General features: G+C 61.1%; 102 protein-coding genes, 2 tRNA genes and 2 pseudogenes (2 of these 106 only partly in view). 63 read left to right on the forward strand and 43 right to left on the reverse strand.

Features of this window, described 5'->3' with window-relative positions; all coding sequences use genetic code 11:
- From NA8A_RS00595 to NA8A_RS00645, 11 genes are all read right to left on the reverse strand, one after another.
- Nucleotides 1–234, reverse strand: partial view of a metal-dependent hydrolase family protein gene (locus tag NA8A_RS00595; RefSeq protein WP_009449268.1) — the start only. It extends 1002 nt beyond the left edge of the window; 234 of the gene's 1236 nt are visible here — the first part of the coding sequence; its start codon is at nt 232–234; the stop codon falls past the left edge of the window.
- Nucleotides 235–741: a GAF domain-containing protein gene (locus NA8A_RS00600; protein WP_009449269.1), complete on the reverse strand. Its 507-nt coding sequence runs from the start codon at nt 739–741 to the stop codon at nt 235–237. It lies immediately after the preceding gene.
- Complete coding sequence (locus NA8A_RS00605; RefSeq protein WP_009449270.1) at nt 738–1637, reverse strand: branched-chain amino acid ABC transporter permease; 900 nt, start codon at nt 1635–1637, stop codon at nt 738–740. Before NA8A_RS00605 ends, NA8A_RS00600 begins: the two co-directional genes overlap by 4 nt.
- Complete coding sequence (locus NA8A_RS00610) at nt 1637–2500, reverse strand: branched-chain amino acid ABC transporter permease (RefSeq protein ID WP_040671466.1); 864 nt, start codon at nt 2498–2500, stop codon at nt 1637–1639. Before NA8A_RS00610 ends, NA8A_RS00605 begins: the two co-directional genes overlap by 1 nt.
- Before the next feature lie 16 nt (nt 2501–2516).
- Nucleotides 2517–3725: an ABC transporter substrate-binding protein gene (locus tag NA8A_RS00615; protein ID WP_009449272.1), complete on the reverse strand. Its 1209-nt coding sequence runs from the start codon at nt 3723–3725 to the stop codon at nt 2517–2519.
- Nucleotides 3726–3755: 30 nt separating this feature from the next.
- Nucleotides 3756–4463 carry an ABC transporter ATP-binding protein gene (locus NA8A_RS00620; RefSeq protein WP_009449273.1) on the reverse strand — a complete coding sequence of 236 codons (708 nt, stop codon included), beginning with the start codon at nt 4461–4463 and terminating at the stop codon, nt 3756–3758.
- Entirely contained in the window at nt 4460–5224 is a 765-nt protein-coding gene (locus NA8A_RS00625) for an ABC transporter ATP-binding protein (protein WP_009449274.1), read from the reverse strand. Before NA8A_RS00625 ends, NA8A_RS00620 begins: the two co-directional genes overlap by 4 nt.
- Nucleotides 5221–5874 (reverse strand): TetR/AcrR family transcriptional regulator, encoded by a 654-nt coding sequence (locus NA8A_RS00630; protein WP_074896616.1) that lies wholly within the window; start codon nt 5872–5874, stop codon nt 5221–5223. The genes NA8A_RS00625 and NA8A_RS00630 overlap by 4 nt, the downstream gene beginning before the upstream one ends.
- Nucleotides 5875–6068: 194 nt before the next feature.
- Nucleotides 6069–6872, reverse strand: a complete 804-nt coding sequence (locus NA8A_RS24975) for a glycosyltransferase family 25 protein (RefSeq protein WP_009449276.1) — start codon at nt 6870–6872, stop codon at nt 6069–6071.
- Nucleotides 6869–8206 (reverse strand): Mur ligase family protein, encoded by a 1338-nt coding sequence (locus tag NA8A_RS00640; RefSeq protein WP_074896619.1) that lies wholly within the window; start codon nt 8204–8206, stop codon nt 6869–6871. The genes NA8A_RS24975 and NA8A_RS00640 overlap by 4 nt, the downstream gene beginning before the upstream one ends.
- Before the next feature lie 58 nt (nt 8207–8264).
- Complete coding sequence (locus NA8A_RS00645; protein ID WP_040671470.1) at nt 8265–8975, reverse strand: glycosyltransferase family 32 protein; 711 nt, start codon at nt 8973–8975, stop codon at nt 8265–8267.
- A 184-nt stretch (nt 8976–9159) separates the two neighbouring features.
- Here NA8A_RS00645 and NA8A_RS00650 point away from each other — a divergent pair, with 184 nt between their 5' ends.
- Nucleotides 9160–9675: a DUF2867 domain-containing protein gene (locus NA8A_RS00650; RefSeq protein ID WP_009449279.1), complete on the forward strand. Its 516-nt coding sequence runs from the start codon at nt 9160–9162 to the stop codon at nt 9673–9675.
- Between the two features lie 85 nt (nt 9676–9760).
- On the opposite strand, the gene NA8A_RS00655 is transcribed toward NA8A_RS00650, so the two are convergent.
- From NA8A_RS00655 to NA8A_RS00675, 5 genes are all read right to left on the reverse strand, one after another.
- Nucleotides 9761–10591: a dipeptide ABC transporter ATP-binding protein gene (locus tag NA8A_RS00655; protein WP_009449280.1), complete on the reverse strand. Its 831-nt coding sequence runs from the start codon at nt 10589–10591 to the stop codon at nt 9761–9763.
- Nucleotides 10588–11442, reverse strand: a complete 855-nt coding sequence (locus tag NA8A_RS00660) for an ABC transporter ATP-binding protein (RefSeq protein WP_009449281.1) — start codon at nt 11440–11442, stop codon at nt 10588–10590. The genes NA8A_RS00655 and NA8A_RS00660 overlap by 4 nt, the downstream gene beginning before the upstream one ends.
- Nucleotide 11443: 1 nt before the next feature.
- Complete coding sequence (locus NA8A_RS00665) at nt 11444–12352, reverse strand: ABC transporter permease subunit (RefSeq protein WP_009449282.1); 909 nt, start codon at nt 12350–12352, stop codon at nt 11444–11446.
- Between the two features lie 11 nt (nt 12353–12363).
- Entirely contained in the window at nt 12364–13368 is a 1005-nt protein-coding gene (locus tag NA8A_RS00670) for an ABC transporter permease subunit (protein WP_009449283.1), read from the reverse strand.
- A 224-nt stretch (nt 13369–13592) separates the two neighbouring features.
- The gene (locus tag NA8A_RS00675) at nt 13593–15188 is read right to left on the reverse strand and encodes an ABC transporter substrate-binding protein (RefSeq protein ID WP_009449284.1); all 1596 of its coding nucleotides are present in this window, start codon (nt 15186–15188) and stop codon (nt 13593–13595) included.
- Nucleotides 15189–15504: 316 nt separating this feature from the next.
- Here NA8A_RS00675 and NA8A_RS00680 point away from each other — a divergent pair, with 316 nt between their 5' ends.
- On the forward strand, nt 15505–16056 hold the full coding sequence (locus NA8A_RS00680) for a DUF924 family protein (protein WP_009449285.1): 552 nt from the start codon (nt 15505–15507) through the stop codon (nt 16054–16056).
- A gap of 270 nt (nt 16057–16326) precedes the next feature.
- Nucleotides 16327–18273, forward strand: coding sequence for a long-chain-fatty-acid--CoA ligase (locus NA8A_RS00685; protein WP_009449286.1), 1947 nt, complete (start codon nt 16327–16329; stop codon nt 18271–18273).
- 65 nt (nt 18274–18338) lie between these two features.
- On the opposite strand, the gene pgi is transcribed toward NA8A_RS00685, so the two are convergent.
- Nucleotides 18339–19976, reverse strand: a complete 1638-nt coding sequence (pgi, locus tag NA8A_RS00690; RefSeq protein WP_040671474.1) for a glucose-6-phosphate isomerase — start codon at nt 19974–19976, stop codon at nt 18339–18341.
- 226 nt (nt 19977–20202) lie between these two features.
- Between pgi and pdxR the strand changes: the two genes are divergently transcribed.
- On the forward strand, nt 20203–21699 hold the full coding sequence (gene pdxR / locus NA8A_RS00695) for a MocR-like pyridoxine biosynthesis transcription factor PdxR (protein ID WP_009449288.1): 1497 nt from the start codon (nt 20203–20205) through the stop codon (nt 21697–21699).
- Nucleotides 21700–21705: 6 nt separating this feature from the next.
- Here the strand turns inward: pdxR and chrA are convergent, their stop codons facing one another.
- Nucleotides 21706–22914 (reverse strand): chromate efflux transporter, encoded by a 1209-nt coding sequence (chrA, locus tag NA8A_RS00700; protein ID WP_009449289.1) that lies wholly within the window; start codon nt 22912–22914, stop codon nt 21706–21708.
- 146 nt (nt 22915–23060) lie between these two features.
- On the opposite strand from chrA, the gene NA8A_RS00705 reads away from it, so the two are divergent.
- Nucleotides 23061–23531: an SRPBCC family protein gene (locus tag NA8A_RS00705; protein ID WP_009449290.1), complete on the forward strand. Its 471-nt coding sequence runs from the start codon at nt 23061–23063 to the stop codon at nt 23529–23531.
- Between the two features lie 60 nt (nt 23532–23591).
- Here NA8A_RS00705 and NA8A_RS00710 read toward each other — a convergent pair whose 3' ends face one another.
- From NA8A_RS00710 to NA8A_RS00720, 3 genes are all read right to left on the reverse strand, one after another.
- Nucleotides 23592–25820: a glycoside hydrolase gene (locus NA8A_RS00710; RefSeq protein ID WP_009449291.1), complete on the reverse strand. Its 2229-nt coding sequence runs from the start codon at nt 25818–25820 to the stop codon at nt 23592–23594.
- Between the two features lie 79 nt (nt 25821–25899).
- Nucleotides 25900–26709, reverse strand: a complete 810-nt coding sequence (paaG, locus tag NA8A_RS00715) for a 2-(1,2-epoxy-1,2-dihydrophenyl)acetyl-CoA isomerase PaaG (protein WP_009449292.1) — start codon at nt 26707–26709, stop codon at nt 25900–25902.
- Nucleotides 26710–26833: 124 nt separating this feature from the next.
- Entirely contained in the window at nt 26834–27997 is a 1164-nt protein-coding gene (locus NA8A_RS00720) for an Mrp/NBP35 family ATP-binding protein (protein WP_009449293.1), read from the reverse strand.
- Nucleotides 27998–28157: 160 nt separating this feature from the next.
- Here NA8A_RS00720 and NA8A_RS00725 point away from each other — a divergent pair, with 160 nt between their 5' ends.
- The 6 genes from NA8A_RS00725 (at nt 28158) to NA8A_RS00750 (ending at nt 35258) form a co-directional block, all read left to right on the forward strand.
- Entirely contained in the window at nt 28158–29057 is a 900-nt protein-coding gene (locus tag NA8A_RS00725; protein ID WP_009449294.1) for a LysR family transcriptional regulator, read from the forward strand.
- Nucleotides 29058–29152: 95 nt separating this feature from the next.
- Nucleotides 29153–29626: a formate dehydrogenase subunit gamma gene (locus tag NA8A_RS00730; protein ID WP_009449295.1), complete on the forward strand. Its 474-nt coding sequence runs from the start codon at nt 29153–29155 to the stop codon at nt 29624–29626.
- Nucleotides 29623–31179, forward strand: coding sequence for a formate dehydrogenase beta subunit (locus tag NA8A_RS00735; protein WP_009449296.1), 1557 nt, complete (start codon nt 29623–29625; stop codon nt 31177–31179). Before NA8A_RS00730 ends, NA8A_RS00735 begins: the two co-directional genes overlap by 4 nt.
- A gap of 76 nt (nt 31180–31255) precedes the next feature.
- The gene (gene fdhF / locus NA8A_RS00740; RefSeq protein WP_009449297.1) at nt 31256–34129 is read left to right on the forward strand and encodes a formate dehydrogenase subunit alpha; all 2874 of its coding nucleotides are present in this window, start codon (nt 31256–31258) and stop codon (nt 34127–34129) included.
- A gap of 66 nt (nt 34130–34195) precedes the next feature.
- Complete coding sequence (gene fdhD / locus NA8A_RS00745; RefSeq protein WP_040671566.1) at nt 34196–35023, forward strand: formate dehydrogenase accessory sulfurtransferase FdhD; 828 nt, start codon at nt 34196–34198, stop codon at nt 35021–35023.
- On the forward strand, nt 35013–35258 hold the full coding sequence (locus tag NA8A_RS00750; protein WP_009449299.1) for a formate dehydrogenase subunit delta: 246 nt from the start codon (nt 35013–35015) through the stop codon (nt 35256–35258). The genes fdhD and NA8A_RS00750 overlap by 11 nt, the downstream gene beginning before the upstream one ends.
- A gap of 23 nt (nt 35259–35281) precedes the next feature.
- Here NA8A_RS00750 and NA8A_RS00755 read toward each other — a convergent pair whose 3' ends face one another.
- The 6 genes from NA8A_RS00755 to NA8A_RS00780 all read right to left on the reverse strand — a co-directional run bounded on the left by NA8A_RS00755 (nt 35282) and on the right by NA8A_RS00780 (nt 42811).
- Entirely contained in the window at nt 35282–37660 is a 2379-nt protein-coding gene (locus tag NA8A_RS00755) for a S8 family peptidase (protein WP_157174125.1), read from the reverse strand.
- 165 nt (nt 37661–37825) lie between these two features.
- Nucleotides 37826–38878, reverse strand: coding sequence for a dihydroorotase (gene pyrC / locus NA8A_RS00760; protein WP_040671567.1), 1053 nt, complete (start codon nt 38876–38878; stop codon nt 37826–37828).
- Nucleotides 38879–39008: 130 nt separating this feature from the next.
- Nucleotides 39009–39821, reverse strand: coding sequence for a bifunctional hydroxymethylpyrimidine kinase/phosphomethylpyrimidine kinase (thiD, locus tag NA8A_RS00765; RefSeq protein WP_040671568.1), 813 nt, complete (start codon nt 39819–39821; stop codon nt 39009–39011).
- Between the two features lie 46 nt (nt 39822–39867).
- The gene (locus NA8A_RS00770; protein WP_009449303.1) at nt 39868–40620 is read right to left on the reverse strand and encodes an ABC transporter ATP-binding protein; all 753 of its coding nucleotides are present in this window, start codon (nt 40618–40620) and stop codon (nt 39868–39870) included.
- On the reverse strand, nt 40614–41678 hold the full coding sequence (locus NA8A_RS00775) for a FecCD family ABC transporter permease (protein WP_009449304.1): 1065 nt from the start codon (nt 41676–41678) through the stop codon (nt 40614–40616). Before NA8A_RS00775 ends, NA8A_RS00770 begins: the two co-directional genes overlap by 7 nt.
- 2 nt (nt 41679–41680) lie before the next feature.
- Nucleotides 41681–42811 carry an ABC transporter substrate-binding protein gene (locus tag NA8A_RS00780; RefSeq protein WP_009449305.1) on the reverse strand — a complete coding sequence of 377 codons (1131 nt, stop codon included), beginning with the start codon at nt 42809–42811 and terminating at the stop codon, nt 41681–41683.
- Between the two features lie 110 nt (nt 42812–42921).
- Between NA8A_RS00780 and NA8A_RS00785 the strand changes: the two genes are divergently transcribed.
- Nucleotides 42922–43740, forward strand: a complete 819-nt coding sequence (locus NA8A_RS00785; protein ID WP_009449306.1) for a class I SAM-dependent methyltransferase — start codon at nt 42922–42924, stop codon at nt 43738–43740.
- Nucleotides 43741–43750: 10 nt separating this feature from the next.
- Here the strand turns inward: NA8A_RS00785 and NA8A_RS00790 are convergent, their stop codons facing one another.
- Nucleotides 43751–44968 (reverse strand): CaiB/BaiF CoA transferase family protein, encoded by a 1218-nt coding sequence (locus NA8A_RS00790; protein WP_009449307.1) that lies wholly within the window; start codon nt 44966–44968, stop codon nt 43751–43753.
- 2 nt (nt 44969–44970) lie between these two features.
- On the reverse strand, nt 44971–45765 hold the full coding sequence (locus NA8A_RS00795) for an IclR family transcriptional regulator (protein ID WP_009449308.1): 795 nt from the start codon (nt 45763–45765) through the stop codon (nt 44971–44973).
- A 368-nt stretch (nt 45766–46133) separates the two neighbouring features.
- On the opposite strand from NA8A_RS00795, the gene NA8A_RS00800 reads away from it, so the two are divergent.
- From NA8A_RS00800 to NA8A_RS00820, 5 genes and pseudogenes are all read left to right on the forward strand, one after another.
- Nucleotides 46134–46210: transfer RNA gene (locus tag NA8A_RS00800), tRNA-Arg, on the forward strand.
- Between the two features lie 170 nt (nt 46211–46380).
- A pseudogene (locus tag NA8A_RS24980) lies at nt 46381–47200 on the forward strand (alpha/beta fold hydrolase); the annotation flags it as partial.
- Nucleotides 47201–47387: 187 nt separating this feature from the next.
- The gene (locus NA8A_RS00810) at nt 47388–47954 is read left to right on the forward strand and encodes a TetR/AcrR family transcriptional regulator (protein ID WP_040671477.1); all 567 of its coding nucleotides are present in this window, start codon (nt 47388–47390) and stop codon (nt 47952–47954) included.
- Between the two features lie 53 nt (nt 47955–48007).
- On the forward strand, nt 48008–48976 hold the full coding sequence (locus tag NA8A_RS00815) for a quinone oxidoreductase family protein (RefSeq protein ID WP_009449311.1): 969 nt from the start codon (nt 48008–48010) through the stop codon (nt 48974–48976).
- Between the two features lie 615 nt (nt 48977–49591).
- The gene (locus tag NA8A_RS00820; protein ID WP_202802922.1) at nt 49592–50470 is read left to right on the forward strand and encodes a hypothetical protein; all 879 of its coding nucleotides are present in this window, start codon (nt 49592–49594) and stop codon (nt 50468–50470) included.
- Between the two features lie 84 nt (nt 50471–50554).
- Here NA8A_RS00820 and NA8A_RS00825 read toward each other — a convergent pair whose 3' ends face one another.
- From NA8A_RS00825 to NA8A_RS00835, 4 genes and pseudogenes are all read right to left on the reverse strand, one after another.
- A complete protein-coding gene (locus NA8A_RS00825) occupies nt 50555–53335 on the reverse strand; it encodes a DEAD/DEAH box helicase (RefSeq protein WP_177203375.1) in 2781 nt (926 codons plus the stop codon).
- A gap of 734 nt (nt 53336–54069) precedes the next feature.
- Nucleotides 54070–55209, reverse strand: coding sequence for a Fic family protein (locus NA8A_RS00830; RefSeq protein ID WP_009449314.1), 1140 nt, complete (start codon nt 55207–55209; stop codon nt 54070–54072).
- Nucleotides 55210–55429: 220 nt separating this feature from the next.
- Nucleotides 55430–55549, reverse strand: a pseudogene (locus NA8A_RS24560) (integrase core domain-containing protein); the annotation flags it as partial.
- Nucleotides 55550–55972: 423 nt separating this feature from the next.
- A complete protein-coding gene (locus NA8A_RS00835) occupies nt 55973–56899 on the reverse strand; it encodes a ketopantoate reductase family protein (RefSeq protein ID WP_009449315.1) in 927 nt (308 codons plus the stop codon).
- Nucleotides 56900–57740: 841 nt separating this feature from the next.
- Between NA8A_RS00835 and mgtE the strand changes: the two genes are divergently transcribed.
- The gene (mgtE, locus tag NA8A_RS00840; protein WP_009449316.1) at nt 57741–59123 is read left to right on the forward strand and encodes a magnesium transporter; all 1383 of its coding nucleotides are present in this window, start codon (nt 57741–57743) and stop codon (nt 59121–59123) included.
- Nucleotides 59124–59164: 41 nt separating this feature from the next.
- Here mgtE and NA8A_RS00845 read toward each other — a convergent pair whose 3' ends face one another.
- On the reverse strand, nt 59165–59629 hold the full coding sequence (locus tag NA8A_RS00845; protein WP_009449317.1) for an Lrp/AsnC family transcriptional regulator: 465 nt from the start codon (nt 59627–59629) through the stop codon (nt 59165–59167).
- A gap of 130 nt (nt 59630–59759) precedes the next feature.
- Between NA8A_RS00845 and NA8A_RS00850 the strand changes: the two genes are divergently transcribed.
- Both NA8A_RS00850 and NA8A_RS00855 read left to right on the forward strand, forming a co-directional pair.
- Entirely contained in the window at nt 59760–62156 is a 2397-nt protein-coding gene (locus NA8A_RS00850) for a transketolase (protein WP_009449318.1), read from the forward strand.
- 84 nt (nt 62157–62240) lie between these two features.
- Nucleotides 62241–62648 carry a nuclear transport factor 2 family protein gene (locus tag NA8A_RS00855; protein WP_009449319.1) on the forward strand — a complete coding sequence of 136 codons (408 nt, stop codon included), beginning with the start codon at nt 62241–62243 and terminating at the stop codon, nt 62646–62648.
- A 213-nt stretch (nt 62649–62861) separates the two neighbouring features.
- Here the strand turns inward: NA8A_RS00855 and NA8A_RS00860 are convergent, their stop codons facing one another.
- Both NA8A_RS00860 and NA8A_RS00865 read right to left on the reverse strand, forming a co-directional pair.
- The gene (locus NA8A_RS00860) at nt 62862–63098 is read right to left on the reverse strand and encodes a hypothetical protein (RefSeq protein ID WP_009449320.1); all 237 of its coding nucleotides are present in this window, start codon (nt 63096–63098) and stop codon (nt 62862–62864) included.
- Nucleotides 63099–63192: 94 nt separating this feature from the next.
- The gene (locus NA8A_RS00865) at nt 63193–63600 is read right to left on the reverse strand and encodes a hypothetical protein (protein ID WP_143087922.1); all 408 of its coding nucleotides are present in this window, start codon (nt 63598–63600) and stop codon (nt 63193–63195) included.
- Between the two features lie 228 nt (nt 63601–63828).
- Here NA8A_RS00865 and NA8A_RS00870 point away from each other — a divergent pair, with 228 nt between their 5' ends.
- The 12 genes from NA8A_RS00870 (at nt 63829) to trmB (ending at nt 77231) form a co-directional block, all read left to right on the forward strand.
- Nucleotides 63829–66003 (forward strand): malate synthase G, encoded by a 2175-nt coding sequence (locus tag NA8A_RS00870; protein WP_009449322.1) that lies wholly within the window; start codon nt 63829–63831, stop codon nt 66001–66003.
- Nucleotides 66004–66061: 58 nt separating this feature from the next.
- Nucleotides 66062–66742, forward strand: coding sequence for a tRNA (adenosine(37)-N6)-threonylcarbamoyltransferase complex dimerization subunit type 1 TsaB (tsaB, locus tag NA8A_RS00875; protein ID WP_009449323.1), 681 nt, complete (start codon nt 66062–66064; stop codon nt 66740–66742).
- Nucleotides 66742–67227, forward strand: a complete 486-nt coding sequence (locus NA8A_RS00880) for a GNAT family N-acetyltransferase (protein ID WP_009449324.1) — start codon at nt 66742–66744, stop codon at nt 67225–67227. Before tsaB ends, NA8A_RS00880 begins: the two co-directional genes overlap by 1 nt.
- A 147-nt stretch (nt 67228–67374) precedes the next feature.
- Nucleotides 67375–68280, forward strand: a complete 906-nt coding sequence (olsA, locus tag NA8A_RS00885) for a lyso-ornithine lipid O-acyltransferase (protein ID WP_240532712.1) — start codon at nt 67375–67377, stop codon at nt 68278–68280.
- Nucleotides 68281–68382: 102 nt separating this feature from the next.
- Nucleotides 68383–69756, forward strand: a complete 1374-nt coding sequence (gene miaB, locus NA8A_RS00890) for a tRNA (N6-isopentenyl adenosine(37)-C2)-methylthiotransferase MiaB (RefSeq protein WP_177203380.1) — start codon at nt 68383–68385, stop codon at nt 69754–69756.
- A 59-nt stretch (nt 69757–69815) separates the two neighbouring features.
- Nucleotides 69816–70784, forward strand: a complete 969-nt coding sequence (locus tag NA8A_RS00895; protein WP_051017933.1) for a PhoH family protein — start codon at nt 69816–69818, stop codon at nt 70782–70784.
- A 40-nt stretch (nt 70785–70824) separates the two neighbouring features.
- Nucleotides 70825–71313, forward strand: a complete 489-nt coding sequence (ybeY, locus tag NA8A_RS00900; protein WP_009449328.1) for an rRNA maturation RNase YbeY — start codon at nt 70825–70827, stop codon at nt 71311–71313.
- Between the two features lie 27 nt (nt 71314–71340).
- A complete protein-coding gene (locus NA8A_RS00905) occupies nt 71341–72414 on the forward strand; it encodes a hemolysin family protein (protein WP_081581896.1) in 1074 nt (357 codons plus the stop codon).
- Between the two features lie 369 nt (nt 72415–72783).
- Nucleotides 72784–74367 carry an apolipoprotein N-acyltransferase gene (lnt, locus tag NA8A_RS00910; protein WP_009449330.1) on the forward strand — a complete coding sequence of 528 codons (1584 nt, stop codon included), beginning with the start codon at nt 72784–72786 and terminating at the stop codon, nt 74365–74367.
- 132 nt (nt 74368–74499) lie between these two features.
- Nucleotides 74500–74913 (forward strand): helix-turn-helix domain-containing protein, encoded by a 414-nt coding sequence (locus tag NA8A_RS00915; RefSeq protein ID WP_009449331.1) that lies wholly within the window; start codon nt 74500–74502, stop codon nt 74911–74913.
- A gap of 170 nt (nt 74914–75083) precedes the next feature.
- On the forward strand, nt 75084–76361 hold the full coding sequence (gene metK, locus NA8A_RS00920; RefSeq protein ID WP_009449332.1) for a methionine adenosyltransferase: 1278 nt from the start codon (nt 75084–75086) through the stop codon (nt 76359–76361).
- Nucleotides 76362–76523: 162 nt separating this feature from the next.
- Nucleotides 76524–77231 (forward strand): tRNA (guanine(46)-N(7))-methyltransferase TrmB, encoded by a 708-nt coding sequence (trmB, locus tag NA8A_RS00925; protein ID WP_009449333.1) that lies wholly within the window; start codon nt 76524–76526, stop codon nt 77229–77231.
- 91 nt (nt 77232–77322) lie between these two features.
- Here trmB and NA8A_RS00930 read toward each other — a convergent pair whose 3' ends face one another.
- On the reverse strand, nt 77323–77694 hold the full coding sequence (locus NA8A_RS00930; RefSeq protein WP_009449334.1) for a winged helix-turn-helix transcriptional regulator: 372 nt from the start codon (nt 77692–77694) through the stop codon (nt 77323–77325).
- A gap of 104 nt (nt 77695–77798) precedes the next feature.
- On the opposite strand from NA8A_RS00930, the gene NA8A_RS00935 reads away from it, so the two are divergent.
- Nucleotides 77799–78812: a zinc-binding alcohol dehydrogenase family protein gene (locus NA8A_RS00935; protein WP_009449336.1), complete on the forward strand. Its 1014-nt coding sequence runs from the start codon at nt 77799–77801 to the stop codon at nt 78810–78812.
- A 106-nt stretch (nt 78813–78918) separates the two neighbouring features.
- On the opposite strand, the gene NA8A_RS00940 is transcribed toward NA8A_RS00935, so the two are convergent.
- Entirely contained in the window at nt 78919–79623 is a 705-nt protein-coding gene (locus NA8A_RS00940; protein ID WP_009449337.1) for a GntR family transcriptional regulator, read from the reverse strand.
- A 120-nt stretch (nt 79624–79743) separates the two neighbouring features.
- Between NA8A_RS00940 and NA8A_RS00945 the strand changes: the two genes are divergently transcribed.
- The 10 genes from NA8A_RS00945 (at nt 79744) to NA8A_RS00990 (ending at nt 91515) form a co-directional block, all read left to right on the forward strand.
- Entirely contained in the window at nt 79744–80802 is a 1059-nt protein-coding gene (locus NA8A_RS00945) for a zinc-dependent alcohol dehydrogenase (RefSeq protein WP_009449338.1), read from the forward strand.
- Nucleotides 80799–81800 carry an NAD(P)H-quinone oxidoreductase gene (locus NA8A_RS00950; RefSeq protein WP_009449339.1) on the forward strand — a complete coding sequence of 334 codons (1002 nt, stop codon included), beginning with the start codon at nt 80799–80801 and terminating at the stop codon, nt 81798–81800. Before NA8A_RS00945 ends, NA8A_RS00950 begins: the two co-directional genes overlap by 4 nt.
- A gap of 19 nt (nt 81801–81819) precedes the next feature.
- Nucleotides 81820–83559 carry an acetolactate synthase catalytic subunit gene (locus NA8A_RS00955; protein ID WP_009449340.1) on the forward strand — a complete coding sequence of 580 codons (1740 nt, stop codon included), beginning with the start codon at nt 81820–81822 and terminating at the stop codon, nt 83557–83559.
- Nucleotides 83560–83596: 37 nt separating this feature from the next.
- Nucleotides 83597–84799: an ABC transporter substrate-binding protein gene (locus NA8A_RS00960; protein ID WP_009449341.1), complete on the forward strand. Its 1203-nt coding sequence runs from the start codon at nt 83597–83599 to the stop codon at nt 84797–84799.
- 67 nt (nt 84800–84866) lie between these two features.
- Complete coding sequence (locus tag NA8A_RS00965) at nt 84867–85751, forward strand: branched-chain amino acid ABC transporter permease (protein WP_009449342.1); 885 nt, start codon at nt 84867–84869, stop codon at nt 85749–85751.
- A 10-nt stretch (nt 85752–85761) separates the two neighbouring features.
- A complete protein-coding gene (locus NA8A_RS00970) occupies nt 85762–87570 on the forward strand; it encodes a branched-chain amino acid ABC transporter ATP-binding protein/permease (protein ID WP_009449343.1) in 1809 nt (602 codons plus the stop codon).
- Nucleotides 87557–88261 (forward strand): ABC transporter ATP-binding protein, encoded by a 705-nt coding sequence (locus NA8A_RS00975; RefSeq protein WP_009449344.1) that lies wholly within the window; start codon nt 87557–87559, stop codon nt 88259–88261. Before NA8A_RS00970 ends, NA8A_RS00975 begins: the two co-directional genes overlap by 14 nt.
- Before the next feature lie 4 nt (nt 88262–88265).
- A complete protein-coding gene (gene fabG, locus NA8A_RS00980; RefSeq protein ID WP_009449345.1) occupies nt 88266–89075 on the forward strand; it encodes a 3-oxoacyl-ACP reductase FabG in 810 nt (269 codons plus the stop codon).
- Nucleotides 89076–89095: 20 nt separating this feature from the next.
- A complete protein-coding gene (locus tag NA8A_RS00985) occupies nt 89096–89890 on the forward strand; it encodes a shikimate dehydrogenase family protein (protein ID WP_009449346.1) in 795 nt (264 codons plus the stop codon).
- Nucleotides 89890–91515: a GMC family oxidoreductase gene (locus NA8A_RS00990; protein ID WP_009449347.1), complete on the forward strand. Its 1626-nt coding sequence runs from the start codon at nt 89890–89892 to the stop codon at nt 91513–91515. The genes NA8A_RS00985 and NA8A_RS00990 overlap by 1 nt, the downstream gene beginning before the upstream one ends.
- A 117-nt stretch (nt 91516–91632) precedes the next feature.
- On the opposite strand, the gene NA8A_RS00995 is transcribed toward NA8A_RS00990, so the two are convergent.
- Both NA8A_RS00995 and NA8A_RS01000 read right to left on the reverse strand, forming a co-directional pair.
- Entirely contained in the window at nt 91633–92457 is an 825-nt protein-coding gene (locus tag NA8A_RS00995; protein ID WP_009449348.1) for a transporter substrate-binding domain-containing protein, read from the reverse strand.
- A 160-nt stretch (nt 92458–92617) separates the two neighbouring features.
- On the reverse strand, nt 92618–93547 hold the full coding sequence (locus NA8A_RS01000) for a LysR family transcriptional regulator (protein WP_009449349.1): 930 nt from the start codon (nt 93545–93547) through the stop codon (nt 92618–92620).
- Between the two features lie 148 nt (nt 93548–93695).
- On the opposite strand from NA8A_RS01000, the gene NA8A_RS01005 reads away from it, so the two are divergent.
- The 9 genes from NA8A_RS01005 to NA8A_RS01045 all read left to right on the forward strand — a co-directional run bounded on the left by NA8A_RS01005 (nt 93696) and on the right by NA8A_RS01045 (nt 102300).
- Nucleotides 93696–94883, forward strand: coding sequence for an NAD(P)/FAD-dependent oxidoreductase (locus tag NA8A_RS01005; protein WP_009449350.1), 1188 nt, complete (start codon nt 93696–93698; stop codon nt 94881–94883).
- Entirely contained in the window at nt 94880–95134 is a 255-nt protein-coding gene (locus NA8A_RS01010; protein ID WP_009449351.1) for a 2Fe-2S iron-sulfur cluster-binding protein, read from the forward strand. Before NA8A_RS01005 ends, NA8A_RS01010 begins: the two co-directional genes overlap by 4 nt.
- Nucleotides 95127–96488 (forward strand): FAD-dependent oxidoreductase, encoded by a 1362-nt coding sequence (locus NA8A_RS01015; protein ID WP_009449352.1) that lies wholly within the window; start codon nt 95127–95129, stop codon nt 96486–96488. Before NA8A_RS01010 ends, NA8A_RS01015 begins: the two co-directional genes overlap by 8 nt.
- Nucleotides 96485–97882 (forward strand): aldehyde dehydrogenase family protein, encoded by a 1398-nt coding sequence (locus NA8A_RS01020; protein WP_009449353.1) that lies wholly within the window; start codon nt 96485–96487, stop codon nt 97880–97882. The genes NA8A_RS01015 and NA8A_RS01020 overlap by 4 nt, the downstream gene beginning before the upstream one ends.
- 11 nt (nt 97883–97893) lie before the next feature.
- Nucleotides 97894–98643, forward strand: a complete 750-nt coding sequence (locus tag NA8A_RS01025) for a 4-hydroxy-tetrahydrodipicolinate reductase (protein ID WP_009449354.1) — start codon at nt 97894–97896, stop codon at nt 98641–98643.
- A gap of 13 nt (nt 98644–98656) precedes the next feature.
- Complete coding sequence (gene dapA, locus NA8A_RS01030) at nt 98657–99583, forward strand: 4-hydroxy-tetrahydrodipicolinate synthase (RefSeq protein ID WP_009449355.1); 927 nt, start codon at nt 98657–98659, stop codon at nt 99581–99583.
- 181 nt (nt 99584–99764) lie between these two features.
- The gene (locus NA8A_RS01035) at nt 99765–100430 is read left to right on the forward strand and encodes an amino acid ABC transporter permease (RefSeq protein ID WP_009449356.1); all 666 of its coding nucleotides are present in this window, start codon (nt 99765–99767) and stop codon (nt 100428–100430) included.
- Nucleotides 100431–100444: 14 nt separating this feature from the next.
- A complete protein-coding gene (locus tag NA8A_RS01040; protein WP_009449357.1) occupies nt 100445–101218 on the forward strand; it encodes an amino acid ABC transporter ATP-binding protein in 774 nt (257 codons plus the stop codon).
- A gap of 5 nt (nt 101219–101223) precedes the next feature.
- On the forward strand, nt 101224–102300 hold the full coding sequence (locus tag NA8A_RS01045) for a saccharopine dehydrogenase family protein (RefSeq protein WP_009449358.1): 1077 nt from the start codon (nt 101224–101226) through the stop codon (nt 102298–102300).
- Nucleotides 102301–102415: 115 nt separating this feature from the next.
- Here NA8A_RS01045 and NA8A_RS01050 read toward each other — a convergent pair whose 3' ends face one another.
- On the reverse strand, nt 102416–102877 hold the full coding sequence (locus NA8A_RS01050; RefSeq protein ID WP_009449359.1) for a MarR family winged helix-turn-helix transcriptional regulator: 462 nt from the start codon (nt 102875–102877) through the stop codon (nt 102416–102418).
- A gap of 103 nt (nt 102878–102980) precedes the next feature.
- On the opposite strand from NA8A_RS01050, the gene NA8A_RS01055 reads away from it, so the two are divergent.
- The 4 genes from NA8A_RS01055 to bioB all read left to right on the forward strand — a co-directional run bounded on the left by NA8A_RS01055 (nt 102981) and on the right by bioB (nt 106218).
- Nucleotides 102981–103427: a VOC family protein gene (locus NA8A_RS01055; RefSeq protein WP_009449360.1), complete on the forward strand. Its 447-nt coding sequence runs from the start codon at nt 102981–102983 to the stop codon at nt 103425–103427.
- A 489-nt stretch (nt 103428–103916) separates the two neighbouring features.
- Entirely contained in the window at nt 103917–104282 is a 366-nt protein-coding gene (locus NA8A_RS01060; protein ID WP_143087924.1) for a hypothetical protein, read from the forward strand.
- A gap of 359 nt (nt 104283–104641) precedes the next feature.
- Nucleotides 104642–105217, forward strand: coding sequence for a biotin transporter BioY (locus NA8A_RS01065; protein ID WP_009449362.1), 576 nt, complete (start codon nt 104642–104644; stop codon nt 105215–105217).
- Entirely contained in the window at nt 105214–106218 is a 1005-nt protein-coding gene (gene bioB, locus NA8A_RS01070; RefSeq protein ID WP_009449363.1) for a biotin synthase BioB, read from the forward strand. Before NA8A_RS01065 ends, bioB begins: the two co-directional genes overlap by 4 nt.
- Nucleotides 106219–106266: 48 nt before the next feature.
- On the opposite strand, the gene NA8A_RS01075 is transcribed toward bioB, so the two are convergent.
- A complete protein-coding gene (locus tag NA8A_RS01075) occupies nt 106267–107466 on the reverse strand; it encodes an amidase family protein (protein ID WP_009449364.1) in 1200 nt (399 codons plus the stop codon).
- Nucleotides 107467–107857: 391 nt separating this feature from the next.
- Between NA8A_RS01075 and NA8A_RS01080 the strand changes: the two genes are divergently transcribed.
- Nucleotides 107858–108442, forward strand: coding sequence for a YdeI/OmpD-associated family protein (locus tag NA8A_RS01080; protein ID WP_040671487.1), 585 nt, complete (start codon nt 107858–107860; stop codon nt 108440–108442).
- A 250-nt stretch (nt 108443–108692) separates the two neighbouring features.
- Here the strand turns inward: NA8A_RS01080 and NA8A_RS01085 are convergent.
- Nucleotides 108693–108782: transfer RNA gene (locus NA8A_RS01085), tRNA-Ser, on the reverse strand.
- A gap of 219 nt (nt 108783–109001) precedes the next feature.
- Here NA8A_RS01085 and NA8A_RS01090 point away from each other — a divergent pair.
- From NA8A_RS01090 to NA8A_RS01115, 6 genes are all read left to right on the forward strand, one after another.
- Nucleotides 109002–109316 (forward strand): hypothetical protein, encoded by a 315-nt coding sequence (locus tag NA8A_RS01090; RefSeq protein ID WP_009449366.1) that lies wholly within the window; start codon nt 109002–109004, stop codon nt 109314–109316.
- 21 nt (nt 109317–109337) lie between these two features.
- On the forward strand, nt 109338–110009 hold the full coding sequence (gene msrA / locus NA8A_RS01095) for a peptide-methionine (S)-S-oxide reductase MsrA (protein WP_009449367.1): 672 nt from the start codon (nt 109338–109340) through the stop codon (nt 110007–110009).
- A gap of 226 nt (nt 110010–110235) precedes the next feature.
- Nucleotides 110236–111228: a BMP family lipoprotein gene (locus tag NA8A_RS01100; protein ID WP_009449368.1), complete on the forward strand. Its 993-nt coding sequence runs from the start codon at nt 110236–110238 to the stop codon at nt 111226–111228.
- Nucleotides 111229–111350: 122 nt separating this feature from the next.
- Nucleotides 111351–112730, forward strand: coding sequence for a M20/M25/M40 family metallo-hydrolase (locus tag NA8A_RS01105; RefSeq protein ID WP_009449369.1), 1380 nt, complete (start codon nt 111351–111353; stop codon nt 112728–112730).
- Between the two features lie 22 nt (nt 112731–112752).
- Nucleotides 112753–113370 (forward strand): ribonuclease D, encoded by a 618-nt coding sequence (locus NA8A_RS01110; RefSeq protein WP_009449370.1) that lies wholly within the window; start codon nt 112753–112755, stop codon nt 113368–113370.
- A gap of 156 nt (nt 113371–113526) precedes the next feature.
- A protein-coding gene (locus NA8A_RS01115) for a transglycosylase domain-containing protein (protein ID WP_009449372.1) crosses the window boundary here: on the forward strand, nt 113527–114458 show its 5' end (the start). It continues 1393 nt past the right edge of the window; the window shows 932 of its 2325 coding nt (coding positions 1–932); the start codon lies at nt 113527–113529; its stop codon lies beyond the right edge, outside the window.

Genomic DNA, 114458 nt, shown 5'->3' on the forward strand with positions numbered 1-114458 from the left:
CAGGCGCGCATTCTCGCCGAGATTGGCGAGCGAGGCGACCACATGCACATGGCAGTCGATCAGGCCGGGCATGAGCGTGCGGCCCTTGAGGTCGATCACCTCCGCGCTGCCGGCTTTCAGCGAAGCGGACACCTCGCGGATGACACCGTCTTCGACAAGCACGGAAACAGGTTCGCCGGGCTCGGGCGTTGTTCCGTCCACGATGCGGGCATTGGCGAAAAGATAGGACGACACTTATGCACTCCTGGTGGTTGCGGCCCGCGCCTTGGCGCGTGCGTTCAAGAAAGCGGGAATGAGCAGGGGGGCGAGCGGAGCAACGAGCTCCACATCGCTTTCCTTGTAGTGATGTTCCGGTGCGAGAATGTTGAAGGTGCCGATGGCCTCGCCGCCGTAAAGCACGGGAATGTTGATGACGGAGCCGAGCCCCATGCTCTCGATCAGCTCATGATCGAAGAAGGCCCAGCGGATGCCCTCCCGGTCACGCCCGATAAACGGCTTCTTCTGCTTGAGAACCAGGTCGCCCCAGGGCGTTGGCCCCATGAGCTTGCGGCCTGAGACCGGATATTCGTCAGGGCGGTTGGAATAGACACGGGCGACTTCCTGCCCGTCCACGTAAAGCAGGGTGAAGAGCTCATGCCCCACCAGGGCATGGCTTGCCTTTTCGAGCGCCTTGTAGAGGGCCTCGGGCTGGCCGGGTTCGGCAAGGATGCGAAGAAGAGCAGGAAGCGGAGACTGGGTCATGATTTCGGAGCCGGTACGATTTGTTCGGGAAGCAGCCCCTGCGGGCGGAACCGCAGGACGAGGATGAGGGAAAGCCCCACCAGGATTTCCCGGCAGGCAGCGAATTGCGCAGGTGCGAGCCAGGGCACGAGATCGGGCAGGAAGCGGGTGAGTTCGAGGAAGAACACCACCACATAAGCGCCGAGCACGCCGCCGGCAGGCCGGCCCACGCCGCCGGCAGCCACTGCCAGGAAGATGTAGATCGTGATGAGGGGCTGGAAGTGATCCGGCGAGATGTAGGACTGGAAATGCGCGTAGAGCGCTCCGGCAAGCCCGGCAAGCGCGGCTGAAACGGCAAAGGCCTGCACCTTGAAGCCGAGAACGTTCTTGCCGGCGAAGCCTGCGAGTTCCTGATCCTCGCGGATGGCCTTCATGGCGCGTCCATAGGGCGAGCGGTCGAGACGGCGCAGCGCCAGCCAGACGACGAGCACGATGACGCTGACCAGTGCCAGATAGAAGAGGTTGAAGCCCTGATTGCCCAGTGCCGACTTCATCGGCGCCTGGATGCCGGAAATGCCGTCGGACCCATTGGTGAGCCAGCGTTCGTTGAGCGCCACGAGCCGGATCACCTCTGCCAGCCCGAGCGTGACGATGGCCAGATAGTCGTCGCGCAGGCGGGTCGTCGCCAGCGTTACCACAAGGCCGGCTATCGCGCCCACGACGATGGCCCCGCCCCAGCCGAACAGAACGGGCAGGCCCGCTCCGGTCAGGAGCGCCGAGGCATAGGCGCCGAGGGCGAAGAAACCGACAAGGCCGAGATTGACGAGGCCGATGCCGCCCCAGATCAGATTCAGGCTGAGCGCCAGAAGTGCATAGATGCCGCCGATGGTCAGCGCGAAGATCAGATAAGCCAGCATCAGTTCGCCCTTTCCCCGAAGAAGCCGCGTGGACGCACAGTGAGGACGAGCAGGATCGCCGCGAAGCCGACCGCCGAGCGATAGGTCGCCGGCACCACGAGCAGGGCGCATTCCTCGGCGATGCCGATAGCGAGCGCGCCCGCCACGGCGCCGGGTATCGATCCCAGGCCACCAAGCACGGCAGCCGCAAAAACCGTGAGCAGAACGCGAAAGCCAAGCATCGGATCGATGGAGGCATCGAGCCCGATCAGCACGCCGCCGATGCCGGCAAGCCCTGCGCCAAGAAAAATGGTCATCACCGCTATATGTGCGGGCTCGATGCCTTTCAGGCGGGCGAGGTCCGGATTGTCGGCAACCGCGCGCATCGCCTTGCCGAAGCGCGTGTAGCGCAGAAAGGCGAAGACGGCGCCCATGATGACGACGGCAAAGAAAAGGCTCTGCAATTGCTGCGGCCCGACCCTGAGACCCATGAAACGCCAGTCGGGCACCAGCGGCAGGTCATAACCGCGCAGATCGTTGCCGAAGAACAGCCGCACCACGTTTTCCAGAACCGTGTTTAGCGCAATGGAGCCGATCGCAACCGTCAGCGCACCCGCGCCCCGCAGTGGCTTCAGCGCTGTCTCCTCGGCGCTGACGCCGACACAGCCGGCGACGGCAAAGGCGATGAGCAGCGCCGGCAGGATGCCGGCGCCGAAGTGAACATTCACCCACCAGGCTGCGAACGCACCGATGGTGGCATAGGCGGCGATGGCGAAATTCGGATAGCGCAGCACCGCGAAGATCGCCGTGAAGCCGATGGCCGGCACGGCGATCAGCGCACCGTTCATCACGCCGTTTAGCAGGGCCTGGAGGAGAATGGTCATGTTCACGGGAACCGCGTCAGGCAATCTTGATCAGGGTCAGCTTGCCGTCGCGCACCTGTTCGTACCGGAAGCTGCTGTCGGAGATGTCGCCCTTGTCGGTGAAATCGCAGGGGCCGCTGGCGCCCTCATAGTTCACCGGCTTGCCTTCGGCGATCAGCTTGAGCCCGTCCACCGCATTGTCCACCTTGGTGCCGTCGGCGGCCTGGCTCACCTTGCGGATAGCGTCCTTGATGGCCGTACCGGAACTGTCGCCCGCAGCAGCCATGGCCATGATGATCAGGTTGATCTGGTCATAGACCTGCACGGTGTAGGGATCGGGGCTGTCGACGCCGATCAGTTTCACGAGACGCTGATAGGCGGTGGAGCTTTCATTGGAGGAAGGCGCAATGGTGTAGCACCCCTCGACCACTTCGGCCGGCACGCTGTCGACCAGCTTTTCGTTGACCGCATAGGCAAAGGCGATCTTCTTGCCCTGATAGCCCGCGCGATAGAGTTCCTTCAGCATGACCGTCGTGTCGGGCGTGTAGCCGCCGAAGATGATCGCATCCGGTTCGAAGCGCATCACCTCGTCCACTTCCGAGCGGTAGGAAGGCTTCTTGTCGTCATAGATCAGGGATGAGGTTTCGCCGCCGGCTGCCTCGACAGCCTTGGTGATGTTCTGGAACTGGCTTTCCGCGTAGGGCGTCTGCGGGGAAACGAAGAAGACACGCTTGGCGCCCTCGGCGGCGGCGAACTCGCCGAATTTGCGGCCCTGCAGCGTCGTGTTGGGCTGCGTACGGACGAGGTAGCCCTGGTGCGGCAGCTCGGTGATGCTGTCGGCGCCGGAAACGGTTGCGAGGAAGGTTTTCGATTCCCAGCAAAGCGGCGCAACGGCGGTGGTGACCGAGGAAGCCCAGGTGCCCACGATTGCCGAAACGGCATCGACGTCGATCAGCTTGCGTGCCGCGCGCACGCCGGCTTCGGGGTTGGTCTGGTCGTCCTCGGAGATGACCTCGATCTTGCGGCCCAGAACGCCACCGGCCGCGTTGACCTCGTCCACAACGGCTTTCACCGTGTTGGCCATGACCGGCCCATAGGGGCCGCCCGAGCCCGTCAGCGGGGTCAGCGTTCCGATCTTGATCGGCTCGCCCTGCGCCCAGACGAAGGAAGGCAGCGCCGTGCTGCCCAGAAGCAGGGAGGAAGCTCCCAGAAAATGCCTGCGATTGAGAGTATGGTTTTTCATCATGTTGCCCTCTGTGGCTCTTTCTTCTTGGTGTCAGCCGCCCAGGAACAGGCGGCGAATTTCGGGATCGGCAGCCAATTGCGGACCCGGCCCCTCCGCAGATTCCTTGCCGGAAACCAGCACATAGCCCCGGGTCGAGACGGCGAGCGCTTCCACGGCATGCTGCTCCACCATGAGGATCGGCAGTCCGCCCCGGTTGAGCGCGACAATGGCGTCGAAAAGCTCGTCCGCGGCGCGCGGCGAAAGCCCGGCTGTCGGTTCATCTAGAAGCAATAGCTTCGGCGCCGTCATCAGCCCCATGGCCATGGCAAGGATCTGGCGCTGGCCACCCGAAAGCGTTCGTGCCAGGTCCCGCCGCTTGCCGGCGAGCATCGGATAGCGCTCATAGAGCTCCTCGATGCGGCGGCTTGCGTCGCCGCTGTCGCGATAGGCGCTGATCTCGAGATTTTCGGCGATGCTGAGATTGCCGAAGACATTGCGCTCCTGCGGAACGAAGCTGATGCCGCTGCGGGTGCGGTCGACCGCGCCGAAACGCGTCACGTCCTCTCCGCCGAGCTGGATCGAACCTTCCCGTGCAGGAACCAGTCCGGCAACCACTTTCAGAAGCGTCGACTTGCCGGCACCGTTGGGGCCGATGATGGTGACGATCTCGCCGGCTTCGACATGGATGGAGGCCTTCTTGAGAATCTGTTCCGCCGCGCCGTAACCGGCCACGATATCCCTTGCGACAAGCAGGCTCATCGGCGCGTCCCCAGATAGGCTTCCTGAACTTCCGGGTCGGCTGCGACCTCGTCGAAGTTTCCTTCGACCAGCGTCTTGCCCTCGGCGAGCACCACAACCGGGTCGCATAAGCGCTTGATCAGCGCCATGTCATGCTCGATCAGGCAGACGGTTATGCCGTCGCCATTCAGCGCTACCAGATGCTCGGCGATCTCGTCGGCAAGAGAGGGATTGACGCCCGCCATCGGCTCGTCGAGCAGGATGAGACGCGGATCGGCCATCAGCGCCCGCCCGATCTCCACGAGTTTCTTCTGCCCGCCCGAAAGCGCGGTGACCGGGTTGTCGACCACGTGGGAAAGGCGCAGACGGCGCGCCGTATTGAGGGCCTTTTCCGCGAGTTCCTGTTCGCGCCGACGCGCTGCCGGGCTTGTGAAGAGTGCTGCCGCCAGACCTTCGCCCGGCTGATCGAGGCCGTAAAGCATAAGATGCTGGAACACGCTGAGCTTGGGAAAGCCGCGCGCGAGCTGGAAGGTGCGGACCAGCCCGCGGCGCACGAGAAGATGCGGCTTGAGCCCGGTCACATCGTCGCCCGCAAGCATCACCTTGCCGCCATTCGGCCGGTAGAGGCCGGAAATTGCGTTGAACAGGGTGGATTTGCCTGCTCCGTTCGGCCCGATGAGGCCCGTGATCGTGCCTTCCCTGATGCTGAAGTCCACCCCCCGCAGGATCTGCGCACCATAGAAGCCGAGCGTCAGATCCCTGACCGAAAGAAGGGCGTTCATACGGCCACCTTCTTCTGGCGGGTCTTCGCTGCCGCGCCACCGTAATTGGGAAACTGCTGACGAACCTGCTCCTTCCAGAAGCGAAGCAGGCCATCGTAATATTCAGGGTCTTTGCGCAGGATGGTCTGGGCGATCATGCCGCGGATACAGCACATGGTGGCGTTCATCACATTGCGGGTGTGTTCGGGGTCGACGCCGGTGCGCGCGGCCAGTTCGGTCCAGATCGCGTCCAGCCCCTCGTGGAACTCCCGCACGACGGGAACGAGCTGCGTCCTGAACTCGTCATTGTGACGGGCCTCCGGCAGATACTCCATGGTCACATAGAACAGCCGGTCTGACATGACTTTCCAGAGATAGTCGACGATCTCATCGCTCGACCCGCCATTCTCTGCGAATTCACGGCCGAAGCGGCGCATATCCTCATTCACCAGATGCAGCATGTTGGCGATCGATTCGGTGATGATCGTCTCGCGGGTGGGGAAGTGATGCGTCAGGGCTCCGCGCGAAACGCCGGCTGTGCGGGCGATTTCGGGCGTGGTTGCGCGGGTGATGCCGCGGTCGTGCAAAAGATCGATGGTCGCATTCATGAGGCGTGCGGAAGTCTCCGCACTACGCTCTTTCTGCGACCGGCGTTTCGGTGCGCGCGCCATGTTTGAGCCCCTCGAAAACATGTTGCTTTTGTTCTTTTTCGAAAAGATGAAATGCAACTTACAAACAATCAAGTCTGTTTTTGTGTGTTTTTATCGTAAGGCAATCGCGCGGCAATTTGCGCTTACAGTCTATTCAAGATATTGAATTTAAACAGTAATCATAAATGCTGGCGTGATTTTTCTCGACGCGGGCTTTAAGAACGGTCACGCCGTGCCGTCAGCTTGCGGCGGTAAAGAAGGGAGCGGGCAAGCTTCACGCCTTGCAGAACATTGCCCCACAGCGACCGCAACATCCTGCGGTTCTTGCGCAGTCTTTCGCGGTCCTGTTCGAGAATGGAGCCGCCGAGATTCTGACTGGCTTCCTCCACGGTGTTGGGCTCCGTCGACCACACACGAATGGAAAACTCCCAGGGGTGGGAAAGGTCTTCGTCGATGGCCCTGAAAATGCGCCGGCGGGCAAGGAGAGCTCGTGCGGCTTGCGCTCCGATCAGATAGGCGACGGCACCTGAAGCCGGATATTTATGCGCCACTGCGGTGGTGGCGCCGATCTGCAGCGAGGCGACGACGGTTTTCGGCCTGTAGTCGAAGAACTTCACCACATCCCAGTCGTCCGGACGGGCAGTCAAGTCCCGCATCGATGCGAGGAGGCGGGCTCTGTCGAGCACGCGGAAATCGTCTTCGAGAACCAGCGCATAGTCCAGGCCGCTTTCCACAAAGGCGCGCCAGATGCGTCTATGACCTGCATAAACGGCGATTTCTCCCGGTGTCAGGGACCGTTTGTGCAGAAGAACATTCATGAGGCTCGAATAATGTTTGTCGAGCGCGGGGTCGGTCTTGCGGTAACCCTCGATGAAGCGCCAAGGGACCGAAAGTGCGGTCACTTCGGTTTCCGCATGCCTGCGCCTTGCGCTTCCCTCCTCATCCACAGTGAGGATGAAGGCACCGATCCGCGCGCCCGCTAAGGGAGCATCGCTGGCTTTCTGGCTGCTGCCGGTCATGGCTTCTGCTCTTCGGCTGCATCCTGGGGCTGTCGCCTGCGTCTGGAGAACCAGGCCTTGCGCCGTTCCTTGCGGCGCATTTTGGCATGCTCCTCGAAGGGCACTTCCACCTTGCCGCATTGCAGGCAGTTCATGCTCAGGCCGCAATATTGCTCCCAGCACCGCACCTCGTGTGTCCAGGCAAGGCCGATCCGCTCCAGATGGGAATTGCGCGCACCCTTGAGCAGGATCAGTTCGTCCGCCCTTGCGGTTTCCTTGATATAGTCGGCGGCTTCCTTCGTCGTTGTGAAACCTTTGTAGGTTCCGTTCGCGCGCTCGTCCTCGGTTGCCGGTGCGCGGTGAATATTGTCTCCCACGAAGATCACCTGATCGGCCGCTTCCCGCGACAGTTCGTAAGCGATCCGGTATGGCTTTTTCGGGTTGCCCGCATAGTCGGCGATATGCCCGATGACGGACCTCTTGTAGGGGGCCTCTATCGCCCCAAGCGTGGCAATCGCGGCGGGAATGCTTTCGTTGGGAGCTTTCACCGTATCCATGATGAAGGTGGGGCCATTCATGGTTTTCAGTATTCCGCATCGGTCCCACAGCGGGGCGAGTGTCGCGAACCTTTCGAGAAGCATTTCAGGATCGAGGCCAAGCTCCATGGCCGTGGCGAAACTCGCGGTAACCGCAAGCCAGAAATCCTTGCTGGGATAGGGCGTGAGGATTTCGTATGTCCCCTGAGCGCAGCGAATGGTGACACGAAGCGGATCGGGGTAGGCGACGTGCGATTGCATGACCCGATAATCGGCATCTTCCGCCCAGCCGAAGGTGACGATGCGGGCTCTGGTGCGTTCGCGCATGCTCATGACATGCGGATCGTCCGCATTGAGCACGGCCAGGCCGTTTTCCGGCAAAACCTCGACCAGCTTGCCTTTTTCTGCGGAGACCGTCTCACGATTGCGGAAGGCGGAGTAATGTTCGAGGCCCACCTTGGTGACGACGGCAATGTCAGGCCGAAGGAGCCTGGCCATCGGTGCCATGCTTCCAATGGTCGTCACGCCGACTTCCGCAACCAGAAACCGGGTGTCCGGCGGTGTGCTGTTGATCGTCCCGGGAAGTTTCAGAAGCGTGTTGAACTGGATCTGGGAATGCACCTTTCCCGCGCCCTTAAGAAGATGGTCGAGGATCGAGGCCGTCGTGGATTTTCCCGAGCTTCCGGTGATGCCGATAACCCGTGCCTGGAGGCTCCTCCGGTTGATGTGGGCAATGCGCAACAGGGCGAAGGCGCGCAGTTTCTCAGACAGGGGCTTGAGCCCATAGCGCCGACGCCACGGCCTGGACCTGTCTTTCAATTGCTCGAAAATCCTCGGAAAGCTTGTGCCCAAACATGTCCCCCGTGGTTTTGCCCTCTCAGCGCACTTTCTTCGCGGCTCGCAGGCGCTTACGCGCCTTCGATGCGTAAAGGTTGCGCCTGATCTCGGCGATCCGGTCGAAAACGGAGGCAAATTCATAGGCGCCGGTCGTCTCGCCAAAGGTCTGATGCGCATAGATCTTGCCCGGGCCATTGTATCTCCGCCCGGTGAAATGCTCGGGAATGAGGACATGCGAAGGCCAGATCACGATATCGGGCTGATGCTTCTCGATGAGTTCGGCCACGAACAGGTTTCCTGTCTGGCGCCATGGATGATCGAGCTCCGCAGGGGGCACTTTTTCCAGAATACTCAGGATCAGTTCGAGAAAAGGGTGCTGTGGTGCAGCAGCAACAATAGGCGCGACAAGTTGTCCGCGCATGAATTCATTCTCGTAAACCGTATAGAGCGTGCCGTTATCGTCAAACAGTTCATCTATAGGGTGAATGCATATACTGTCGGCGCCGGCCATATAACCGCCGTCGGTAAACAATATTTCATACCGTAAGAGATCTGCGGCGCCGGCATACCATCCGCGTTTCATATATTCATCGATCTGGCGACGGGTCCGGAAGTCTCCGCTTTCCAGAAACGCGTTGTCGTAAAGCGTGTAATCCCAGTCCGGATGGCGTTCCACCCAGCTGCGCATCCACGCTTCCGGCGCCCGCTTTGGGCCTATCCAGATATGTCCCAGTCGTCTGGGAATTCTCATGCGGCCCTCCCCAAAAGGCCGTTTATTGATTTACGGGGACTCCTAAACGATCGGGCGTTGTTTAGCCAGCGCGGATCGTTGCCAGGTTCGATAAAGGGTCGTCGGAAAATGCCTGCGACATTTGCGGTCATTGTTGGACTGCCGGTTGCAGGGATAATTTCTGCATCCTCCAGTGGAGCCAGCCATGCCTGTCGATCGTCCGATAACGCTGCCGAATTCGCATGCGCAGGTTCTTGCCCCTCCTGCCGAACTCGATTTCTTTCACACGCGCACGGTTCGGCTTGGACGGCCCGTTACGCCGCTCGAGGCGTGGAATGCGATGATGTCGCATCGCATGCCGCTCATGAAACTCGCCTTTCGTATCCGCGACACGATATCGGCGGCCTTCGGGGTCAAGCGGCTGGGCGGGTTCAGGAACAGGCGGGTGGAAGCCGTCAGCGTCGGCGACCGTCTGGACTTTTTTCTGGTCGAGGATGTTTCGCCGCACGCGCTCACCATGACCGAGCGGGACCGCCATCTCGATGTCATGACCTGTGTCTCGACCGAAGGAGAAGAGGTGACGATCACCTCTTCTGTAAAGACGCACAATGCTTTCGGTCGGGCTTATATGGTTCCTGTTGGGTTGGCGCATCGGCTGATCGTGGCCAGAATGCTGGCACGCCTTCAGCGGGAGACGCTGGCTCGGCCTGCACCGGAATGAAAGACCCGGCGCGATAGCCGGCCGGGTCTTCATGTTTTGGGTGTTCACGCGAATGCCAGGTGTCTCCACCTGGCTGCAAACCGCTTTACGCGGCGTTCTTTTTCGCCAGCCTCTTTCTGATGCTTTCCACGTCGGCGCGGGGCGTCGCCGCGAAGAGCGTCTTCGTATAGTCGTGCTGCGGGTTGGAGAAAACGGCATCGCGCGTGCCGTATTCCACCGCCTCGCCGAAATACATCACCATCACCTCGTCGGCGATGTAGCGCACCACCGAAAGGTCGTGGCTGATGAAGACATAGGTGAGTGCAAACTCGTCCTGCAGATCCGCCAGAAGGTTCAGCACCTGCGCCTGCACCGACAGGTCGAGCGCGGAGACCGGCTCGTCCAGCACCAAAAGGGAGGGGTTGAGCATAAGCGCCCGCGCAATGGCGATACGCTGCCGCTGGCCTCCTGAGAACATGTGCGGATAGCGGTTGAAATGCTCGGGCTTCAGCCCAACCTTGGTCAGCATCGTCATGGCGCGATCGCGCCGCTCGGTGGCCGGCGTGTTCGAGTTGATGATGAGCGGCTCCATCAGGACATCGCCGATCTTCTGGCGCGGGTTCAGTGAACCATAGGGGTTCTGGAACACGATCTGCACCTTGCGGCGCATCTCCGGCGTCAGTCCGCCAGTCGTGATGTCCACCTGATGCCCGTCGATGAAAAGTTCGCCTGCGGTCGGCGCGTCGATCATGGTCAGGATGCGGGCCAGCGTGGACTTGCCGCAGCCCGATTCCCCCACGATGGCGAGCGTCTTGCCCTTCTCCACCTTGAGGCTGACGCCCTTCACAGCGTGTACGGTGCGTCCCTTGCCGAACATGCCGCCCGGCACGTGATAATCGCGAACGATATCCCTTGCTTCTAGAACGATCTCGCTCATGCGCCTGCTCCCGTATAGGGCGTGTCGTCGATGGCAAAGTCCGAGATGGTCGGCAGCCGGTCGCCCGTCGCGTTGTCGGGCAGGGCCGAAAGCAGGGCCTTGGTATAGGGGTGCTTGGGCGCCTCGAACAGAGAGAGCACGTCCGCCTCCTCCATCTTGCGGCCCTTGTATTGCACCACCACGCGGTCGGCCGTCTCGGCCACGACCCCCATATTGTGGGTGATCATGATCATCGCCATGTTTTGCTCCGCCTGAAGCCGCATCAGGAGATCGAGAATCTGCTTCTGGATCGTGACGTCGAGCGCCGTGGTGGGCTCGTCGGCGATCAGCAGCTTCGGATTGCAGGAAATCGCCATGGCGATCATGACGCGCTGACACTGGCCGCCGGACATCTGATGCGGAAAGTGGCCGAGCCGCTCCTCCGGATCGGGAATGCCGACAGCCTCGAGCAGTTCGACCGCGCGCCGTCGGGCCGCCTGTCCCCTGAGGCCCATATGTTGTCGCAGGGCCTCTTCGAGCTGGAAGCCGACCGTGAAACAAGGGTTCAGGCTGGCAATGGGCTCCTGGAAGATCATGGCGATATCCTTGCCAATGATCTTGCGCCGTGCTGCCGGCGAGAGGCTCAGTATGTCGCGTCCGCCGAAGGTCATGCGGTCGGCTTTCACGGTCGCCGTCCACGGAAGAAGGCCCATCACGGCAAGCATCGAGACGGATTTGCCCGAGCCCGATTCTCCGACGATGGCCAGTACCTCGCCCTCGCTTACTGCAAGCGAGACGCCGTCGACGGCCCTGAGTGGACCGGCGGCGGTTTCGAAGGTGACGGTCAGGTTTTCGATTTCAAGCAGAGCCATGTCACGACCTCTTCAGCTTGGGATCGAGCGCGTCGCGCAGCCCGTCGCCCATCAGGTTGATGGCAAGCACGGTGATGAGAATGGCAAGACCGGGGAAGGTCACCACCCACCAGGCGCGCAGGATGAACTCGCGGGCTTCGGCCAGCATCGTGCCCCATTCCGGCGTTGGCGGCTGTGCGCCCATGCCGAGAAAGCCGAGAGCCGCCGCATCGAGGATCGCCGTCGAGAAGGAAAGTGCTGCCTGCACGATCAATGGCGCCGTGCAGTTCGGCAGGATCGTCTTGAACATCAACCGGAAATTGCCGGCCCCCGCCACGCGTGCAGCGGTCACATAGTCGCGGCTCTTCTCGCTCATCACCGCGGCGCGTGTCAGGCGCACATAGTGCGGTTGTTGCACGAGCGCGATGGCGATCATGGCATTGGTGAGGCCCGGCCCCAGCACCGCGACCAGCACAAGGGCCAGAAGCAGGGAAGGGAAGGCCAGGATGATGTCCATCAGCCGGGTGATGACCGTGTCGATCCAGCCGCGGAAATAGCCCGCCACAGTGCCGATCACGATGCCCGTGGTCAGCGCCAGAAGCGTGACAACCACACCGATGAAGAGCGAATAGCGGGCGCCATAAAGCAGGCGGGAGAGAATATCCCGGCCCACGGCGTCCGTGCCCAGCAGGTAGGCGGCGCGCCCGCCATCCTCCCAGAAGGGTGGCACGAGGATCGCGTCGCGATACTGGGCGTTATAGGGGTGCGGTGCGATCACGGGCGCGGCCAGCGCCAGAAGCACCAGAACGACAAAGACCACGAGGCCGATGACCGCGCCCCGGTTTTCGGAAAAATAATACCAGAACTCGGCCAGGCGCGCGCGGCGCGATGGATCCTGCATTCTGGCGTTGGTGGAAGCCGTATCTGTCATGATCGTCCTCCTCAGTGCCGGATACGCGGGTTGATGAGGCCGTAGAGCAGATCGACGGCAAGGTTCACCAGCATGATGACGCCGGCGATGATGAGCAGGCCGCTCTGGATCACCGGGTAATCGCGCTTGAACACGGAATCGACCATCCACTTGCCGACGCCCGGCCAGGAGAAGATCGTTTCGGTGAGGATGGCGCCGGCAAGCATGACGCCCACCTGAAGACCGATCGTGGTGATGACGGGGATCATCGCGTTACGCAAGGCATGGATGCCGACCACTCTGAAGGGCGAGAGGCCCTTGGCGCGGGCCGTGCGCACGTAATCCTCGCTCAGCACCTCAAGCATGGCAGAGCGCGTCTGGCGCGCGATCACCGCAAGCGGGATCGTGCCGAGCACGATCGAAGGCAGGATGAGATGCGACAGTGCGGAGGTAAAGGCGCCCGACTGTCCCGAAAGCAGCGAGTCGATCAGCATGAAGCCTGTGACGGGCGGGAAATAGTAAAGAAGCGAGATACGCCCTGAGACGGGTGTCCAGCCCAGCGTTCCGGAGAACAGGATGATGAGCAGGAGGCCCCACCAGAAGATGGGCATGGAGTAGCCCACGAGCGCGGTGCCCATGATCGTCTGGTCGAAGAACGAGCCGCGTTTGATCGCGGCGAAGACACCTGCCGGAACACCGATGATGATGGCGAGAAGCATCGCACAAAGCGACAGTTCCAGCGTAGCGGGGAAGAGCGTGAGGAAATCGTCGAGCACCGGGCGGCGCGTGACGATGGAGTTTCCGAAATCTCCGCTGAGCACGCCCGTCAGGTAATCGAAATATTGAACCGGCAGGGGCCGGTCATATCCGAGCATCTGCTTGATCTGCTCATAGCGTTCGGGCGCCATCACGCGTTCTCCCGACATCAGCATCACCGGGTCGCCCGGCAGAACGCGGATGAAGGAAAATGCGATGATGGACACGCCGAGAAAAGTCGGAATGAGGACGGCCAGCCGTCCAAAGATAAATCGAAACATGGCGGGTTCGATCTCCGGCGTCTAGACCGGTTCACCGTTTCATGGAAACGCTGCCCCGTTCTATCTTTTTGTTTTTAGGCATTCATGCGGGCGTCAGGCGATTCCGTCCGACTGCAAAATGCTCTGGAGGCTATCTCGTCTACAAAAGCGCCAACGAGCGGATAATGCAAACGAGACGCGCCGGTCGCCCGGCGCGCCTCCAGATTGTCAGTCGGTAGGAGCGCTTATTCGGCCAGGTCGACGCCTTCGAAGGCGAAGTCGCCAAGCGGGCTCTGATGGAAGCCCTCGACCTCTTTGCGCATCGGCACGACCGACAGCGAATGGTCGATGGTCGCCCACGGCGCTTCACGCTTGAACACCACCTGTGCTTCCTCGTAGAGCTTCGTGCGCTCTGCCTGGTCCGTGGTGGTCTTGGCCTTCACGACGAGGTCGTTGAACTCCTCATTGCACCACTGGGCACGGTTGTTGCCACCGACGGCGTCACAGCCGAGCAGCGTGTGCAGGAAGTTGTCCGGATCGCCATTGTCGCCGGTCCAGCCCAGCATCACCGCGCCGTCGCGGTCCTTTGCCTTGGAGCGATCGAGATATTCCGCCCACTCATAGGTGACGATCTCGACATTGACGCCGATCTTGGCGAAATCCGCCTGAATGAGTTCGGCCGCCCGGCGTGCGTTCAGCATGTAGGGGCGCGCCACCGGCATTGCCCAGACCTTCATGGAGAGGTCCTTGACTCCAGCTTCTTCCAGCATCTTCTTTGCCGCTTCCGGATCGTAGGCATCGTCCTGAACGGCGTCGTTATAGGACCACATCGTCGGCGGGATCGGGTTCTTGGCGGGCGTCGCCGCGCCCTGGAACACGGCATCGACGATCGCCTGCTTGTTGATTGCCATGTTCAGTGCCTTGCGCACCTCGACCTTGTCGAAGGGGGCCTGAGTGGTGTTGTAGGCGAGATAGGCCACGTTCAGGCCTTCCTGCTCCACCACCTTGAGGTTCTGGTCCTTCTTCATGTCCTCGACATCGGCCGCATTCGGGAACGGCATCAGGTGGCATTCGCCGGCCTTCAGCTTCTGGTAGCGCACCGATGCGTCGGGCGTGATGGCGAACACGAGATCATCGATCTTCTGCTTGCCGCCCCAATAGTCGTCATGCGCGCGATAGCGGATCACCGCGTCGGTCTGGTAGGCGACGAATTCGAAGGGGCCGGTGCCCAGCGGCTGCTGGTTCAGCATGTTCATCTTGCCGTCGGCGGCGAGCTTGTCGGTATATTCCTTCGACATGATGGAAGCGAAGGGCATGGCCAGATTGGCCAGGAACGGAGCTTCCTGCTGCTTCAGCTTGAAGCGCACGGTCATGTCGTCGACCTTCTCGATCGACTCGATGAGTTCAGGGAAACCCATGCCGTTGAAATATTCCCAGGCCGCACCAGCCACATACTGGTGCCAGGGATTGTCGGACTTGAGCTGGCGTTCGAACGAGAAGATCACGTCGTCCGCGTTGAGGTCACGCGACGGGGTGAAGAAATCGGTCGTCTGGAATTTCACGCCGGACCGCAGCTTGAACGTATATTCGAGCCCGTCATCGGAAATCTCCCAGCTCTCTGCAAGACCGGGCACGGTCTCGGTCGTTCCCGGCTTGAACTCGAGCAGGCGATTGTAAACCGTGTGCGCCGCCGCGTCGAAAGTCGTTCCCGCAGTGTAGAGGCTCGGATCGAAGCCTTCCGGCGATCCTTCCGAACAATAGACGAAGGTTTTCGCGCTCGCCGCACCGCTGATCACCGTGGCGGCCAGAAGCGTGGCCGCAAGCGTCAGTGTCTTTTTCATTGAGGTCTCCCTGAATATCTTGAGCCCGCTGTCGAGGCCCTGGAAGCGGGCATATAAGCAAAGTTCCAGTTTCTAGGGAACACCTTCCGGCTTAGGGATATTGCAAATGCAACTTTTGGTCTCTTTGTCCCCCTTCGATGCAAGAAACTGCGTTTTGTTACCTTGCGGCAGGGCTCTCAAAGGCCCCATATCGTTTTCAATAGAAGTAGTTTGTGATCGGACGGGTTCATTTGATGTCACATGGAATGGGTGTAATCCAATTCATGTTCGGCGATGTTTGGAGCCCTTTCGGGTTGGGTATTTGGGAGAGCGTGAAATGAATCAGGCATGGATCGACGATGTATTGGGGTTCTGGTTCGGCGAGCTGACGCCAAAGGACTGGTTCACCGGAAGCGACGAGGCCGACGAACGCATCCGCAGCCGTTTTCTTCCCGTCTATGAGCAGCTCCGTAAGGAATTGCCGCAGTCCGCGCTGACGGAACCGCGTGCCGCGCTCGCCGCGATCATCGTGTTCGATCAGTTTCCCCGCAACATATTCCGCCGCAAGCCGGAAGCTTTCGCTACCGATCAGATGGCATTGCAGCTCTCTGCCAATGCCGTGGAAAAGGGGCTCGATGCGGATATGACGCAGCAGGAGCGGCAGTTCCTTTATATGCCCTATATGCACTCCGAAGTGCTTGCCGATCAGGAGCGGGCAGTGATGCTGTTCAGCGAGCTGGGCAATGAAGAGGCGCGCAAATACGCGGTGGAGCACAGCGAGATCGTTGCCCGTTTCGGCCGTTTCCCCCATCGAAACAGGGCGCTGGGGCGCGAGAGCACGCAGGAAGAGCTTGAGTTTCTGAAGGAGCATGCGGGCTACGGACAATAAGTTTTTCCGGTGCCTCAGTGCCCGCAATGCTTGAGGAATTCGGCCTCGATCGGGGACCGCGAAGACAAGTGTGTCGAATTCTCTTTGAGTGTTCTGGCGTGAAGCACCGCCCCCTCTTGCCCGCCTCCATTGGCTGGCAATAGACTGGGGACGAAAAGAATTCGCCGCGTAACAGACCGCTTTATTCGACCAGGATTGCTTTGAAAGCTGTGGCGACGTCTGATATTACGTTCACGTAAACGTTAAAGGTCGTTTCCTGGGGAGGAACAATTGGCAGACACCGCGAAGACGCCCGCCAAGGGCAAGCGAACGGCGCGTTCCAAGGCAGGCCAGCCGAAGCCTGAGGCCAGTAAGGCCGAGGTCAAGCCGCAGAAGGCAGCACAGAAGTCGGTGGCGGCAAAGGCTTCCACCGCGAAGCCCGCAGCCAGAAAAGCCTCGGGTACCAGCGCAGCCGCAACCTCGTCGGGCAAAAAGCCCGCCGCCAAGAAGAGGACTGCTGCAAAGGCCGCTTCTGCGAAGACGCCGAAGGCAAAGCCTGCCGCGTCAAGGAACGCTCCGGCGAAGCCATGGCTTGCGCACTATCCCGAAGGAATTCCGGCGGAACTCGGTGAGCTGCCTTACGGTTCCCTGGCAGAGCTTCTGGTCGATTCCTGCCGTAAATTTGCCGACCGGACAGCCTTCACCTGCATGGGCAAGTCGCTGAGCTATCGTGAGCTCGATCGTTTGTCCTCCTATCTTGCCGGATATTTCCAGTCTGTCGGGCTGAAGAAGGGCGCGCGGGTTGCTCTTATGATGCCCAACGTCCTGCAGTATCCGATTGCCATGATGGCGGTGTTGAGGGCCGGCTATGTCGTGGTCAATGTCAATCCGCTCTATACGCCGCGCGAACTGGAGCACCAGCTCAATGATTCAGGCGCTGAAGCCATCGTCATTCTGGAGAATTTCGCCCATACCTTACAGGCCGTAGCAGGCCGCACGCAGATCAAGCACGCCGTCGTGGCCTCCATGGGCGACCTGATGGGCCTCAAGGGTTTCCTCGTCAATTTTGTCGTGCGCCGCGTGAAGAAGATGGTTCCGGCGTGGTCTCTGCCGGGGCATGTGCCATTCAACGAGGCGCTCCGCAAGGGCGAGGCAAGCGGGTTCAAACCTGTCGAGATTGCGCTGGGGGACAATGCCTTCCTGCAATATACGGGCGGCACCACCGGCGTTTCCAAGGGAGCCACGCTTGTTCAGAGCAATGTTCTGGCCAATGTCATCCAGAACGAGCTTTGGTTCCGCAGTGCTTATCTGAACCGGCCCAGGCCGGAAAATCCGGTGCTCATTTGCGCGCTGCCGCTTTATCATATCTATGCTCTCACGGTGAACGCGCTGATGGGCATGAAGCTCGGCGGCAACAATGTGCTCATTCCGAACCCTCGCGATATTCCCGCCTTCGTGAAGGAGTTGCAGCATTATGACTTCCAGATATTCCCGGGCCTGAACACGCTCTTCAATGCGCTGCTGAACAACGAGGATTTCCGCAAGCTTCCATTCCGCAATCTCCTCGTCACCTTTGGCGGCGGCATGGCCGTGCAGCGTCAGGTGGCCGAGCGTTGGCAGGAAGTGACAGGCTGCGTCATTTCGCAAGGGTATGGACTTTCGGAAACCTCGCCCGTGGCCACCGTCAATCGTTTCGACGCCAAGGAGTTCACAGGCACGATCGGCCTGCCGGTTCCTTCCACCGACATCGCGATCCGCGACGACAAGGGCAAGGACCTTCCCTTCGGCCAGGTTGGCGAGATTTGCATTCGCGGCCCTCAGGTCATGGTGGGATATTGGAACCGTCCGGACGAGACCGCGAAAGTGATGACCGGGGATGGATATTTCCGCTCTGGTGACATGGGCACCATGGCCGAGAACGGTCAGATCACCATCGTTGACCGCAAGAAGGACATGATCGTGGTTTCGGGCTTCAAGGTGTTCCCGAACGAGGTGGAAGAGGTCATTGCAGCGCATCCTGGTGTGCTCGAAGTGGCCATTGTCGGTGTCGCCGACGAGCATTCCGGCGAGGTGCCCAAGCTCTTCGCGGTGAAGAAGGATCCCGCGCTCACGGAGGCCGATCTCGTGAAATTCTGCAAGCAGAACCTCACGGGATACAAGAGGCCGAAATATATCGAGTTCCGTGACGAATTGCCGAAATCCAATGTCGGCAAGATTCTGCGCAAGGATTTGCGTTGAAGCTGGCGCCAATAGCCCTCGTGGTGAGCTCGTCGAACCACGGGGCGCCGGGACCGGCCTGTCAGTCAGTCCCTCAGCGCCGCGATCCGCCGCACCATGCCCGCTGTGGCGCTGTCGCGTGAGGAGGGATCGGCCTTGCCCTCCACCACGGGCAGAAGCTCCGTGGCAAGTTCCTTGCCGAGCTCAACGCCCCACTGATCGAAGGCGTTGATGCCGAAAAGACGGGCTTCCACGAAAACACGGTGTTCGTAGAGCGCGATAAGTCTTCCAAGCGCATAGGGATCGAGCTGACGGTGCAGAATGGTGAGCGAGGGGCGGTTGCCGGGGAACACGCGGTGCGGCGCCAGCGCTTCCGCCCGCTCGGCGTCCATTCCCTTGGCAATGAGCTGCGCGCGTGCCTCTTCCAGTGTCCGCCCTTTCATCAGCGCCTCGGCCTGCGCCAGGCAGTTGGCGATGAGCAGGTCATGGTGGTGCTGGAGGTCAGGTTCATGTCCTTCCGCTGCAAGAATGAACTCGACGGGAATGATGTCCGTACCCTGATGCAAGAGCTGGAAGAAGGCATGCTGGCCGTTGGTGCCCGGTTCCCCCCAGACGAGCGGGCCGGTCGGCGTCGATACGGCCCCGCCGCCAAGCCGAACACCCTTGCCGTTCGATTCCATGTCGAGTTGCTGGAGATAGGCAGGCAACCGCTCCAGCCTCTGGTCATAGGGAATGACGGCGCGGGCCGGATAGTCGCAGACGACCCGGTGCCAATACCCGATCAGCCCGAGCATGACAGGCAGGTTCTGCCGCATCGGCGCGGAACGGAAATGATTGTCCATGGCCTCCGCACCGGCAAGGAAGCGGCGGAAATTATCGGGGCCGATGGCGATCATGATGGGCAGGCCGATGGCCGACCACAGGGAATAGCGCCCGCCGACCCAGTCCCAGAAGCCGAAAACACGGTTCGGATCGATGCCGAATGCCGCGACCTTGTCGAGCGCGGTCGAAACGGCAGCGAAGTGATCGCCGGTGGCGGAGGGGCCGAGTTTCGCGGCGACCCAATCCCGCGCGGTCGCGGCATTGGTCATGGTTTCGATGGTGGTGAAGGTTTTCGAGGCAACGATGAAAAGCGTTGTCTCAGGATCGAGCTCTGCAAGCGTGTCGGCGATATGCGCCCCGTCGATATTGGAGACATAGTGCAGCCGCGGCCCGTCATGAAACGGCGAAAGGGCCCGCGTTGCCATCACCGGCCCGAGGTCAGAGCCGCCGATGCCGATATTCACAACATCCGTGAATGCCTGACCTGTCGCACCCCGGAGCGTCCCACCACGCACGCTTTCGGCAAAGGCATCCATCGCTTCGAGCACGGCGCGAATATCGGGCATTACGTCCCGTCCTCCCTCCATCGCCTGTCCGCCTGAAAGCGCCCGCAGGGCCGTGTGGAGAACTGCGCGGTCCTCGGTGGTGTTGATGTGCTCGCCGGCAAGCATGGAATCGCGCGCGCCGGCAAGATCGGCGGTTTCAGCCAGCCGCAGGAGAAGGTCGACCGTTTCCTCCGTTATCGCGGTGCGCGACATGTCGAGTGTCATATCGTCCAGTGTCAGCGAAAAGCGCTCGAAACGTTGCGGATCGGAAGAAAAGACAGCGCGCATGTTTATCGGCAAGCTTGCCGCGCGGTGGTTCCTGAGCGCGTCCAGCGCGGTTTCCAATGCCGTGTTCAAGGGAGGCCTCCTGCGAAAACAGACCGGCACTTTTAGACCAGAACATGGAAAAGTTGGAATGGTCTTTCAAAAAATCTCAGCCGAGGATGAGAAGGCGCCACGCTCAAAGCCAAGCACCACAAGGCTTTTCTTCCATTCATCAATTTCTTTGTTGGAACAATCAATTGTACCACGCTTGACATGGCTTGGCCCAACGCTAGGCTCCGCGTCCGGAGAGGAAAGCCCCATGCCCGCCAGAAATGACACTGCCTTATGGACCGGCCTGTTCAAGATTTCACCGGAATCGGGACAGACGCTTCAGGCACAGATTCGCCAGGCCATCGTCTCGGCCATTCTCGACCGGCAGATCGCCCCGTCAATGCCGCTTCCGTCCTGCCGCATCCTTGCGGAAAAACTGGGCGTGGCACGTGGAACGGTGGTGCTCGCCTTTCAGCAGCTCGTCGACCAGGGGTTCCTGATCGCCCGTGAGCGCCGCGGCCATTTCGTGAATCCGGAAGTGCTTGCCGCCCCGCCGCGTCCGCAGCGCAAGCAGGGTGCGCGCAACGGCGTGAACTGGGGCGAGCGCTTTCGCATGCACGCAAGCGGCATGCCCGAGGCCCGTAAGAATGATGAGTGGATGAAGGCTTCCTATCCTTTCGTCTATGGTCAGTTCGATCCTTCGCTGTTTCCAACGGCCGAATGGCGCGAATGCAATCGCATGGCGCTCGCCGTTCTGGAAATTCGCAATTGGGCTGCCGACATGGTGGACCGCGACGATCCGCTGTTGATCGAGCAGATTCAGGCGCGGCTTCTGCCCCGGCGCGGTATCTTCGCGAACCCTGACGAGATCCTCGTGACGCTCGGATCGCAAAACGCGCTCTACATGCTGGCTACGCTTCTGATGCGCCGCGAAACCAAGGTCGCCATGGAAAATCCGGGCTATCCCGATGCGCGCTCGATCTTCCAGCTTGCCGGCGCAGAAATCGCACCTGTGCCCGTGGATCGCCACGGCATCGATGTAGCGCAGATTCCCGAGGACACGAATTTCGTCTTCGCCACGCCGAGCCATCATTGCCCGACCATGGTGCCGCTCAGCCAGCCGCGCCGCGAAGCGTTGCTGGCTGCCGCCGAGCGCAATGACTGGATCGTCATCGAGGACGATTATGACAGCCAGCTGGCGGATGAGCGTCCGCAAGCCGCTCTCAAGGGCCTCGATCGCACGGGGCGCGTCGTCTACATCGGCTCCATGTCGAAGACCCTCGCTCCGGGTCTGCGCATGGGCTATATCGTCGCTTCGGCCGATCTGATCGCCGAGCTGCGCGCTTTGCGCCGCTTCATCCTGCGTCATCCGCCGGCAAACAATCAGCGCGCCGTTGCCCTCTTCCTGTCGCTCGGTCACCACGACACGCTGGTACGCCGGATTTCGGCAGCTTTCGAAGACCGTCGCGAGAAGCTCGTCCAGGCCGTCAACGAGATTCTGCCGGACTGGAACGCGGCCGACATTCCGGGCGGAACCTCACTGTGGCTGGAAGGGCCGGCAGGCCTCGATTCCATGCTGCTGGCCAAATCGGCGGCGCGCCGGAGCGTTTTGATCGAGCCGGGCTCGCGTTTCTTCATGGAGAAGCCATTGCGCCCCTCGCGCTTCATGCGTCTGGGCATCTCCTCCATCGCAAGCCAGCATGTCGAGCCGGGTATCCGCGAACTTGCGGCTGCTGCGGCAGAGCATGGCAGGGCTGCCGCATAAGACAGGTCAGACGAGGGAAAGTGCGCCGCCGGCTGCGGCGCACAGAAGAACGATGCTCCAGGGCGGCGCACGAAACAGCGTGATGAGCACGAATCCTGTGGCGGCCAGCGCGAAATCCGCAGGCTCGAGAATGGCTGCGGTCCAGAGCGGATCGTAGAGCGCACCGGCAAGAATGCCGACGACGGCTGCATTCGTCCCGGCCATGGCTGCCCGTGCCTGCGGATGGCCACTCAGCCTGTCCCAAAAGGGGGCGACCCCCACAAGCAGAAGAAAGCCGGGTGTGAAGATGGCCAGAAGCGCCAGCCCCGCGCCGGTTGGGCCCGAGATCGCGGTGCCCAGATAGCTTGCGAAGGTGAAGAGTGGGCCGGGAACGGCCTGCGCTGCTCCATAGCCTGAGAGGAACGCGCCTTCGGTGATCAATCCGGTTCCCACCGTTCCCGCCTCAAGCAGCGGAAGCACCACATGCCCCCCGCCAAAGACGAGCGCTCCTGCCCGATAGAACGTATCGATCAAGGCCAGTGGCTGGTTGCCGGGCATGGCAAGCATCGGCAATGCCGCAAGGAGGACAATGAAGAGAACAAGGGCGAAAAGCCCGGCGCCGAGCGGCACACCGAGACGGATCGCTCGACTCTGCGATCTCGCCGGGTCGTGGCAGAGCCACCATCCCAGCGCGCCGCCGCAGGCGATGGCGGCGATTTGCGCCAGTCCGCCACCCACAGACGTTATGATGACCAGTGCCAGAAGCCCGATCGCAGCGCGTGTCCGGTCGGGACAGAGCGTTCGGGCCATCCCGCAAACGGCTTGCGCCACGACGATCACCGCAACGATCTTGAGACCGTGCAAGAAGCCTTCGCCGAGAGGGTTCTGAAGCGATTGAGAGAATGTCGCGAAGAAGAAGAGCGCCAATGCCGATGGCAGTGTGAAGGCAGCCCATGCGGCTGCGGCTCCCATCGGTCCCGCGCGCATATAGCCGAGCGCAAAGCCGGCCTGGCTGCTGGCAGGGCCGGGCAGGAACTGGCAAAGCGCTACGAGATCGGCATAGGCCGCCTCGCTCAGCCAGCCGCGCCGCAGGACGAGTTCGTCGCGAAAATAGCCGAGATGCGCAATGGGTCCGCCGAAGGAGGTGAACCCGAGTTTCAGGAAGGCAGAAAAAACCTCTCCGACAGATCCCTGCCTCGGTTCTGTGCTTTCTGCAGCCGCCTGCGGTTCGCCCATTCCATTTCCTTCATGTCTGGCATGCGCCTGTCCGATAGTTGCGACACATGTCACCTGCAAGACAGCGTGCCCTCCCTTGTGTGGATGGACAAGACGTTGCGGGTGGGTTAGCCAATCGGGAAAGGCTTTTTGAGGAGGGCTGAGCCATGGCCATGGTGATCGAAGGTGAAGAACGGATCGAGGCGCCGGTGGAAACCGTGTGGCAGGCGCTCAACGATCCTGAAGTCCTGAAGGATTGCATCCCCGGTTGCGAGGAACTTGAAAAGACGTCCGACACCGGCTTTTCGGCAGTCGTGGCTCTCAAGATCGGGCCGATCAAGGCGCGTTTCAACGGCGCGGTCGAGCTGACCAATCTCAACCCGCCCAATTCCTACACGATCAGCGGCGAGGGCAAGGGTGGCGTGGCCGGCTTTGCCAAGGGCGGGGCGGATGTCTCGCTCAAGGCCGATGGGCCGGATGCAACCATCCTCACATATTCGGCCAAGGCCGATGTGGGGGGCAAGATGGCGCAGCTGGGCAGCCGCCTCATTCAGTCCACATCAAAAAAGCTCGCCGGCCAGTTCTTCTCCGATTTCAACACCCGCGTCAGCGGCGGTGGAGAAGACGCAGTCGCCTGAGCGATATGCGATGGCCGCCAGGCAACAAGCCCGGCGACCATGGAAAGCTGCGGTCTCTCTTCAGTCGCGAGAGCTGTAGCGGGCGATGACCGCCCCGTCTCTCACGGCGATGATGGAAAAAGGGGCGATGGTGGTTCCTGCCGCGCCGCGCCTTTCCTGCGACATGTTGGCAATCAGCCGTGTGCCCTCGGAAAATGCCGTCTCCTGCAGAAGGCGATCATCGGAAAGATAGCGGAAGGACACGAGTTCGCTCGTACCCAGTCTTTCATGCAGAGGCTGGAAGAAGGCCTGCTGGCGCAGGATGACGGGCAGCCGCTTCGCCAATGTTCTTTCGCTCAGATGATAGAGCGGAGGCACATTGTAAAGGAGCTGGACGAGTTCCGATTCGCGCCGTGCATTGGTGAATTTCAGGCTGTCGAAATGCCAGTGGTTCGCGGTGATGACCGAGCCGTGAAAGACGCTTTGATAAAGCGGCAGCCGGGTCGAGGGGTCGAAATAGACGGAGCGGAAAGGCTCTTTGATCGGCACTTGTTTGAAGAAGAATTCGGGCTCCTCTTCCGGGTACCAGCGTCCAAGATAATAGGGCGACTGCCGATCCACCATCATGTCCTCATCGCCCCAGCCGATGACTGGAACCTGCATTCCATGCGCCAGCGCAATGCCGCCTGCAGTTGTGGCGTTTCCGTCCTCCGAGGCGACGGGCATGTTGAAGCTGAAATTCACCCAGCGCGACGCGTCTTCATTCGCCTGCGCGTTCTGCTTCATGGTTACGGGAGCGGAGGGGCGATAGCTGTCGAACACCATGCCCGTGGCATAGGCGTCCAGAAACCAGCTGTTGTAAGGCACGATGTTTTTGATGGCCTGTACGCGTTTCTTGAGAATGGGCAAGACGCAATCTGACAGCGTGTAGTGGCCGCTTCCGTTGAAGCCGGATTGAGCCTTGCCGTCCTTTTTGATCACCGCGCATTTTTCATAGGCCGTTTTGCCGAGCGCGGCAGTGGTCCAGTCGGGGCGTACGCCCGCTGGGATGGCTGTCTCGTAGGAATCGTAGGGCGCGATGAGATAACCGGCGCCCACCCCCGCGGCTACCGCTTGGGGATTCCAGAGCCCGCCTTCCCAGCCATCGCCCAGGCCGATCCATGCCTTGGTGAGGCCGGCTTTTCGCAACATATCAAAAGTAGTCTGTGAGAGGGTGGCTCCCCAAGAAGCGGGTTCACGAGACAGTGCTGAGCCAAAGGTCGCACGGACGTCGCGGCCAATACGCTCATATATGGCGGTCATTTCCGTCCAGTCGGGATCGTCTACCTGCCATTCCTGACGCGCCAGCCGGTGAAGGCCCTGGTTGATTGCCCGCAGAATTACACGCTTTTCGTAAGCCTGAATTCGGGGTGTGTTGACGGCTTGTACGGCCTCATTGTCGAAACCGTTCATCAGTGCTTTGGCAATTGGCGTATTGCTTTTGAGTTGATCGATGAACGCTTTCCAATCAACCAAATCCTTGCTTCCAAGCAGGCCGTTCCCCCAGAAATAGATTTGGCTTGCGCCAAGCAGTTTCAAAGTGTCGGGTGTTGCAGCGATCTTGCTTTCAAGGCTTTCATAGCGGCCACTCTCGATGAGAAGCCGGCGATAACGTTTGGCACCGGCAATCCTGTCGCCGCCCCCCAGATGCAGGAGCATCCGAAGTGGCTCCCGCGGTGCAAGCATGGTGAATTCGTGGGAGAATCCCACCGACAGCCCATTGTTATCTCGTGCAAAACTGAGGGTGTTGTTGAATGGGGTCTCGAATATCCAGGTGAGGCTATATGCGCCGAAATCCATACCGAGCAGGGGCAGACTCAAATCCTGGCTGGTGTTTACAGAGCTGAAATGCTCTGCAACGAAGTCACGCCATTGTGCGCTGCCTGCCGGAACATAATGTCCTTCCGCCAGGGGCAGCACGAAGCCCTGCCCCATGGCTGCCGCCGGCTGCCTGATGAGGTCAAGGCTCGCAGCCCTTTCCGCCTGTACGGATAGCTGTAGGTCTTGCCCTTCAAGAGCAAATGAAAAAGTGTAGCCTTCCTCGCTCCAGCGCCAGGACGCCGCCTTATCGGAAATCTGGATTTGCTCGGCGATGCGAGGCTCGAATCCGGAGGAAAGCGCAACCGGCTCCCGGCCGGTTGCTGTTACGATAATGGCGAGCGTCTCCGGGGCCACGGAAATCCGCCAATATTCATTCTCAAGCTCGATGGCGGCAAGCGCGGGTGCGGAAAGAAGCGAGAAGGAAACGATGCAATAAAACAGATGTCTCAAATAACTGAACTCCAACCTAAAAAGGGCAGGATTTCAGTTATTTGCGGCAAAGGCATGTTCGCCGGGCGATTGCACTTGGCTATTCGGTGGGCTTGCCTGTGAAAGTCGGCTTGCGCTTGTTCAGAAAGGCTGTAACGCCTTCGCGATAATCGTCGGAAAAGCCTGCCTTGCGCTGCATGTCGCGTTCCAGCTCCAGCTGCTCGTCCAGCGTGTTGCGAGAGGCAAGATGGACCGCCTCCTTGATGAGGCCATAGGCATAGGTGGGACCTTTGGCAAAGCGTTCGGCGAGTTCTTCGGCTTCGCCTGCCAATGCATCGTCTTCCACGACGCGCCAGATCAGGCCCCATTGCTCGGCCTGTTCCGCCGTAAGGGCGTCTCCGGTCAGGATCAGCGCCTTGGCGCGGGCCTCGCCCAGAAGCCGCGTGAGAAACCAGGTTCCGCCGGAATCGGGCACCAGACCGATACGCGAAAATGCCTGGATGAACTTTGCCGATTTCGCGGCAAGCACCATGTCGCAAGCGAGCGCGATATTGGCGCCGGCCCCGGCCGCAACGCCGTTCACCGCACAGATAACGGGTTTGCCGAGAGAGCGAATCTGCCGCACGAGCGGATTATAGAAAGTTTCGATCGTATAGCCGAGGTCGACCCGCTCGCCAGGCTTCGAGGGATCGCGGTCACCCAGATCCTGGCCTGCGCAAAAACCGCGGCCAGCGCCCGTCAGGAGCACGGTTCGGCAGGTCTCGTCTGCTGCCGCTTCGTTCAGCGCAGCGCGCAGCGCATGATGTTGTTCCTCATTGAAGGAGTTGAGCTTTTCCGGTCGGTTGAGCGTGATGCGGTGCCACCCCTCGCGACGTTCGTGAAGAATGGTGTCGGACTGTGATGCGCTCATGCGGCAGGCTCCTCCCTGAAGCTTTTAATGTTACAATGATATCAGAAAATGAAGAATGATTGTAACATGAAAGGGTGCTTTTCCCGTTCTGCCGCTTGCCTTCGGCAGGCGGCAGCAGGCTTCCTCAATCGAACACGATTTTCGGGGCATCCTCGGCTGCCGCAGTCATTGCGCTTCCCATTTCGGACATCACCTTCTCGGCGATGGCACGATAGACGATCGCTTGTGCGCCATCGGGATTGGCCGCGACGACCGGTGTTCCTGCGTCCGAGGTTTCCCGCACGTCCATGGTAAGCGGCACTTCCCCAAGAAAGGGAACGCCAAGCCGTTCGGCTTCCGCCTTCGCTCCGCCATGGCCGAAGATGTCATAGCGCTTGCCCGTGTCGGGAGCGACGAAGTAACTCATGTTCTCCACGATGCCGAGCAGCGGCACATCCACCCGCTTGAACATGTTGAGGCCCTTGCGGGCATCGATCAGCGCCAGGTCCTGCGGGGTCGACACGATCACCGCGCCGGCCAGCGGCACCTGTTGGGCCATGGTCAGCTGCACGTCACCCGTGCCGGGCGGCATATCCACCACGAGCACGTCGAGCTCGCCCCAGGCCACGTCGCGCAGCATCTGGCGTAGCGCGGAAACCACCATCGGTCCGCGCCAGATCATCGGTGTATCCTCGTCCACGAGGAACCCCATGGACATGACCTTCAGCCCATAGGCCTCCATCGGCTTGAGGGTTTTTCCGTCAGCGGTCTGCGGCTTCCCCTTGATGCCCAGCAGGCGCGGCATCGAGGGGCCATAGATATCGGCATCGAGAATGCCGACCTTTAATCCAAGAGCCTTGAGACCGAGGGCGAGGTTGACCGCCGTTGTCGATTTGCCGACGCCGCCCTTGCCGCTTGCCACGGCGACGATGGCCTTGATGCCCGGCACGTCGGCCTTGGCCGGTTGCTGGCCCGCCTGGCTTCCTGCAACCGGATGGGCGGCTGCGGGACGAGCCGGAGCGGGCTTCGGCCTCTGCGGCGCGGTGCCCATGCCGCCCCCCTGTTTCTCCGCCGTCAGGGCCACCATCGCGCCCTTCACGCCGGGGATCGAGCGCACGGCCGCCTCCGCTGCCTGTCGCAGGGATTCCAGTTCCTCGGCGCGGTTTGCAGGAACCGTGACGGAGAAGAACACCTTGCCGTCTGCGATGAAGATTTCCGAGACAAGGCCGAGAGAAACGATGTCTCCTTCCTGATCGGGGCCTTTCACGGTTCTCAGTCGGTCGATGACGGTATGCCTGTCGAGGGTCATGTGCGCTGCCTTTGCTTTTCCTCTCAGATAAAGCACATGGGCCCGAGGGCCAAGAGAGGCAAATCGCCATCTGTGTTGTCACAGCGGTTTCGATTGCAGGCGTTCTTCCGCGGCACGGGACGGATTGCCCCGGCGGCAAGCTGCCTGTAGCGTCGCGCCCATGATCGACAAGCTGGAATTCTTCATAGCGCTCGCCAAGGAGCGCCATTTCGGGCGGGCGGCAATCGAACTCGGCGTGACGCAGCCCACGCTTTCGGCTGCGATCAAGCAGCTTGAAGACCAGCTTGGCGTCATGCTGGTGCAGCGCGGCTCCCGCTTTCAGGGGCTGACGCCGGAGGGGCAGCGTGTGCTCGAATGGGCGCGCCGCATCGTTGGAGACGCCCGCACCATGCGGGCGGAAATGAACGCCGCCCGGCGCGGCCTCGCGGGCCATGTGCGCATCGCGGCCATTCCCACGGCGCTTGCCATGATGCCCGAGCTCACCACGCCGTTCCGGAAAAAACATCCGGAAGTCACTTTCTCCATCATCTCCCGCACCTCCTTGGAAGTGCTGTCTCTCCTGGAGAATTTCGAGATCGATATCGGCATCACTTATATCGACAACGAGCCGCTCGGTCATGTGGCGGCCGTGCCGCTCTATTCGGAGCGCTATCAGCTCATTACTGCGGCTGAAAACCGCTATTCCGACCGCGAGACGGTCACCTGGGCCGAGGTTGCGGAACTCCCGCTCTGCCTGTTGACGCCGGACATGCAGAACCGGCGCATCATCAACCAGCACCTGGAAGAGGTGGGCGCAACAGTCAGCCCGACATTGGAATCCAACTCCATGATCGTGCTTTTTTCCCACATCCGCACGGGAAAATGGGCGTCCATCATGCCTCTCAACCTGGCTGAGGTGCTGGGCTTCTCCGAGCCGATCCGCGCCATCCCCATCGTCGAGCCGGATGCCAGCCACCTGGTCGGCGTGGTGGCGGTCAAACGCGAGCCCCACACCCCGCTCGTTTCCGCTTTGCTTTATGAGGCGCGGCTCGTCGCTGAGCGCTATGCGCAAAAGCAATAGAGAACTTCTATCAAGCGACGGAACTGCTGTATTGATCCGTGCGGCGGATTTCGGTCTCATTTTGGTACGAGCAACGTTAGGGAGGGCGCTGCGCGATGCAGCACGCACGTACCGAGAATGCGTCCACCGTTCAGTCGATTGTCGAGCGGTGGCGGGAGGAGGAAGGCCCGTTACTGCCGATCCTGAACGGGATTCAGCAGGAGCTTGGTTATGTGCCGCGCGAAAGCGTTCCGGTCATTGCCGAGGCGCTCAATCTGTCGCGTGCCGAAGTCTACGGCGTCGTCTCCTTCTATCATGATTACCGCGAAAAGCCTGCCGGCAGGCATGTGCTGAAGGTGTGCCGTGCGGAAGCCTGCCAGTCGGTGGGCGGTGACGCGGTGGCCGAGCGGCTTGAGCAGCTTCTGGGCATCCGTTTCCACGAAACCAGCGCCGATGGCGCGGTCACGCTCGAGCCCGTCTATTGTCTCGGACTGTGCGCTTGCGCTCCCTCCGCCATGCTCGATGGGGAGGTGATCGGCCGTATCGATGATGAGAAGGCTGTTGATATCGCGCGGAGGGCACGGGCATGACGGTGAAGGTATACGTTCCCCGCGATTCCGGTGCACTTGCGCTCGGCGCCGAACAGGTTGCCGGCGCGTTACGCACGGAAGCGAAGACGCGCGGCCTTGATGTCGAGATCGTGCGCAACGGTTCGCGCGGTCTCTACTGGCTGGAACCCATGGTCGAGGTCGAGACGGCACAGGGCCGTATCGCCTATGGACCGGTGGCCCCCGGCGATATCCCGGCGCTTCTGGACGCGGGCATGCTTGAGGGCCGCACCCATGCCCTGGCGCTTGGCAAGCCGGAGGAACTGCCTTTCCTCGTACGCCAGACCCGCCTGACATTTGCCCGTTGCGGCATCGTCGATCCGGTTTCTATTGAGGATTACGAGCGTCACGGAGGCCTGCGTGGCCTGCGCAACGCGCTCGAAAAATCGCCTGCCGCCATCATCGAGGAGGTGATGGAGTCCGGCCTTCGCGGGCGCGGCGGCGCTGGCTTCCCGACAGGCATCAAATGGAAGACGGTGCACGATGCGCAGGGTCCGCGCAAATACATCGTCTGCAACGCGGATGAAGGCGATTCGGGCACATTCGCCGACCGCATGATCATGGAGGGCGATCCTTTCGTCCTGATCGAGGGCATGGCGATCGCCGGCATCGCGACGGGCGCGACCAAGGGCTACATCTATCTGCGTTCGGAATATCCCCATGCCGCTGCGGTGCTGAACGAGGCCATCGCGGTCGCGCGCGCGGCAGGCGTTCTGGGAAAGAGCGTTCTCAGTTCCGCCTTTGCCTTCGATATGGAGGTGCGTGTCGGTGCTGGTGCTTATGTCTGCGGCGAAGAAACGGCGCTGCTCGACAGCCTCGAGGGAAAGCGCGGCCAGGTTCGCGCCAAGCCCCCACTGCCCGCCCATCAGGGCCTGTTCGGCAAGCCGACGGTCATCAACAACGTCATTTCTCTCGCTTCCGTACCGATCATCCTCGACAAGGGCGGTGCCTATTATCGCGATTTCGGCATGGGCCGCTCGCGCGGTACGATCCCGATCCAGATCGCCGGCAATGTGAAACATGGCGGCCTCTTCGAAGCGGCATTCGGTATGACGCTCGGTGAGATCGTGGACGAGATCGGCGGCGGCACGGCAACGGGCCGCCCGGTGCGCGCGGTCCAGGTGGGTGGCCCGCTGGGCGCTTACTTCCCGCGTTCCCTGTTCGATACGCCTTTCGATTACGAGGCCTTCGCGGCCAAGGATGGCTTGATCGGCCATGCCGGCATCGTCGTCTTCGACGACACGGTCGACATGTTGAAGCAGGCGCGTTTCGCGATGGAGTTCTGCGCTGTCGAGAGTTGCGGCAAATGCACGCCCTGCCGCATCGGTTCGACGCGCGGCATGGAGGTTCTTGATCGCCTGAAAGCGGGCATCGCGCCCGAAACACAGATCGAGACCGTGACCGATCTTTGCAACACGATGAAGTTCGGATCTTTGTGCGCGCTGGGCGGTTTCACGCCCTATCCGGTCATGAGCGCGCTGACCCATTTCCCCGAGGACTTCCGTCCCGTGCCCGCGCGCGAAGCGGCGGAGTGACGGCGATGACACAAGACAATCCAGACGCCCGTCGCACCTCTCTCGAGCGAGCCACTCATACCATGGGAGCCACGCCATGTGCTTCGTGAACGAAACTGATTACGGCACACCAGCAGTCCGCTCTGACAAGACGGTGACGCTGACCATCGACGGCCAGTCGGTAACCGTGCCGGAAGGCACCTCCATCATGCGTGCAGCGCGCGAGGCGGGCATCGCCGTGCCCAAGCTCTGCGCCAACGACATGGTCAAGGCGTTCGGTTCGTGCCGTCTCTGCCTCGTCGAGGTGGAGGGCCGGGGCGGTACGCCGGCATCCTGCACCACGCCGGTGGCCGAAGGCATCTCGGTGAACACCCGGAGCGACCGGCTGAAATCCATCCGCAAGGGCGTGATGGAACTCTACATGTCCGACCATCCGGTCGATTGCCCCGCCTGCGCGGCGGGCAATTGCGAGATGGCGAACATGGCCGAGACTGTCGGCCTGAAGCAGAACCGCTATAGCGAGGACGGCGCGAACCATCTGGCGCCGGCACCGGAAGGCGAGCACGGGGTGAATTTCAAGGAGCTGGACATCTCCAACCCCTATTTCGCCTACGATCCCTCGAAGTGCATTGTCTGCTCCTTATGCGTGCGGGCCTGCGAGGAACAACAGGGCACCTTCGCGCTGACGGTGGAAGGACGTGGTTTCGAAAGCCGCATCACCGCTGGCATGGATGAGCCGTTCCTGCAGTCGGAATGTGTTTCATGCGGCGCCTGCGTACAGGCATGCCCCACCGGCGCGTTGCAGGAAAAATCGATCATCGAAATGGGCATGCCCGATCGCTCGGCGGTCACGACCTGCGCCTATTGCGGCGTCGGTTGTTCCTTCAAGGCCGAGATGAAGGGCGAGGAAGTCGTGCGCATGGTGCCCTACAAGGATGGCAAGGCCAATCGCGGCCATTCCTGCGTGAAGGGCCGCTTCGCCTATGGCTACGCCACCCACAAGGACCGCATCCTCAACCCGATGGTGCGCGAGAAGATCACCGATCCATGGCGGGAGGTCAGTTGGGAAGAGGCTTTGTCGCATGTTGCCGATGCGTTCAAGCGCATCCAGCGCGAACACGGCCAGGCTGCCATAGGCGGCATCACCTCCTCGCGCTGCACCAATGAGGAAACCTATCTCGTCCAGAAGCTGGTTCGTCAGGGCTTCGGCAACAACAATGTGGACACCTGCGCCCGCGTCTGCCATTCGCCGACGGGTTACGGATTGAAGACCACCTTCGGCACCTCCGCCGGCACGCAGGATTTCGATTCCGTCGAACATGCCGACGTTGTTCTGGTGATCGGGGCCAATCCGACGGACGGCCATCCCGTTTTCGGCTCGCGCCTGAAGAAGCGGTTGCGCGAGGGCGCCAAGCTGATCGTGATCGATCCGCGTCGCATCGACCTCGTGCGAACGCCGCATGTGGAGGCTGCCTACCACCTGCCGCTCAGGCCGGGCACCAATGTCGCCGTCCTGACCGCGCTTGCTCACGTAATCGTGGCCGAGGGCCTGTTCAACGAGGCCTTTATCCGCGAGCGTTGCGACTGGGAGGAGTTCCAGGACTGGGCGAGCTTCGTCTTGCAGCCGGAAAACAGCCCCGAAGCGATTGAGAAGGCGTCGGGCGTCCCGGCCGATCTCATTCGCGGTGCTGCCCGCCTGTACGCAACGGGTGGCAACGGGGCGATCTACTACGGGCTTGGCGTCACCGAACACAGCCAGGGCTCGACCACCGTCATGGCCATTGCGAATCTTGCCATGGCCACCGGCAATATCGGCCGCCCTGGCGTCGGCGTGAATCCGCTGCGCGGGCAGAACAATGTGCAGGGCTCCTGCGACATGGGGTCGTTCCCGCATGAAATGCCGGGCTACCGTCACATTTCGGAGGATGCGACCCGCGCCATCTATGAAAGCCTGTGGGGTGTGAAGCTCGACAACGAGCCGGGCTTGCGCATTCCCAACATGCTCGATGCCGCAATCGAGGGCACGTTCCGCGGCATCTACATTCAGGGTGAGGACATTCTCCAGTCCGATCCCAACACGCGCCACGTTGCGGCGGGTCTTGAGGCGATGGAATGCGTCGTCGTGCACGATCTCTTCTTGAACGAGACGGCTAATTACGCCCATGTCTTCCTGCCGGGTTCCACCTTCCTGGAGAAGGAGGGCACCTTCACCAATGCCGAACGCCGCATCAACCGCGTGCGCAAGGTCATGGAGCCGAAGAACGGCTATGCCGATTGGGAAGTGACGCAGATGCTGGCCCGCGCTCTCGGCCGGGACTGGAACTACGCGCATCCTTCGGAGATCATGGCCGAGATTGCCGCCACCACGCCGAGCTTCGCCGGCGTCACTTATGATCTTCTTGAAGAGAAAGGCTCGGTGCAGTGGCCCTGCAACGAGAAGGCGCCCGAGGGAACTCCGATCATGCATATGGGCGGTTTCGTGCGCGGCAAGGGCAAATTCGTGCGCACTGCCTATGTAGCCACCGACGAAAAGGTCGGTCCGCGCTTCCCGCTGCTACTCACCACGGGTCGCATCCTCTCGCAATACAATGTCGGAGCGCAGACGAGGCGCACCCACAATGTGCTGTGGCACGAGGAGGATCTGCTGGAGATTCATCCCTTCGATGCGGAGAACCGCGGCATTCGCGACCGTGACTGGGTAAAGTTGAGAAGCCGGGCCGGCGAGACGACGCTGCGTGCCACGATCACCGAGCGCGTTGCGCCGGGCGTTGTCTACACCACTTTCCACCACCCGACGACGCAGGCCAATGTGGTGACGACCGAATATTCCGATTGGGCGACCAACTGCCCCGAATACAAGGTCACGGCGGTTGAGGTTGCGCCATCCAATGGCCCGACCGACTGGCAGGAGGATTATGAGGAGCATGCCCGCCGCAGCCGCCGCATCACCCCGTTGGAGGCAGCGGAGTAACGGCATGCGCAGTTGCGGAATTGAACATTGTGGCCTGTCGGCGGTCCGGCGCATGGCAATGTCGTCATGAGCGGCGTTCCTTCCACCGCGCGCGTCACCCGCACGGCGCGTCGGGCCGGTTGCACAAGCGTTTCTGCCAGGACCGTGCCCGAGGAAACGCCGATTGCGCTTTCCTATGGCGGCACCACCCATGCGGTGATGATGGGCACACCCGCCGACCTTGAAGATTTCGCTCTGGGCTTCAGTCTGACGGAAGGCATTGTCTCGGCGGCGGCGGAGATCGAGGAGATCACCGTTCAGGAACTGGGCGCGGGCATTGACCTTCAGGTGCGATTACGTGATGCCGCCAATACCCGCTTCGAGGCCCGGCGCAGACGGCTGGCCGGTCCGGTCGGCTGCGGCCTGTGCGGCATCGAAAGCATTGATGAGGCGATGCGCGCCGTCCCCGCTGTGGCCGATGTCAATCTCACCTTGTCTTCCGGCGATATCGCCCAGGCGATGCGCCTTTTGGGCGACCGTCAGACGCTGCATCGCGAGACGGGCGCGGTGCATGCGGCGGGCTTTTATATAGCCGGCAAAGGAATTGCGCTGTCACGTGAGGATGTAGGCCGTCACAACGCGCTCGACAAGCTAGCCGGTGCGCTCCTGAAGGCTGGCATCGACCCCGCCACGGGCGCCGTGGTCGTCACGTCGCGCGTCTCCGTTGAGATGGTGCAGAAGACGGCGGCTCTGGGGTCGTCCATGATCGCCGCCATTTCCGCGCCCACGGCCCTGGCGATCCGCACGGCGGAAACCGCTGGCATGACGCTTGTCGCGCTGGTGCGCGGCGACGAGTTCGACATATTCACCCACCCTAAACGCGTCACGGTAGGAGCGGCCAGGCATGTCGCATGAGAAACAATTCATCTCCGCCGGCGAGCGGCTCGTCTATATGGCCAACCAGATTGCCGGCTTCTTCGCTTCGCAGCCCGAAAGCGAGCAGGTGGAAGGTATTGCCAATCATATCAATCAGTTCTGGGAACCGCGCATGCGCACCCAGCTGTTCGAGATCGTCGATGCCGGGGGCAAGGGCCTTTCTCCTCTGGTGTTGAAAGCGGCACGGCATATTCGCCGGCCTGAGGCCGCCTGAAACCGGCTCATCGGCTGAATGCCTTAAAAGCCCTTGTGCAGACTGATAGCCATGTCGAGCACCGGGCGTTCGCCGCTTCCTCCCAGGAAATCGGCATTCGCATTGAAGCCCAGTTCGAAATTGCGAGGCAGCCGCGCGTCATATGTGAGGCCGAAGCGCAATGGCAGGTCGGCATCCGCAAGCTCAACCTCATAAAGCTCATAGGTAACGGAACCGCTTGCTGTGCGCCCGACTGGCAGTCGAACGCGGGCGGTTCCGTCAAGCGCCGTAGGTCTGATACCCGCATAAAGGCGAGCCATATCATCCAGGAAAAGCGTATTTCTTTTGCCGGCAAATAATGAGCCGCTAAAATGCGATACCGGACCTGTGGTAACGAGCGCTTCTGGACTGTTTTGCGCAAAGCCGCTTCCCAGTTCCGCAAATCCGCTGACACTCCAGCCGCCGCCGAGATCGGCAACGAGAGCAAGACTGCTCGCCATGTCCACACTGGATTTCGGTTCCAGAAACGGTCCGCTCATGACTTGGCCAAAGAGGCTTCCGGCCGAAAAGTTCATCGAAAATGCCAGCTCTCCGGAGAGAAAGCCCTTGCTGAACAAGCGCGAGGCGGCAAAATTCGCGGCATCGCCATCGGGCGACATGGACCCGGCGAGTTGCAGGAAAGTGCCTTTGTCGAGCGGCATGAGATCGCTGAAGGAAGTGGAACCGAAGCTGGAAGCGAAGGTCTGCGAGAAAAGCAGCTTGGGCAATGCGGCTTCCTGCAGCATCAGCGATGAAGCCTTCTCCACCGGGGCAAAGGCGAAGCTGCTTTGCAGTGCCGCGCGGGTTTCGAAGGCGCTTCCCGGCCCATTTGATGGTGCCTTGCGAACATATTGATTAGTCGACTTAATATCATTGCCGGAAATCGAAAAATTGGTGCCCAGCGCATCGATCGCCATGATCGTTTTTCCGGCAAGTTTCTTTCCGATTGCATTTCCGATCAAAGGCGCTTCAAGGGAGACGCCCGCGCTCAACGGAACAGAAGCGCCTGAGATATGCGCGGCTGTGGGAATGGCGAGCCCTCCGACGGGCGACAATGCTGCCTTCATGTCTGGAACGCCATGGCCATAGAGGAAGGAATATTCACGTTTGACGCCGTCGGCGAAAACGGTCTCGCCGGCGATTGTGGATTGGAAGCCCTGCCAGTCCCGACGCGCCGTTGCGAGCAGCCGCGCGGTCCATTCCGTGGGGGCCAGATCGGGAAAGGCCTGCGCAAGCAGGGCGATGTCGCCGGCAACCTGCGGTGCGGCATAAGAGGTTCCCGTGCCGAGTGTATAGGAATTGTCGGTATTGTCCGTAGGCACCCTCAGCGTTCCGTCCGTGGTCAGGCAATAGCGCGCAGCACTCCCGCAAGGTGCGGAAAGCAGGTCGGCGGCAAGGATGGAGCCGTCGCGCCGGTCGATCTCGAAGAGGGCATTGGACACCGTTATCCAGGCTTCCGAAAGCTCTGGCGCAAACTCGGGCAGGGCGGACCAGGCTATCGCGTCGTCGAGCGTCGCGTCGTTTGAATTGGCAAAAACGATGACGCCGGTATTCTGGAAGGCGTCATACGCGGAGATCAGGCTGCGCCATTCGCTGTGCGCACCGCCGTGCCGGCCGGCCAGGAAACGGGCATAATCCGTCTCGCCCGACGCCATGAAGTCGCTGCGCTCCTCGGAGACGGGCACGTCTTCGGTAAAACCCCAGGAATTGTTCTGCACCATTGCTCCCTGGCGTGCGGCATCGCGGGTTGCCGCCGCAAGATGCGCGATGATCGTGTCATCGGCCGTGTCTTCCCAGGAAGACAAATGCAGCGCCGCACCCGGGGCGACCCCCATCATGCCTGCGCCGTCTGCCTTGCCAGCGGCAATCGCCGCCACGGCTGTGCCATGGCTGTTGCTGCCGATACCTGCGGCAGTGCCGGTGAAGAGGCTGATCTCCTTCCCTGCAAGTTCGCGATGTGAAAATCGGTAGCCGTCGTCCACGATGGCGATCAGCGTCCCGGTACCGGTCACCTTTCGGCCATCGGTAAGCGTTGCACTGTGGGCAAGATCTAGGTTCTGCAGTCGGTAGGAGGATGTGCCCGCGCAATAGGCGTTGTTTGAGCCGGCGCATAGCGTCCTTGCTCCGAATCCGGAGCGGATCGCGTTTTCTTCTGCATCGCTCGGGTCGGCCCTGTTGAACTCGGCGTTCTGGCGATAAAGCGCCGCCGCGCTTTCATCGAAGGTGGGATAGCCCGAAACGGACGGCGTTTGCGGAGGTGTGGTTGGGGTTTGCGGCGTTTGGGGGGCGGCTGCTTTGTCCTCCTCGCCTCCACCGCCGCAGGCAGCGAGAGCAAAGAGGAAGCAAAGCAGCGTCGCTTTGGCAAAAGGTCTTCTAGACGCCATGGAGGCGAAGTCCATTCCAGGCTTTTCCCTGAATAGACCGCGCAATCCCCTTATTGACCAATAGGCGGTTTCACGCCTCCCTCAAAAACCCGCGCCGAGGAAACCGAAGCAGGGCTTTTGAACGGCTGAATTCTTCTGAAGCTTCAGCGCGAGGTTAAAACAGCCCTATCCGACCGGATGATCCTCGACCGTCCAATGGATCGGGAACATTGGATCGAATACGGTAATCGGCCCGTCAGCCGTGTGCACCGATTTCGGATAAGCGACGGGTTCGTTGCGACGCACCAGCGTGATCTGCTCTTTATTGGCTGGAAGCCCGTAATAGGCCGGGCCGTTCAGCGAGGCGAAGGCTTCCAGCTTGTCGAGTGCATTCTCCTCCTCGAACACATGGGCCAGGCAGGCCATGGTGTTGATGGACGAGAAGATGCCCGCGCATCCGCAGGCGCATTCCTTGAGCGGGTCGAGATGCGGCGCGGAATCCGTTCCCAGGAAGAAGCGGCTGTCGCCGGAGACCGCGGCGGCGCGCAGTGCCAACCGGTGTTCTTCGCGCTTGGCGACGGGCAGGCAATAATAGTGTGGGCGAATCCCGCCGGCCAGAATGGCGTTGCGGTTGATGATGAGGTGATGCGTGGTGAGCGTGGCGGCAAGGTTGCCTTCCGCACTCTTCACATAATCGACGCCATCCTTCGTGGTAACGTGTTCCATCACCACCTTGAGTTCGGGAATACGCTTTCTGAGCGGCGCCAGAACACGCTCGATGAACACGGCTTCGCGGTCGAAAATGTCGATCGAGGGATCGGTCACCTCGCCATGCACGCAAAGCGGCAGACCGATTTCCGCCATGCGTTCCAGAACGGGCGCGACCTTGGCGATATCGCGAACGCCGCTCTGCGAATTCGTGGTGGCGCCTGCGGGATAGAGCTTCACGGCGGTGATATGCCCATCGCGTGCACCGGCGGCCACGTCGTCGGGGTCGGTGTTCTCGGTGAGGTAGAGCGTCATCAGCGGAGTGAAGCTATCGGTCTCGGGCAGAGCGGCCATGATGCGCTCGCGATAGGCAAGAGCATCCGAAACCTTCACCACCGGCGGCACCAGATTGGGCATGATGATGGCGCGCGCGAAGTCGGCAGAACTGTGCGGCAGCACCGCTTCCAGAACCGCGCCATCGCGCAGATGCAGGTGCCAGTCATCGGGGCGTCGGATGGTCAGTGTTTTCACGGAAGCATACTCCATAACATTGGCCGGCTTGCGGGAAACGCGCGCCATGCATCATCCATTCGCTCAAGCGGCAGCCGATTTCAAGGGGCGCGTTCTGCCGAAGGTGCGCAAGCCCAGAAACACGTCGCAGCTATGCCGGTTCTTGTGGCCAGAGGTTATGAAAATGATGGACCGGTCCATGCCCCGATCCGACCGTGAGCGCAGCGGAAGTGGCTATGGCCGCCGAGAGATAGTTTTTTGCCGCTGCCATGGCTTCGCGTGGGGCCTGGCCTTTGGCCAGCTCCGCTGCAATGGCGCTTGAAAGGGTGCAGCCCGTGCCATGAGTGTTGCGCGTGGCCGTGCGGGCACCCTCGAACCAGTAAAGCCCCTCCGGTGAGGCAAGCACATCGGGGCTCTCGTCGCTGTCGAGATGCCCGCCTTTCAGGAGGGCGCGCGACGGGCCGAGCGCCAGGAGGCCTTTGGCCTGCCGGGCCATCGATGTCCGGTTCAGGGCCGGCGCCTCACCGAGAAGTGCGGCCGCTTCCGGCAGGTTGGGGGTTATGATGCTGGCGCGCGGCAGAAGATTTTTCGTGAGCGCTTCCACGGCATCCGGTTCAAGGAGCGGGGCGCCTCCCTTGGCGATCATGACCGGATCGAGCACCACAGGCCCGCCATCATAGGCAGCAAGCACATCTGCGATTGCCGTGGCGATCTCCGCGTTGGCGATCATGCCGATCTTCACCGCATCGACCCTGATATCGGCGAAAACAGCCCTGATCTGGTCGGCCACGAAGGCTGCGGGAACGGTGTGCACGCCGAAGACGCCGGTCGTGTTCTGTGCCGTCAGGGCCGTCAGCGCGGCCATTCCATAGACCCCGCGCGCCGCAAAGGCCTTGAGGTCGGCCTGGATTCCGGCGCCGCCGGATGGGTCGGAACCGGCGATGGAAAGCACGTTGCGGATCATTGCGAAGCCTCCTGACACGATGCGCGGCCCGGCGCTTGTGCCAGCTTCAGAGCGCCCCATCAACAATGATCATCGACCGCCCCTGAGAGCAGGTCTCGATGCGCGCGTCGATCCGGTAGACATCGCGCAGCATGCCGGAAGTGATGACGTCTTGCGTCGGCCCGCTCGCCACCATCTCCCCGTCCGCGATCACCATCGTGTTGTGGCAGTAGCGCAGCGCGTGGTTGAGGTCGTGCAGCGCGATCATCACGATCATCCCGGTGCGCCGGGCGAGGGCGCAGATGAAACCCAGAACCTCGATCTGCCGATGCATGTCGAGCGCCGAAGTCGGCTCGTCCATCAGCAGTACTTCCGGTTTGCGCACCAGCGCCTGCGCGAGCGAAACGAGCTGTCGCTGGCCGCCGGAAAGTTCCCCGAGCCCGCGAAAGGCGAGTTGTTCGATCCTGAGTGCCCGCAGCACATTGTCGATCTCGAAAAGCTCTTCGTCGCTCACCCGCCATCCGCCGCCCTGCTTGGCCGACAAAAGCACGGATTCATAGACAGTCAGGACGGCGTTTGCGCCGGTGTCCTGCGGCATGTAGCAGATGGTGCGCTCACCCCGGTCGGTCTGCGAGAGCGCCACGAGGCCAGGTCCTGCAACGAGACCGGCGACGCGCTTGAACAGGGTGGATTTCCCCGCGGCGTTCGGCCCGATCACTGCCGTTACACTGCCGCTTTCCAGCGTGTCGAGACTGACGTTGGAAAGCACGGTAACGCGCCCATAGGCAGCGCCGACATCCTTCAGCGCGAGAGCTACCATGCCCGCCTCCTGTTGCTGAAGATCAGCACGAAGAAGAACGGCACGCCAACCAGCGCCGTGATTACCCCGATGGGCAGGATCGCGCCGGGAATGAGCACCTTGCTGACGACCGAGGTGGCCGAGAGGAGCAGGGCCCCGCAGATGACCGAGCCCGGCAGGAAGAAGCGCTGGTCTTCGCCGACCAGCATGCGCGCTATATGCGGCCCCACCAGACCCACGAAACCGATCGTGCCGACGAAGGAAACAGGTATCGCCGCCAGAAGGCTGACCGTCAGGATCGTCTGGAGACGCAGACCGCGCACATTGATGCCCATGCTCGCCGCCTTCTCGTCGCCAAGGCGCAGCGCCGTCAGCGCCCATGCGTTGCGCATGAAAAGCGGAAGCGTGAGGACCAGGATGATGGCAGTGATGGTGACCTTGTCCCAGGTCGCCTTGGTCAGGCTGCCCATGGTCCAGAACACCACTGCGGCCAGCGCCTGTTCTGAGGCGAGATATTCCAGCAGCGAAAGTGCCGCATTGAAGGTGAAAACCAGTGCGATGCCAAGAAGCACGATGGTTTCCACGGTCACGCCTCGCAAGTTGGAGGCGCCGTGGATGAAGAGGGCTGCGACCATCGCCATGATGAAGGCGTTGATGGGTACCATGTATTGCACGGCACCGGGAAAAATTGCGACGCCGCTCACAAGGGCCAGCGCCGCGCCGAAACTCGCGGCAGCGGAGATGCCAAGTGTAAAAGGGCTTGCAAGCGGATTGCCGAGGATTGTCTGCATCTGCGCGCCGGCAACGGAAAGGGAGGCGCCCACCGTCACGGCCATCAGTGCGATGGGCATGCGGATATCCCAGATGACGACACGAAGCTGGTCGCCGGCGGCGGCGGGATCGAACAGCGCGGAGATGACCTGTGAAAGCGAATAGGCCGCCGGCCCCAGCGCCATGTCGGTCGCAATACTGAGCGCCAGAGCAATCGTCAGGAGCGCAAGGATCGCAATCCGCCTAAAGGCAAGGGCGCGATACTGGTCGCGCCCTGCCACTTCTGTCGTTCCAGCCAGGCTGGCCATGGTCACTTGTCCTTTAGCGAGACGAAGTAGCCGGGCTTGTAGTCGAGGGGAAGGAAGCGTTCATGCAGTTCCTTGAAGGTGGCCTCCGGATCGAGATCGGCGAACAGATCCGGGTGCAGCCACTTGGCGATCTCCTGGATGGCGACGAACTGATAGGGATTGTTGTAGAACTGGTGCCAGATGGCATGCACATTGCCGTCCTTCACGGCTTTCACTCCGGTGAAGGCAGGCCGCTTGGTGAGATTTTCCAGTTTCCGGCGCGCTTCCGTGAGGTCGGCGCCATAGCCCACCCCCACCCAGTTGCCACTGGGAACATAGGCGTCCCATTTGCCGCCGGTGATGATCACCTGATCGGGGTTGGAAGCGATGATCTGCTCGGGGTTTACCGTGCCGAATGTGCCTGGAATGATGTCCTTGGCCATGTTGGTGCCGCCCGCAAGCTCCACCATCTTGCCGAAATTCTCATTGCCGAAAGACATGCAGCAGTCATCGGAATATCCGCCGGCGCGCTCAACGAAGACGAGGGGGCGCTTTGGAGCGTTCTTGTCCAGGACGTCCGTGACCCGCTTGATGGCGTCGGCGCGGAACTTGATAAAGTTCTCGGCCACGGCTTCCTTGCCCATCAGCTTTCCCATGAGACGCATGGAAGGCTCGGTGTTCTCCATCGGCTTTTCGCGAAAGTCCACATAGACCAGCGGAATGCCGACCTTGCCGAGCTTTTCGATATAGCCTGCCTCGTCGGTCGCGGTCTTGGCGTCGACATTCATCAGGATGACATCCGGCTTGAGCGCAACCGCCTGCTCGATGTCGAACGTCCCGTCCTTCATGCCGCCGAAGGTGGGCAGCTTGGCAATTTCGGGATATTTCTCCAGATAGGCTTCGTAGGATTCAGGATCTGCTTTGGAAAGGTCGTCGCGCCAGCCCACGACACGCTTGAAGGGGGCTTCCTTGTCGAGAACGGCCAGAAAATAGATCTGGCGCCCTTCGCCAAGGATCACATTCTTCACCGGAACGTTGACCTCGACTTCACGGCCTGTGACATCCTTCACGGTGACTTTGTCCGCCAGTGCCGGCCAGAGCGAGGATAAGACGAGGCCCAGTGCCAGTGCGGCGGATTTGCCCATGATGCGCATCGGTTTTTACTCCTGATGTTGGCTGTCCGGGCGTATATTGTTTTATGACTGTACGGGTCAAGTTATATGTTTTAGAGCGATTCTCAACTGGATCGCGAGGACGGAACCGGATGGAAATTTCGCGGGAACATACGCAGGGACAAGGCACGAATCTCTCGTTACGGGATGAGATCAAGGCTTATTGGTCGCAACGGGCGGCGACCTTTGACGAAGCGCCGGGTCATGAAATCTTCTCGGAGGAAGAGCGGCGCGCCTGGCATGAACTCTTCCTGCGGCATCTGGGGCCAGGCGAGGGGAGAAGCGCGCTCGACCTTGCGAGTGGAACGGGTGTGATCTCCCACCTGATGGATGATCTGGGCTTCCAGGTTACCGGTCTCGACTGGTCGGAGCCCATGCTGGAGCGGGCTCGGGCCAAGGCGCGTGAACGCGGGCGTTCGATCCGTTTCCGCATCGCGGATGCGGAAAATACCATGGAACCTGACGCCTCGTTCGACGCCATCGTCACACGTCATCTGGTCTGGACGCTGGTTGATCCGCAAGCAAGCTTTGCCGAATGGTTTCGCATATTGCGGCCTGGCGGGCGGTTGTTGGTGGTGGACGGCGACTTCGTCAATGCGGGCCTGCGCGAAAGGGTGGTAAAGAAGATAGAGGCCATGCTGCAAAAGGCCGGTTTTGTCGATGCCGGCAAGCCTCATGCGCAAGGAGCCTCTCCCGAGGTTTTTCGCAGCATCCTTTCGCGGGTCTATTTTTCCGGTGGCGCGCGTGCGGAAACCGTCGCCGGGCTCTTGCGGTCGGCCGGCTTCTCGCCTGTGGTGGTGGACACGAACCTGCGTTCGATCCACCGCAACCAGGCCCGGCATCTGGATTTCTGGAAAGCCCTCGGGCGCGGTTTCCAGCACCGCTATGCGATCCTGGCGGTCAAGCCCTGAGCGCGAAAGGTCAGATCACTCCCCTTTCCGAGAGCGTCGCGATTTCTTCAGGGCTGAGGCCAAGCCTCTCGCCGAATATCGCGAGATTGTGCTGGCCGATAGAAGGCCCGGCCGAAGCCACTCTGCCCGGTGTGCGCGAAAAAGCCGGGGTGACGTTCTGCATCCGCACGGTTCCGAGCTCATCGTCCTCTACCGAGACGATGGAGCCGGTTTCAGCCACATGTGCATCCTCGAATATGTCCTTGATGTCGAAGACGCGTGCTGCGCTCACCGAATGCCTGTCGAGCAGAGCGCACGCCATGTCAGCGTCGTGCGCGGCAAACCAGTCGGCGACGATCCCGTCGAGCAGCTCGACATTGGCAAGCCGGGCGCGGTTGTCGGTGAAGCGGCTATCCGTGATGAGTTCCGGGCGGCCGATCACTCGCATCAGCCGTTCGAAGACCGATTGCGTGCTGGCGGCGAGCGTGCACCATTTGCCGTCGCGTGTTCGGTAGATGTTGCCTGGTGCTGCGTAGGGGTTGCGGTTGCCGTGCCGCCCGCGCACCTCGCCCAGCTGATCATACTCGATTGCCAGGAAATCCATCACCCGGAACATGGATTCGAACAGGGACACGGCCACCACCTGGCCCGGAGCCTGTGGATTGGCTTGTCGTTCGAAAAGTGCCATCAGCAAGCCGAACACCCCGAACAATCCGGTAACGGAATCGGCGATCGGATACCCCACATGCACAGGCGCGCCGTCGCCTGGGCCGCACAACGACAGAAAGCCCGACATGGCGTCGGCAATGCGCGCAAACCCGGGTTTCGAGGCATAAGGTCCTTTCTGGCCGAAGGCCGAAACGCGCAGGATCGTCAGCTTTGGATTGACCTTCCAGAGTTCGTCCGGTCCAAGGCCCCATCGCTCCAGCGTGCCCGGTCTGAAATTTTCTATCAGGACGTCGGTTTCCTCGAGCAATTGCTTGAACAGCGCCTTGCCCTCGGCGAGCCGCAGGTCGAGCGTTATTGCCTTCTTGTTGCGGTTCACCACCTTGGACCAGAGAGAAACGTCTCCCTTGTGCGGGCGCAATTGCCGGAGCCCATCGCCGCTGCGCGGCTTTTCAATCTTGAGGACATCGGCACCGAAATCGCCAAGCAGACCGGCGGCCATGGGGCCTGCAATTACGGTGGAAATGTCTAGCACGCGCAGGCCCTTCAACGGGCCTGTATTTCCGGTTGCTGCATCTGCCATGCTTATGACGCCCCCTCCTGCGTTGAAATCTCACTCGCACGGCCGCTTGCCAGAAGCGCCGTCAGCGCGCGCCCGGCTTCCAGGACAGCCTTGCGGCACCGTTGCCTGTGTACCTCATCGCGGTTGCGGCTTGAGGGGAGGAGCACGCCGACCGCGCCCAGAACGTTCCCGTCCGGCCCGGTAAAGGGTGCTGCATGGCCGGTTGCATCGAGTTCGCGCTGGCCGGTGGTTTCGGCGCAACCATTGGTGCGCACGACCGCCAGTTCCTCTTCGATGAAGCTGCGTGTCGCCGCTCCGCCCGACGCAAATTTCGGTGCCCGCGTCGAGAGCACGCGTGCGACCTCCTCATCTCCTAACGCACTCAGGATCGCCAGCCCCACGCCACCGAGGCGCAGGTCGGCACGGTAACCGACCCCGAGCGAATATTTGATCGGCTTGTGCGACACGATTTCATGGATGATGACCGCTTCGGTTCCCTCGCGCAGGTTGAGCGTCACGGTTTCCTGTGTCGCTGCCTGGGCCCGTTCGAGTATGGGCATCGCCCGTGCGATGAGATCGTCCGGATTGAAAAGCTGCCGCGCCAGCGCGAGTACCCCATAGGAGATCGAATAGCGGCCATCCTTGGGGTTCTTGTCGAGCAGCCCTTCCTCCGTCAGCGATTGTGCTAGCCGCAGCACATTCACCTTGTTGAGGCCCATTATCTGCGTGAGTTGACCCAGGCTGAGCGTGCGCGCTCCGCCCTCGAAGCAGCGCAGCAGGGCCACGGCCCGCGAGACGGTTTGCAAGGAATTGGTCATCGGCTTGCGTTTCATATATCGTAATGACGTTAATTTATATGAAATGATTCCGGGCCCTTCCGCAAAAGTCAACCTTAATCACGTTCGCGCTGGGATAGAGCGTTTTGCGCTGGGCCTACCCATGGAAAGTCATCGAGACAATGATCGAGCCGGCCGCCCTGCCGGATTTGCTGCATCCTGGCGGTATTCTGAAAGGGCCGGCAGGGCGTGCGTGGCTGTCGATGTGGACATGTGATGCCGGACGCCGGCGGGCATGGCGGTAATCTTGCCCGGCCTTTATGTCTGCGCTTCGATTTCAGCGTTGATGCGCCGAAGCGCTTCGGCTATGTAGACTGCGCGCCACCGCTTCGGATGGCGCATATCGGCCAGCACCCGTAGCTCAGCTGGATAGAGCGCTGCCCTCCGAAGGCAGAGGTCACAGGTTCGAATCCTGTCGGGTGCGCCAAATCCCGCCGATTGCCCTCCACCATACGCTATAGCCGCCAAACGTACGCCTTTGCATAGAGCCACGAACTGCGTTGGTGCCGAAAAGGCGTGGAAACTGCGGCGTTTGACGGTGCGAGAGTTCGAATCGTATGGGGTTGATTTGTCGAATACCCCTCCCCCCTTTGGCATCCAGCAATTGGCCTTATTCACGGCTGGCCGTACGATATTCATAGTTACGTCGACGTCGTGCCCATACTTGCTTCGCAAGAATCCCGGGTCATCGTGCCTCTCTTTCGCGGTTATGAAACGCCCCGCTTTCAGTCTTCGGATACACCGCGCAATGCGCAGCTGTCCGTCTTCACCGCAGATATGATCGCGCTCATGGACGTGTTCGACATCGATAAGGCAATTGTTGCGGACTTTGATTGGGGCGCTCGCACGGTCAACATCATGGCGTCACTCTGGCCGGAGCGCTGTCAGGCCATGGTGTCGGTGAGTGGCTATCTGATTGGCAGCAAGAAAGGAAACGGGAAGCCGCTACCTCCAGCGCCGAACATTTGTGGTGATACCAATACTACCTTGCCGCAGAGCGGGGTCGTTTTGGCTGCGAAGAACATACCCACCCGCTCGCGAAGCTGATTTGGCAGACGGCCTCCCCGCCATGGGCCTTCGATGAGGCGACCTTCGACCGGTCGGCAATTACTCTCGACGATTCGGATCGTGTTGCGATCACCATTCACAACTATCGATGGCGGTTGGGACTTGCCGAAGGGGAGGCTCAATACGACGCTTTCGAAACTAGGCTTGCGAGAGGGCCCGTGATTACCATCCCCACAATCACGATGGAAGGCGACGCGAACGGCGCTCAGCATCCCGATCCGGCAACCTATGCCCGGAAATTTGTCAGGAAGTACGAGCACCGCACCGTTACCGGCGGAATTGGCCATAACTGCCTCGGGAGGCACCTGAAGCCCTTGCGCAGGCAATCCTCGATGCAGCCGGTTTCTAGGTCAAGCCAAGGGTAGCCGCGGCACGCGCCAGTTACCACTCCCAATTGTCGCGAGGCGTCCGGTAATCAAAAACCTGCCGGATTGAGCCAGCACCGGAAACTGCGGCGATCCGTTTCAAAGAGAAATCATTCTTCAGAGCGTGATTCTTTATTGAACGATCGTTCCAGTAATGTTAGAGCATCGTGCATGGCGAGAGTTAGAGAGTTTGATACAGACGCAGCGCTCGACAGCGCGATTGCCGTCTTTCGAGAGCACGGGTTCGAGGGAAGTTCGGCTCAAATGCTTGTCGACGCCATGGGGATTGGGCGCCAGAGTCTTTATGCTGCCTTTGGGGACAAGTGGCAGCTCTATTGCGCAGCGGTGCGCCGTTATGGAATGGGGGAATGTTCCGCCCATTTTGACGCTCTTCGAAGCGGTGTTCGCGCAATTGGAGGCATCAAGGCAATGCTCTATCGCGTTGTCAATACGGCCAGTTCCCCTTGTCTTGGTGTCGGTTCGATTTATGAGTACGGAACGTCCCGATCGGACCTGAACGAAATTAACTCGGTTCTGGCAAAGAGCCTTCAGGACGCAATTGCGGCTCGCATTCGAGACGGTCAGCGGGAAGGAGACATCGTCTCGGACCTCGATCCCGCGGATGCTTCCGAATTTCTGATCGCGACCATCGCGGGAATACGTGTTTCCGGCCGAGCCGGCGCGGATCGAGGCAGTTTGGGCAAACTGGCCGACACAGCCTTGAGGGCTCTGATATAGGTCCTATTTTTTTGACCAATTATGGAATGATCATTCAAGAAAGGAATGCAAAAATGAAAGCCGTTGTCATGAATGGAACCGGTGGACCGGAGCAGTTGGAATTTGTCGAACGTCCGGATCCCGTAGCAGCACCCGGGCAAGCCTTGATCGAGGTTGCTTTCGCAGGCGTCAACTTCATGGATATCGGCGTGCGGCATGGGATGGCCTGGACGGATATCCCAAATCCCAAGATCCTCGGTGTCGAGGGTGTCGGACGCATATTGGAAGTCGGAGAAGGGGTAGAAGATTTTCGTCCTGGCCAAAGGGTTGCATGGGTCTATGCGCCCGGTAGCTATGCCGAGAAGATTGTGATCCCGACCGCGTCATTGGTTCCAGTTCCGGACCTCATCGAAGACCGCGTAGCCGCATCGGTCATGATGCAGGGCATTACCGCCAGCCATTTCGCGACAGATTTCTATCCGATTCAGCCGGGCGATATTGCCTTCGTTCATGCCGTGGCGGGTGGAGTCGGACTGTTGCTGACACAAATCATCAAGCTGCGGGGCGGCACCGTCATCGGACGTGTGTCGTCGGGGGAAAAGACGGTCCTAGCCAAGGAACACGGCGCCGATCATGTAATCGTTGATCGCGACGGGCACTTTGTCGAAGAGACCTTGCGCCTGACCCATGGCGAGGGAGTACATGTTGTCTACGACGGCTCCGGACCGGCAACTTTCCGTGGGTCGCTCGATGTACTGCGCCGGTCGGGTACGTTTTGCTGGTATGGCCCGGTTCTTGGAGGTCCTGGACCGCTTGATATCATGAGTCTGCCAAGAAGTATCAAGATCGGTTACGCGGTGTTCTTTGATCACATACACACGTCTGATTTGCTTCGAGAAAACGCTGCGCAGCTGTTTGCCTGGCTGTCAGAAGGAAAGCTCAAGGTTCACCCGGGAGGCGAATATCGACTGGCGGACACGGCGAAAGCCCACGCCGACATGGCAAGCCGCAAGACAACAGGCAAGCTTCTCCTGATCCCATGAATACGTCGCCAGCGATGACTTTCGGCCGGCCGCGCGGTATCTGCGTGGCCATTACCGAGCGCCGTACCGAGGACGGGGGCGGTCCCGGCTGGGCGAAAGGACACCTCTGGAATTGTCCAAACGAATGTCGGCTTGTGTAAACGACCTTCCAAAACTCGCCTGTGCCTCCCGGCCCCCAGCCAGACCTTATTCACGGCGCGATCGCTTAGAGTTTGCATTTTCCCGAGCCGCATTGATTTCCTTCCCGGAAGCCCTGAATCCTTCCGCGTCAATGACCTCTCCTAGCTCTCGTAGGGCATCCGCAACACCGTTCCTCCGCTTCCTGTACGGGGCGGTCGCCGTGCCCCACTCATGGCCAAGCGCAAGCGTCCCTACGGAGCCAGCACTTCACCACAGCATTAAACGCGCCGCCCTCGATCGAGGGCGGCATGTATCGTGTGTTTTCTCTCAACGTCGAAAAACTGTTTAACGCGATGGCGCGGTTCAATTATCCTTTTTCAAACGCATATTTGATCGGAGGGGGATATGGGCTGGAGAGGAACGATGCGCTCGATTGCTGCGGCGGCACGCGCGGCAGAGCGCGATGCGCAACGCAGGCACAAGCAAAATCAAAAGATGCAGATGATTGCCGATTCAACATCGGCGGTGGAAGATTGGGAAAACTACGTCGACAATCTGGTGTCGATCCATACCGATATGGCCGACATGATCGACTGGCATAAGATCGCAGGCCAGCCGCGCCCAAGCGAGCCGTACCAGGCAAGCGATCATCGTGACCGCGCCGAAATGGCTTTGGCCAAGTTCAAGCCCAGCGTGTTTCACGCATTCCGAGGCGGTTCGGCCAAAGTCCGTTCCCGATTGGAAACGCAAGTCGAAGAAGCCGCCGCCCGCGATCAAAAGCTGTATCAGGACGCTCTTGCCGCCCATGCAAAGGCGGTTGCGGAATGGGAGGAGGATACCGCGCTTGCCAAACGGCTCGTGCTCGGGGAAGCCGTCGCCATCCGGCAAGTGATCGAGGAAATGCAATCTCTATCCGATACGGCATTGGTCGGCACCGCAATCGAATTCTCGATCGGTGAAAACTTCGTCCATGCCAGACCCAAGGTCCACGGTGACGACATCGTGCCCAGCATGCGCCGCAAACAATTGGCGAGCGGTCGCCTGTCCGAGACAAAAATGCCGGTCGGTCAGTTCAACGAGCTGTACCAGGACTATGTGGCGAGCGCCGCCCTCAAAACCGCAGGCGACCTGTTTCACATCCTGCCGCTGGGCGAAATCTACGTCACCTGCACCGCCAATATGCTGAAGCCACAAACGGGGCATCAGGAATGGGCGCCGATCCTTTCCGTTCAGTTCGTGCGCGACAGTTTCATGCGCCTCAATCTGTCCGGTATCGACCCGTCCGACTCCATGCAGAATTTTAGGCACGCGATGAAATTCTCAAAGACGAAAGGCTTCGCGGTGGTGGAACCGTTGGAACCTGTTTCTGCATAACCGCCAGGGCATCATGCGCCCAATCTGCGCTTTGCGTTCGCTACCGTCGGTTGACGTCATCAATCCTGCGCCCCCTTCATCGCGTCAATCCAGCATATCGTGCAGTGATTGAAAGACACCGGCATTTCGCCAAAGCTCCCTGTTGCCCACGACATAAAACGCTTCCTGCGCTCTCGTGGTGGCGACATTGAGCAGGTTCGGCCGGCCACCGGCCCAGCCGCGTGCCCCGCGCTGTTCAGGATTTGGAGCGCCCAAAATAAACACGACGGCTTCCGCCTCGCGCCCCTGAACGGTATGCACCGTGCCTATCCGCTCGCGCTTCCATGCGCGCGGATTCTCAACCCATCCATCGAGCAGCCCGCTTGAGAGGGCTAGGTCGCGCATGCGGTCCTGTACCACTACGAAGGGTGTGACGATGTAGATGTTGGCGCCGCATCCTGCCGCCCGCATCTGACGCAGCAGTCCGACAACCTCATTGCCTTCTTCGACGCTCCATTTGTCGCGGCCGCTGCCCCGAACATCAATCCACCGCGACGGACCTAGTGCGTCGATGACAGCCGACGGCTTGGGCGTCTTGGCCTGCACCATCAAATTTTCATAGGCAATGGCGTTGGAGATACTGAACATCGGGTCCGCGCAACGGCGATGAACGAGAAGCGGCACGCCCACTTCCCGCGTGCCGTACTTGCTCTCGAATGTCCCGAAATACCCCGTAGCACTGTCGGCAAGCGTTTGCGCGGATACGGCGGGCGCGTTGTAGATCAGAGGGTCGATACCGAACTGCTTGCACATGGCCTCGGTCAATTGATCGGGCAAGGTGACGACCGGCTCAATCTGGATGGGATCACCCACCACCACCGCCTTGCGGGTGCGCATCAAGGCTCCGACAGCAGCCTGAGGCAATGCCTGCCCGGCCTCGTCAATCAAAAGCCAACCGAAAGCTTCTGGCTCGATCCGACCAAACATGCGCGAGACGGATGCAAAGGTGGTGGAGATAACCGGCACCACCAAAAAAAGTGTCGCCCAGAGATCGGGGATCAGGGCGTCTCGTTCGGAACTTCCCAGTGAACGTGTTCCAAACCCGTCCATCAGCACGTTCAGATTGTGCCGGATCGGTTTGGCGGCTCCTGCAACGAATGCCTGATGGAGCGCCATGGCCGCTTCAAACACATCATGGCGCAAACGGGCAGCGGCCTTATCGAGCCATGGCGGGGTGATCTGTCGGTCACGGTGGGGGCGCTCGAAAAACTCTCCCGTGATGAAGATACCGCCATGTTCTTTGGCAATAGCATTGAGTCTTGCTGTTTCCTGCTCCTGAATGGTCAGAAGTTCGTTTTTGATCATCTGCAAGCGCGATAGCGCCTGCGTCGCCTTGTTATGATCGGCCTGTTTGGCAACGAGCGTGTTTTCGGCATCCTTTAGGACGCTTGCCGCCTGAGCCAGGCTTTTGACGATGCCCTGGTGTCTCACACGCCACCGGCGGTATTCTCCGCGCCGAAACAGCCATGCCAAAAATCCCGGCTTCTCCCTTTGGGAGAGATCGCGCTGCCCGGTGATGGATTGATGAATACGGCTTTTCTCGTCGCGGATGGCCGTGGCGCTTTGGAGAGCATCGACCGCTGCTCGTTGTTGCTTCGTGGCGGTCGCAATCTGGTGATCAAGATTTGCGATATCGGCGGCGCGCTGACGGATCGTCACATACAGCTCATGAGCGGCTTGCAATGCTGCCAATGCCTTTTCAGCTTTGGCGGTCGCCTGATTGAATGCGCGCCTGGCCGCCCTCCAGCGTCCCAAAGCCTCGCTGTGATCTTCGGGCGGCTTTTCCCGTTGAATGATAAGAGGTGGCCGTTGGCGGGTGCCGTTGTCCGTTTTCTCGGTGATAAGCTGGGGATTGCCGCTCGCCTGTTGCAGATATTTTTGCATGCCGGTTTCATCATCCCACCAGAATTTCTGGCGGAAGGTCGAGCGGTTTTGCGCATTGCCCAAAACAGCTGTGATCGCCCCCCACGTATCCCGTTCCAAGACCGCATCCGAGACCGTCTTGAAGTAGCGCAACCCCTTCGCATCATCCGCTACCGCGCCACTGCCCGGAAGCTCGACGCTGACATTCTCGACCGCCTTATTGTTGGACGAGGCAACGATTATCTCATAGCCGCGGATTTTCCGGTCCGGCCGATAAAGATGGATAAAGGCATTGCCGCGTTTCAGCGTTTCACCAGAATGCGTAAAAGCATCTTCGGGATCATCATAGCTGCACAACGCCTTCGCCCGCACGGTTACGGTTGAGGCGATAATGTCGCGTAGCAACGTCGTCTTGCCTGTGCCCGGCGGCCCATTCACAGCCAAAATGCCGTCGCTCGTCAAATCACGATGCGCGAGATTGACAGCGCATTGTTGCAGCAGCACCAGCGGATGACGGCCATTGGCCGGCCAGGCACCAAGCGGAAAATTTTTCGGCTGGAGAGCCTGCGCAAGCGCCGCCCGGTCGTCCATCAAATTGCGCCGCGATGCCGGTTTTTCCAAACCGAGATAGCGCTTGAGATTGGATGGTAGTGAGCCATTTTCGGCACGGTTCCCGGCCTGCGCCAGATCATCAAGAAAGAAGGAATTGAGCAGGATCGACTCCGGCGGATCGGGCAGCTTGAAATACTGATAGGATTTCACGGCCAATGCCGGAGAGCGGCAAAGCCGCCGGTCGAGTTTGATCGCATCGAGAAGCCATGCATAAGCGCCGGAGATGTCTGCCTGGCTTAACGGGCGTGGGCGACCTTCCTTATCCTCAACGACAAGGCGTTTGGTCAGATTTTCAATCAGGGTCTTTTCAACCTGCGACCACTGCCCAAGAGCATGGAGATTGCCCGCCAAAGCAACCGGAATGCCCCATCCGAAACTGGATATCGACACGGCATCCTGTTCGACGGGGCGACCTTCACGATCCACCATGATCGTTGCAAGAACCGCTTCGCCACGTGCTTGCGGACGCTCTTTCCGGCTATCCGTATAGACCTTCAACAGCGCCCCGATGGCCGCTTCCATATCCACACTGCCAAGGATGATCTGGTAATAGAGCCGTTGGTTCGGACGGCTTTTTTCGCCGCCATTCTCCCAGGGCAGCGATGCGCCGTCGATTTTTGCAATGCGATAGCGGTCGCCGCCGGCAAGATCTTCAGATCGCCGAAAGCCCGGCGGCGAGAGCACTTCCATCGCCGTCCATGCCGACAATATGGCATCGGGCTTGTTCTCGATCTTCGGCGGTGGCGGTGCGGGCTGCATCTTTAGCGGCGGCATATCCGCTTCGGGTTGCGGGTGTTGCTGAACGTTGGCGGGCCGCCTTCCAAAGGTCGATTGCGCCGGAGGCGTCGCCGATGTGTTTGGCGCCGTTGTTGGCGCTGTGGCGACAAGCTCAGGCGTTCTGCCCGGTTCGCTTTTGCGGGCGGTGCCGGCGGCGCTTACGGCCCGCGTTTTCAGATCGCGGGCGCGTTGGGTTTTGCGTTGTCCAAGCTCATGGATCAACATCTGCAAGAAGCGGGCATCATCACGCTTTTCATCAAACAGCGCTTCCAGTTCCTCAATGCCTTGTTGGATAAATGGCCGCTTGCTCATGCGCGTGCCTCGTCATTGCCAGTATTATTTTCGGTACCGATATTGAGGTGGTAGCGCGTATAACGGCGCGCCCCGGTTCTGGTCAGCGCGCCGATCTCGACCAGTTCGTGCAGATCGCGCGTGGCGGTGGCCCGTGACGCCTTCGTCATACTGAGATAGTTCTCGGCACTTAGCCCGCCCCTGAAGCCGTCGATCCCCTCGCTGAACATGCGGGCGATCGCTTTTGCCTGCCGTTCGTTGAGCAGATGGCCGATCCGTTCATACAAGCGCGCTTTGGCGATATAGAATTCGACCCGGCGCATGGTGGCGTGCTGGGCTTCAAGAACTGTTCGGCCAAAATAGGCAAGCCAGTCGGTAATCTCCGTATCCTTGTTGCTGGCTTCCAGCATATCGTAATAGCGCTTGCGGTTCCGTTCGATCGTATAAGCAAGCGAGATCAGGCTGGGCTGGCCGAGGCTCTGTGCCAAGGCCTTTTCGGAGAGCGCCCGCCCGATCCGGCCATTGCCGTCCTCGAAGGGATGGATGCTCTCGAAAAAGATATGTGCCATGCCGCTGCGGATCAGGGGCGATAACGGTGCATCTCCGTCCGGCGCCGTTTTGTTGAACCAAGTGACATACCGTTCCATCTCCGCCGGCACCTGTTTGGAGGGCGGCGCTTCAAAGTGGATTTTGGACTGGCCGATACCGCCCGAGACGACCTGCATCGGATCGCTATGGGTGCGGTAGGCACCGATGATCTCGATCCGGCGCTCCCCGGCCATGACCATATCGTGCCAAGCGAATAGCGATTCATGGGAGAGCGGATCGGCAAAGCCTTGATAAAGATCGACCATCATCTCCGAGATGCCGCGCTCCTTTGGCGGGATGCGCTGATTTTCCGAGCCAAGACCGAACTGGTTGCGGAGCGAGGATTGCAGGCTTTCGCGGCTCAGCATTTCGCCCTCGATCTCCGAGGTCTTTAAGGCTTCATCGCTGATAAGCTCGATACGCAACATATCCCGTTCATCGGGCCGTACATGCCGGTACGCGCCGATAAACTCGCCCGAACGTAACAGGAATTGCTTTTCGAGCGGTTCGATCTTTGCCGCATCATAGGTGAATTCCGGCCAATAGGCCTGCTGCCAATTCCAGATCATGAGTTATAGAGCGCCTTTCTATAACTCATGATACCAGCAATAAGCGAGCAATAGCAAGTTTTCTTATCGCTCACGTAAACAGCGGGGAAAGGACGGGACAGGGGGAATCTGGGCCGCTAGAATCACGTGATGCACCCCCAACCACAGTGACCGAGATCCCATTGGTGACCCAGCCGCTGGTTGACTTGGCATAGACTTGGGCCTGCAGTTGGATGCCCGGCTAGCAGCGTAGGCAGCAGCGATCGATGGGCAAGATAGCTTTCGGAACCGGTGGTCGATATCCCAGTGAGCTGTGCGGTCGCTCGGTGTTGTAGAAGACCCGCCATTGCTCGATCAGGATCTCTCCTAGTCGGGTAACTTGATTTGCGCCGCTAGCGCGCTGGCGGAAGGCGACTACAGGCGTCGGATCTTCCGATGCGTATCGAGGTTTAAGGATCGTTGGTCGATCCGTTCAAACTGTGCTGACAAGTCCGCAACTTCCACCAACGCGTGACCAATCGGCGCAAGCGATGAGGGGCCATGCTTTCAGTCATTCCTTGGGAGACACGATCGGCCAACCCACGGCGTGATGGAAGCGAACATGCCCAAGCCGGATTCCTTTTTTCTTTTCAACGGCTTCCGGTGGAGTCAATGTCTTGATTTTAGAGGGCTATAGCGTAGACGTAGTTTTCATCATCGCCCGGCGCGGTGCGCCAATTCGAAACGCCTCTCCGAATGTCGTGACCTTTATCGGTGGAAGCCGCTGCGCGCGGTCGTGCTGGCATCAGTGCGATGCCAGGCCCGTTCGCATTGCCGTATAACTCTGCATGTTGGCCAGACTGACACGTAGCAGAGGCGCGGCTACGTTTGCGGCCCGGGCGCGAAGGAACATGTCTCCGATGATGTGCTCATGCTCGGTCGGGCCATTGCGCGTCATGTCGCGGAACATTGAGGCCGTCCCGGGCGATCCGCGTTCGGTAAGAGACGAAATCATCGGTGCCAGCGCTTCGGACCTTGGAGCATGGCCGTTGGCTGCCGCCGTTGCCGAACACTCCTCCAACATCTCAAGGGTGATCGCTTCCCCCTCCTGGGTTGCCATTATCGCCCCGATAGGCGCCCGCATGAGCGTGGTCATCCCGGCATAGGTCGTGAGGAAGGTGAACTTCTCCCACAATTCCTGCATGATCGAACCACTCAGAACCAGGTCGAAACCTCCGCGCTTGAGAACCTTGTGCAGTCCTTCTGCTGCTTCGACCTGCCCCTCGGTTCTGGGGCCGAGCGTCAGGCGTTGCAACTTGTTCAGGTGATGGATTGCTCCCGCTTCATTTATCGTCACGCCAATATGGCATAGTCCGCCAAGAACATGTTCCCGGCCGAAGCGGGTATCGAGAAGGTCGAGTTGGCGAATACCGTTGAGGAGCGGCAGGATCAGGGTCGAAGGACCGACCGCCGGCGCTATAGCATCCATTGCCGCATCCAGATCGTAGGCCTTGCAGGCAAGCAGGACCGCGTCGAAGGGTGATGTCGCGGCGGTGAGTGTCCGAACCGGTATTCGGAGGTCGCCGATCGGGCTGATAATCGACAGGCCCTCGCGGTCAAGAAGCTCTGCGCGCGGCGGTCTGACCAGAAAATGAACGTCAACCTCAGAAGCCGCAAGCCTTCCGCCGAAGTAGCCGCCAATGCCCCCGGCACCCAGAACCAATATGCGCATCTGCTTCCTCCGCAATATGTGATTATGCAGCTTCGATGGAAACCGCATGGTGTGCTCAGCATGCATACCTTCGTCAAGTCAGGGGATTCAGAGTTATTTCCGAAAAATTATAAAACTCCCCGTTTATTGGGATTTTGAATAAATTTGTTTTATGTATTTTGCGATTTCAAGGCATAATTATAAATATAGAATAAGAAATTATAAATTTATATAACATAAGACGATAGTATATTTTTGGTGTTGATTTCTTTGTGTCGCAAGAATATTTAATATGCGCTCGTGTGTATTCGAATTGAGAAAATATCCCCTATTCAGGAGATCTGAGAGCGGCGAGCTTTTTCCTGGCGTTCGCAATTGGCGGACGCTTTGGAGAATGACGTTTGTGTCCGTTTGGGCCAACTGAATGGCAGTTTTTGTGCCGAAGGTGACCCGCGCACCTCCGCCCTTCGGCCTGTAGCGAAAGAGGTAACCGATGACCGGGTTTCTGTTTTCAAGACCTGTCGATGAATTGCCGCGGCGATTGCCGCATGTGAAGCGCTCTGCATTCCACATGGAGGCTGAGCGTCTTCCGTCGATTTGCGCCTCGAAGGTCTTGAGCCATAGACCGCGCGGGAGGGCAACCATCTCATAACCTGATTTTATCGACGGCTGCCTCGAGGCCGCCTGAACCTGAACAGGGGCATTTATGGACGATCGACCAAGAAGCACGGCCACGCGGTTTTCGCACCCCGTGGCTGCCCAGCACAGAAAAAACCAGGCAGCCCGCCGGCGAAAGGCTTCATCCCTCCTTCGATGAGCGCCCTCCGTCGACGGTGCCCGACCGACCCGACGGAGCCAGATCATGACTGCCATCAACACTGCCGCGGCTTTTCGCGACTGCCTTGCCCGCAATGATTTTGCCGCCATCGAGGCAGCACTCGCGCATCGGCACCCTGCCGACCTTGCCAAAATGACTGAAACCCTCGATTCGCGGGAGATCATCCAGCTTCTTATGCTGACGAACGATCGGCGAAGCGCCAAGATATTCGGCTATTTCGAACCGGCGATGCAGGTTGCCGTGGCTGACGTGCTTTCGCGCAAGGAATTGGCGCGGCTCGTCACCGCCATGTCGCATGATGAGCGCGCCGATCTCTTCAACCGCCTGACGGAGGAGCAGCAGCAGATGCTGCTGCCAGGCATGGCGCATGCCGAGCGTGAAGATATCCGCCGCCTCGCTTCCTATCCGGAGGGCACAGCCGGGTCGATCATGACCTCCGATTATGCGTCTCTGACGCCGGGCCTTACCGTGCGCGCGGCCATTGAACGATTGCGTGGCGAGGCCCCCGACAAGGAAACGATCTACGAGGCCTATGTGGTGGACGAGGCGCGCCGGCTGATAGGCGTGGTCTCTCTGCGTGACCTGCTACTCGCCCGCAATGAGGTGCTGGTGGCCAAAATCATGCGAAAGACTGTGATCTTTGCGCAGGTTCAGGATGGCCGCGACGAGGTTGTGCAGAAGATTTCCGACTATGACTTGCTGGCGCTTCCGATCGTTAATGGCGACAACGCCCTTGTCGGCATTGTGACGGTTGACGATGCAATGGACGCGGCCGAAGCCCGGCAGGGCAGGCGGGTTGCCCAGTTCGGTGGCAACGCGACTATTGGGGGCGATCCCGATCTCGACCTGCGCAATTCGAGCCTCTTGCAGATGTTCAAGGTGCGCGCTTTCTGGCTCGTCATGCTGACGGTGTTCGGTGTCGTTACCAGCACATTCGTGGCCGCTCAGGAGGAGATTCTGAGCCAGGTCATTGTTCTGGCGGCGTTTATTGCGCCTATCGTCGATATGGGTGGGAACACGGGCAGTCAGTCGGCAACGCTCGTCATTCGAGCCATGGCTATAGGCGATGTGAAGCTGCGCTGGCGCGATATCTGGTTCGTGATCCGCCGTGAGATTCCGGTCGTTCTGACGCTCGGTGTCGTCGTCGCCTTGCTGGAGGTTATTCTTGCCTATTTCAGCAAGGGCGTGGGCGGTGAGGTCCTGTTGGTCGTCGGTCTTTCCATGGCAGTCTGTACGGTCTTGGGGGGCGTCATCGGTGCGCTTTTACCCTTCGCCGCGCGACGCATCGGCACTGATCCCGCAACGCTGAGCTCACCGCTCATCACCTCCGTGATGGATCTGCTTGGCGTATTCACCTATTTCGGCCTGGCTTATCTTTTTCTGGGCCATCTGCTTGTCTCACAGTAGGGCATGTGCCTTTCAGGCGGACCTCCCAGACGACCGGGAGGTCACCCGATGGGCAGCACCTCGGCGCGCTTTACCTGGTCGAGCGCGAAACTCGTCTCGATGGAGGCGATGCCGTCGAGGCGCGTGAGCTTTGACTTGATGAAGGTTTCATAGGCCTGCAGGTCCCGCACGACGATACGCATCAGATAGTCGCGCTGGCCGGTCATGAGGTAGCAGTCCACCACCTCCGGCCAGCGCGCGACGGCCTTGGCAAAACGGTCGAGATCCTCCTCGCGCTGCCTCTCCAGCTTGATCGAGGCGAACGCGCTGACGGGCAGGCCGACCTTCGCCTGGTCGATGGTGGCGGTATAGCCTTTGATGATTCCCTTTTCTTCCAGGATGCGAAGCCGCCTTGCGCAGGGCGATGGCGAGAGGCCGACCCGTTCGGCCAGATCGTTGATGGTGATGCGCCCGTCGTTCTGAACGGCCGCGATGATTTTGCAGTCGATGGCGTCGAGCTCATCCATGTTGGCGATATCCATCTAAAATTCATGAAGATGTGATGATTATCGCCAAATTCGATCCTTTCGACAATCGATTTTGATGAGTTCGTCGCCGCCGCTTGGGTTAGCATCCCGTCGAAACGGAGGATGATCGATGAACGACGAACGGACAGCCGCCCTGGTGGAGCTGGAGCGCAAGGTGCGCTGGCTTTCCACATGGATGATCCACCACGCAAACCATATCCGCTCCAATGACGACGGGCTGAAGGTGGGTGGTCATCAGGCGTCCTCCGCATCGCTCTCCACCATCATGACGGCGCTCTATTTCGCCGCCCTGCGCCCTGAGGACCGCATCGCCGTTAAGCCGCATGCGAGCCCGGTTTTCCATGCGATCCAGTATCTTTTCGGAAATCAGACGCGCGACCGGCTGGAGAATTTCCGGGGCTACAAGGGCGCGCAGTCCTACCCCTCGCGCACCAAGGATGCCGACGACGTGGATTTTTCCACCGGCTCGGTCGGGCTGGGCGTGGCGCAGACGCTCTTTTCCTCGCTCACCCAGGATTATCTCACGGCCAAGGGCTGGGGCGAGGACGCCGGCAAAGGCAAGATGGTGGCGCTCCTGGGCGATGCCGAAATGGATGAAGGCAACATCTTCGAGGCCCTTCTGGAAGGCTGGAAGCACGACGTCCGCAACACCTGGTGGGTGGTCGATTACAATCGCCAGAGCCTGGACGCGGTCGTTCGCGAAGGGCTGTGGGAGCGGTTCGAGGCCATTTTCCGCAACTTCGGCTGGGAAGTGGTGATCCTGAAATATGGCTCCCTCCAGCAGCAGGCGTTCAGGGAGCCGGGTGGTGAGGAACTCAAGCGCTGGATCGACGAATGCCCCAACCAGCTCTATTCCGCTTTGACCTTCCAGGGCGGTGCGGCATGGCGCAAACGACTGATGGACGAGATCGGAGACCAGGGACCCGTCTCGCGCCTGATCGAGCGGCGCAGCGACGGGGAGCTTGCCGCCCTCATGTCGAACCTCGCAGGCCACGATCTGCCGGCACTGGTGGACGCTTTCGAGACCGCCCGCAAGCACGACCGTCCGGTGTGCTTCATCGCCTATACAGTGAAGGGCTACGGTCTTCCCCTGGCTGGCCACAAGGACAATCATGCCGGCCTGATGACACCCGGACAGCTCGAGACGCTGCGTACTTCGCTTTCCATCCGCCCGGGGCACGAGTGGGACCCCTTCGAGGGGGTGAAGGACCCGCAGGCGCTGCAGCATTTTCTCAAGCAGGTGCCTTTCAATGCAAAGGGCCCTCGGCGCAAATCGGCACCGGCGGTCGCTATACCCGACACGCTGGAGGTCGAGATTGCCGGCTCCATGTCGACGCAACAGGGTTTCGGCCTGCTCATGCACGGCATCTCGAAGCGCAAGGACGCCTTTGCAGATCGGGTTGTCACCACTTCACCGGACGTTACGGTCTCCACAAATCTGGGTGCTTGGGTCAATCGGCGCGGGCTTTTCGCGCGCGAGGAGATGGCCGATATCTTCAAGGCCGAGCGCATTCCCTCCACGTTCACATGGAATTTCGCACCCTCCGGCCAGCACATGGAGCTCGGCATTGCCGAGATGAACCTGTTCCTGATGCTGTCGGCTCTGGGGCTTTCGCATTCCTTGTTCGGCGAAAGGCTTCTTCCGGTCGGAACGCTCTATGATCCGTTCATCGAGCGCGGTCTCGATGCGTTGAATTATGCCTGCTATCAGGATGCACGTTTCATCATTGCCGGCACGCCCTCAGGCGTGACCCTGGCTCCGGAGGGCGGTGCGCATCAGTCCATCGCCACCCCCCTGATCGGCATGGCGCAGGACGGTCTGGCAAGTTTTGAGCCGGCTTTCGTCGATGAGCTCGCCACCATCATGCGCTTTGCCTTCGACTACCTTCAGCGCGACGGTGAGGAGGAGCCCGACGAGACAAGCTGGTTGCGCGATGCGGTTGGTGGATCGGTTTATCTGCGCATGTCGACCCGCTCCATAGAACAGCCGAGGCGCAGCATCGACGAGCGTCTTGCCGAAGACATCGTCAATGGCGCCTATTGGTTGCGCAAGCCTGGTCCGAACGCTGAGATGATCATTGCCTATGCGGGCGCCGTCGCGCCGGAAGCGATAGAGGCCGTCGGCCTCTTGGCGGAGGCGCGGCGGGATGTGGGGCTTCTGGCCGTCACATCTGCCGACCGCCTCAATGCGGGCTGGAATGCGGCGCAACGCGCCCGCGAGGAAGGGCTGGTTCATGCCCGTAGCCATGTGGAGAGGCTATTGGGCGATGTGCCTTCCCATTGCGGCATCGTCACGGTTCTTGATGGACATCCGGCCACGCTCGCCTGGCTTGGCTCGGTCTGCGGCCATCGCACGCGCTCACTCGGCGTCGAACATTTTGGCCAGACCGGAACCATTGCCGATCTTTATCGTCATTACGGTCTCGACGCGCAGGGCATCCTGCGTGCGGCCGCTGCACTCACACCGGGAAAGCCAGTCCGTCACCTGCGTCAGATTGCCGTGTAGGGTGGATGGAAACATCAACCCCGTTTCCACGCGGGGTTGATATCATTATGGTGCAGTCCTTTCCGTTTGAGGAGGCTCCGCCGAATGCGTCTGCTGCAGTTCCTGCTTGTTCTTGCGTTTCTCTCCCCTGCCGTGCCGGCAGCGGCCGACGATGGCGATGTCATCGCGCGGTGGTACGAGGCTTTGGCCAAGGTGGACCGGGACGGGCTGGCTGCCCTTCTGGCGGCAGACGCCATGATCGAGATGCAGGATCTCGATATCGTTCAGACGCGGGACGAATTCATGAACTCGCTTGATGAATGGGAAGCCGCTTCCGAAGGGCTGCACATCCGCCACAGGCAGGAAGGCGTTTCCGAAGGCATGAGCGTATCGCTGGTCTGCTACGAATTCCCCGGCAGCCAGTTGATGACGCGCGAAACCTTCCTCATCGAGGGCGAGCTGATCCACAAGAGTGTCCAGTCGGGTGTCGCCGACGATTGCAGCGAATTCTGACGCCCCGGTAAAGCCGCATGCCGTCAGGCATAGTTACGGCATGGAGCCCCGGAACGAAGCCGGGGCATCCATGCAAAGCGCGCAAATCGGCGAGAGTATTTTGCAGTCAGGTGGAATCACCTGACGTCCGTGTAAATGCGGAAAAACGAAGAGATAGACCGGCTCAGGGTTTCCATGAAACGGTGAACCGAACCGATCTAGGCAGCGTCCCCCTCAAAGGTTTGCAGGATCCGTCTCCGCCTCCCAGGCGAGAAAGCAGACCCGTGCGATGAGAAGAAGGCTGGGTATGCCAAGCACCGCTGAAAGGATCACAGAGCCGGTAAGGCCGAGCTTCATGAGCCCTGCAGTGGCCCAGATTGCGGTGGCGCAGGCCGTGGCGATTTCGGAGGCGATGAAGGTCGCCACTGCGACGGCCGCCCAGATGGTCCTGAAGGAATAAACACGTTTCATTATTTGATATCCGTCTGCGCGCAGACTGTCGCCCCCGTAAGGCGCGGGTGGCGGGAATGCGCATTCTTGTTTCGATGGAAAGAAGAGTTCGAAATCAGACGGAAAGCGGTGGCGCGCGCGAACGATAGGCTCGGGTTTCAAGCCGTGCGAGATGGTTGGTCCTGCCGATGCGCAGCGCGGGCGGGGTCCACTCCTCAAGACGAACATGATCGTCTGGCAGCAGGGCAACCGGTCCGTCGGTGCCGCGTGTCAGGCCCGCCTGATGCTGTCCGTTCGCCTGCGCTGTCTGCTTGGCCTGTCCATGCTCGGCCAGGGCGGCGGGCGTAATCTGAAGCGTACCCGAAAGCGCTGGCTGGCCCGGCTCGAAAAGAAGCGGTCCGCCTGCGGGCGCACCCGAAAACGCGAGAAGCAGCGCCGCAACCATGCTGAGGAGCCGTTGCAGCGCGATGCGGTGCAATGCTCTCGTTGCGGTGGTGTGGCTGGTTTCCAAGGTCGTTCTCAACGAGGCTTCTTGCAGGGGGCTTCGGGAATGAAATGCCCCAAAAGACGAGCAATGACCAGCCATTTGCGGAAAATCGATGGCAGGCGGTGCCCGATTTTCCTGCGCGTGTGCCGCTTCATTGCGACACGGACGAAACATTTTCCGCCATCTGGCGAATTGACCGAATGCGCGGGGCATGGTGAAAGCACTGCAACATTGTCAACAGGCGGGATGAGGAGCGCTGTCCACATGGCAAATCGCGTTGAACTTCACGGGTTGGATGTTGCGGAGGAGCTGCGCGATTTTGCGGTGCGGGAAGCCTTGCCCGGCACGGGCGTGGATTCGGACCGCTTCTGGAAAGCCCTTGCCGAGATCGTTGCCGATCTGGCGCCGAAGAACCGCGACCTTCTGAAGAAGCGCGATGCCTTTCAGGAAAAGATCGACGCCTGGTATCGTGAAAACGGCGCGCCGGCCGATCAGGATGCCTATCAGGCCTTCCTGCGCGAGATCGGATATCTTCTGCCCGAAGGCGGAGATTTCAAGGTCGAGACGGACAATGTCGATCCTGAGATTGCCGTTGTTGCAGGGCCGCAGCTTGTGGTTCCGGTGATGAATGCGCGCTACGCCCTGAATGCGGCCAATGCGCGTTGGGGGTCGCTTTATGACGCGCTCTACGGCACGGATGCTATTTCCGAGGACGATGACGCGGAAAAGGGCAAGGCCTACAATCCGAAGCGCGGCGAGAAGGTCATCGCCTGGGCACGGGCGTTCCTGGACGACAGCGCACCCCTCAAGGGCACTTCCTGGGCCGATGTAACGGGCCTTTCGGTCTCTGGCGGCGCCTTGGTCGTTTCGCTGGCCGATGGTTCGACAGGACTGGTCGATGCGGCGCAGTTTGCCGGTCATCGCGGCAATGCGGGCGCGCCTCAGGCCATTCTTCTGACAACCAACGGGCTCCATGCCGAAGTGGTGATCGACCGCGATCATCCGATCGGCAAGACCGACAAGGCCGGCATTGCCGATGTGGTGCTGGAATCCGCCCTGACCACCATTCAGGATTGTGAAGACTCGGTCGCTGCAGTCGATGCCGAAGACAAGGTTGTCGTCTATCGAAACTGGCTTGGATTGATGAAAGGCGACCTTTCCGAGGAAGTTAGCAAGGGCGGCAAGACATTCACGCGCCGTCTCAATCCAGACCGCGAATACACCGCGCCCGATGGCGGGAAGCTGGTTTTGCCAGGCCGCTCGCTGATGCTGGTGCGCAATGTCGGCCACCTGATGACCAACCCGGCCATCGTGGATGCCGAGGGCAACGAGGTGCCCGAGGGTATCATGGACGCCATGTTCACGGCGCTGATCGCGCTGCATGATGTCGGGCCCGGCGGTCGCAAGGCCAACAGCAGGGCAGGCTCCATGTATGTGGTGAAGCCCAAGATGCATGGGCCCGAAGAAGTTGCCTTCGCGGTCGAGCTCTTCGGAAAAGTCGAAAAGGCGCTCGGCATGGCGCCCAATACGATGAAGATGGGCATCATGGACGAGGAGCGGCGCACCACGATCAACCTCAAGGAGTGCATCCGCGCCGCCAGGGAGCGTGTGGTTTTCATCAATACCGGCTTCCTCGACCGCACCGGCGACGAGATTCACACCTCCATGGAAGCAGGCCCCATGATCCGCAAAGGCGACATGAAGCAGGCCGCGTGGATTTCCGCCTATGAGAACTGGAACGTGGATATCGGCCTCGAATGCGGCTTGTCCGGCCACGCGCAGATCGGCAAGGGCATGTGGGCCATGCCTGATCTGATGGCCGCCATGCTCGAGCAGAAGATCGGCCATCCCAAGGCCGGCGCCAATACGGCCTGGGTTCCCTCGCCAACGGCGGCAACGCTCCATGCCACCCATTACCACAAGGTGGACGTACATGCGGTTCAGGCCGCGCTGAAGGATCGCCCGCGCGCCAGCCTCTCCGACATCCTGTCGGTTCCCGTCGCGCCGCGTCCCAACTGGACGCCCGAGGAAATCCAGAAGGAGCTCGACAACAACGCACAGGGCATATTGGGCTATGTGGTGCGCTGGATCGATCAGGGCGTCGGCTGCTCCAAGGTGCCCGACATCAACGATGTCGGCCTGATGGAAGACCGGGCGACGCTGCGCATCTCCTCGCAGCACATCGCAAACTGGCTTCACCACGGCGTTGCCGCCGAGGAACAGGTCATGGAAACGATGAAGCGCATGGCCGCTGTCGTGGACCGGCAGAATGCTGGCGATCCGCTTTATCGTCCGATGGCTCCCGATTTCGATGGCTCCATCGCTTTCCAGGCTGCCTGCGATCTGGTCTTCAAGGGAAGCAAGCAGCCCAATGGCTACACGGAGCCGGTGTTGCACGCGCGCCGGCTTGAACTGAAGGCTCGCGATAGGGCCGGCTAAAGCGCAAGAAAAAAAGGGAAAAGGAAGCCGCATTTTCGGCGGCTTCGATCCTGTGCCGATGAAATATCTCGCCATCGATACCGCTGCCGGCTTCTGTGCGGCCTGTGTCTACGACGCACAGGCCGGTGTGGAGCTTGGCCGCGACGTGATCGAGCTTGCCAAGGGGCATGCGGAGCATGTGATGGCGGTCATTGGCCGGGCACTCGAAAATGCCGGCATTTCCTATGACAGGCTCGACGCGGTCGCGGTTTGTGTTGGCCCGGGCTCCTTCACCGGTGTTCGCGTCGGCGTGTCGGCGGCGCGCGGTCTGGCGCTGGCGCGCGGCATTCCGGCTATCGGGGTCACCTCGCTGGAAGCATTGGCCGTTGAGGCCCGTGAGGTCTCGCCGGGCCAGGCCGTGCTGGTGGCGCTTGGCCAGCGGGCGGAAGGCCTGTTCGCCGCAGCTTATGACGCCGCCGGCGAGGTGCTCATGGAAGCGGCAAGCGTTCCCGTCGACGATCTTGCCGGCTGGGCGCGAAAGGCCAGGCCGCTTCTGTGCGGCAGTGCTGCTGGTCTCGTCGCGGAAAAGGCGGGCGTCACGCTCGCAATGGGTTCGCTCGCAGCCACAGCCGACATCGCCACCTATGCGCGGCTGGCTGCTGCAGGGGGGACGGAAGGCCCGCGCCCGAAGCCGCTCTATCTGCGGGCGCCGGATGCGGCGCCCCAACAGAATTTTGCACTGCCGCGCAGGGAGGCGTGATGGGCCTTTTTTCTCGCCGCAAGGAATTCACCCTGCGGCCGCTCGAAGTGGCGGATAGTCTTTCTCTCTCAGATCTGCATGCAGAAGGCTTCGCGCGCCCATGGAGTGACGCCGAGTTCGAATCGCTTCTCTCGCAGGATACGGTTTTCGGCTTCGCGGTTCTGCCGCTCGGACGGCGCCCCGCCCAACCCGCGGGTTTCGTGCTCGCCCGCCAGGCGGCTGATGAGGGCGAAATCCTCACCATCATCGTATCGCGCGCAGAACGCGGGCAGGGACTTGGCCGTCAGCTGATGGATGCGGTCCTGCGCCGCCTCCATGCGGACAGGGCGGCAGCCCTGTTCCTGGAAGTGGATGAGACCAACGCTCCCGCCGTCGCGCTTTACCGGCGGCTTGGCTTCCTGCAGGTCGGCGGCCGGGCGGACTATTATCGCGACGCCACGGGAACCCGGACAGGCGCGCTCGTCATGCGCCGGGACCTTCGTTAGAGCGTTTTCAGCCGAAGCGGGCCACAGCATATGACGGGCCTGTTCGGTCTTGTGGCAGGAGCGTTGCGCGGGGTTTCGTATGGAATTGAACCGGTAAGCGCTGTGCCGGAACAATGCCGCGTGCAATCGCAACCGAAAGAACGCACAGTGCAGAGATGGGACGCTTCCTTCCGACAAGCGGTGTCCTGCCGCGAAGATGCCGCAGAAACGGGGCAGACAGAGCGGGAAATCCCCGAATTCGAAAGGCCATGGTGGCTGATGCCCGGCAGCTTGCGTTTCCTCATCACGATCCTCGTCGTCGCGCTCTACACGCTGCCTCTTCTGGTGGCGCAGGAATTTGCGTTGCGAACGAAGCTGATGAGCGACCGCCGGATTCCCAGGCTGTGGCACCGCATGACGCTGAAAATGCTTGGCGTGCGCGTTGAGGTGGAAGGCGAGAGGGTTGCCCGTCGTCCGCTCCTGATCGCGGCCAATCATGTTTCCTGGCTCGATATTCTCATCCTCGGTTCGCTTGACGGGGTGCATTTCATCGCCAAGGCCGAAATGCGCCATTGGCCTGTGCTCGGCACATTCGCGCGCCAGCAACGCTCGGTCTTCGTGGAGCGCGACCGACGCCGCGCCTCGCCCGAGCAGGCGCGTGAGATCGCCGAGCGCCTCGCCGATGGCGATCCGATGGTGCTTTTCGCCGAGGGCACCACGGGCGATGGCAATGGCGTCTTGCCTTTCAAGAGCACGCTTTTCAGTGCCGCGCAGCTGGCGCTTGCCACAGACAAGGCGGATGAAGTGGTGGTGCAGCCCGTTGCCATCGCCTACACCCGCACGGGTGGCTTGCATCTTGACCGGCGCGAACGGGCGGAACTTGCCTGGATCGGCGACACCGATCTCGTCCCGCATCTGAAAACTGTTCTGGCCGCCCGGCCGATCGATGTGAAAGTGTGTTTCGGAAAGACCATACCGTTCCGGGCGCAGGGCGACCGCAAGGCCGTGGCGCGCGCTGCCGAAACCGAGGTCCGGCGGATGCTGGTTGAAGCCTTGCGTGGCGGCAAATCCTGAGCGATTGCCATCGGGACAAAGAATCGTCTGTTTTTTGACACGCAAAAACGTTAGGAAACCGGCATGGAACAAAATATCACGCCGGAGATTGGCGCCAGCGATATGACCGAGGCCGCGCGCGCCGCGCAGCCCGAGGGCAAGAAGGTTTTCGTCAAAACCTATGGCTGCCAGATGAACGTCTATGATTCGCAGCGCATGTCCGATGCGCTTGCGGCCGACGGCTATCAGCCGACCGACAAAATCGAGGACGCCGACCTCGTCCTGCTCAACACCTGCCACATTCGCGAAAAGGCCGCCGAAAAGGTCTATTCCGAGCTTGGCCGCATCCGTCAGCTCAAGGAAGAGCGCGGCCGCGATGGCCGCGAAACGGTGGTGGGCGTCACGGGTTGCGTCGCGCAGGCCGAAGGCCGCGAAATCTTACGCCGGGCGCCGGTGGTCGATCTCGTGATCGGCCCGCAGACCTATCATCGCCTCCCCAATGTGGTGCAGCGCGCGCGCGGCGGCGAAAAGATCGTCGAAACCGAATACGCCATCGAGGACAAGTTCGAGCATTTGCCCGCGCCGCGTAGATCGGCCGTGCGCAGTCGCGGCGTCACCGCTTTCCTCACGGTGCAGGAAGGATGCGACAAGTTCTGCACCTTCTGCGTGGTGCCTTATACGCGCGGTTCCGAGGTCTCACGCCCGGTGGCCCAGATCGTGGCCGAGGCAGAGCGCCTTGCCGAGGCGGGTGTGCGCGAAGTAACGCTGCTTGGCCAGAATGTGAATGCGTGGCACGGCGAGGGCGCCGATGGCCGCGAATGGGGCCTTGGCGAGCTTCTCTTCCGTCTTGCCGAGATTCCGGGCCTCGACCGGTTGCGCTACACCACCAGCCACCCGCGCGACATGGACGATGCGCTGATCGCGGCTCACCGCGATCTGGCGAACCTGATGCCCTATCTTCATCTGCCGGTGCAGTCGGGTTCCGATCGCATTCTCAAGGCGATGAACCGCAAGCACACCGGTGACGATTACCGCCGCCTGATCGAGCGCATCCGCGAGGCGCGGCCGGATATCGCCATGTCCGGCGATTTCATCGTCGGTTTTCCCGGCGAAACGGATGCCGATTTCGCGGATACGATGCAGCTCGTGCGCGATGTCGGCTACGCGCAGGCTTTTTCGTTCAAATATTCGCCGCGTCCAGGCACGCCGGGCGCGGACCTTGGAAGTCAGGTGCCGGAAAACGTCAAGGACGAGCGCCTGCAGGCCCTTCAGGCGCTGTTGGTGGAACAGCAGCGCGCCTTCGCCGCGAGCCTCATCGGTCAGACGATGGATGTGCTTCTTGAGAAGCCCGGCCGCCAGCCCGGCCAGAGGGTCGGTCGTTCACCCTGGTTGCAGCCGGTTATTGTTGATGAAAATGCCGGCGAAATCGGTGACATTATTCGTGTTCGAATCACGGAAGCAGGTACGAACAGCCTGTTCTCCGAACCGGTGTCGTAAAGGAGGGGCGCTTGACCGCCAGCACTGAGTTGAAGAACCTGCCCTCCGGGGCGTCCGACATGGCGCACATCGTGCTCACCTTCGACAACAACAAGCTGGCCAGCGCCCTCTACGGCCCCTTCGACGAAAACCTCGCGCGCATCGAGCAGAAGCTCGGTGTCGACATTCGCTCGAAGGGCAACCAGCTTTCCGTTCGTGGCGACAGTGCCGCCGCGACCCAGGCGCGCCGGGCGCTCGACTATCTTTACGAGATGGTTCAGAACGGTGCCGAGATCGCGGCTTCGGATGTGGATGGGGCGGTGCGTCTGGCGATTGCCGCAGACGACCAGCTCGTTCTCCCCACGCTCGAGGGCAAGGGCAAGCTCGCCGCCGCTCAGATTTCCACCCGCAAGCGCACCGTTCACGCCCGCTCCGCCAATCAGGACGCCTATATGCGGGCGCTGGAGCGTTCGGAGATGGTGTTCGGCATCGGTCCCGCCGGCACCGGCAAGACCTTCCTGGCGGTTGCCTATGCAGCGATGCTGCTGGAGCGCGGCGCGGTCGATCGCATCATTCTGTCGCGCCCGGCGGTTGAGGCCGGCGAGCGTCTGGGCTTTCTGCCCGGCGACATGCGCGAGAAGGTCGACCCCTATCTGCGCCCGCTCTATGACGCGCTTTACGACATGATCCCGGCCGACAAGGTCGAGCGGGCACTTGCCGCAGATGTTATCGAGATTGCGCCGCTCGCCTTCATGCGCGGCCGCACGCTGGCCAATTCCGTGGTTATTCTGGATGAGGCGCAAAACACCACGCCGATGCAGATGAAGATGTTCCTGACGCGTCTCGGCGAGAACGCGCGCATGATCATCACCGGTGATCCAAGCCAGATCGATCTGCCGCCGAACACCAGGTCGGGCCTGGTCGAGGCGCTGGAGGTTCTTTCCGACATACCGGGCATCGTCACCGTGCGTTTCGACGAAAAGGACGTGGTGCGTCATCCGCTTGTCGCAGCGATCGTGAAAGCCTACGACCGCAAGGCGCGGGGCTGACCCGCCTTCCAGATGGATTCGCCCTGTGGCTTCGAATGAAATGACCGAAAACGGCCCCGGCATCGAGATCGACCTTTCGGTCGAGGATGGGGATTGGCCGGCGGAAAATGTGCTGAAAGCGCTGGCACAAACAGCGCTGGCCGCTGCCGCCCGCGGTGCGGAGGTGGAGCCCGGCGAAATTGGCCCGATCAGCCTGCTTTTCACCGGAGATGCGGCGATCCGCGTTCTGAACAACCAGTGGCGGGGCAAGGACAAGCCCACCAATGTGCTGTCCTTTCCTGCGGCTCAGGCCCCTGTCCCCGATCTGGAACCGGTGCCCCTTGGCGATATAATTCTCGCGTTGGAGACGGTGCGGCGCGAGGCGGATGAAGAAGGCAAGACCTTCGAGAACCACCTCACGCATCTGCTTGTTCACGGCTTCCTGCATCTTCTGGGCTACGACCACGAGACCGACGAGGAAGCCGAGGAGATGGAAGCCTTGGAACGCGAGATTCTGCAAAGCCTTGCCATCCCCGATCCTTATGCATAACTGTAGGGCTCAATTGACCAGACGGCTATGACAGAAAACACGATGATCGCGGCAGGCGAAGGGCCTCGCAGCGAAGCGCACGCTCCCGAGGAGGGAGACGAGGGATCGAGTAGATCCAGAAATCGCTCCGGCCATGGACGCCAGTCCCTCTGGGAAAGGATGATGATGGCTCTTGGTTTGCGCAATGTCTCGTCGCTGCGCGACGACCTTGCAGATGCCCTCTCCGAACAGACGCAGGACACGGCTGCCTTCTCGCCGGGTGAGCGCGCAATGCTCAAGAACATTCTGCGCCTGCGCGAGTTGCGCGTCGAGGATGTCATGGTGCCGCGTGCCGATATCGAGGCGGTTGAGCTTTCCATAACGCTTGGCGAGCTTCTGAATGCGTTCGAGAAATCGGGGCATTCGCGCATGCCGGTTTACAGCGAGACCCTGGACGATGCGCGCGGCATGGTTCACATCCGCGATGTGGTTGGCCATCTCATCAGCGCCTCGCGTGCCAAGCGCACCCGTGGGCGCAAGCTTCCCGATGCGCCGTCCATCGATCTTTCCAAGGTGGACCTGAATTCTTCTATCGCGGAACTCAAGCTTATTCGGCCATTGCTGTTTGTGCCGCCCTCCATGCTCGCCTCCGATCTGATGGCGCGCATGCAGGCCACGCGCACCCAGATGGCGCTTGTCATCGATGAATATGGCGGTACGGACGGTCTCGTATCGCTGGAAGACATCGTCGAGATGGTGGTGGGCGACATCGAGGACGAACACGATGACGATGCGGCTCCGATGATCGAGCAAACGGGCGATGGCGTGTTCGTGGTCGACGGAAAGGCCGAAATCGAGGATGTCGCCGCCGTTATTGGCGAGGCATTCCATGCTGAAGAGCACACCGAGGATGTGGATACGATCGGAGGTGTGATCTTCAACACGCTTGGCCGCGTGCCTGCCCGCGGCGAGGTCGTCCAGGCGATCCCCGGTTTCGAATTCCAGGTGCTCGATGCCGATCCGCGTCGCGTGAAGCGGGTGCGCATCGTGCATACGCGTGCAGCGGATCGCCGCCGCCGCGTTCCGAAGGCTGCGGAAGAGGCTGAGGCCGAACAGCAATGATCTGTACATCGTGCCGGACGAAGTGTCCGACGCGACGGCTGCAGCATAGAGAAACTCCCGCTCTCTTCCGCTGTGTGGAAATCCACATGCCGCAGCGGCATGCGTCCCTATGTCGCCAAGCCTACCCGAATGCACCCATGCCATGCCGGTGTTGGGCTTTTATCGAACGATAATGTGCTGATACTGGTTCAGGTTGATTCGCAGGTGCCCTGCACGCAGGGCCTGAATCCCGGCGCGTTCGTGTAGCGTATATCCGCGTTGTTTCTGCCAGGCCGGACAGTGGGCCAATCGCAGGCGATACGCCTCGGCGGCATGGTTTCGTTAAAGCTGGCGATACGCCGGCTCAATTTGCTCGGGGCGGGTGTGGGTATGGAAGGTCTCGCGGGACGCGTGATTTTGTTGAGCGGCTGGCGCCGCTCGCTGCTGGCGTTTGCCGCCGGTGTCGCGGCAGCTCTTGCCTTGCCGCCTTTCGACTTCTTTGCTGCCTGTTTTGTCGCCTTCCCTATTCTCGTCTGGTTGCTGGACGGGGCGGTGGGCGAGAGGCGCGGTCTGTTTGCCCGGTTCCGTCCGGCATTCAGCGTCGGCTGGTGGTTCGGCTTCGGCTATTTTCTCTTCGGCCTCTGGTGGATCGGTAAGGCGCTTCTGGTGGATGCGGAAAATTTCGCCTGGGCCTTCCCCTTCGCCGCCGTGGGGTTGCCCGCATTTCTTGCACTTTTCTACGGGATTGCTGCAGGGCTAGCGCGGGTCTTGTGGTCGGATGGCATACTGAGAATCTTCGCGCTCGCCTTTTCTTTTGCCCTAATGGAATGGCTGCGCGCGAATATTTTGACCGGCTTCCCCTGGAACTCGATAGGCTATGCGGCGATGCCAACTGTACTTACCATGCAGTCGGCTAAGGTCTTTGGCTTGAATGGCATGAATGCGCTCGCGGTTCTGGCGTTTTCCTTGCCGTCGCTCATTGGTACACGAAAGAATCGTACAATCGGAATTTGCCTTCTGGCAGGTCTTTTGGCCCTTCATCTGGGCTATGGATATGCCCGCTTGCAATCCAAAGAAGAAGCCGGCAAATCAATTGCGATCCGCATCGTGCAGCCTTCGGTTCTGCAGGATGAGAAATGGGATGCGGCCGAACAGAGCCGCATCTTCGCCCTGCTGCTCGATCTGTCGAATGCGCCTGTGCCTGAAGGCAAAGCAAAGCCAGACGTTATCGTCTGGCCCGAGACGGCGGTTCCCTTCCTTTTTGGCGACCGGCCCGAGGCTTTGGTCCAGATCGGCTCGATGCTGGAGGACGGCCAAACGCTTCTGGCTGGCGCAGTTCGTGTTGAAACGGGAGAAGTTTCCGCAGGGGAACGTTACTACAACTCGGTCGTGGCCATCGGATCAGATGGCGTTATTCAAGATGCTGTGGATAAACTCCATCTCGTTCCTTTCGGGGAATACTTGCCATTCAAGTCAGTCTTGGAGAACTTCGGCCTGGGACCAGTGGTCCACGCGATAGGGCCTTACAGCAGCGGATCATCCCGCCATGCTATTACGGTAGCCAAAGAAGCGCGCATTTTACCATTTATTTGTTACGAAGTTATTTTTCCTCAGCTTCTGTCTGATGCACAAAATAAATCCGATATTTTGCTTAATGTGACCAATGATGCTTGGTTCGGCGTCTCGCCGGGGCCTTATCAACATTTCCGGCAAGCGCAGATACGGGCTGTTGAGACAGGACTGCCGCTTGTAAGGGCTGCAAATAACGGAATCTCTGCGGTTGTGGATCCCTATGGCCGCGTTGTCGATGCTCTCGACCTCAATGCTGTGGGGGTGCTTGATGTTCGGCTGGTGCTGCAAAGAGGCGATAAATTTTCTTTAACTTTGCCTGGAACCAATGCGCCCTTTCTGGCGTTGTGTTTTGGGGTCATGGCGCTGCTCGGGAGGAGTATCCGGCGGCTGAGTCCGAATTGACATGGCGCCATTCGAATACGCATAGTGTGTAAGCCGACTACTCTGGATGGTGTACTTCACAAGCTGGGGGCTCACATGCAGCTTCTGGGGTAGCGGTCAATGGCAACCCCGTGCCGGACGGCGAGGGAATATATGAACAAGAATAAGAAAAAACCGAATCCGATTGATATCCATGTTGGCGGTCGGATCAGGCTTCGAAGAAACATGTTGGGAATGAGCCAGGAAAAGCTTGGCGAAAGCCTGGGGATCACTTTCCAGCAAATACAGAAATACGAAAAGGGTACAAACCGGGTTGGGGCGAGCCGTTTGCAGGCGATCGCCTCGGTTTTGAATGCCCCGGTGTCCTTTTTCTTTGAAGGTGCTCCGGGTGAGGACGGCGACACGGCTCAGGGCATGGCCGAAGATGGTGGCACCTTCGTTGTCGACTTCCTCAACAGCAGCGAGGGCGTTCAGCTGAACCGCGCTTTCGTCAAGATTTCCGATCCGAAGGTTCGTCGCAGAATTATCGATCTGGTCAAGGTTCTGGCTTCTGAAAACCAGGACTGACGGCGCCGGCCAGCGTTAATTGCGCTGGTGCAACGGGGGTAAGCGTGCGCGCGCCCCCGTTTTACCTCTCACAATAGCAGATGCGTGCTTGACCGCGACGGGCCTGCTTGGCTAACAGGAGGGCGCCTGTTGCCGGCGGATAGGCCGGCTTCTTCTCAGAGGGGACACCCGTGGCGCGCAAGACATATCTCTTTACAAGTGAATCCGTTTCCGAAGGTCATCCCGACAAGGTGTGTGATCGCATTTCCGATGAAATCGTGGATCTGATCTATCGGGAAGCCAAGAAAGCGGACATGGATCCGTGGAAGGTCCGTGTGGCCTGCGAAACGCTGGCAACGACCAACCGCGTCGTGATCGCCGGTGAAGTGCGCGTACCTGAGACGCTGCTGAAACACGACAAGGCCGGTAAGGTAGTGACGGATTCCCGGGGGCATCCCCTCGTCAATCCTTCCCGTTTTCGCTCTGCTGCACGGCGCGCTATCCGCGCCATCGGTTACGAGCAGGACGGCTTCCACTGGAAGACCGCAAAAATCGACGTTTTGCTGCACGGCCAGTCGCCGGATATCGGCCAGGGCGTGGACAACGCCGCCGACCGGCAGGGCGAAGAGGGCGCGGGCGATCAGGGCATCATGTTCGGCTATGCCTGCCGCGAAACCCCGGATTTGATGCCGGCCCCGATCTATTATTCGCACAAGATCCTGCAGCTCCTTGCCGATGCGCGCAAGGAAGGCAAGGGCGATGTCGGCAAGCTCGGTCCCGATGCCAAGGCGCAGGTCACCGTCCGCTATGTCGACGGCAAGCCGGTCGAAGTCACCGAGATCGTTCTGTCGACCCAGCACATGGATGAAAGCTGGGACAGCAAGAAGGTGCGCAGCGTCGTGGAGCCCTACATCATGGAGGCCCTTTCGACCGGTGGCATCGCTGTCGCCTCCAACTGCAACTGGTACATCAATCCGACCGGCAAGTTCGTGATCGGCGGTCCCGATGGCGATGCCGGCCTCACGGGCCGCAAGATCATCGTGGACACCTATGGCGGCGCGGCTCCGCACGGCGGCGGCGCGTTCTCGGGCAAGGACACGACCAAGGTCGATCGTTCCGCAGCCTACGCCGCACGCTATCTCGCCAAGAACGTGGTCGCTGCCGGTCTTGCCGACCGTTGCACGATCCAGCTTTCCTACGCCATCGGCGTTGCCCAGCCCCTGTCGGTCTATGTCGACCTGCACGGCACGGGCCGCGTTTCCGAAGAGGAAATCGAACTGGCCGTGCGCAAGGTCATGGATTTGTCGCCCACGGGGATCCGCAAGCATCTCGATCTCAACCGCGCGATTTATGCAAAGACATCGGCTTACGGCCATTTTGGACGCAAGGCTGGCCGCGATGGATCCTTCTCATGGGAGCGGACGGACCTGGTCAAGGCGCTGAAGCAGGAGCTGGCAAAGGCCGCTTGAGCGCCCGTTGGCAGGGAAACCCCGCCATGGCTGAAATGAAAATGTGAAGCGCCGCCGCGAATCCCCCGGGATGCGCGGCGCTTCGGTTTCTGGGACTGTCTGGCGCGAGCGCCGGGAATGAGGAAAGTGGCGCGGAAATGCGTCCGGTACTGGGGAACATGCATGGCTGAAGAGCGGCGCACCCGATCGACGGAAGCCTTTTACGGGCGCAGACATGGCAAGACGCTGCGCCCGCGTCAGGGTGCGGCGCTGGACGCTTTCCTGGCAGCAACGCTGATCGATCTGGAGAAGCCGTCGCCTGCGGAAATTTCCGAGCTTTTTTCCGTTGCCGTGACATCCGTTCGCCTGGAGATCGGTTTTGGCGGCGGAGAGCATCTTCTGACGCAGGTTGAGCGCTACCCCGAAACGGGCTTCATTGGCGTGGAACCTTTCGTCAATGGCATGGCAAAACTTGCAGCCGCAGCGGAAGAAGGCGAAACCGGACGACCGTCAAACCTGCGTGTCTATGACGACGATGCGACTGAGGTGCTCGATTGGCTGCCTGAAGGCTGCGTTGAGGGCATTGACCTTCTTTATCCCGATCCGTGGCCGAAGAAGCGGCACTGGAAGCGGCGTTTCGTGAGCCAGGTCAATCTGGACCGCTTTGCCCGGGTTCTGAAGCCGGGCGGGTTGTTCCGCTTTGCCTCCGATATCGACACCTATGTGAACTGGACATTGATGCATTGCCGTGTCCATCCGGCGTTCGAATGGGTGGCGCAAAGCGCGCTCGACTGGCGCACCCCCTATGAGGGGTGGCCTGGCACGCGGTACGAAGCCAAGGCAATCCGCGAAGGCCGCCCCCCGGCCTATCTGACCTTCCGCCGCCTGTAGGGCATCCCGCGCTCTGCCTTCGTGCCGCGCGAATGCGGAACGGCACGGGACAGATCGGTTGAAAGCGCTCCGGCCCTGCCATGGCTGTGGTTCACGCGGCGTCGGCGCTCGCATGCGGTTTTCCGAACAGGCCGATATGTGTGTCGCCCCAATCCTTCAACGCGAGAAGAATGGGCTGCAGGCTGCGGCCAAGTTCGGACAGGCTGTATTCCACCTTGGGCGGAACCTGCGCGTAAACCTTGCGTTCGATCAGACCGTCGGCTTCCAGATCGCGCAATTGATTGGTCAGCATGCGTTGCGTGACGCCGGGAATGCGGCGGCGTATTTCGTTGAAACGCAGCACCTCTTCCTCCATCAGATGGAAGATGATGACGCATTTCCACTTGCCGTCGATCAGGCTGATGGCTGCTTCCACGGCGCATCCCGGATTTCGGCTGAAGTTCGAATGGCGTACCTTGCTCAAAACGGTATCCTTTTTGACACTATAGGCATCGTTTGTGCGTATTGGCTTAATTCAAATGTAGATTAAGTTGCGCCCTCAACGAACGCAATCCAAAGGAGAGGCGCATGAAAGCCGTTGCCTATCAGGTTCCCGGAACCATTGACCGTGAAGACGCTCTCGTCGACATCGAGCTGGAAACGCCGAAGCCCGGCGCGCGCGATCTTCTGGTTGAGGTGAAGGCGGTTTCGGTCAATCCGGTCGATACCAAGATCCGGCGTGCCGTCGCTCCTTCGGAAGGGGACTGGAAAGTGCTCGGTTGGGATGCGTCCGGTATCGTCAAGGCCGTGGGCGAAGGCGTGACCATGTTCAAGCCCGGCGACGAGATCTGGTATGCGGGATCGCTGGTTCGTCAGGGCACCAACAGCGAACTCCATCTGGTCGACGAGCGCATTGTCTCCCTGAAGCCGGCCTCGCTGAGCTGGGCTGAAGCGGCGGCTCTGCCGCTTACCTCCATTACGGCATGGGAAATGCTCTTCGACCGCCTCAACGTGATGCGACCGGTGCCGGGCGTGCCCAATCTGGCGCTCATCATCGGGGGCGCGGGTGGCGTCGGCTCCATTGCCATCCAGCTTTTGCGGGCCCTGACCGACGTGACGGTCATCGCCACGGCTTCGCGGCCCGAAACGCAGGCCTGGGTGAAGGAGCTTGGCGCTCACCACGTGATCGATCATTCCAGACCCTTGGCAGCCGAGGTGGAAGCATTGGGCGTCGGAGCGCCGGGCTTTGTCTTCTCCACCACCGAAACCGGCAGTCATCTGGATCAGGTGGTGCAGCTCATTGCGCCGCAGGGCCGGTTTGGCCTGATTGACGATCCCGAAATGCTCAACATCAAGGATTTCAAGCGCAAGTCGGTTTCCATCCATTGGGAATGGATGTTTACCCGCCCCGTCTTCGGCACGCAGGACATTGCTGAACAGAACCGCTTGCTCGGTGAGGTCGCCAGACTGGTGGACGAAGGCAAAATCCGCACAACGCTCGTAGAGACGATGGGCACGATCAACGCTGCAAATCTCAAGAAGGCCCACACGCTGATCGAGAGCGGAAAATCGCGCGGCAAGGTGGTTCTCGAAGGGTTTTAGAGCCTTCTGCAGTCGGGTGATTCCACCAGACATCCGCGCAACCGGGAATGCACAGAAGATGGAGCGGGGGCAGCGTTTTCATGAAGCGAGGCCCCGCTCCGGCGGTTCAGGACGACACATAGTCCAGCAATCCCTGTCCGCCATTCTCAATATCGTATTGCATCGCGCTGCGGGCCTCTTCCGGCTCCTTTGCCCGCAGAGCCGCGATAATGCGCACATGTGGATGTGGGTCCCAGCCCTCCGGCACGCCTGAATCATACAGATGGGTCAGAATGGGCCCGCATCGAACCCAGAGCCCCTCGACGATTTCATAGGTGACCGGCAGATCTGCGATCCGGCACAGTTCCAGATGGAACTGTGTATTGAGATCGACCGCCGCAAGGAAATCCTCCTCGCGCTGGGCCGCGGCAATGCCCGCATGTATCTGTTCGAGCCCGTTGATCTGTTCTTCCGTTGCGCAGATAGCCGCTTTCTCGGCGCACCGCCCCTCCAGATCGACACGGATGCTGCGGATTTCCAGAAGCTGGTCGCGCGTCAACTGCGGAACGGTCACCGTGCCGCGTGCATCCAGCATCAGTGCCCGCTCGACGACAAGCCGCGTAAGCGCCTCGCGCATCGGTGTCGCGCTGATGCCGAAACGCGCCGAAATGGGCCTGAGCGGCAGCTGGTCTCCAGGCTTCAGCCGGCCACGCATCAAGGCGGAGCGCAGCTCCGAATATGCCTGGTTGCTCAGGCTCTCTTTGACGATAGGTCGCACCCAAGCCTTTGTTTCGTTTTCTGTTTCCGGCGCGAGCCGGGGCTGTCTGCTCATAGGTCAAATCCTGTTGACAGGGGTGTTATAACAAATAACATATAACACGAGGCTGGAAAGCCGTCTCTTCGAGGAAATGACAGCTGTCATGGGAGGGGCTTTCCGAGGAGGAGAAAATTCATGCTTGCGCTGCGCAAGGCGAAGCCCGCATTTGGTGCGGAGCTTGCCGATTTGCCTGTTCCCGTGCATCCGCCCGAACGCGGTTCGGTGCGTATTCGCGTCGGGGCGGCGGGCATCTGCGGAAGCGACCTTCATGCCTATGAATGGACGGGCGGCTATCAGTTCATGGAGCGGCTCATGCCGCTCACGCTCGGTCACGAATTTGCCGGAACGGTTGTCGAGGCGGGTAACGGTGTTTCCGCTCTCGCCATCGGCGATCGCGTCGTTTGCTGGCCGACGATCTTCTGTGGCTCCTGCGTGGGTTGCATCGCCGGCCGGCCCGAAGAGTGCCGTTCCCGCCGCGTCATCGGCCTGCACTGCGATGGCGGGTTTGCCGAATTCGTCGATGTTCCGGAAGCCAACTGCTTTCGCCTTCCCGATGAGGTGCCGATGGATGTGGCAGCGCTTGCCGAGCCGCTGGCCGTCTCCGTCAACGCCGTCGACCTTGCCGAGGTCGAGCCGGGCGATGCCGTCGTGGTGCTGGGGCCGGGGCCCATCGGTATGGCCGCGGCCTGGGTCGCGCAGCAGCGCGGTGCGGACGTCCTGCTGGCGGGTTTCAAAGATGACGCGCGGCTCGATTGCGCGCGGCGCCTGGGGCTCATCCGCACGGCCGATCTGGCAAGCGAGACGCTGGACGCAGCCGTGGCGCGCGTTTTCGGTCGGGAGGCGGATCGGGTGATCGAGGCGACGGGTCATGCGGCTTCGGTTTCGGATGGTCTTTCGGTTTTGCGCCCCCGCGGCATTGTTGTCGTGGCGGGCATTCATCATGAGGCGTGTGAGCTGGATTTAACCCGCTTCGTCCGGGAAAAGAAACAATTGCGGGGCGCGCACGATACGACGGAGCGTGCTTTCCGGGAAGCGATCTCGTTGCTTGTGGCCCACGGCCCGCAATTGGCTCCCATGATCTCGTTGCGCGCGCCGCTTTCGCAGGCCGAAGGCGCATTCGAAAAAGCGCGCAGCCGCACGGCGGTCAAGGTTCTGCTGCTGCCGCAAACCCCTTCAGATGAGGATTTGGTATGACCGAGATGACCCGTTCCGTCATTGCGGATGGCGCCGGCGGAAGCGATGTATTGCGCATCGTCGAGCGCCCGCTGCCCGCATGCGGCCCGAACGAAATGATCGTGCGCGTGCATGCGGCCGGCATCAATCGCCCGGATGTGATGCAGCGTCAGGGCAACTATCCGCCCCCGCCAGGCGCAACGGATGTTCTGGGTCTGGAACTGGCGGGCACCGTTGAAAGCGTCGGCGAAGCCGTCACGCGCTTTGCGCCGGGCGCCCGCGTCATGGCGCTGGTGGCCTCCGGCGCCTATGCCGAGCGGGCCGTGGTGCACGAAGATGTCGCCATCGGCATACCCGACGCCATGGGATTCGTCGAAGCCGGCGCGGTGCCGGAAACCTACTTCACGGTCTGGAGCAATGTTTTCGAGCGGGCCGGGCTGGTTTCTGGCGAAACGCTTCTCGTTCACGGTGGCACGTCCGGCATCGGCTCGACGGCGATCCAGCTCGCCAAGGCGCGGGGTTCCACGGTGATTGCCACCGCCGGCACCGACGAAAAATGCGATGCCTGCGTCAAGATCGGCGCCGATCATGCCATCAACTACCGCAAGGCCGACTTCGTTGAAGAAGCTCGCAGGCTTACGGATGGGCGTGGCCCCGATGTCATCCTCGACATGGTGGGGGCGCCTTATTTTCAGCGCAACCTGGACCTTGTCGCCGTCGATGGCCGCATCGCGCAGATCGCCTTTCAGTATGGCAGCAAGGCGGAGCTCGATCTCGGTCCGTTGCTCTTCAAGCGGCTGACATTGACCGGATCGACGCTGCGCGCCCGCCCTGTTGCGATGAAGGCGAGGCTTGCCCGCGCGCTGGAGGAGAATGTCGTTCCGCTCCTCGCCCGCAAGGAGGCCTGGCCGATCATCGATAGCGTTTTTCCATTTGACCAGGTCGCCCGTGCCCATGAGCGCATGGATGGCGGAAATCATGTCGGCAAGATCGTTCTGACAATGACGCACGAAGCTTGAGCTTCATCAAGAGGATGCAATGAACCAGCAAAGCGAAATCAAGGCCGGCACCGCCAATGAGACGGGAGCGCATGTGCTTGCCGCAGCGCTCCAGCGGCACGGGGTGAAGGAGATTTTCGGGCAATCGATCCCGTCGGCTCTCTTCCTCGCAGCACCTCACTACGGCATTCGCCAGATCGGCTATCGCACCGAGAATGCAGGCGCTGCCATGGCGGATGCCTATGCGCGCATTTCCGGCAAGGTCCCGGTGGTGACGGCGCAAAACGGCCCTGCCGCCACGCTCCTTGTGCCGGGCCTTGCCGAGGCGTTGAAGGCGTCCGTGCCGATTGTCGCGATCGTGCAGGACGTGCATCGCTCCTTCACCGACAAGAACGCCTTCCAGGAGCTCGATCATTTCGCCCTCTTCTCCGGCGTTGCCAAATGGGTGCGCCGGGTGGCCGATCCGTCGCGCATCGATGATTATGTCGACATGGCATTCACCGCTGCGGCCAGCGGCCGTTGCGGTCCGGCGGTTCTTCTCGTGCCGGTCGATGTGCTCGATGCCCATCCTGAACTGCGCGCCGATGCACCGCGCCGCGCCGCGCAGATGGGGCATTTTCCGCTCGACCGCACGGTGGCCGATCCGAACCGAGTCGCGGAAGCGGCGTCCGTTCTGGCCAAGGCGCGCGCGCCCATCGTCATTGCGGGCGGCGGTGTGCATATCTCCGGCGCACAGGAAGAGCTCGCGGCTCTTCAGGCAATGGGCTTTCCGGTCGCAACGACGGTCATGGGCAAGGGGTCCGTGGACGAGACCGCGCCGCTTTCCGTCGGTGTGGTCGGTTATTTCATGGCTCCGGGCAGCCGCACGGCTCATCTCCGCGATCTGGTGACTGAAGCCGATGTGGTGCTTCTCGTCGGTAACCGGACGAACCAGAACGGAACCGACAGCTGGTCGCTGTACCCCGACAGCGCGACCTATATCCATCTCGACGTCGACAGCGCCGAGATCGGCCGCAACTACGAGGCGCTGCGTCTGCAGGGCGACGCAAAGCTCTCGCTTGCGGCACTCAACGCCGCGCTTTCGTCCTGTGATCTGTCGGGTGCGGAGAGCCGGCGCGAGGCATTGGAGGCGAAGATCGCCGGTGGCCGGGAAGCCGCCGCCACCGACCTTGCCCGCCTCGTCGATATGGAGGCCGCGCCGCTGCGTCCCGAGCGCATCATGGCCGACATCGACAAGACGATCACGCCCGATGCGATTGTCGTTGCCGATGCGAGCTACTCCTCGATCTGGATTTCCAACGGTCTCACGGCCCGCCGTGGCGGCCAGCGCTTTCTCACGCCGCGCGGTCTTGCCGGCCTCGGCTGGGGCCTGCCTTTCGCCATCGGCGCGAAGGCGGCCCGCCCGGAAGCGCCGGTTGTCTGCGTAACCGGCGATGGCGGTTTCGCCCATGTCTGGGCAGAGATGGAGACGGCCCGGCGAATGAAGTTGCCGATCGTGATCGTGGTGTTGAACAACCAGATTCTAGGTTACCAGAAACACGCCGAACTCGCGATTTTCGGCGATCACACGGATGTCTGCCACTTCGAAGCGGTTGATCACGCGGCCATAGCGCGCGCCTGCGGTTGTGAAGGCGTGCGTGTGGAGCGTGCGGATGATTTCGCGCCGGCGCTGGAAGCAGCACTCGCCGGAGGGGGCGTGACGGTGATCGATGTGGTCACCGACGAGCGGGCTCACCCGCCGATCAGCGTTTTCCAGGGTAAGACCACGCTCGATTACTGAAAAACAGCAAACGGATTCAAATCCAAGGGAGGAAGACATGAAACGTTTCGGACTGATGACGACCAGCGCCCTCGCACTCGCCATGATGGCGACCGGCGCGCTTGCCGATGTGAAATTCGGCGCACTGTACCCCTTCAGCGGGCAGTTGGCCCTGCTCGGCGAGGAAAGCGCCCGCGGTCTGGAGATCGCTGTCGACGAGATCAACGCTGCCGGCGGTGTGCAGGGTGAGAAGGTCGTCCTGGAACGCGGCGATGCGGTGGACAACAACCAGGCGATTGGCGAAGCACGCCGTCTCATCTCGGTCGCCGCTGTCAAGGCGATCTTCGGTTCCTATTCTTCGGCGCGTTCCATCGCGGCAAGCCAGGTGGCCGAGCTCGCGGGTGTTCCCTATTTTGAACTGGGCGCCGTGGCCGATGAAGTCACCAGCCGCGATTTCAAATATCTGTTCCGCACCAATCCGACGGCAGACCACATGGGCAAGCTCATCGTGGACATGATCGTCAACAAGGTCGCGCCGGGCATAGGCAAGGACCCGAAGGATCTGAAGATCGGTATCATCCACGAGGATTCGAGTTACGGAACCTCCGTCGCCGGCCATCAGGAGCGCTACGGCAAGGAGGCCGGCCTCAACATCGTCACCACCCAGGGCTATCCTGCCGCCACGGTGGACATGTCCTCGATCGTGCTCGATCTGAAGCAGCGCGAAGTGGATGTGGTTCTTCAGACCTCGTACCAGAACGATTCTGTGCTGTTCCTCCAGCAGGCCAATGAGGCCGGCTACAAGCCGGCGGCGATCATCGGCGGCGGCGGTGGTTATTCGATGATCCCGACTGCCGAGGCGGTCGGCAAGGATGTCATCGAAGGCGTGCTCGATGCGGATTTCACCCAATATGCGGTCAACACCGAGTTCACGCCTGGCCTGGAAGCCTTTGTCGAGGCCTACAAGGCTAAATACGGCAGCGAACCGCGCTCGGGTCACTCGCTCAACAATTACGTGGGCGCCATGGCCATCCTGAAGGCCATCGACAAGGCCGGCAGCTTCGAGCCTGACGCCATCGTCGAGGCCGTTGCGGGCATCGATATTCCGCAGGGCGAAACCGCAGCCGGTTATGGCGTGCAGTTCGGTGCGGGCAACCAGAACGAACGCGCTTCGATGATGGGCATGCAGTGGCAGGACGGAAAGCTCGTCACGGTTTATCCGGACGCCGCTGCCGCTGCCGACATGCGGTTCGCCAACTGATCCTCCCCACCGGGCGGGGTGCTTTCGTGCCTCGCCCGGACCGCACCCGTTTAACCAGCGAGGCGTCATGGAAACATTTCTCCAGGTCGTAGCCAACGGTCTGATGCTCGGCGGTCTGTTCGCCATTATCAGCATCGGCCTCACCCTGATCTTCGGCATCATCAAGGTGGTGAATTTCGCCCATGGCGAATTCCTCATGGCGGGAATGTTCCTGACCTACCTGATCACAACCCAGCTGGGCCTGCATCCCTATGCGAGCGTGGTGGTCGTTGCACCCGCCCTGTTCGTGCTCGGCGCTGTCACGCAGAAGCTGCTGATCCAGCCTCTTCTCTCGGCCCGCGACGAACATGTGCAGATTTTCGCCACGGTCGGCCTGTCCACGGCAATGATCAATCTGGCGCTTCTCATCTTCGGCGCCGATATCGCCAACACGCCGTCATCCGGCCTGCGCAGCTCCATCCAGCTCGGTCCAGTGCGTATCCTCGAAGGCCAGCTCTATATCCTTATCTGTGCGGCGCTTCTCGTCGTCGGTCTGGAATTTTTCCTGCGCCGCACGCAAACGGGCAGGGCCATTCGCGCGGTCGCTCAAAATCGTGCTGCGGCCCAGCTCATGGGCATCAATGTCAACTGGATCTACGTGTTGAGCTTCGGCATCGGCGCGGCCTGCGTAGGGCTTGCCTCATCGTTGGTAGCGCCGCTTTATCCGACGTCCAGCACCATCGGCACCTATTTCGTGCTGACGGCTTTCGTCGTGGTTGTTCTTGGCGGTCTGGGGTCTATCCCCGGAGCCTTTGTCGGCGCGATCATCATCGGCCTGCTGGATTCGCTTGCCGGTTTCTACATCGGTTCGGACCTGCGGGAGGCCGTCGTCTTCGGCGTGTTCCTTGTCATCCTGATCCTGAAGCCCTCCGGCCTGTTCGGAACGCGGCTGAAACTGTCGCACATCAGCTAGCGAGGACGCCGTGACCTTTACCAAGACACTTCCCGCTTCCCGTGGCCTGCCTTTGGCTGCCATGGGCGTGGTCGCGCTGCTTGCGGCGTTGTTCCTCATCCCCGTCGTGATTGGAGATGAGTTCGTCTATCACATCTTCATCACCATCTGCCTTTTCGCGGGCCTCTCCACGGCGTGGAACATTGTCGGTGGCTATGCGGGGCAGCTCTCCCTGGGGCACGCAATGTTCTATGGCATCGGGGGCTATGCCGGCGTGATCCTGATGAACATGGGCATCAGTCCCTGGCTCGGCATGTTCGTCGGCGCTGGCGTGGCGGCGCTGGTTGCCGTGGTGGTCAGCTATCCCTGCTTCCGCCTTCAGGGGCCCTTTTTCGCGCTCGCCACGATTGCCTTCCTGGAGGTCTTTCGCGTGCTCGCCCTGCATTTTCGCGGGCTGACCGGCGGCGCAATGGGCTTGATGATCCAGCTCAAGCTCGGCTGGGAATGGATGGTGTTCCGCGAGCGCCTCCCCGCGCTCATCATTGCCTTCGGCCTTATGCTGGTTTGTCTCGCGGTCGCGCACCTCATTCGCAGTCACCGGCTGGGCTTCTACCTGGTTGCAACGCGCGAGCGTGAATCGGCTGCCCGTGCTGCCGGCGTGCAGACGGTCAAAGTGCGCCTCATCGCCGTTGCGGTGTCGGCAGCGCTGGCCGCCATGCTGGGCACGTTCCACGCCATGTATCTCACCTTTATCGAGCCGGCGGCGATGTTCTCGCTCTCCTTCTCGATCCAGATCGCCATGTTCGCCCTCATCGGTGGCATCGGCACAATATACGGCCCGCTCCTGGGGGCTGCCCTTCTGGTGCCTGTCACGGAATTCGCACGCGGCATGCTCGGCGCCGAGGCACTCGGCCTGCATGGTTTCGTCTATGGCGTGGTTCTGGTTCTCGCCGTGCTCTTCATGCCGAACGGCATCATGGGCGCGTTGCAGCGTTTCACCGCCCGCAGGACTGGCGGGGAAGAGCAAGCTGTCCAGGCAGGGCCTGTGGTCGCTGCCGCGCGCACTGCCGAAAGCCCCGAGGAGCGTCCGGCAATCGGACGTGAGGTCATGCGGGTCGAAAATCTCGACAAGCATTTCGGCGGCCTGCATGTCACCAACAATGTCAGCTTCTCGTTGCGCGAAGGCGAAATTCTGGGTCTCATCGGCCCCAATGGCGCCGGCAAGACGACCGTCTTCAACATGATTTCGGGCTTCCTCCAGCCCGATAGCGGCAGCGTTTCGGTGCTCGACCGCGAAGGGCGTTTCCAGAACCCCGTCACGCCGGGCGATTTCGCGGCCCTTGGCGTCGGACGCACCTTCCAGATCGTTCAGCCCTTCGCCGCGATGACGGTTGAGGAAAACATCATGGTCGGAGCGTTCTATCGCCACCACGATGTCAACGACGCGCGCGAGGCCGCGCGCGAAACCGCGCATCGCATGGGGCTTGCGCCCTGGCTGAACGCCGAGGCGAGGGGGCTGACCATCGGCGGGCTGAAGCGGCTGGAGGTGGCGCGCGTCATGGCCATGGAACCGCGCATCCTTCTGCTTGACGAGGTCATGGCCGGCATCAACCAGACGGATGTGCGCCGCGCCATCGACCTCATGCTTTCGATCCGCGATACGGGCGTCAGCATCATCGCCATCGAGCATGTGATGCAGGCGGTCATGTCTCTCTCCGATCGGGTGATCGTTCTCAACTCCGGGGAGATCGTCGCCGAAGGCAAGCCGCATGACGTGGTGCGCGATCCCGACGTGATTGAGGCTTATCTCGGAAAGGACTTCGCCCATGCTCAATATTGAGGGCATCGATGCCGGCTACGGCGCCACAACGATCCTGAACGGCGTATCGCTCGAAGTGAACCAGTCCGAGGTGGTGACCATTGTCGGTGCGAATGGCGCAGGCAAGACCACGACGCTGCGCACCATCGCCGGGCTTCTGAAGCCGACCACAGGGCGTATCCTGTTCGAGGGAGAAGATATCACGAAGATGTCTGCCCATGACATTGTCGAACTGGGCATCACCCTCATCCCCGAGGGGCGCCAGCTGTTTCCCGACATGACGGTGCGCGAAAACCTGCTCATGGGCGCCTATCGCCGCGGCGCTCGTGACCATCAGGCCGAGACGATGGACCATGTGATGGAGCTTTTTCCGCGCATCCGCGAGCGGCTCGATCAGCATGCTTCCTCGCTTTCAGGCGGCGAGCAGCAGATGGTGGCCATCGCGCGCGGCATGATGGCACGGCCGAAGCTCCTGATGTTCGATGAGCCGTCGTTGGGTCTGGCGCCCATCATCGTGGCGCAGGTGTTCGAGGTGATCGGCAAAATCGTAGCGAGCGGAGCGACCGTGCTCATCGTGGAGCAGAATGTCTTCAACACGCTCAAGGCCGCCGACCGGGGTTATGTCCTGGAAAACGGCTCCATCGTCCTGTCCGATACGGCAGAGGCGCTGTTGAAGGACGATCACGTAAGGCAGGCTTATCTGGGGATCTGAACGAATGAGCGAACGTGAACTGAACCCGCGCGCCATGGCCGCGCGCGACAGCCATGCCGGCCGCCGCGTGCTGGTGACGGGAGCGGCAAATGGCATCGGCCGGGCTATCGCGCTTGGGTTTGCCGCGCGTGGCGCCACCGTCGGCGTTGCCGATCTGCGCGCCGAGGATGTGGCGCGGGCGGTGGCGGAAATAGAAGCTGCCGGACGCGGCAAGGCCGTCGGCCTTACCGTCGATGTCGCCGACTACATTGCCCTCGAAGCAGCCGCCGGCGAAGCGGCGAATGCGATGGGGGGCACCTTCGATACGGTCATCAACAACGCCGGAATCTCGCCCAAGCATGAAGGTGTCGCCCACAAGGTCTGGGAGATGGATCCGGCGGAATGGCGCCGCGTGGTCGATGTGAACCTCACGGGCACCTTCAATACGATCCGGCTTCTTTCCGGATCGATGCGCGCGGCGCAGCGCGGCTGGATCGTCAACACCTCGTCGGTCGCCGGCAAGACCTATTCGCCCATTGTCGCCTGCCATTACGCCGCCACCAAATCCGCCATTATCGGCTTCACGAAGCATCTTGCGGCGGAACTCGGTCCTTACGGCATTCGGGTGAATGCGCTGGCGCCCGGTCGCATCGAAACACCGATGGTCCGCGGCGTCGCGCCGGAGATCAACGAGGAGCAGGTGCGCCTGACCCCGATGGCGCGGCTTGGCCAGCCGGAGGAAGTGGCCGATGTCGCCCTCTGGCTCACCTCCGCCGAATCGAGTTTCGTGACCGGCCAGACGGTGGATGTCGCTGGCGGCCTCTACATGACCTGATGGAGCCGGAAAGAAAGCCGATGACCAGCATTACTGGACGCACCCGCATTTTCGGTATCATTGCCGACCCGATCCATCACGTGAAGACGCCGGAAGTCTTCAACAGCCTGCTTGCAGCCGAAAAGGCCGATGGCGTGCTCGTGCCCGTCCATGTGACCCCTCCAGGGCTTGCGGATATGCTGGCGGGCTTTCGCGCCATGCAAAACCTTGGCGGTTTCATCGTCACCGTGCCGCACAAGCCTTCGGTTGTCGATCTGTGTGACGAATTGACCGAAGAGGCCCGCCGGGTCGGGGCCGTCAACTGCGTCCGCCGCGAGGTGGATGGGCGCCTTGTCGGCGCCATTCTCGACGGTATCGGCTTTGTCGAGGGATTGCGCGCTGCGAACATCGAACCGAAGGGCATGCGCGCCTATGTGGCGGGTGCGGGGGGAGCGGCAAGTGCGGTCGCTTTCGCGCTGGCGGCAGCCGGCGTGGCGTCCCTCACGGTCGCGAACCGCACCGAGGCCAGGGCGCGCGCCCTTTGCGAGCGCATAGCCGTTGCCTATCCAGAACTTCCGCTTTCGACCGATGCCGCACGCGTGGCCGATCAGGATCTCATCATGAATGCCACGTCGCTTGGCATGCAGAAGGGCGACGCATTGCCGGTGGATGCGGCGCAGCTGCATGCCGGTCAGGTGGTCGCCGAGGCCATCATGCATCCGGCCATGACGCCTCTCCTGCAAGCCGCCGAAGCGGCCGGCTGCCGCGTTCAGCCGGGCCTTCCCATGCTGGAGAACCAGATACGCCTGATGGCGCAGCACATGCGGGCCTTTTGATGCCGATCGAGCCGTCCGGGACCGCGTTCGATTTCATCATTGTCGGCGGGGGCACAGCGGGTTGCATTCTGGCCGAGCGCCTGAGCGCGGATGGGCGTCATACGGTGGCCCTGCTCGAGGCGGGCGGTGAGGCGCGAAGCCCGTGGACCGTGGTGCCGGCCGGTTTCTACAAGCTGCTCACCAATCCAAGCTATAACTGGAACTTCCGCACCGAACCCGAACCCGCCACCTGCATGCGCGAGATCGCCGTGCCGCGTGGCAAGGGGCTGGGCGGCTCCACCCTGATCAACGGCATGATCTATGTGCGCGGCCAGCCCCAGGACTACAATCGCTGGGCGCAGCGCGGCTGCACGGGATGGGGTTTCGACGATGTGGAACCGGTCTTCCGCCGCCTTGAAACCTATGTCGGACCAGATCCGGATGATGCGCGTGGAAAGGATGGCCCTTTGCCGGTCTGCGAGGTGGAGGAGCGACCGGCCATCGCCGAAGCTTTCATTTCCGCGGGGGAGGCGGCGGGCTATCGCCGCAACCCTGACTATAACGGGGTCTCACAGGATGGTTTCGGCTATTATCAGGTGAACCAGAAGAGCGGTCGGCGCGTCAGCGCGGCTGCAGCCTGGCTTGCGCCGGCGCGGGGCCGCAAGAACCTCGCGGTGCTGACGGACACCTTCGCGGTGAAGCTCCTCCTGTCCGAGGGGCGTGCTGCCGGTGTCGAGGTGAAACGGCCTGGAAAGGCGGAGCGCCTGTCTGCCCGCTGCGAGGTGATCCTGGCAGCTGGTGCCGTGCAGTCCCCTCAGCTTCTGGAGCTGTCGGGCATCGGCAGGCCTGAAGTATTGAAGGCAGCAGGCATCGAGCCCCGTCATATCCTGTCGGGGGTGGGGGAAAATTATCTCGATCATTTCTGCACCCGGATGAACTGGCGCGTGAGCCGCCCCGAAACGCTTAACGAGGAAACGCGCGGCTGGCGTCTTCTGCGCGCGGTGGCGCGCTATGCGCTGGCGCGGAAAGGCGTGCTCACCTTCGGCACAGGGCTTGCGCACGGTTTCGTGCGCACGCGTGAGGGGCTGGAGGGGCCGGACGTCCAGTTCTTCTTCATGCATGCGAGCTATGCCAACGCAGCCGAGCGCAAGCTCGACCGCTTTCCCGGAATGACGCTCGGCGTCACACAGCTGCGGCCGGAATCGCGCGGCACCATCCACATTGTCTCTCCCGACCCCGCAAGGCAGCCGGCCATCAGGCCGAACTTCCTTGCAACGGCGGAGGATCGCCGCGCCATGGTCGAAGGCATGAAGATCGGCCGCACGGTCATGGAACAGGCGCCGATGGACGCCTTCCGCGTGCGCGAGATGAGCCCCGGCAAGGACTGCGTGAGCGAAGAGGATTGGCTGGATTTCGCCCGACGCAATGGACAGACCATCTATCACACCGCGGGAACCTGCCGCATGGGCGGGGAGGCCGACCCGGAGTGTGTCGTCGACGCGCGTTTGCGGGTGCGTGGAATAAAGGGGCTGCGCATCATCGATGCATCCGTCATGCCGGAAATGGTCTCCGGCAACACCCAGGCGGCCGTTATGATGATTGCCGACAAGGGGGCCGATCTGGTGCTTGCCGACACGCGAGGCTGAAACACCGAGCAGGCAGAGCCGGCAGGCTTGATGCTACGGAAACTCGAATGATCGCCTGAAACGAAAAAGCCTTCGCACCGAAATGCGAAGGCCAGTCTTGTTGGTCGTTGTTCTTGTTCAGCCGCCGAAGCCGAAGCCGGCGGGCATATCGGTGAGCATGACGCCGAACGGCTCGAGGCTCTTGAGGATCCAGGTCTGGTTGTTGCCGATGCGGCGGTTGTATTCCGCCCAGGCCGAAACGAAGCTCTTGAAGGTTTCGTCCGTACCGTAATTGACCGCGATGACCGACGGTGTGGAGAGAACGGGCGTCGGAACCTTCACCGCGCCGATGGCCGGCGCCTTCTTTGAGATCACCAGACCGTTCAGCATGGTGTTGACGAGGGCGTCCGCCTTGCCGGTGGTCACGGCCACGATGGCCTCGTCACGGGTCTTGAAGCGCAGGATGTTCGCCTTGGGAAGATATTGCTGCGTCATCAGGTCCTGCGCGGAGCCGAGGTCGACGGCGAATGTGTATTGCGGGTCGTTGAGCTCATTCCAGCTCTTGCCGTTCAGTTCGTCCTTCGCCGACACCAGCACGAAGCTGTTGTAATAGGTGGGATCGGAGAACGAGACCGACATGGCGCGAACCGGCGTTGCCGTCACGGCGAAGGCCATATCCACCTTGCCGCTCTGCACGTCGAGAATGGCGTTGGCCCAGCTGGATTCGACGACTTCGAGCTTCACGTCCAGCGTCTTGGCAATGTCGTTCGCCATGTCGATGACAAAGCCCTGCCACTCGCCGGTGCGCGGATCCTTGTTGAAGTAGGGCACCTCGTTGAGGATTGCCGGAATGCGCAGCACGCCGCGCGAGCGGATGTCGTCGATCGTTCCGGCATGTGCCACGCCGGTCAAAAGCGATAGCGCGACGGTTGCCGCGCCGCAGATCTTGGAAATCAGGTTCATGTCAGGTCCTCCATCGTTCCCCGAGAGTTTGTGAGGTCCGGCTCCGCGCCTCTTTTATGGAGGGCGCGGCGTTTTCGGCCGAAAGACAGCCTATCCGCGGATACCGCAGGGACAATGCTAGAGACGCGGAGCAACTTATCCGCTTTTTTATATGTTGGCTTCAAAGCGGCGGATGAGAGAACTCGCCGCCGCGCGGCGGATCGAGAACGGGTCCGACGAGTTCGCGCTGGCAATCTTCGAAGAGCTGCTGCACCGTTGAATGAGTCTGCAGGAATCCGGCCGTGCCGAAATAGACGCGCACTTCCGGCAGGTTGGTGAGCTTGGTCGATTTGATTGTCACGTCTTCGGGAGCGATGCACCAGGAGGGGATGATGGAGAAGCCGAGACCTTCCTCTACGCAGCGCTTTACGCTCGAACTGCCCGAGGTGGAAATGACCGGCTGCACGATGGCGCCGTCGCGGCTCAGGAAATCGACGGCGAGATTGCGCAGCGTCTGGCCGGGCTCGAAGGTGATGAAGGGACGTCCCTCGGCCCAGGCCGGAATATCCTGCTGGCTGGGAATATCGCCCCATTCCCGTGGATAGACCAGGCTCAGGCGATAGCTGCCGAGCAGGCGCTGCGGCACCACCGGATCGCCGAAATAGCGCTCGGAGATGCAGACATCGAGACTGCCGTTCTTGACGAGCTCCGCCAGAACCGTGTCGCGCTCATAGACGGCGAACTCCATTTCAGGGAAGTTCTCGCGAAACCGGGCCAGTACCTGCGGAAAGAGGTAGAAGAAGATCGCCTGCGGCATGCCCACCCGCAGCGACGAGCGTTGGTTCTCGATCAGCTTGGTCAGCCGCTCGAGCATGATGTCGAGCTCCGGGTGCAGGAGATTGTAGAGCGCGCGTCCGCGCGGCGTCAGCGCGATGCGTTTTGCCCCCTGCTCGGATTCGATCAGCTTGCCCTTCAGAATCTGCTCCAGCCGACGCACGTGATTGGCCGCCGACTGGTAGCTCAGGTTCAGCTCGCGTGCGGCGCCTGAAAAGGACCCGTGCCGGGCGACCTGATAGAAGGTCTGGATGAGCGTGAGGCTTATCTTGGCCATGATCGTATTCCCCTTCCTGCAGCCTTAAGGGGCGCACGCCTTCTATCCGATACAAATTTCGTGAACTTGCAAGGCCGTCATCTTGTATCGACGGTGAAAGCGGCCTGCCATCAATATCCGGGGCATGACAACCATCCCGGTTTGCGCGATGAGAGCCCGTTCACTTTCCAGTCTTCCGTCCGCCGTCGTTATCGTCGGTTCGGGCATTGTGGGCGCCGCCACGGCCTATTTCCTGGCGCGGCGCGGGATCGAGGTCCGTCTCGTGGAGGCCGTCGCGCCCGCAGCTGAAGCGACCGGAGCAGCCGATGGCGCGGTGTCGGTTGCCAGCAAGCGACCAGGCCCCATGATGGAAGCTGCTCTGGCGGGTGTCCGCCTCTATCGTGAACTGGAATCGGAGGGCCTGTTCTCCGGCTTCTTCAAGACGCGCTCGACCTTCATCGTTGCGGCCTCACAGGCCGAATGCGCCGTTCTGGAAGCACATTCCGCTGCGCTGGCGGGTGCTGGTGTCCGCATCGATATCCTCCAGCATGAAGAGCTTCGCCAGCGCATGCCTGCTGTGTCGGGCGAGGCGATGATGGCTGTCGAGGTTCATGATGAAGGCCATGCCATCGGTTATCAGATCGTCCACCGCCTTCTCACGGCGGCGGGCATCGTCGTCCATCGCGGCGCAGTGGTGGAAGGCTTCCTCCCGTCATCGAGCGGCAATGGCGTTCGCGGTGTGATGACGAAGCATGGCCCTGTCGAGGGTGACGCGGTCGTGGTCGCCGCCGGCACGGGCTCGGGGGCCTTGCTCGGCTTTTCCGATGTGCTGACGCCGCGCAAGGGCCAGCTTCTGGTGACCGAGCGCGCGCCTGAGCTGAATGCCGGTCTGCCAGGGGCCATCATGTCAGGGCGCTATCTTCTGTCCAAGGGAAGCCAGAATTCGGGACATGGTGCGCCCGCGCGCGGGCTTGGCCTGGTCATCGACCCGCTGCGCACCGGCCAGTTTCTGATCGGCGGGACCCGCGAGGATCATGGCGACCGCACGCTCAACGATGTGGAGGCCGTTGCAAAGATACTGCGCGATGCCGTGGCGCTTCTGCCGGGCCTTGCAAATGTGCGCCTTCTGCGCAGCTTCGCAGGCAGCCGCACGGCGGTTGCCGACGGGCTTCCCCTGATCGGCCGCGTTCCAGGTCGCGACAATCTTTTTGTGGCGACCGGTTTCGAAGGCGATGGCATCTGCCTTGGCCCGCTTACGGGCAAGGTGGTTGCCGATCTCGTTTGCGGCGAAGCTCCTTCGCTTGACCTGCGTCCGTTCGATCCCGCCCGTTTCGGTGCATGCGAGGTGGCGGCATGAGCGGCGCGACCTTCTTCTGGATGGGCCGGAGCATCCCTTTTCAAGAGGGCGAAAGCATTGCCTCTGCGCTGGATGCCGCGGGCATGGTGTCTTTCGGACCGGGCGTGCCACCGTCGCAGATGCGCTTTTTCTGCGGCATCGGCGCGTGCCAGTGCTGCCTTGTGCGCGTCGATGGAGCGACCCGTGAGGCTTGCCTTACAGCGGCTGCAGCCGGGCTTGAGGTCGAGCCGGCGGGAGGTGCGCATGGCTGATCCGGATGTGCTCATCGTTGGAGCGGGGCCGGCGGGGCTTGCTGCAGCCGTCGAACTCGCGGCCTCCGGCGTCTCTGTCGAACTGGCCGAACAGCGCGGGACCATTGGCGGCGCGATCTATCGTCAACCCATTTCAGCTGCGACCCCGGTCCCGCAGGCTGCCGCCGCCAAAGCACGCTGGCGCTCCCTGTCGGCGGCCTTTGACGAAAGCGGGGTCCGGGTTCGCCATGCCACGGTGTTTCTTGGGATAGAGGCCGATGGGCAGGTTCTTTTGGACGACCGCCGCAGCGGCGGGGTCGTGTGCCTCCGTCCGAAGGTCGTTATTCTCGCCACCGGCGCGGTCGAGACCGTCCACCCGCGTCCAGGCTGGCATCTCGCGGGCGTGACGACGGCTGGTGGCCTGCAGGTGATGATGAAGGAGCGGGGCCGTGCGCCCGAGGGTCGCGTCATTCTGGCCGGAAACGGCCCCTTGCTGATTGCGGTTGCAGCGCAGATGGCGCGCCTCGGCAATCCACCCGTTGCGGTGGTTGAGGCGGGCGATCCTTTCCGCCGACCCGCCGCCGGCCTCGGATTGCTCGCCTTTCCGGGACTGTTGCGCGAAGCGGCAGGCTACGTCCTTGACGTCAAACGCCACCGTGTACCCTGGCTGCGCGGAACCCGGCTTGCCGCCATCGAACCCCAAGGAGAAGGTTTCGCCGTCACCCTGGAGGATGCGCGTGGAACCCGGCGGATGGAGGTTGATCGCGTCGCCTTGCACGATGGCATCAGGCCGAACGATTTCGGTTTGCCGCAGGTCGGCGGACGCGGTGAGGGGCCGTTGGTTCTTCATGCCGGCGATTGCCGCGAAGCGCTCGGTGCGCCGGCAGCCGGGGCCGATGGCCATCGTGCCGCCCGCGAGGCGATCCGCCATCTTGGTGCGGACCGCACGGCCAATTCGCGGGAAGGCCGCGACATCGCGCGTTACCGCAAGGCGCAGGCACTGCTTGCAAGGCTCTTTGCGCCTTTGCCCGAGGCGCTGCCGTTTGAAAACCTTCCTGATGAAACCCTCCTCTGCCGCTGCGAGGGACGGACGGTCGGTGATCTGCGCGCTCTCTGCGAGATGCCGGATCGGCTGACGGGTCGCGAGGTCAAGCACAATGGGCGTTTTGCTATGGGGGCATGCCAGGGACGCTTCTGCGCGGCCAACACGGCAGTGCTGATGGCGCGCATGCGCCCCGAAGCGCCTGCGCCGACACCTGTGGATCTGACCGGCCGCCGCTGGCCGGCACGACCTGTTTCCATTGGCGCGCTGATGCAGGCAGCACCCGAAAACACCGATCAAGACAAAGAAATGACTGACGAGGTTCACAAATGATGCAGACGCAACGCGTAACCGTTTCCGCTCACAAGGCGGCCGTCGTCCGCAACCCCTTCGATGGCTCCCTTGTCGGTGAGGTCGTCGAGGCAGCGCCCGCCGAAATCTCGGCTGCGGTTCTCCGCGCCAGAGGTGCCGGGCATGATTTCCGCCATTCCACTCCGGCCGAACGCCGTGCGATGCTCAATGCGCTGGCTGCCGAGATCGCTTCGGATGCGGAAAATCTGGCGCGCATCATCTCCTCGGAGATGGGGAAGACCATTCGCGAAGCGCGCAATGAGGTGCGCCGCGCGCAGAACACGCTGAAGCTCTCCGGCGATGCAGCGACCTTCCTCGATGGTGAAGTGCTCAACTGCGCAATCGTCGAGGGCGGTGCCCGGCGGCAGGCGATGGTGACCTACGAGCCCGTCGGCGTCATCGGTGCGATAACCCCGTTCAACTACCCGCTCAATCTTCTCTGCCACAAGCTGGGCCCGGCAATCGCCGCTGGCAATGCGGTGGTGGCAAAACCGTCGCCCAAGGCGCCGCTGGCGGCTGCCCGCCTGCGCGAACTGGCCTTGAAGGCCGGTTGGCCGGACCATCTCTTCCAGATCGTTCAGGGTGGTGCCGAGGCGGCGCTGGCGCTCGTTTCCGCGCAGATCGACCTCCTCTCCTTCACGGGTGGTCCAGCGGCCGGCCTTGCTCTCAAGAATGCCAGCGGCCTCGTCCGATGCCTGATGGAGCTTGGCGGCAACGACCCGCTTTTCGTGCTGCCCGACGCCGATCTCGACAAGGCGGTGGCCACCACCATCGGTCACCGTTTCGAGATCGCCGGACAGAGCTGCGCCGCGGTGAAGAAACTCTACCTCCACCGCGACATCGAAAAGACCTTCACCGAAAAGCTGCTCGCTGCCGTGGATGCGGTCGAGTTCGGCGATCCCTCGCGGGACGATACGGATATGGGAACCGTGATCGACCTTGCCGCCGCACAAACGGTGGCGGAGCGGGTCGAGGCGACGCTCGCCTCCGGCGCGCGCCTTTTGCATGGGGGCACCCATGATGGGACCCTCTTCGCTCCGACCGTGATTTCCGATGTGGCGCCTCATGCGCCGGTTATCGCCGACGAGACGTTCGGCCCCATCATCGCCATCCGCAGCTTCACCGATGCGGGCGAGGCGATCGCCGAAGTGAACGCCGGGGCCTATGGGCTCCAGGCGGGTGTTTTCACCAACGATCACGCGCTGATCAAGCGCTTCTCCCGCGATCTGATCGTGGGTGGCGTGATGATCAACGAAGGTCCGGATTTCAGGGCGGAGCATGTGCCTTTCGGCGGCGTCAAGCGCAGTGGTCTCGGGCGCGAGGGGGTGCGGATCGCCCTGCGCGAGATGTCGGAACCCAAAGTGGTGATCGACTGAGGGGGAGAGCCATGCGGATCGCTGTTTTCGGCGCGTCGGGGCGGGTCGGCACGAAGCTGGTGGAGCTGGTTCTTGCCAATCCGGGGTTGGACCTGGTGGCTGCTCTTGTCTCTCCGGGGTCGCGGCTGGTCGGTTCGCCCGTTGCGGGCGGCAGCCTGGAATACCGCCCGGCCGAAGCGGCGATGAACACGCATAACGACGTGATGATCGACTTTTCCACGCCCTCTGCGAGTCTGGCTTTGCAGAAAGATGTGGGCACCAAACCCATCCCGATGGTGATCGGCACCACCGGCTTTTCACCGGAGGAGCAGGAACGCCTGATCGAGTGGTCCACTCATCGCCCGCTTCTCGTCAGCGCCAATTTCGCCCGTGGGTTCGAAGCCTTCCGCCTGGGCGCGGTGGAGTTTGCCGGGCGGATGCCGGACGCGGAAGCATCCGTCGGCGAGATTTATCACGCCCGCAAGAAGAACGAACCTTCAGGCACGTCGCGATTGCTGGCACGCGATCTTTTCGAGAAACGCAGCCGGACGATGGGCTTTGCAGCGCCTGAACCGCCGGTTTCCGTGCGCCGGGAAGGCGACACGGTGGGCGTCAACGAGGTGCGTTTCGACATGGGATCGGCCGAGCTGGTCATGACCTACCGGGTTCATGCGCTGGCGGCCTATGCCGAGGGCGCTTTGGCGGCGGCCCAATGGCTGGTGTCCCGCAATGGCGGTCCCGGGCTTTACAGCCTCGCGGACAGCCTGGCCGGAAAAGGATGATGAGGACGAAAGGATGACGACGATGAACGAACTGGCAAACCGCTTCAAGGGTGTGTTCACCGCGCTGGTCACCCCGTTCAGGGACGGTGCGGTCGACTACGCTGCTTACGATGCTCTGGTCGAACGGCAGCTTGCGGCCGGCGTCGCAGGCCTCGTGCCGGTTGGTACCACGGGCGAGGCGGCAACACTTTCCGACGAGGAAGCCGAAGAGCTGATCGCACGCACCGTCCGGCTGGCAAGCGGCCGGGCACTGGTGATGGCAGGCGCCGGCGCCAACGACACGAGCAAGACCGTCGACAAGGTGAAGCGCGCGGAAAGGGCAGGTGCCGATGCGCTTCTGATTGTCACGCCCTATTACAACAAGCCGACCCAGGAAGGGTTGATCGCCCACTATGGCGCTGCCGCCGAGGCAACCGGCTTGCCGATCATGCTCTATTCGGTTCCCGGCCGTTGCGGCGTCGAGATTGCGCCCGAAACCTGCGCGACCCTGATGCAGCGGCATTCCAATATCGTTGCCATGAAGGAAGCGGGCGGCGATGCGGGCCGGGTGACGCGCCTGCGCCAGGCATGCGGCGAAAGCCTTATCATTCACTCCGGCGACGATGGGCTTACCCTGCCGTTCCTGTCGCTCGGCGCGCTCGGTGTCACGAGCGTCGTTGCCAATGTCGCTCCCGGCGAAATGGTGCGTATGGTTGAGGCCTGGCAGAGGGGCGAGACGACGAGGGCGCTCGCCTTGCACGAGATGATCGCAGAATTGACCGATGCCATGTTCATCGAAAGCAATCCGGGTCCGGTCAAGGCCGCACTTGCCCTGTCGAATCTTGCCGGGCCCGAAATGAGGCTGCCCATGGTGCCGGTGTCGAGCGGCAATCGCGAGAAGCTTGCCGGTGTGCTCGGGCGCTTTGCCTCCGCCTCCTCCTCCTTCCAAGAAATGCGCTAACGGTCGCGAGAACCTTTGCATTGTCTGTAGCGGATGGACATAGAACAGTGAACGGGCCGCGATTGTCGGCAATTGCGGCCCAAGAACAAAGAGAACGGGGAATCAGGATGATCGCCAAGACAAGCAGCGCCTGGCGCCGCCGGAGCATTTCCGACGACGCCATGCCGGCAAGGGGAACGCGATGAGCTACAACTGGGATTTTCATTCGGTCTGGCAGTATTACGATCTCTTTCTCTGGGGATTGTGGATCAGCGTCGTCTACACCTTCGGGTCCATTTTCTTCGGCGTCATCATCGGCTTTCTGACCTGCGCTGCGCGTCTGTCGCACTGGCGCGTTCTCAACGTCATCGCCCGGGTCTACCAGGAGATATTCCGCTGCACCCCGTTGCTCGTTCAGTTGCTGTGGTTCTATTACGCCTTCCCGCTCCTGATCGGCGCATCGATAGACAATCGCGTCGCGGGCATGCTGACGCTGTCGCTTTATGTCGGCGCCTTTTATGCGGAGATTTTCAGGGGCGGCATCGTTTCCATCGACCGGGGGCAGCGCGAGGCCGCTGCCGCAATCGGCATGAGCCCCTGGCAGTCGATGAAGCGCATCATCCTGCCGCAGGCGCTGAAGCGCGTTCTACCCTCGTTCATCAACCAGTCGGTGATCCAGTTCAAGAACACCTCTCTGGTCTCGGTCATTTCCGTGGCCGACCTTGCCTATATGGCCGCCGTGGTGAACGGGCAGACCTATCGCCCGCTTGAATCCTACACGGTGATGGCTGCGCTCTACATCCTGATGCTCCTGCCTCTGACGCAGGCTGCCGACTGGATCGAAAAGCGGCTTCGCGTGAGCGACTGAGTGGAGGCATGACCATGAACGCACAAGCACGGAATTCCACCCCCATCATCGAAGCGCTGTCCCTGCATAAGAGCTATGGCAAGCACGAGGTGTTGAAAGGGCTTGATCTCAGCCTCGACCGCGGTGAGGTGGTGGCTCTGATCGGCCCCTCCGGTTCGGGAAAGTCGACCTTTATTCGCTGCCTCAACATGATGGAAATCCCCACGGGCGGCACGGTGCGCTTTCGCCAGAAGACGGTCGGCGATCATTTCCGCGACAAGGGCGGGGAGATTGGCATCGGCACGCTGCGGCGCCATGTCGGTATGGTCTTCCAGCACTTCAACCTGTTTCCGCACAAGACGGTGCTGCAGAACGTGACCGAAGGTCCGATCGTGGTCTGCAAGACCCCGAGAAAGGAAGCCGAGGAGCGGGCAATGGACCTCCTGTCCCAGGTCGGACTGGCGGAGAAGCACGGTGCCTATCCAAACCATCTATCAGGCGGGCAGAAGCAGCGCGTGGCCATCGCCCGTGCCCTTGCCATGGAGCCGGAAGTGCTTCTCCTCGATGAGGTGACGAGCGCTCTAGACCCGGAACTGGTCGGGGAGGTTCTGTCCGTGATCCGGGGGTTGGCGGAAAAGGGTATGACCATGGCCATCGTCACCCATGAAATGGCTTTCGCGGCGGATGTCGCCAGTCGCGTCCTGTTTCTCGATCAGGGCGTCATAGCCGAGTCCGGATCGGCAGATCAGGTCATTCTCAACCCGCAGAACCCCCGCCTTCAGGGGTTCGTTTCCCGGTTCAGGGGGTGATTGGAATGCAGCCGTTCAAGGTCTCGATCTTCGGCGCGGGCAAGGTGGGCGCGGCCCTTGCGGGCGCGCTTGCCGGAAGGCCGGGTTTTGCGGTCGAGGTGATCGACTGTTCCGAAGATGCGATAGACCGGCTGCGCGGTCTCGACCTGCCGGTGGGTGTGCGTTCCTATGGCTATCGCGATGAATTGCCCTCGCTTCTGGCGGGCTGCGATGCGGTGGTGGCTGCTGTGCCCGAGGCCGCTCGTCCGGAAATCGCCGCAGCGGCTGTGCAGGCAGGTGCACATTATCTCGATTTCTCGCCGGCCCGCGAGCGCATGCGTGAAATTCTGGCACCGCTCGCGCAACGTCGCGCCGTAATGATGGGATGCGGCGTTTCGCCGGGGGTCATCGATAATGTCGCGACAGGTCTTCTGGAAACCCTTGCGCCGGTCAGCGACCTTACCATTCGCGTCGGGGCCATACCGCGCTTTCCCACGAATCGGCTCGGCTATGGCCATATCTGGAATGTGGGCAGCCTGATCGACGAATACACTCTGCCGAGCGCGGCGTTGCGGGACGGGCAGGCGGTGAACCTTGCGCCGCTCGAGGAGTATGAGCAGATTCGCATCGACGGCGTGACCTATGAGGGGTTTGTAACCTCCGGCGGCTTGGAGGACCTTTCGCTTCTGGCCGAGGCAGGACCGCGCAACATCACCTTCAAGACCCTGCGCTATCCCGGACATCTGGATTACATGCGCTTTCTGCTCGATGATCTTGGTCTTCGGAACCGGCGCGACATGCTGCGCACGCTTCTGATGAACGGCTTGCCGGAAATCGCTGACGACGTGCTCGTCCTTGCCGTGACGGCGAAGGGAATGCGGGATGGAAACTCGTGCGAGAAGACGGTGGTCCACCGCTTCCAGCCTGAGGGTGAAGACGGCCCGTTCAACGCCCTGAGCTCGGTTGCCGCCGGCTATGCGGCAAGCCTGCTATCGCGCCTTCGCGCAGGTGAAATCGCGAAGGCGGGCTTCGTCGCTCATCATCGCTTGAAGGCGTCCGAGCTTCTCAGCGGCGAGTTTTTGGGGCCGCTTCTCAAGGCCTAGGTGTTTAGTCCCGGCATTTTGCAGTCAGATGGAACCATCTGACGTCCGCACAAATGCGGGCAAAGAGATAGATCGGTTCAGGGGAAACGGTGAACCGATCTAGACCCGCAGCCCTTCAACCGGCGCTGTCTCCTGCGCCAAGGAGACGGTTGAGCTCCAGGCGCAGTTGATCGGGGTTGGCGAGTTCGGCTTCGATCCGCGCATGCAAGTTACGCCACAGGGGCACGGCCCTGGCCAGCACAGCCTCTCCCTCCCGCGTCAGTTTCAAAAGCCGGGCACGCCTGTCTGCGGGGTCGGTTATGGTCTTCACAAGGCCTCTGCGCTCCAGCGGTTTGAGATTGGCGGTCAGGGTCGTGCGATCCATTGCCAGTAGCTCGGCCACGCTGCGCAGATTGGGTGGCTGCGGCTGGTTGAGGGACATAAGCAGGGAAAACTGTCCGCTCGATATGCCGAGCGGTTTGAACACCACGTCGAAACGCCGTGCAAGCGCGCGTGCTGCCCTCTGCGCATGAAGGCATAAACAGCTGTCGCGCACGAGAAGAGTTGTCGAAAGGTCAGGCTTGTCAGGAGCGTTCATGGGGTCGGTTGACAGTGAGTATCCATTTACGTTGATATCAACTTAGTTTGTGGAGCGTCAATTCCGTTGATGCATCTTCGCCCGACCAAGAAGGAATATGGCCATGAAAATTGTGACGAGCTTGAGCTTCCGGGGCCAGTGCCGCGAGGCGTTCGAGTTTTATGCAAAGGTGTTGGGCGGCAAGATCACGGCGGCCTTTCCCTATGGCGACGGGCCGCCGGACATGCCGATCACCGATGAGAAATACAAGACCTGGTTGATGCATTGCTGGCTTGAGGTGGGCGACCAGGCACTGATGGGAGCCGACATGGATCTGGGCTGGAGCCCGAACATCGACAAGCCGAAGAACGGTTTCGATGTCACGCTGCATACGGACGACAAGGCCAAGGCCCAGCACTGGTTCGATCAGCTTGTGGAAGGCGGTAGGGTGGTCATGCCGTTTGAGGAAACCTTCTGGTCGCCGGGCTTCGGTTCGTTGGTCGATAAGTTTGGCATTCCCTGGATGATCAACACCGCCCCTTCATCGGATTGGAAACCGCAAGCGGGCTGATAGCTTCGGTATCGTCATTCCATGACTGCAGGCCACGCCCTGACGGCGTGGCCGACCGGCTGTTCGGGAAGCTTGTGGCAGCGGATGGGCATGTTGCCGCATGGCTTCCATCTTCTCGTGGCGATACCGGCGCCATGGATCGGCCTCTGCGCTATCCAGATCATGGCGAGCTACGGGGCGAAATCGAGAAAAATAATGCGCGCAGGACGTGAAGAAGCCAAACTTCTTTAACAGTGGCGGTATAGCATCCGCCTCCTGACATTTGGTCTCGTCAATAGGCAGCGCTTCGATCTCGTGAACCCATCCGCACCAGCCCGCAAGGTGAAAGAAGGCATGGCATTCGAAGGCGATGCCATAACGTATCGAAGCGACTTTCCCCTATGGCTTCGGTTTTTCCTGCTGCCATGGGTGCCTATATGCCTCCCGTTCATTTCATTATACGTGCAGAATTCGAAAGGGATCGATTGGGCCAATCCGCCGGTTGCCGGAATGATATTTGGAACTCTTGGCTTCCTGCTCGTGCCATTGGCTTTCTCGGGGTTTTTGCTCGGTATGGCGCTTTTCGGTTCCTCGACCGGGCTGAGGCTCGACCCCGGCGCAGGAGAGGCGGTTCTGGAGCGAAAGGCCCCTTTTCGACGCCGGCTGACGCGATACGCCCTTGGTGATGTCAGGATATTCAAGGTTGAGCTCGAGGCCGATTATCCTGCCTATGACGCCGCAATCGTCACCTTGCGGATGCCCGACGGCAGAAAGGTCAGGCTGGAAGGCTTCTGGCGGGATGACGATGCCAAATACTGGGTGGAACAGATCCGCAGGATCACAAATCCCGGGAGCAGCCAGGTATCACCCGCCTAGCAGTGGCGGGCATTTCCCCGCGTTGCGCGACGTGAGGCCGGATTTATTCAGTGAAAAGCCAGCCTGCCTTCGGCGTCGCCGGAACGGTGAGGATGCGTAGCTTCGGCAAGCGCTCATAAATTATCTATAAAAATCGAATCTAACGCGGAAGCCCGCATTCATGAGTCGGGCCGGAAAAATAGCGGCGGTTCCGCTTGGACAGTGTGCGCAAGCCGCTGGACGTTAGGGCTTGCAACGGCGCGCCTGCTTCCCCGTCAAATGCCTCCAAGCGAGCGGCTATTGTCATTTCCAAACAATTATGGATTCATTTAGAGATAGATTCGTTTAATTATCTATAATTTTACACAAGGAGAACCAGGATGAGCAGAACTGCCCTCAAGCCGTTTGATCGCCGATTAGCGCTGTCGGCGCGTATGGTGTTGATCATTGTCGCCGGCGCCGTGTTGATGACGATTGCCGCCAAGGTGCAGATACCGTTCTGGCCGGTGCCGATGACCCTGCACACAATGGCAGTCATGGCTTTTGCCGTGGTGTTGGGGCCGCGCATTGCCGTCTCCATCTTCCTCGCCTATCTCGCGGCAGGGGCCGTGGGCCTTCCGGTGTTTTCGGGTTCGCCCGAACGCGGCATCGGCTTTTCCTACATGGTTGGCCCGACGGGCGGTTATCTTCTGGGCTATCTCATCGCCTCTTGGTTTGTGGGCGTTATGGCCGCCGGCAAGGGTACGCCGGGGCGGCTTGTGGCGATGCTTGCCGGAATGGTGCCGGTCTATGCAATCGGCATGGCGTGGCTCGCCCTTTATGTTCCGGCGGGGCAGCTTCTCGCCGTCGGTGCTTTGCCCTTCCTTCTGGGAGATATTACCAAGATTGCCGTCGTTGCGGTGGTCTGCGCCGCGCTGCCGGCAACGGTTGCTCGTCTTCAGGGGCAATCGGAATGAGCGCGGCGGACCAAACGATCCGGCACGACTGGACGGTCGAGCAGATTGTGACCCTGCACGAGCTGCCATTGCTTGAACTGGTAGGACGCGCCAACGCCGTCCATCGCCGGTATCACGATCCGAACAGGGTCCAGAAGGCGAGCCTTTTGTCCATCAAGACCGGCGGATGTCCGGAGAACTGCGCCTATTGTCCGCAATCGGCCCATCACCGCGAGGTCGCGCTGACCCGCGACCGCCTGATGGACCCTGCAAGGGTGCTTGCCATGGCTGCGAAGGCCAGAGCCGCGGGCGCGGAGCGTTTCTGCATGGGAGCAGCATGGCGCCAGGTGCGCGATGGCAAGGAGTTCGATGCCGTGATTGCGATGGTCGAGGGCGTTCGCGCCCTCGGCATGGAAGCCTGCGTCACACTCGGCATGCTGAAGCCGCATCAGGCTGAACGGCTGGCTGCGGCGGGCCTGACCGCCTACAACCACAATCTCGACACCAGCCCGGAATTCTACGGTCGCATCATCAGCACCCGCACCTATGAGGACCGCCTGGAAACGCTCGCAACGGTGCGCGCCTTTGGCATCGACCTGTGCTGCGGTGGGATCATCGGCATGGGCGAAACGGTGCGCGACCGCGCCTCGATGCTGCAGGTTCTTGCGGCAATGGCACCTCACCCCGAAAGCGTGCCGATCAATGCGCTCGTACCGGTCAAGGGAACGCCGCTGGCGGACCGGCCGCTTATCGACCCTCTGGAGCTGGTGCGCATGGTGGCGACGACCCGCCTTGTCATGCCCGTGGCAACGATCCGTCTTTCCGCCGGGCGCTCGACCCTCAACCGTGAGGCGCAGATCCTGTGTCTTCTGGCGGGCGCGAACTCCGTGTTCTATGGCGAAGCGCTGCTCACCACCCCCAATGCGGAGATCGGCGAGGATGCCGAACTTTTTGCCGCAATCGGCAAGCCGCGCCGCGCCGGGGGTGCACAGGCCGTCGAGCTTGCACATGGCGGGCAATGAGATCGGATATCCGCGGTCTCCCGCAGAAAGGGCACACCGAACCCCGGATCAGATGAGCATCTCCCGCACCGCATTCAAAAGAAACTCGTCCTGATAATTGCCTGCGACAAAGGACAGGCCAACCGGGCAATGTTCAACGCTCAACAGCGGTGCGGAGATTTCCGGCAGGCGCGCAGCACCGGAAAATGCGGTGATCGTCATGGCCGGGTCGTAGAAAGCCATCACCGCCTCGAGCGTGTTCAACGAGCCTTTCCGGGGCGCAATGGTCGGTGTCGTCGGAAATGAGATCACCGTGTCCGGGGTGAAGAAGGCATTGATCTGCCTGAAGAGGCGCTCGCGGTTTGCCAGCCTGTCCAGCGCCGCGATGCGGTCGAACCGCTGGACATTTCCATAGGCCATCGAGAAGGTGAAGCCGAGCTCCGGCTTGCAGGCTTCGATCCAGTTGCCGACCGTGCTCTGAAACTCCGCGGTTTGCAGATCGCGCAGCCCATTCAGATTGCATGCCGAAAGCTCGCTCTGCTCTCCGATGATTTCGGAAAAACGCACCCTTTCAAGGGCAAGCCCGGCGCGGCTGGCGATGCGTTCCAATGCGCTGGCAGCCTGATCCTGAACGGCCGGAGATGCAATGCTCATCGCATCTTCGAGGATGATAATCCGCCCCGGCGAAGGGGGTGGCGCTGCCGGGCCGTTGAGCATGACCCGCATTGCGGCGTCGAGCACGTCGAGCCGTTCGGCAAGCACACCCACGGTGCTGACGCTTGGCTGAAACGGCAGGACGCCTGCCTCGGAAATCCGGTGCGTGGATGGGCGCATCCCCCACAGGCCGCAGAGGCTTGCGGGCACGCGGATCGAGCCGCCGGCATCCGTGCAAAGCGAGAAATCCGCGATACCGTTGGCGACTGAAGCGGCGGAGCCGCTGGACGAGCCGCCGGGAATCCTGTCCGGCGCTTTCGCGTTGCGGGGTGTGCCGAAATGGAAACTCTCCCCGTCGAGGCTGTAGGTGAATTCATCCGCCACGGCCTTCCCCACGCACCGCGCTCCGGCGGCAAGCAACTGGTCCACGCAAAGGGCGTTGTGAACCGGCGCGGGATGCGCATTGCGCCAGGCGGGGCTCCCATAGGAAGTTTTATGCCCGGCGATATCGATATTGTCTTTCACGGTGAAGCGCAGCTTGTCCAGCGGGCCATGGCGCAGCGGGGCAAGGTCAAGCTGCTCGACCAGTCCGAGGTCGATTGCGCGGTCAAGCATGAGGTTTTCCTCCCGAAGGGCGAATCTGAATGGTGTCTGATCCAGCTCTACACCACCGCGATGGCGCGCTCGCTATGGTTGTCTGCTTTGCACAGTTTTGGAAGCTTCGTGAAGATGTGATCCGCACGGCCAGGCAGTGGGATATTACGCTTCAATGCGGGGTGACTGGCGAGGAGCTATTGTCCTGACGTCCATGGCATTTCCTGAAGGCGTGATGCGTTTGCGCGCCCAATTCGGTGATTCAGACCGGAATGAAAATCCCCCAAAGGCTGCGGAGGTGGACAAGCGATTGGATGGTCTGGCTTGGGGTGGTTTGTGGAACGACCGCTATTAAACTGGGGTTGGCGGAAGCCGACCTTTATCGAATCAGAGGAGCGCGCTAGGCTAGAGGATGACTGAATTTCGTTCTGGGCTTCCGATAGTTTCATTTGCTGATCAACCCGCACTGGAGAGTTGGTTGTCGGCTCAGCCGAGTGATTCAAACGGTGCATGGATCAAATTTCCTAAGAAGGGTTCAAGTGTCGCCAGTGTCACCAAAGCTCAGGCGATCGACAGTGCCCTTTGCTATGGCTGGATCGACGGCCAACTCGACAAATATGACGCTGAGAGCTGGCTTATACGCTTTACCCCACGCCGACCGCGCAGCAAGTGGTCGGATGTAAATCGGAAACGCGCGCTGGAGCTGATTTCGCAGGGGCGTATGCAGGCATCTGGACAGTTGGAAGTCGATAAAGCGAAGGTTGATGGCAGATGGGAGGCGGCGTATGCATCAGCTAGCAAAGCTGAGGTCCCACCAGATTTGCAGGCCGCGCTCGATGCGAACCCGAAGGCAGCAGCTTTCTTCGCTACGCTCACTGGCGCTAACCGATATTCGATCTTGTATCGGATCGGATCGGTGAAGAAACCTGAAACCAGAGCCCGAAAAATCGGGGACTTCGTTGATATGCTAGAACGCGGAGAGACCGTTCACGGCTGAAACCGCCGGGCTGCTGAAGCGGTTTTCGGGATCGGCGACGGCGGTCCTTAATGTCCGCTATTGAAGTCGGAAGCAGTCATCAAAGTCGGCCCGCGTCTATGGCGGTTGTTTCATCCGCTGCCACCAGGACCAACCGGTCGGAAAGCGGCCCCACTGCAGACATCCGGGCAACAGGCTATGCTTCGAAAACCGCACGATATCGTACGCCAATCGAAAGCTCTATCACGCTATAAATGAAAATCGGTGGGGATGGCGGAGAGAGAGGGATTCGAACCCTCGATACGGTTTCCCGTATACACGCGTTCCAGGCGTGCGCCTTCAACCACTCGGCCACCTCTCCGGCAGCGCAGGCCGCTTTCGCGGTTGCGCCGAGGCTCACTTAGTCGATCTGATCGTGAATGCCAAGACCGCGATGTGACAGTTTTGCAATTTGCTGCGCATGACGGCCCTTCCCACTTCACCAAAGCTCAACTTTCCGTGCAGCGATTGCCATTCCGGTCTTCCCCGCCTATCTCTCGGAACAGGACAGGGCGTTCGAAATCCGCCGGCAGGAGGCTTCATGGTGCGTTTCTTCTTCAGGGTGCTCGCAACCTTCGCCCTCGCCGTGGCCGTGGTCATGGCGGTGATCGACGCGACACGCTCCATAGCGGCTTCCGCACCGGTCTTCACGCCGCTCGGCGAGAGCTGGTTCTCCGTGGCGCCCGAAAGCCTGAACCTCGCCCAGGCGGTGGTCCAGCGCTACACGCTGCCCGTTCTCTGGGACCCGGTCATGATCTTCATCCTGACCCTGCCGGGCTGGCTCGTCTTCGCGGTCCTGTCCCTCGTCTTCTATGCCATTGGCCACAAGCGCCGGCGCACGGTGATGCTGGCCTGAACCACCCAAAGGAGGAGTAGCATGTCATTCCTCGATGCACTCATCGGCTCGAAGAAGCTCGCAATGCCCACCAGCGACGATGCCCTGCCGGGACGCCCCGAGGCGATCCCCACCGCGGAACGCCATTATGTGTCCGGCCATCCCTTGAAGGGGCCTTATCCGGAAGGGCTGGAGACGGCCTATTTCGGCATGGGGTGCTTCTGGGGTGCGGAGCGCCTGTTCTGGCAGAAGGATGGCGTCTGGGTCACCGCGGTCGGCTATGCCGGCGGTCTCACCCCCAACCCGACCTATCGCGAGACCACCACCGGCCTCACCGGTCATGCGGAGATCGTGAAGGTGGTCTACGATCCGCGCAAGGTTTCCTATGGGGAGCTTCTGAAGCTTTTCTGGGAAAGCCATGATCCCACCCAGGGCATGCGCCAGGGAAACGACGTCGGCACCACATACCGTTCCGCTATCTTCACCACCGGCGAAGCGCAGCTCGCCGAGGCCAAAGCCTCGCGCGATCACTATCAGGCGGCCCTCAAGGCGGCAGGCCGGGAGGCGATCACAACCGAGATCGCGCCAGCCCCGGAATTCTACTATGCCGAGGAAGAACACCAGCAATATCTCGGCAAGAATCCCTATGGCTATTGCGGCCTTCAGGGAACCGGCGTCGCCTGTGCCGGCGAGCCGCCGGCTGTTGCCGGCTGAAGGCTTCCGGCTCTTTTCCGAACGGTCAAAATTCCGCGTGAATTTTCACGCGGGCCATGCAACAGTGCCGTCATGGGGAGGGAAAAACCTCCCGCTCACGCTGTTTCGCGCCGTCATCTTGCGGCCGGCGAAACGCCCTTTAACGGGCGCATGGGCTGCGCGCGAAAGTCATGGGCGCAGCCGTTGCGGCTCAAACAGCCATGGCAACTGACAGGGTGTGGATCATATGAAGCGTATCGTTCTCGGCCTCCTGGCCTCTTCCGCAATGACAGCGAGTGCCCTCGCGGCCGACATAGCCCCGGCCGTCATCTACGATCTGGGCGGCAAGTTCGACAAATCCTTCAACGAGGCCGCCTATAACGGCGCCGAACGGTTCAAGCAGGAAACCGGCATCGAGTATGTCGATTTCGAAATCTCCAACGATGCCCAGCGCGAGCAGGCCCTGCGCCGTTTCGCAGAAGACGGCCGCAACCCCATCGTGATGGCGGGCTTCACCTGGGTGGATTACCTGAAGAAAGTGGCGCCGGAATATCCCGACACCAACTTCACCATCATCGACGACAAGGTCGAGGAACCCAATGTCCGCTCCGTCACCTTCAAGGAGCAGGAAGGATCCTATCTGGTGGGCATGCTCGCCGCGATGGCTTCCAAGACCGGCACGGTCGGTTTCGTGGGCGGCATGCAGGTTCCGTTGATCGGCAAGTTCGAATGCGGCTATGTGGGCGGCGCCAAGGCGGCCAACCCCGACGCCAAGGTGATCCGCAACTATACGGGCGATACGCCCTCTGCATGGAACGACCCGACGAAGGGCGGTGAGATCACCCGCACGCAGATGGCCCAGGGCGCGGATGTGATCTATCATGCGGCTGGCGGTACGGGCGTCGGTGTGCTGCAGGCGGCGGCGGATGCCGGCAAGCTCGGCATCGGCGTCGATTCCAATCAGAATGGCCTTCAGCCCGGTCACGTGCTCACTTCCATGGTCAAGCAGGTGGATGTCGCGGTCTATGATTCCTTCATGGATGCCAAGAATGGCGAGTTCACCTACGGCGTCGAGGATCTCGGCCTTGCCGACGATGGTGTGGGTTACGCCATGGACGATAACAACAAGGACCTGGTGACCGATGAGATGAAGACTGCCGTCGAGGCCGTCAAGGCGAAGATCGTCGCCGGCGAAATCACCGTGCACAATTTCCTCGACGACAACGCCTGCCCCTATTGAGGCGGCGTCCGCAAGGAATCGGAAAAGGGCCGCCTGCGGCCCTTTTTTCGTTCAGATCGGCCACCGATCTATGGTAGGCCCGCATTGTTTCTTCTTCGCCGTCCGGTTTTCAGGAGTGCTCCATGTCCGATCTCGCCCCGGTTCTCACCCAGCTCGACAATTCGCTTGACCAGAGCCTGGAGCGGCTCTTCGATCTCCTGCGCATTCGCTCGATCTCCACCGATCCGGCCTTTTCCGATGAATGCCGCAAGGCAGCCGAGTGGCTGGTGGAAGACCTGAAGTCGATCGGTTTCGATGCAAGCGTGCGTGATACGACGGGTCATCCGATGGTCGTTGCCCATCACGAGGGCGAAGGGCCGCATGTTCTGTTCTACGGCCATTACGACGTTCAGCCTGTCGATCCGCTGAACCTGTGGAACGACGATCCCTTCGATCCGAAGGTGAAGGAGATCGAGCCGGGTCGCAAGGTCATCACCGGGCGCGGTTCCGCCGACGACAAGGGCCAGCTCATGACCTTCGTGGAAGCCTGCCGCGCCTACAAGGCCGTGCATGGCAAGCTGCCCTGCCGGGTCAGTATCCTGTTCGAGGGGGAGGAGGAGTCAGGTTCTCCGTCGCTGAAACCCTTCCTGGAAGCGAATGCCGGCGAACTGAAGGCCGATTTCGCGCTGGTCTGTGACACGGGCATGTGGGACCGCGACACGCCGGCTGTCTGTGTCGGCCTGCGCGGGCTGGTCGGCGAGGAGATCGTCGTGAAAGCGGCGGATCGCGATCTGCATTCGGGCGAGTTTGGCGGAGCGGCGGCCAACCCCATCACCATCCTGGCGCGGGTGCTGGGCGATCTGCACGACGAAACCGGTCGCGTCACGGTGCCGGGTTTCTACGAAGGTGTGGACGAAACGCCGAAATCGGTTCTGGAAAGCTGGGCATCGCTCGGCGAGACGGCGGAAACCTTTCTTGGCCCCATCGGCCTGTCGAAGCCGTTCGGCGAAAAGGATCGTTCGGTTCTCGAACTGGTCTGGGCGCGTCCCACCGCCGAGGTGAACGGCATCATCGGCGGTTACACCGGCAAGGGCTTCAAGACGGTCATCCCCGCCGAAGCGTCAGCGAAAGTCTCCTTTCGTCTGGTGCACAACCAGGATCCGGTGAAGATTCGCGCAGCCTTTCGCGCCTTTGTCGAGGAGCGCATTCCCTCCGATTGCTCGGTCGAGTTCTATCCGCATGGCGGGTCGCCGGCCTTCCAGCTGGATTACGACATGCCGCTTGTCGTCAAGGCGCAGGCAGCGCTGACCGAGGAATGGCCGAAACCGGCCATCGCGGTCGCCATGGGCGGGTCCATTCCGATTGTTGGCGATTTCCGTCGCATGCTCGGCATGGAATCGCTGCTTGTTGGTTTCGGCCTGTCCGATGACCGCATCCATTCACCGAACGAAAAATACGAAATGAGTTCCTTCCATCACGGCCAGCGCTCCTGGGCTCGCATTCTCGACATGCTGGGCAAGTGAGATGGCGCAGGGAAAAAACAAGATGACCATACGCTTTCACCGCAATGATTTGCCAGACCTAGACAATTATCAGGTGGACGCTGTCGCCATCGACACCGAGACGCTTGGCCTTCGCCCACATCGCGATCGCCTCTGCGTGGTGCAGCTTTCGCCGGGCGATGGAACCGCGGACGTGGTGCAGATCGATGCCGGGCAGAAGAAGGCGCCGAACCTCGTCGCTCTCCTGAAAAATCGCAAGATCGCCAAGCTGTTTCACTATGCGCGGTTTGATATCGCGGTGCTCTACAATGCCTTCGGTGTGATGGCCGATCCGGTGTTTTGCACCAAGATCGCCTCGCGTCTCACCCGCACCTACACGGACCGTCACGGGTTGAAGGATTTGTGTAACGAACTGATCGGCGTCTCGCTGTCCAAGGCGCAGCAATCCTCCGATTGGGCGGCGAAGGATCTTTCGCCCGAGCAGTTGGAATATGCGGCTTCGGATGTCCTGTATCTGCACCAGCTGCGCGACAAGCTCTTGGAGCGGCTTCAGCGGGAAAACCGCCTGCGAGAGGCCGAAGCCTGCTTCCGGTTTCTGCCGACCCGCGCTCGGCTCGATCTGATGGGTTGGGAAGAAGAGGACATCTTCGCTCATAGCTGAGTGTGCGGAGCATGGTGGCTTGTCCCTGAGCGGGTGTGGAAACCATGGCTTTACCGTTTTCATTCACTTTTGACTTAACTGCGCCTTAAACCGCTGGCTCTTACTCTTCGTCCGATCTGGGTGAAGAGTGTTTGAGTCTGCGGGGCAGGGTACGGTATGGCGCGTGATACGCGAAAAGGCAGGATCGAGCCGACTTTCGACGCGCCGCAGGCGCGCGGGAGCAAGGGCGATCTGAGACTTGGCGATAGCGACCGTGTCGTTCCCTCGCGTCAAAGACGAGCCGGCAAAAGCAAGGCCTCGACCGGCAAGGGCAAGGCCACTGGTCGCAAGCCCGTGCGCCGCAAGAGCGGCAGCGGTTCCGGCGGCGGACTGTTCGGTTTTCTGAGGGGCGCGGTCTATTGGTCTCTGGTGCTCGCGCTATGGTGTGGCATCGCCGGGGTTGGCGTCGTTGCTTATTATGGTGCCAAGATGCCTGCGGCCACCAGCTGGGAGATTCCCGACCGCCCGCCGAATGTGAAGATCGTCTCCGCCGACAACAAGCTCATTGCCAATCGCGGCATGACCGGCGGCGAGGCGGTGGGCCTGCATGAAATGTCGCCCTTTATTCCGGAGGCCGTCATCGCCATCGAGGACCGGCGGTTCTATTCTCATTTCGGAGTGGATCCGGTGGGGCTGGGGCGTGCGGTGGCTGAAAACCTGATGGCCGGCCGTCTCACCCAGGGCGGCTCCACGCTCACGCAGCAGCTTGCCAAGAACTTGTTCCTGAAGCCTGACCGCACCATCGAACGCAAGGTGCAGGAGGTGCTGCTGGCACTCTGGCTGGAGCAGAAGCACTCCAAGGACCAGATTCTGGAGATGTATCTGAACCGGGTCTATTTCGGTTCCGGCGCCTATGGCGTGGAAGCGGCGTCCCGGCGCTATTTCAACAAGTCCGCCCGCGATGTCAGCCTGTCGGAGGCGGCTCTTCTGGCGGGGCTTCTCAAGGCGCCGTCGCGGCTTTCGCCCGCGCGCGATCCGCAGGCCGCCGAAAGCCGCGCCCAGGTGGTGCTTGCCGCCATGCGCGACCAGGGCATGATCGGCGATGGCGA

The organism is Nitratireductor indicus C115, from assembly GCF_000300515.1.
GTDB classification, from domain to species: Bacteria; Pseudomonadota; Alphaproteobacteria; order Rhizobiales; family Rhizobiaceae; genus Nitratireductor; species Nitratireductor indicus.

What these genes read in the sequence shown, in the direction of transcription:
- NA8A_RS00600 (WP_009449269.1), bottom strand. Translation starts at nt 741, where the DNA reads ATGACCCAGTCTCCGCTTCCTGCTCTTCTTCGCATCCTTGCCGAACCC.
- NA8A_RS00605 (WP_009449270.1), bottom strand. Translation starts at nt 1,637, where the DNA reads ATGCTGGCTTATCTGATCTTCGCGCTGACCATCGGCGGCATCTATGCA.
- NA8A_RS00610 (WP_040671466.1), bottom strand. Translation starts at nt 2,500, where the DNA reads ATGACCATTCTCCTCCAGGCCCTGCTAAACGGCGTGATGAACGGTGCG.
- NA8A_RS00615 (WP_009449272.1), bottom strand. Translation starts at nt 3,725, where the DNA reads ATGATGAAAAACCATACTCTCAATCGCAGGCATTTTCTGGGAGCTTCC.
- NA8A_RS00620 (WP_009449273.1), bottom strand. Translation starts at nt 4,463, where the DNA reads ATGAGCCTGCTTGTCGCAAGGGATATCGTGGCCGGTTACGGCGCGGCG.
- NA8A_RS00625 (WP_009449274.1), bottom strand. Translation starts at nt 5,224, where the DNA reads ATGAACGCCCTTCTTTCGGTCAGGGATCTGACGCTCGGCTTCTATGGT.
- NA8A_RS00630 (WP_074896616.1), bottom strand. Translation starts at nt 5,874, where the DNA reads ATGGCGCGCGCACCGAAACGCCGGTCGCAGAAAGAGCGTAGTGCGGAG.
- NA8A_RS24975 (WP_009449276.1), bottom strand. Translation starts at nt 6,872, where the DNA reads ATGACCGGCAGCAGCCAGAAAGCCAGCGATGCTCCCTTAGCGGGCGCG.
- NA8A_RS00645 (WP_040671470.1), bottom strand. Translation starts at nt 8,975, where the DNA reads ATGAGAATTCCCAGACGACTGGGACATATCTGGATAGGCCCAAAGCGG.
- NA8A_RS00650 (WP_009449279.1), top strand. Translation starts at nt 9,160, where the DNA reads ATGCCTGTCGATCGTCCGATAACGCTGCCGAATTCGCATGCGCAGGTT.
- NA8A_RS00655 (WP_009449280.1), bottom strand. Translation starts at nt 10,591, where the DNA reads ATGAGCGAGATCGTTCTAGAAGCAAGGGATATCGTTCGCGATTATCAC.
- NA8A_RS00660 (WP_009449281.1), bottom strand. Translation starts at nt 11,442, where the DNA reads ATGGCTCTGCTTGAAATCGAAAACCTGACCGTCACCTTCGAAACCGCC.
- NA8A_RS00665 (WP_009449282.1), bottom strand. Translation starts at nt 12,352, where the DNA reads ATGACAGATACGGCTTCCACCAACGCCAGAATGCAGGATCCATCGCGC.
- NA8A_RS00670 (WP_009449283.1), bottom strand. Translation starts at nt 13,368, where the DNA reads ATGTTTCGATTTATCTTTGGACGGCTGGCCGTCCTCATTCCGACTTTT.
- NA8A_RS00675 (WP_009449284.1), bottom strand. Translation starts at nt 15,188, where the DNA reads ATGAAAAAGACACTGACGCTTGCGGCCACGCTTCTGGCCGCCACGGTG.
- NA8A_RS00680 (WP_009449285.1), top strand. Translation starts at nt 15,505, where the DNA reads ATGAATCAGGCATGGATCGACGATGTATTGGGGTTCTGGTTCGGCGAG.
- pdxR (WP_009449288.1), top strand. Translation starts at nt 20,203, where the DNA reads ATGCCCGCCAGAAATGACACTGCCTTATGGACCGGCCTGTTCAAGATT.
- chrA (WP_009449289.1), bottom strand. Translation starts at nt 22,914, where the DNA reads ATGGGCGAACCGCAGGCGGCTGCAGAAAGCACAGAACCGAGGCAGGGA.
- NA8A_RS00705 (WP_009449290.1), top strand. Translation starts at nt 23,061, where the DNA reads ATGGCCATGGTGATCGAAGGTGAAGAACGGATCGAGGCGCCGGTGGAA.
- paaG (WP_009449292.1), bottom strand. Translation starts at nt 26,709, where the DNA reads ATGAGCGCATCACAGTCCGACACCATTCTTCACGAACGTCGCGAGGGG.
- NA8A_RS00720 (WP_009449293.1), bottom strand. Translation starts at nt 27,997, where the DNA reads ATGACCCTCGACAGGCATACCGTCATCGACCGACTGAGAACCGTGAAA.
- NA8A_RS00725 (WP_009449294.1), top strand. Translation starts at nt 28,158, where the DNA reads ATGATCGACAAGCTGGAATTCTTCATAGCGCTCGCCAAGGAGCGCCAT.
- NA8A_RS00730 (WP_009449295.1), top strand. Translation starts at nt 29,153, where the DNA reads ATGCAGCACGCACGTACCGAGAATGCGTCCACCGTTCAGTCGATTGTC.
- NA8A_RS00735 (WP_009449296.1), top strand. Translation starts at nt 29,623, where the DNA reads ATGACGGTGAAGGTATACGTTCCCCGCGATTCCGGTGCACTTGCGCTC.
- fdhF (WP_009449297.1), top strand. Translation starts at nt 31,256, where the DNA reads ATGTGCTTCGTGAACGAAACTGATTACGGCACACCAGCAGTCCGCTCT.
- fdhD (WP_040671566.1), top strand. Translation starts at nt 34,196, where the DNA reads ATGAGCGGCGTTCCTTCCACCGCGCGCGTCACCCGCACGGCGCGTCGG.
- NA8A_RS00750 (WP_009449299.1), top strand. Translation starts at nt 35,013, where the DNA reads ATGTCGCATGAGAAACAATTCATCTCCGCCGGCGAGCGGCTCGTCTAT.
- NA8A_RS00755 (WP_157174125.1), bottom strand. Translation starts at nt 37,660, where the DNA reads ATGGCGTCTAGAAGACCTTTTGCCAAAGCGACGCTGCTTTGCTTCCTC.
- thiD (WP_040671568.1), bottom strand. Translation starts at nt 39,821, where the DNA reads ATGATCCGCAACGTGCTTTCCATCGCCGGTTCCGACCCATCCGGCGGC.
- NA8A_RS00770 (WP_009449303.1), bottom strand. Translation starts at nt 40,620, where the DNA reads ATGGTAGCTCTCGCGCTGAAGGATGTCGGCGCTGCCTATGGGCGCGTT.
- NA8A_RS00775 (WP_009449304.1), bottom strand. Translation starts at nt 41,678, where the DNA reads ATGGCCAGCCTGGCTGGAACGACAGAAGTGGCAGGGCGCGACCAGTAT.
- NA8A_RS00780 (WP_009449305.1), bottom strand. Translation starts at nt 42,811, where the DNA reads ATGCGCATCATGGGCAAATCCGCCGCACTGGCACTGGGCCTCGTCTTA.
- NA8A_RS00785 (WP_009449306.1), top strand. Translation starts at nt 42,922, where the DNA reads ATGGAAATTTCGCGGGAACATACGCAGGGACAAGGCACGAATCTCTCG.
- NA8A_RS00790 (WP_009449307.1), bottom strand. Translation starts at nt 44,968, where the DNA reads ATGGCAGATGCAGCAACCGGAAATACAGGCCCGTTGAAGGGCCTGCGC.
- NA8A_RS00795 (WP_009449308.1), bottom strand. Translation starts at nt 45,765, where the DNA reads ATGACCAATTCCTTGCAAACCGTCTCGCGGGCCGTGGCCCTGCTGCGC.
- NA8A_RS00810 (WP_040671477.1), top strand. Translation starts at nt 47,388, where the DNA reads ATGGCGAGAGTTAGAGAGTTTGATACAGACGCAGCGCTCGACAGCGCG.
- NA8A_RS00815 (WP_009449311.1), top strand. Translation starts at nt 48,008, where the DNA reads ATGAAAGCCGTTGTCATGAATGGAACCGGTGGACCGGAGCAGTTGGAA.
- NA8A_RS00820 (WP_202802922.1), top strand. Translation starts at nt 49,592, where the DNA reads ATGCAGATGATTGCCGATTCAACATCGGCGGTGGAAGATTGGGAAAAC.
- NA8A_RS00830 (WP_009449314.1), bottom strand. Translation starts at nt 55,209, where the DNA reads ATGATCTGGAATTGGCAGCAGGCCTATTGGCCGGAATTCACCTATGAT.
- NA8A_RS00835 (WP_009449315.1), bottom strand. Translation starts at nt 56,899, where the DNA reads ATGCGCATATTGGTTCTGGGTGCCGGGGGCATTGGCGGCTACTTCGGC.
- mgtE (WP_009449316.1), top strand. Translation starts at nt 57,741, where the DNA reads ATGACTGCCATCAACACTGCCGCGGCTTTTCGCGACTGCCTTGCCCGC.
- NA8A_RS00845 (WP_009449317.1), bottom strand. Translation starts at nt 59,629, where the DNA reads ATGGATGAGCTCGACGCCATCGACTGCAAAATCATCGCGGCCGTTCAG.
- NA8A_RS00850 (WP_009449318.1), top strand. Translation starts at nt 59,760, where the DNA reads ATGAACGACGAACGGACAGCCGCCCTGGTGGAGCTGGAGCGCAAGGTG.
- NA8A_RS00855 (WP_009449319.1), top strand. Translation starts at nt 62,241, where the DNA reads ATGCGTCTGCTGCAGTTCCTGCTTGTTCTTGCGTTTCTCTCCCCTGCC.
- NA8A_RS00860 (WP_009449320.1), bottom strand. Translation starts at nt 63,098, where the DNA reads ATGAAACGTGTTTATTCCTTCAGGACCATCTGGGCGGCCGTCGCAGTG.
- NA8A_RS00870 (WP_009449322.1), top strand. Translation starts at nt 63,829, where the DNA reads ATGGCAAATCGCGTTGAACTTCACGGGTTGGATGTTGCGGAGGAGCTG.
- tsaB (WP_009449323.1), top strand. Translation starts at nt 66,062, where the DNA reads ATGAAATATCTCGCCATCGATACCGCTGCCGGCTTCTGTGCGGCCTGT.
- NA8A_RS00880 (WP_009449324.1), top strand. Translation starts at nt 66,742, where the DNA reads ATGGGCCTTTTTTCTCGCCGCAAGGAATTCACCCTGCGGCCGCTCGAA.
- miaB (WP_177203380.1), top strand. Translation starts at nt 68,383, where the DNA reads ATGACCGAGGCCGCGCGCGCCGCGCAGCCCGAGGGCAAGAAGGTTTTC.
- NA8A_RS00895 (WP_051017933.1), top strand. Translation starts at nt 69,816, where the DNA reads ATGGCGCACATCGTGCTCACCTTCGACAACAACAAGCTGGCCAGCGCC.
- ybeY (WP_009449328.1), top strand. Translation starts at nt 70,825, where the DNA reads ATGACCGAAAACGGCCCCGGCATCGAGATCGACCTTTCGGTCGAGGAT.
- NA8A_RS00905 (WP_081581896.1), top strand. Translation starts at nt 71,341, where the DNA reads ATGACAGAAAACACGATGATCGCGGCAGGCGAAGGGCCTCGCAGCGAA.
- lnt (WP_009449330.1), top strand. Translation starts at nt 72,784, where the DNA reads ATGGAAGGTCTCGCGGGACGCGTGATTTTGTTGAGCGGCTGGCGCCGC.
- NA8A_RS00915 (WP_009449331.1), top strand. Translation starts at nt 74,500, where the DNA reads ATGAACAAGAATAAGAAAAAACCGAATCCGATTGATATCCATGTTGGC.
- trmB (WP_009449333.1), top strand. Translation starts at nt 76,524, where the DNA reads ATGGCTGAAGAGCGGCGCACCCGATCGACGGAAGCCTTTTACGGGCGC.
- NA8A_RS00935 (WP_009449336.1), top strand. Translation starts at nt 77,799, where the DNA reads ATGAAAGCCGTTGCCTATCAGGTTCCCGGAACCATTGACCGTGAAGAC.
- NA8A_RS00940 (WP_009449337.1), bottom strand. Translation starts at nt 79,623, where the DNA reads ATGAGCAGACAGCCCCGGCTCGCGCCGGAAACAGAAAACGAAACAAAG.
- NA8A_RS00945 (WP_009449338.1), top strand. Translation starts at nt 79,744, where the DNA reads ATGCTTGCGCTGCGCAAGGCGAAGCCCGCATTTGGTGCGGAGCTTGCC.
- NA8A_RS00950 (WP_009449339.1), top strand. Translation starts at nt 80,799, where the DNA reads ATGACCGAGATGACCCGTTCCGTCATTGCGGATGGCGCCGGCGGAAGC.
- NA8A_RS00955 (WP_009449340.1), top strand. Translation starts at nt 81,820, where the DNA reads ATGAACCAGCAAAGCGAAATCAAGGCCGGCACCGCCAATGAGACGGGA.
- NA8A_RS00960 (WP_009449341.1), top strand. Translation starts at nt 83,597, where the DNA reads ATGAAACGTTTCGGACTGATGACGACCAGCGCCCTCGCACTCGCCATG.
- NA8A_RS00965 (WP_009449342.1), top strand. Translation starts at nt 84,867, where the DNA reads ATGGAAACATTTCTCCAGGTCGTAGCCAACGGTCTGATGCTCGGCGGT.
- NA8A_RS00975 (WP_009449344.1), top strand. Translation starts at nt 87,557, where the DNA reads ATGCTCAATATTGAGGGCATCGATGCCGGCTACGGCGCCACAACGATC.
- fabG (WP_009449345.1), top strand. Translation starts at nt 88,266, where the DNA reads ATGAGCGAACGTGAACTGAACCCGCGCGCCATGGCCGCGCGCGACAGC.
- NA8A_RS00985 (WP_009449346.1), top strand. Translation starts at nt 89,096, where the DNA reads ATGACCAGCATTACTGGACGCACCCGCATTTTCGGTATCATTGCCGAC.
- NA8A_RS00990 (WP_009449347.1), top strand. Translation starts at nt 89,890, where the DNA reads ATGCCGATCGAGCCGTCCGGGACCGCGTTCGATTTCATCATTGTCGGC.
- NA8A_RS00995 (WP_009449348.1), bottom strand. Translation starts at nt 92,457, where the DNA reads ATGAACCTGATTTCCAAGATCTGCGGCGCGGCAACCGTCGCGCTATCG.
- NA8A_RS01000 (WP_009449349.1), bottom strand. Translation starts at nt 93,547, where the DNA reads ATGGCCAAGATAAGCCTCACGCTCATCCAGACCTTCTATCAGGTCGCC.
- NA8A_RS01005 (WP_009449350.1), top strand. Translation starts at nt 93,696, where the DNA reads ATGAGAGCCCGTTCACTTTCCAGTCTTCCGTCCGCCGTCGTTATCGTC.
- NA8A_RS01010 (WP_009449351.1), top strand. Translation starts at nt 94,880, where the DNA reads ATGAGCGGCGCGACCTTCTTCTGGATGGGCCGGAGCATCCCTTTTCAA.
- NA8A_RS01015 (WP_009449352.1), top strand. Translation starts at nt 95,127, where the DNA reads ATGGCTGATCCGGATGTGCTCATCGTTGGAGCGGGGCCGGCGGGGCTT.
- NA8A_RS01020 (WP_009449353.1), top strand. Translation starts at nt 96,485, where the DNA reads ATGATGCAGACGCAACGCGTAACCGTTTCCGCTCACAAGGCGGCCGTC.
- NA8A_RS01025 (WP_009449354.1), top strand. Translation starts at nt 97,894, where the DNA reads ATGCGGATCGCTGTTTTCGGCGCGTCGGGGCGGGTCGGCACGAAGCTG.
- dapA (WP_009449355.1), top strand. Translation starts at nt 98,657, where the DNA reads ATGACGACGATGAACGAACTGGCAAACCGCTTCAAGGGTGTGTTCACC.
- NA8A_RS01035 (WP_009449356.1), top strand. Translation starts at nt 99,765, where the DNA reads ATGAGCTACAACTGGGATTTTCATTCGGTCTGGCAGTATTACGATCTC.
- NA8A_RS01040 (WP_009449357.1), top strand. Translation starts at nt 100,445, where the DNA reads ATGAACGCACAAGCACGGAATTCCACCCCCATCATCGAAGCGCTGTCC.
- NA8A_RS01045 (WP_009449358.1), top strand. Translation starts at nt 101,224, where the DNA reads ATGCAGCCGTTCAAGGTCTCGATCTTCGGCGCGGGCAAGGTGGGCGCG.
- NA8A_RS01050 (WP_009449359.1), bottom strand. Translation starts at nt 102,877, where the DNA reads ATGAACGCTCCTGACAAGCCTGACCTTTCGACAACTCTTCTCGTGCGC.
- NA8A_RS01055 (WP_009449360.1), top strand. Translation starts at nt 102,981, where the DNA reads ATGAAAATTGTGACGAGCTTGAGCTTCCGGGGCCAGTGCCGCGAGGCG.
- NA8A_RS01060 (WP_143087924.1), top strand. Translation starts at nt 103,917, where the DNA reads ATGATATTTGGAACTCTTGGCTTCCTGCTCGTGCCATTGGCTTTCTCG.
- NA8A_RS01065 (WP_009449362.1), top strand. Translation starts at nt 104,642, where the DNA reads ATGAGCAGAACTGCCCTCAAGCCGTTTGATCGCCGATTAGCGCTGTCG.
- bioB (WP_009449363.1), top strand. Translation starts at nt 105,214, where the DNA reads ATGAGCGCGGCGGACCAAACGATCCGGCACGACTGGACGGTCGAGCAG.
- NA8A_RS01075 (WP_009449364.1), bottom strand. Translation starts at nt 107,466, where the DNA reads ATGCTTGACCGCGCAATCGACCTCGGACTGGTCGAGCAGCTTGACCTT.
- NA8A_RS01080 (WP_040671487.1), top strand. Translation starts at nt 107,858, where the DNA reads ATGACTGAATTTCGTTCTGGGCTTCCGATAGTTTCATTTGCTGATCAA.
- NA8A_RS01090 (WP_009449366.1), top strand. Translation starts at nt 109,002, where the DNA reads ATGGTGCGTTTCTTCTTCAGGGTGCTCGCAACCTTCGCCCTCGCCGTG.
- msrA (WP_009449367.1), top strand. Translation starts at nt 109,338, where the DNA reads ATGTCATTCCTCGATGCACTCATCGGCTCGAAGAAGCTCGCAATGCCC.
- NA8A_RS01100 (WP_009449368.1), top strand. Translation starts at nt 110,236, where the DNA reads ATGAAGCGTATCGTTCTCGGCCTCCTGGCCTCTTCCGCAATGACAGCG.
- NA8A_RS01105 (WP_009449369.1), top strand. Translation starts at nt 111,351, where the DNA reads ATGTCCGATCTCGCCCCGGTTCTCACCCAGCTCGACAATTCGCTTGAC.
- NA8A_RS01110 (WP_009449370.1), top strand. Translation starts at nt 112,753, where the DNA reads ATGACCATACGCTTTCACCGCAATGATTTGCCAGACCTAGACAATTAT.